This window comes from Paraprevotella clara YIT 11840, assembly GCF_000233955.1.
Classification (GTDB): domain Bacteria; phylum Bacteroidota; class Bacteroidia; order Bacteroidales; family Bacteroidaceae; genus Paraprevotella; species Paraprevotella clara.
The window spans coordinates 1-115,343 of sequence record NZ_JH376579.1 but is presented as its reverse complement, the minus strand read 5'-3'; the positions used below and the strand labels follow the sequence as shown (position 1 = coordinate 115,343).

General features: G+C 49.6%; 89 protein-coding genes, 3 tRNA genes and 1 pseudogene (1 of these 93 running past the window's edge). 62 read left to right on the top strand and 31 right to left on the bottom strand.

Annotation, left to right across the window (positions count from 1 at the left end):
* Window positions 1-427, bottom strand: the start of a protein-coding gene (locus HMPREF9441_RS01265) for a TlpA disulfide reductase family protein (protein WP_008617116.1). 731 nt of this gene lie to the left of the window's left edge; 427 of the gene's 1,158 nt are visible here — the first part of the coding sequence; it begins with the start codon at window positions 425-427; its stop codon lies beyond the left edge, outside the window.
* 185 nt (window positions 428-612) lie between these two features.
* Here HMPREF9441_RS01265 and pnp point away from each other — a divergent pair, with 185 nt between their 5' ends.
* Window positions 613-2,841 carry a polyribonucleotide nucleotidyltransferase gene (gene pnp / locus HMPREF9441_RS01260; protein ID WP_008617115.1) on the top strand — a complete coding sequence of 743 codons (2,229 nt, stop codon included), beginning with the start codon at window positions 613-615 and terminating at the stop codon, window positions 2,839-2,841.
* Window positions 2,842-3,006: 165 nt separating this feature from the next.
* Window positions 3,007-3,618, top strand: coding sequence for a hypothetical protein (locus HMPREF9441_RS01255; RefSeq protein ID WP_008617107.1), 612 nt, complete (start codon window positions 3,007-3,009; stop codon window positions 3,616-3,618).
* Between the two features lie 654 nt (window positions 3,619-4,272).
* On the opposite strand, the gene HMPREF9441_RS01245 is transcribed toward HMPREF9441_RS01255, so the two are convergent.
* Window positions 4,273-4,346: transfer RNA gene (locus tag HMPREF9441_RS01245), tRNA-Asn, on the bottom strand.
* Between the two features lie 22 nt (window positions 4,347-4,368).
* Window positions 4,369-4,442: transfer RNA gene (locus HMPREF9441_RS01240), tRNA-Asn, on the bottom strand.
* Between the two features lie 164 nt (window positions 4,443-4,606).
* Here HMPREF9441_RS01240 and HMPREF9441_RS01235 point away from each other — a divergent pair.
* The 10 genes and pseudogenes from HMPREF9441_RS01235 to HMPREF9441_RS01190 all read left to right on the top strand — a co-directional run bounded on the left by HMPREF9441_RS01235 (window position 4,607) and on the right by HMPREF9441_RS01190 (window position 16,859).
* Complete coding sequence (locus HMPREF9441_RS01235; protein ID WP_008617103.1) at window positions 4,607-6,271, top strand: S41 family peptidase; 1,665 nt, start codon at window positions 4,607-4,609, stop codon at window positions 6,269-6,271.
* Complete coding sequence (locus tag HMPREF9441_RS01230) at window positions 6,268-6,660, top strand: hypothetical protein (RefSeq protein ID WP_008617101.1); 393 nt, start codon at window positions 6,268-6,270, stop codon at window positions 6,658-6,660. The genes HMPREF9441_RS01235 and HMPREF9441_RS01230 overlap by 4 nt, the downstream gene beginning before the upstream one ends.
* 136 nt (window positions 6,661-6,796) lie before the next feature.
* The gene (rimP, locus tag HMPREF9441_RS01225) at window positions 6,797-7,264 is read left to right on the top strand and encodes a ribosome assembly cofactor RimP (protein WP_008617100.1); all 468 of its coding nucleotides are present in this window, start codon (window positions 6,797-6,799) and stop codon (window positions 7,262-7,264) included.
* Window position 7,265: 1 nt separating this feature from the next.
* Window positions 7,266-8,531, top strand: coding sequence for a transcription termination factor NusA (gene nusA, locus HMPREF9441_RS01220; protein ID WP_039864738.1), 1,266 nt, complete (start codon window positions 7,266-7,268; stop codon window positions 8,529-8,531).
* A 586-nt stretch (window positions 8,532-9,117) separates the two neighbouring features.
* Window positions 9,118-11,340 (top strand): annotated as a pseudogene (gene infB / locus HMPREF9441_RS01215) (translation initiation factor IF-2); the annotation flags it as partial.
* Between the two features lie 7 nt (window positions 11,341-11,347).
* Complete coding sequence (locus tag HMPREF9441_RS01210; RefSeq protein ID WP_008617097.1) at window positions 11,348-11,884, top strand: CvpA family protein; 537 nt, start codon at window positions 11,348-11,350, stop codon at window positions 11,882-11,884.
* 93 nt (window positions 11,885-11,977) lie between these two features.
* Complete coding sequence (gene sufB, locus HMPREF9441_RS01205; RefSeq protein WP_008617096.1) at window positions 11,978-13,501, top strand: Fe-S cluster assembly protein SufB; 1,524 nt, start codon at window positions 11,978-11,980, stop codon at window positions 13,499-13,501.
* Between the two features lie 22 nt (window positions 13,502-13,523).
* On the top strand, window positions 13,524-14,279 hold the full coding sequence (sufC, locus tag HMPREF9441_RS01200) for a Fe-S cluster assembly ATPase SufC (protein WP_008617095.1): 756 nt from the start codon (window positions 13,524-13,526) through the stop codon (window positions 14,277-14,279).
* A 14-nt stretch (window positions 14,280-14,293) separates the two neighbouring features.
* Entirely contained in the window at window positions 14,294-15,637 is a 1,344-nt protein-coding gene (gene sufD, locus HMPREF9441_RS01195) for a Fe-S cluster assembly protein SufD (protein ID WP_008617094.1), read from the top strand.
* Between the two features lie 7 nt (window positions 15,638-15,644).
* Window positions 15,645-16,859, top strand: coding sequence for an aminotransferase class V-fold PLP-dependent enzyme (locus tag HMPREF9441_RS01190; RefSeq protein ID WP_008617093.1), 1,215 nt, complete (start codon window positions 15,645-15,647; stop codon window positions 16,857-16,859).
* A gap of 84 nt (window positions 16,860-16,943) precedes the next feature.
* Here the strand turns inward: HMPREF9441_RS01190 and HMPREF9441_RS01185 are convergent, their stop codons facing one another.
* The 4 genes from HMPREF9441_RS01185 to HMPREF9441_RS19270 form a co-directional block, all read right to left on the bottom strand.
* Window positions 16,944-17,117 (bottom strand): hypothetical protein, encoded by a 174-nt coding sequence (locus HMPREF9441_RS01185; RefSeq protein WP_008617092.1) that lies wholly within the window; start codon window positions 17,115-17,117, stop codon window positions 16,944-16,946.
* Between the two features lie 78 nt (window positions 17,118-17,195).
* On the bottom strand, window positions 17,196-18,344 hold the full coding sequence (locus HMPREF9441_RS01180) for a 6-bladed beta-propeller (protein WP_244949549.1): 1,149 nt from the start codon (window positions 18,342-18,344) through the stop codon (window positions 17,196-17,198).
* A 14-nt stretch (window positions 18,345-18,358) separates the two neighbouring features.
* Complete coding sequence (locus tag HMPREF9441_RS19275; protein ID WP_009392051.1) at window positions 18,359-19,021, bottom strand: Fic family protein; 663 nt, start codon at window positions 19,019-19,021, stop codon at window positions 18,359-18,361.
* Between the two features lie 66 nt (window positions 19,022-19,087).
* Window positions 19,088-19,483 carry an antitoxin VbhA family protein gene (locus HMPREF9441_RS19270; protein WP_008617086.1) on the bottom strand — a complete coding sequence of 132 codons (396 nt, stop codon included), beginning with the start codon at window positions 19,481-19,483 and terminating at the stop codon, window positions 19,088-19,090.
* A 211-nt stretch (window positions 19,484-19,694) separates the two neighbouring features.
* On the opposite strand from HMPREF9441_RS19270, the gene HMPREF9441_RS01170 reads away from it, so the two are divergent.
* The 7 genes from HMPREF9441_RS01170 (at window position 19,695) to HMPREF9441_RS01140 (ending at window position 26,553) form a co-directional block, all read left to right on the top strand.
* Window positions 19,695-20,318, top strand: coding sequence for a ribonuclease HII (locus tag HMPREF9441_RS01170; protein WP_008617085.1), 624 nt, complete (start codon window positions 19,695-19,697; stop codon window positions 20,316-20,318).
* 3 nt (window positions 20,319-20,321) lie between these two features.
* Window positions 20,322-21,236 carry a helix-turn-helix transcriptional regulator gene (locus HMPREF9441_RS01165; RefSeq protein WP_008617084.1) on the top strand — a complete coding sequence of 305 codons (915 nt, stop codon included), beginning with the start codon at window positions 20,322-20,324 and terminating at the stop codon, window positions 21,234-21,236.
* A gap of 57 nt (window positions 21,237-21,293) precedes the next feature.
* Entirely contained in the window at window positions 21,294-21,605 is a 312-nt protein-coding gene (locus HMPREF9441_RS01160) for a hypothetical protein (RefSeq protein WP_008617083.1), read from the top strand.
* Window positions 21,606-21,969: 364 nt separating this feature from the next.
* Window positions 21,970-23,490 carry a 2,3-bisphosphoglycerate-independent phosphoglycerate mutase gene (gene gpmI, locus HMPREF9441_RS01155; protein WP_008617081.1) on the top strand — a complete coding sequence of 507 codons (1,521 nt, stop codon included), beginning with the start codon at window positions 21,970-21,972 and terminating at the stop codon, window positions 23,488-23,490.
* A gap of 206 nt (window positions 23,491-23,696) precedes the next feature.
* Window positions 23,697-24,359 carry a uracil-DNA glycosylase gene (gene ung / locus HMPREF9441_RS01150; protein WP_008617080.1) on the top strand — a complete coding sequence of 221 codons (663 nt, stop codon included), beginning with the start codon at window positions 23,697-23,699 and terminating at the stop codon, window positions 24,357-24,359.
* Window positions 24,360-24,386: 27 nt separating this feature from the next.
* The gene (locus HMPREF9441_RS01145) at window positions 24,387-24,971 is read left to right on the top strand and encodes a DUF3109 family protein (protein WP_172634899.1); all 585 of its coding nucleotides are present in this window, start codon (window positions 24,387-24,389) and stop codon (window positions 24,969-24,971) included.
* A gap of 304 nt (window positions 24,972-25,275) precedes the next feature.
* Window positions 25,276-26,553: a hypothetical protein gene (locus HMPREF9441_RS01140; RefSeq protein ID WP_008617077.1), complete on the top strand. Its 1,278-nt coding sequence runs from the start codon at window positions 25,276-25,278 to the stop codon at window positions 26,551-26,553.
* A gap of 123 nt (window positions 26,554-26,676) precedes the next feature.
* On the opposite strand, the gene gyrB is transcribed toward HMPREF9441_RS01140, so the two are convergent.
* Window positions 26,677-28,644, bottom strand: a complete 1,968-nt coding sequence (gyrB, locus tag HMPREF9441_RS01135) for a DNA topoisomerase (ATP-hydrolyzing) subunit B (RefSeq protein ID WP_008617076.1) — start codon at window positions 28,642-28,644, stop codon at window positions 26,677-26,679.
* A 220-nt stretch (window positions 28,645-28,864) separates the two neighbouring features.
* On the opposite strand from gyrB, the gene pnuC reads away from it, so the two are divergent.
* Together pnuC and HMPREF9441_RS01125 are read left to right on the top strand one after the other, a co-directional pair.
* A complete protein-coding gene (pnuC, locus tag HMPREF9441_RS01130) occupies window positions 28,865-29,443 on the top strand; it encodes a nicotinamide riboside transporter PnuC (protein ID WP_008617075.1) in 579 nt (192 codons plus the stop codon).
* Window positions 29,440-30,081, top strand: coding sequence for a thiamine diphosphokinase (locus HMPREF9441_RS01125; RefSeq protein ID WP_008617074.1), 642 nt, complete (start codon window positions 29,440-29,442; stop codon window positions 30,079-30,081). Before pnuC ends, HMPREF9441_RS01125 begins: the two co-directional genes overlap by 4 nt.
* Window positions 30,082-30,161: 80 nt before the next feature.
* On the opposite strand, the gene rpsT is transcribed toward HMPREF9441_RS01125, so the two are convergent.
* Window positions 30,162-30,416 carry a 30S ribosomal protein S20 gene (rpsT, locus tag HMPREF9441_RS01120; protein ID WP_008617073.1) on the bottom strand — a complete coding sequence of 85 codons (255 nt, stop codon included), beginning with the start codon at window positions 30,414-30,416 and terminating at the stop codon, window positions 30,162-30,164.
* A gap of 30 nt (window positions 30,417-30,446) precedes the next feature.
* Window positions 30,447-30,518, bottom strand: a tRNA-Glu gene (locus HMPREF9441_RS18270).
* A gap of 209 nt (window positions 30,519-30,727) precedes the next feature.
* Between HMPREF9441_RS18270 and recO the strand changes: the two genes are divergently transcribed.
* Together recO and HMPREF9441_RS01110 are read left to right on the top strand one after the other, a co-directional pair.
* On the top strand, window positions 30,728-31,453 hold the full coding sequence (gene recO / locus HMPREF9441_RS01115) for a DNA repair protein RecO (RefSeq protein ID WP_008617072.1): 726 nt from the start codon (window positions 30,728-30,730) through the stop codon (window positions 31,451-31,453).
* 29 nt (window positions 31,454-31,482) lie between these two features.
* Entirely contained in the window at window positions 31,483-32,586 is a 1,104-nt protein-coding gene (locus HMPREF9441_RS01110) for a hypothetical protein (RefSeq protein ID WP_008617071.1), read from the top strand.
* Between the two features lie 107 nt (window positions 32,587-32,693).
* Here HMPREF9441_RS01110 and HMPREF9441_RS18540 read toward each other — a convergent pair whose 3' ends face one another.
* From HMPREF9441_RS18540 to HMPREF9441_RS01085, 6 genes are all read right to left on the bottom strand, one after another.
* Window positions 32,694-32,867, bottom strand: coding sequence for a hypothetical protein (locus tag HMPREF9441_RS18540; protein WP_008617070.1), 174 nt, complete (start codon window positions 32,865-32,867; stop codon window positions 32,694-32,696).
* Window positions 32,868-32,884: 17 nt separating this feature from the next.
* Window positions 32,885-34,870, bottom strand: a complete 1,986-nt coding sequence (locus HMPREF9441_RS01105; protein WP_008617069.1) for a calycin-like domain-containing protein — start codon at window positions 34,868-34,870, stop codon at window positions 32,885-32,887.
* A gap of 435 nt (window positions 34,871-35,305) precedes the next feature.
* Complete coding sequence (locus HMPREF9441_RS01100) at window positions 35,306-35,944, bottom strand: calycin-like domain-containing protein (RefSeq protein WP_008617067.1); 639 nt, start codon at window positions 35,942-35,944, stop codon at window positions 35,306-35,308.
* 37 nt (window positions 35,945-35,981) lie between these two features.
* Window positions 35,982-36,797 (bottom strand): porin family protein, encoded by an 816-nt coding sequence (locus HMPREF9441_RS01095; RefSeq protein WP_008617056.1) that lies wholly within the window; start codon window positions 36,795-36,797, stop codon window positions 35,982-35,984.
* A 20-nt stretch (window positions 36,798-36,817) separates the two neighbouring features.
* Entirely contained in the window at window positions 36,818-37,966 is a 1,149-nt protein-coding gene (locus tag HMPREF9441_RS01090) for a PCMD domain-containing protein (protein WP_008617054.1), read from the bottom strand.
* Window positions 37,967-38,118: 152 nt separating this feature from the next.
* Window positions 38,119-38,859 carry a peptidylprolyl isomerase gene (locus HMPREF9441_RS01085; RefSeq protein ID WP_008617052.1) on the bottom strand — a complete coding sequence of 247 codons (741 nt, stop codon included), beginning with the start codon at window positions 38,857-38,859 and terminating at the stop codon, window positions 38,119-38,121.
* Between the two features lie 195 nt (window positions 38,860-39,054).
* Here HMPREF9441_RS01085 and rsmH point away from each other — a divergent pair, with 195 nt between their 5' ends.
* The 16 genes from rsmH to HMPREF9441_RS01005 all read left to right on the top strand — a co-directional run bounded on the left by rsmH (window position 39,055) and on the right by HMPREF9441_RS01005 (window position 57,304).
* Window positions 39,055-39,963, top strand: a complete 909-nt coding sequence (gene rsmH, locus HMPREF9441_RS01080) for a 16S rRNA (cytosine(1402)-N(4))-methyltransferase RsmH (RefSeq protein ID WP_008617051.1) — start codon at window positions 39,055-39,057, stop codon at window positions 39,961-39,963.
* Between the two features lie 3 nt (window positions 39,964-39,966).
* Window positions 39,967-40,515 carry an FtsL-like putative cell division protein gene (locus HMPREF9441_RS01075; RefSeq protein ID WP_008617050.1) on the top strand — a complete coding sequence of 183 codons (549 nt, stop codon included), beginning with the start codon at window positions 39,967-39,969 and terminating at the stop codon, window positions 40,513-40,515.
* A complete protein-coding gene (locus HMPREF9441_RS01070; protein WP_008617049.1) occupies window positions 40,512-42,674 on the top strand; it encodes a penicillin-binding protein in 2,163 nt (720 codons plus the stop codon). The genes HMPREF9441_RS01075 and HMPREF9441_RS01070 overlap by 4 nt, the downstream gene beginning before the upstream one ends.
* Before the next feature lie 15 nt (window positions 42,675-42,689).
* Complete coding sequence (locus HMPREF9441_RS01065) at window positions 42,690-44,141, top strand: UDP-N-acetylmuramoyl-L-alanyl-D-glutamate--2,6-diaminopimelate ligase (protein ID WP_172634898.1); 1,452 nt, start codon at window positions 42,690-42,692, stop codon at window positions 44,139-44,141.
* Between the two features lie 11 nt (window positions 44,142-44,152).
* The gene (locus HMPREF9441_RS01060; protein WP_008617047.1) at window positions 44,153-45,418 is read left to right on the top strand and encodes a phospho-N-acetylmuramoyl-pentapeptide-transferase; all 1,266 of its coding nucleotides are present in this window, start codon (window positions 44,153-44,155) and stop codon (window positions 45,416-45,418) included.
* Between the two features lie 10 nt (window positions 45,419-45,428).
* Window positions 45,429-46,763 carry a UDP-N-acetylmuramoyl-L-alanine--D-glutamate ligase gene (gene murD, locus HMPREF9441_RS01055; protein WP_008617046.1) on the top strand — a complete coding sequence of 445 codons (1,335 nt, stop codon included), beginning with the start codon at window positions 45,429-45,431 and terminating at the stop codon, window positions 46,761-46,763.
* Window positions 46,764-46,780: 17 nt separating this feature from the next.
* Entirely contained in the window at window positions 46,781-47,989 is a 1,209-nt protein-coding gene (locus HMPREF9441_RS01050; RefSeq protein ID WP_008617045.1) for an FtsW/RodA/SpoVE family cell cycle protein, read from the top strand.
* Between the two features lie 388 nt (window positions 47,990-48,377).
* The gene (gene murG / locus HMPREF9441_RS01045) at window positions 48,378-49,505 is read left to right on the top strand and encodes an undecaprenyldiphospho-muramoylpentapeptide beta-N-acetylglucosaminyltransferase (protein ID WP_008617044.1); all 1,128 of its coding nucleotides are present in this window, start codon (window positions 48,378-48,380) and stop codon (window positions 49,503-49,505) included.
* A gap of 69 nt (window positions 49,506-49,574) precedes the next feature.
* Window positions 49,575-50,951, top strand: a complete 1,377-nt coding sequence (gene murC / locus HMPREF9441_RS01040) for a UDP-N-acetylmuramate--L-alanine ligase (protein ID WP_008617041.1) — start codon at window positions 49,575-49,577, stop codon at window positions 50,949-50,951.
* Window positions 50,948-51,685, top strand: coding sequence for a cell division protein FtsQ/DivIB (locus tag HMPREF9441_RS01035; protein ID WP_008617039.1), 738 nt, complete (start codon window positions 50,948-50,950; stop codon window positions 51,683-51,685). Before murC ends, HMPREF9441_RS01035 begins: the two co-directional genes overlap by 4 nt.
* Before the next feature lies 1 nt (window position 51,686).
* On the top strand, window positions 51,687-53,039 hold the full coding sequence (gene ftsA, locus HMPREF9441_RS01030) for a cell division protein FtsA (RefSeq protein ID WP_008617037.1): 1,353 nt from the start codon (window positions 51,687-51,689) through the stop codon (window positions 53,037-53,039).
* Window positions 53,040-53,060: 21 nt separating this feature from the next.
* Entirely contained in the window at window positions 53,061-54,380 is a 1,320-nt protein-coding gene (ftsZ, locus tag HMPREF9441_RS01025; protein ID WP_008617035.1) for a cell division protein FtsZ, read from the top strand.
* A 22-nt stretch (window positions 54,381-54,402) separates the two neighbouring features.
* Complete coding sequence (locus tag HMPREF9441_RS01020; protein ID WP_008617033.1) at window positions 54,403-54,852, top strand: GatB/YqeY domain-containing protein; 450 nt, start codon at window positions 54,403-54,405, stop codon at window positions 54,850-54,852.
* Between the two features lie 237 nt (window positions 54,853-55,089).
* Entirely contained in the window at window positions 55,090-55,455 is a 366-nt protein-coding gene (locus HMPREF9441_RS01015) for a hypothetical protein (RefSeq protein ID WP_008617031.1), read from the top strand.
* A 74-nt stretch (window positions 55,456-55,529) separates the two neighbouring features.
* Window positions 55,530-56,348 (top strand): 1-acyl-sn-glycerol-3-phosphate acyltransferase, encoded by an 819-nt coding sequence (locus HMPREF9441_RS01010; protein ID WP_172634894.1) that lies wholly within the window; start codon window positions 55,530-55,532, stop codon window positions 56,346-56,348.
* Between the two features lie 23 nt (window positions 56,349-56,371).
* On the top strand, window positions 56,372-57,304 hold the full coding sequence (locus tag HMPREF9441_RS01005; RefSeq protein WP_008617016.1) for a GNAT family N-acetyltransferase: 933 nt from the start codon (window positions 56,372-56,374) through the stop codon (window positions 57,302-57,304).
* Window positions 57,305-57,331: 27 nt separating this feature from the next.
* Here HMPREF9441_RS01005 and dgt read toward each other — a convergent pair whose 3' ends face one another.
* Window positions 57,332-58,687, bottom strand: a complete 1,356-nt coding sequence (dgt, locus tag HMPREF9441_RS01000; protein ID WP_172634897.1) for a dGTP triphosphohydrolase — start codon at window positions 58,685-58,687, stop codon at window positions 57,332-57,334.
* A gap of 130 nt (window positions 58,688-58,817) precedes the next feature.
* On the opposite strand from dgt, the gene dut reads away from it, so the two are divergent.
* Genes dut through HMPREF9441_RS00980 form a run of 4 tightly spaced genes read left to right on the top strand, consistent with a single transcriptional unit; the run spans window position 58,818 to window position 63,158 of the window.
* The gene (gene dut, locus HMPREF9441_RS00995; protein ID WP_039864727.1) at window positions 58,818-59,252 is read left to right on the top strand and encodes a dUTP diphosphatase; all 435 of its coding nucleotides are present in this window, start codon (window positions 58,818-58,820) and stop codon (window positions 59,250-59,252) included.
* Between the two features lie 5 nt (window positions 59,253-59,257).
* Window positions 59,258-61,003 carry a tetratricopeptide repeat protein gene (locus tag HMPREF9441_RS00990; protein ID WP_009392068.1) on the top strand — a complete coding sequence of 582 codons (1,746 nt, stop codon included), beginning with the start codon at window positions 59,258-59,260 and terminating at the stop codon, window positions 61,001-61,003.
* On the top strand, window positions 61,000-61,836 hold the full coding sequence (locus HMPREF9441_RS00985; RefSeq protein ID WP_008617008.1) for a DUF4292 domain-containing protein: 837 nt from the start codon (window positions 61,000-61,002) through the stop codon (window positions 61,834-61,836). The genes HMPREF9441_RS00990 and HMPREF9441_RS00985 overlap by 4 nt, the downstream gene beginning before the upstream one ends.
* Window positions 61,833-63,158, top strand: a complete 1,326-nt coding sequence (locus HMPREF9441_RS00980) for a murein hydrolase activator EnvC family protein (RefSeq protein ID WP_008617007.1) — start codon at window positions 61,833-61,835, stop codon at window positions 63,156-63,158. The genes HMPREF9441_RS00985 and HMPREF9441_RS00980 overlap by 4 nt, the downstream gene beginning before the upstream one ends.
* A gap of 31 nt (window positions 63,159-63,189) precedes the next feature.
* Here HMPREF9441_RS00980 and HMPREF9441_RS00975 read toward each other — a convergent pair whose 3' ends face one another.
* Window positions 63,190-64,251 (bottom strand): M20 family metallo-hydrolase, encoded by a 1,062-nt coding sequence (locus HMPREF9441_RS00975; protein WP_172634893.1) that lies wholly within the window; start codon window positions 64,249-64,251, stop codon window positions 63,190-63,192.
* A gap of 119 nt (window positions 64,252-64,370) precedes the next feature.
* On the opposite strand from HMPREF9441_RS00975, the gene HMPREF9441_RS00970 reads away from it, so the two are divergent.
* The 14 genes from HMPREF9441_RS00970 (at window position 64,371) to HMPREF9441_RS00905 (ending at window position 83,179) form a co-directional block, all read left to right on the top strand.
* The gene (locus HMPREF9441_RS00970) at window positions 64,371-66,260 is read left to right on the top strand and encodes an AMP-dependent synthetase/ligase (RefSeq protein WP_008617005.1); all 1,890 of its coding nucleotides are present in this window, start codon (window positions 64,371-64,373) and stop codon (window positions 66,258-66,260) included.
* Between the two features lie 737 nt (window positions 66,261-66,997).
* Window positions 66,998-68,839 carry a hypothetical protein gene (locus HMPREF9441_RS00965; RefSeq protein WP_244949548.1) on the top strand — a complete coding sequence of 614 codons (1,842 nt, stop codon included), beginning with the start codon at window positions 66,998-67,000 and terminating at the stop codon, window positions 68,837-68,839.
* A gap of 45 nt (window positions 68,840-68,884) precedes the next feature.
* Window positions 68,885-70,273, top strand: coding sequence for a radical SAM/SPASM domain-containing protein (locus HMPREF9441_RS00960; RefSeq protein ID WP_253270806.1), 1,389 nt, complete (start codon window positions 68,885-68,887; stop codon window positions 70,271-70,273).
* Between the two features lie 1,041 nt (window positions 70,274-71,314).
* Window positions 71,315-72,085: a zinc metalloprotease gene (locus HMPREF9441_RS00950; RefSeq protein WP_244949546.1), complete on the top strand. Its 771-nt coding sequence runs from the start codon at window positions 71,315-71,317 to the stop codon at window positions 72,083-72,085.
* A gap of 82 nt (window positions 72,086-72,167) precedes the next feature.
* Complete coding sequence (locus tag HMPREF9441_RS00945; protein WP_244949545.1) at window positions 72,168-74,258, top strand: O-antigen ligase family protein; 2,091 nt, start codon at window positions 72,168-72,170, stop codon at window positions 74,256-74,258.
* A complete protein-coding gene (locus tag HMPREF9441_RS00940) occupies window positions 74,245-74,934 on the top strand; it encodes an ABC transporter ATP-binding protein (protein WP_008616997.1) in 690 nt (229 codons plus the stop codon). The genes HMPREF9441_RS00945 and HMPREF9441_RS00940 overlap by 14 nt, the downstream gene beginning before the upstream one ends.
* A 14-nt stretch (window positions 74,935-74,948) precedes the next feature.
* Entirely contained in the window at window positions 74,949-76,163 is a 1,215-nt protein-coding gene (locus tag HMPREF9441_RS00935; RefSeq protein ID WP_008616996.1) for an ABC transporter permease, read from the top strand.
* The gene (locus HMPREF9441_RS00930; protein WP_008616995.1) at window positions 76,160-77,347 is read left to right on the top strand and encodes an ABC transporter permease; all 1,188 of its coding nucleotides are present in this window, start codon (window positions 76,160-76,162) and stop codon (window positions 77,345-77,347) included. Before HMPREF9441_RS00935 ends, HMPREF9441_RS00930 begins: the two co-directional genes overlap by 4 nt.
* 2 nt (window positions 77,348-77,349) lie before the next feature.
* Window positions 77,350-78,822: a TolC family protein gene (locus HMPREF9441_RS00925; protein ID WP_244949544.1), complete on the top strand. Its 1,473-nt coding sequence runs from the start codon at window positions 77,350-77,352 to the stop codon at window positions 78,820-78,822.
* Window positions 78,823-78,826: 4 nt separating this feature from the next.
* On the top strand, window positions 78,827-80,074 hold the full coding sequence (locus HMPREF9441_RS00920; protein ID WP_008616983.1) for an efflux RND transporter periplasmic adaptor subunit: 1,248 nt from the start codon (window positions 78,827-78,829) through the stop codon (window positions 80,072-80,074).
* A 58-nt stretch (window positions 80,075-80,132) separates the two neighbouring features.
* Entirely contained in the window at window positions 80,133-81,245 is a 1,113-nt protein-coding gene (gene prfB, locus HMPREF9441_RS00915) for a peptide chain release factor 2 (protein ID WP_008616969.1), read from the top strand.
* Between the two features lie 25 nt (window positions 81,246-81,270).
* On the top strand, window positions 81,271-81,420 hold the full coding sequence (locus HMPREF9441_RS18535; RefSeq protein ID WP_008616959.1) for a hypothetical protein: 150 nt from the start codon (window positions 81,271-81,273) through the stop codon (window positions 81,418-81,420).
* Window positions 81,410-81,886: a CYTH domain-containing protein gene (locus HMPREF9441_RS00910; protein WP_008616957.1), complete on the top strand. Its 477-nt coding sequence runs from the start codon at window positions 81,410-81,412 to the stop codon at window positions 81,884-81,886. Before HMPREF9441_RS18535 ends, HMPREF9441_RS00910 begins: the two co-directional genes overlap by 11 nt.
* Before the next feature lie 105 nt (window positions 81,887-81,991).
* The gene (locus HMPREF9441_RS00905; protein ID WP_008616934.1) at window positions 81,992-83,179 is read left to right on the top strand and encodes a glycoside hydrolase family protein; all 1,188 of its coding nucleotides are present in this window, start codon (window positions 81,992-81,994) and stop codon (window positions 83,177-83,179) included.
* 43 nt (window positions 83,180-83,222) lie between these two features.
* On the opposite strand, the gene HMPREF9441_RS00900 is transcribed toward HMPREF9441_RS00905, so the two are convergent.
* Window positions 83,223-83,624 carry a VanZ family protein gene (locus HMPREF9441_RS00900; RefSeq protein WP_008616933.1) on the bottom strand — a complete coding sequence of 134 codons (402 nt, stop codon included), beginning with the start codon at window positions 83,622-83,624 and terminating at the stop codon, window positions 83,223-83,225.
* An 82-nt stretch (window positions 83,625-83,706) separates the two neighbouring features.
* Here HMPREF9441_RS00900 and HMPREF9441_RS00895 point away from each other — a divergent pair, with 82 nt between their 5' ends.
* On the top strand, window positions 83,707-85,065 hold the full coding sequence (locus tag HMPREF9441_RS00895; protein ID WP_008616931.1) for a sodium-dependent transporter: 1,359 nt from the start codon (window positions 83,707-83,709) through the stop codon (window positions 85,063-85,065).
* 7 nt (window positions 85,066-85,072) lie between these two features.
* Window positions 85,073-86,005, top strand: coding sequence for a ComEA family DNA-binding protein (locus HMPREF9441_RS00890; protein WP_008616928.1), 933 nt, complete (start codon window positions 85,073-85,075; stop codon window positions 86,003-86,005).
* 8 nt (window positions 86,006-86,013) lie between these two features.
* On the opposite strand, the gene HMPREF9441_RS00885 is transcribed toward HMPREF9441_RS00890, so the two are convergent.
* The 6 genes from HMPREF9441_RS00885 to HMPREF9441_RS00860 form a co-directional block, all read right to left on the bottom strand.
* The gene (locus tag HMPREF9441_RS00885; protein ID WP_008616927.1) at window positions 86,014-86,787 is read right to left on the bottom strand and encodes a glycerophosphodiester phosphodiesterase; all 774 of its coding nucleotides are present in this window, start codon (window positions 86,785-86,787) and stop codon (window positions 86,014-86,016) included.
* Between the two features lie 11 nt (window positions 86,788-86,798).
* Complete coding sequence (locus HMPREF9441_RS00880; RefSeq protein ID WP_008616925.1) at window positions 86,799-88,232, bottom strand: calcineurin-like phosphoesterase C-terminal domain-containing protein; 1,434 nt, start codon at window positions 88,230-88,232, stop codon at window positions 86,799-86,801.
* 6 nt (window positions 88,233-88,238) lie between these two features.
* Entirely contained in the window at window positions 88,239-88,787 is a 549-nt protein-coding gene (locus tag HMPREF9441_RS00875) for a hypothetical protein (RefSeq protein ID WP_008616924.1), read from the bottom strand.
* 18 nt (window positions 88,788-88,805) lie between these two features.
* Window positions 88,806-90,269, bottom strand: coding sequence for a SusD/RagB family nutrient-binding outer membrane lipoprotein (locus tag HMPREF9441_RS00870; RefSeq protein ID WP_009392072.1), 1,464 nt, complete (start codon window positions 90,267-90,269; stop codon window positions 88,806-88,808).
* 12 nt (window positions 90,270-90,281) lie between these two features.
* On the bottom strand, window positions 90,282-93,551 hold the full coding sequence (locus HMPREF9441_RS00865) for a SusC/RagA family TonB-linked outer membrane protein (protein WP_008616921.1): 3,270 nt from the start codon (window positions 93,549-93,551) through the stop codon (window positions 90,282-90,284).
* Between the two features lie 233 nt (window positions 93,552-93,784).
* A complete protein-coding gene (locus HMPREF9441_RS00860; RefSeq protein WP_008616920.1) occupies window positions 93,785-95,161 on the bottom strand; it encodes an alkaline phosphatase in 1,377 nt (458 codons plus the stop codon).
* Window positions 95,162-95,537: 376 nt separating this feature from the next.
* On the opposite strand from HMPREF9441_RS00860, the gene HMPREF9441_RS00855 reads away from it, so the two are divergent.
* Entirely contained in the window at window positions 95,538-95,888 is a 351-nt protein-coding gene (locus HMPREF9441_RS00855) for a CidA/LrgA family protein (RefSeq protein WP_008616919.1), read from the top strand.
* Entirely contained in the window at window positions 95,869-96,564 is a 696-nt protein-coding gene (locus HMPREF9441_RS00850) for an LrgB family protein (RefSeq protein ID WP_008616901.1), read from the top strand. Before HMPREF9441_RS00855 ends, HMPREF9441_RS00850 begins: the two co-directional genes overlap by 20 nt.
* Window positions 96,565-96,665: 101 nt before the next feature.
* On the opposite strand, the gene HMPREF9441_RS00845 is transcribed toward HMPREF9441_RS00850, so the two are convergent.
* The 5 genes from HMPREF9441_RS00845 to HMPREF9441_RS00825 form a co-directional block, all read right to left on the bottom strand.
* A complete protein-coding gene (locus HMPREF9441_RS00845; RefSeq protein WP_008616899.1) occupies window positions 96,666-99,473 on the bottom strand; it encodes a LamG-like jellyroll fold domain-containing protein in 2,808 nt (935 codons plus the stop codon).
* A gap of 184 nt (window positions 99,474-99,657) precedes the next feature.
* Window positions 99,658-103,194, bottom strand: coding sequence for an alpha-L-rhamnosidase (locus HMPREF9441_RS00840; RefSeq protein WP_008616896.1), 3,537 nt, complete (start codon window positions 103,192-103,194; stop codon window positions 99,658-99,660).
* Window positions 103,195-103,267: 73 nt separating this feature from the next.
* Window positions 103,268-105,442 carry a fasciclin domain-containing protein gene (locus HMPREF9441_RS00835; RefSeq protein ID WP_008616889.1) on the bottom strand — a complete coding sequence of 725 codons (2,175 nt, stop codon included), beginning with the start codon at window positions 105,440-105,442 and terminating at the stop codon, window positions 103,268-103,270.
* 54 nt (window positions 105,443-105,496) lie between these two features.
* The gene (locus tag HMPREF9441_RS00830; RefSeq protein WP_008616887.1) at window positions 105,497-108,028 is read right to left on the bottom strand and encodes a sugar-binding domain-containing protein; all 2,532 of its coding nucleotides are present in this window, start codon (window positions 108,026-108,028) and stop codon (window positions 105,497-105,499) included.
* A gap of 187 nt (window positions 108,029-108,215) precedes the next feature.
* Window positions 108,216-112,241, bottom strand: coding sequence for a hybrid sensor histidine kinase/response regulator transcription factor (locus HMPREF9441_RS00825; RefSeq protein WP_008616886.1), 4,026 nt, complete (start codon window positions 112,239-112,241; stop codon window positions 108,216-108,218).
* A gap of 121 nt (window positions 112,242-112,362) precedes the next feature.
* Here HMPREF9441_RS00825 and HMPREF9441_RS00820 point away from each other — a divergent pair, with 121 nt between their 5' ends.
* A complete protein-coding gene (locus HMPREF9441_RS00820; protein WP_244949543.1) occupies window positions 112,363-114,744 on the top strand; it encodes a TonB-dependent receptor in 2,382 nt (793 codons plus the stop codon).
* Between the two features lie 128 nt (window positions 114,745-114,872).
* On the opposite strand, the gene HMPREF9441_RS00815 is transcribed toward HMPREF9441_RS00820, so the two are convergent.
* Window positions 114,873-115,343 (bottom strand): DUF3874 domain-containing protein (locus HMPREF9441_RS00815; protein WP_039864714.1); only part of this gene is annotated, 471 nt, incomplete at its 5' end.

Below are 115,343 nucleotides of genomic sequence, written 5' to 3'. Positions count from 1 at the left end.
TCAGGGCTTTGTCGTTCGCGATGTCCTTAATGGTTTGTTGTAAGGCGATAAGTTTGTTGTTGATTTCTTTAAGGGTCTGGCAATTCCCGGAACCTTCCACTTCATAGTCGGTGCCCATGTCGGGAAGTTCGGCTTCCACGTGTATGGTCTCCGTAGAGTCTACGGACAAGTTGACGATCTGCCGGTCGATACGCAGGCGGTAAAATTCCGGATTGAACGGACGCATGCCCTGAAAGCAGAATTGGCCGTCTTCGTCCAGACGGGTAGAGTCGAGTGCTTCTATCCCGTTCAAGGTGACGGCTTCGAAGTAGAGCGTCTTGCCGTCGGCCTCGGCAATCCGTCCGTTGATTTCAAACTGCTCTCCCTTGTCCTTACAAGCCGTGGCCAGCATCGTGAGGGCGGCCATGGCACATATCATTTTTTTCATCTCGGCATCATGTGTTTACAAACTGTTTACAAAGATAAGGGCTTTCAGCTTTCACCGGAGGAATAAACCATAGTTTTTTCATAAAAAAGACGGATTGTGCGATTTTTTATAGGGTTAAAATCTGATTTATCAATATTTATGCGTACATTTGCCCGATTTATTGATGAAACATTTTAAGAAACCAAATGAACGTAATTAAGAAAACAGTCGAATTGCCTGATGGAAGAACCATCAGCATCGAGACCGGGAAATTGGCCAAACAAGCCGATGGAGCCGTTATGCTCACGATGGGCAACACGATGCTCTTGGCCACTGTCTGTGCCGCCAAAGATGCCGTTCCCGGAACAGATTTTATGCCTTTGCAGGTGGAGTATAGAGAGAAATTCGCCGCTGCCGGCCGTTTCCCCGGAGGTTTTACCAAGCGTGAGGGTAAAGCGTCTGACTATGAGATTCTGACCTGCCGTCTGGTGGACCGCGCGTTGCGCCCCTTGTTCCCCAGCAACTATCACGCAGAAGTTTATGTGAATGTGATTTTGTATTCTGCCGATGGCGTGGACATGCCGGATGCATTGGCCGGTTTTGCCGCATCCGCTGCATTGGCAGTTTCCGATATACCGTTTGAAGGCCCGATTTCCGAGGTGCGCGTAGCCCGTGTGAATGGCGAATATGTGGTCAATCCCACTTTCGCCCAGTTGGAGCAGGCCGACATGGACATCATGGTGGGCGCTACGGAAGAGAACATCATGATGGTGGAAGGCGAGATGAAGGAAGTGACCGAACAGGATTTGCTCAACGCTCTGAAGGTGGCTCATGAGGCCATCAAACCGATGTGCCGTCTCCAGAAAGAGTTGGAGAAAGAAGCCGGTAAGGAAGTGAAGCGGGAGTATTGCCATGAGGTGAACGATGAAGACTTGCGCGAAGAAGTGAAGAAAGCTTGTTACGATGCGGCTTACCGTATCGCTCAGGAAGGCAACCGCGACAAGCATGCGCGTGAGGATGCTTTCATGGAGATCCGCGAAAACTTCAAACTGTCGTATGCTGAAGCACACGCCGATTTGTCGGAAGACGAACTGGCAGAAAAGAATGCGTTGATCGACCGTTACTACCACGATGTGGAGCGCGATGCCATGCGTCGTTGCGTGTTGGACGAAGGCAAGCGTCTCGACGGGCGTGCCACTACGGACATCCGTCCCATCTGGTGCGAAGTAAGCCCGCTGCCCGGTCCTCATGGATCGGCCATCTTTACGCGTGGCGAGACTCAGTCGCTCTCTACCTGTACGCTCGGTACGAAGTTGGACGAGAAGATTATCGACGAAGTGCTCGACCAAAGCAAGATGCGTTTCTTGTTGCATTATAACTTCCCGCCGTTCTCCACGGGAGAGGCTAAGGCACAACGCGGCGTGGGCCGTCGTGAAATAGGTCACGGCCATTTGGCATGGCGCGGTCTGAAAGGCCAGATTCCCACAGACTTCCCCTATACGGTGCGCGTCGTTTCCGATATTCTGGAATCCAACGGTTCTTCTTCCATGGCTACGGTTTGTGCCGGAACGTTGGCACTGATGGATGCCGGTGTGCCGATGAAGAAGCCTGTCAGCGGTATTGCCATGGGGCTGATTAAAAACCCGGGTGAAGAGAAATACGCCGTGTTGTCCGACATCTTAGGTGACGAAGACCATTTGGGCGATATGGATTTCAAGACGACCGGTACAATCGATGGTCTGACTGCCACTCAGATGGATATCAAGTGCGACGGTTTGAGTTATGAGATTCTGGAGAAGGCGTTGATGCAGGCGAAAGCCGGACGTGAACACATCTTGGGCAAGCTGACCGAATGTATGCCGGCTCCTCGTGCCGAGTTGAAGCCGCACGTTCCTCGTATCGTTCAGATTACGATACCGAAAGAGTTCATCGGTGCTGTCATCGGCCCGGGCGGAAAGATTATCCAGGGTATTCAAGAGGAAACCGGTGCTGTCATTACCATCGAGGAGACAGACGGCGTAGGTGTCGTACAAGTGAGCGGCGCAAATAAGGACGTGATAGACGCAGCTTTGGGTAAAATCAAGTCTATCGTGGCTGTGCCCGAAGTCGGTGAGGTGTATGACGGTGTGATTCGCAGCGTGATGCCTTACGGTGCATTCGTGGAATTCATGCCGGGTCGCGACGGTTTGCTTCATATTTCCGAAATCGACTGGAAGCGTTTGGAAACGGTGGAAGAAGCCGGTCTGAAAGAAGGTGACCACATTCAGGTGAAACTGGTGGATATCGACCAGAAGACAGGCAAATTCAAGTTGTCTCGTCGCGTGTTGCTCGAAAAGCCGGAAGGTTACGTAGAGCGTCCTGCCCGTCGCGAGCGTCCCGAAAGAGGTGAGCGTCGCGAACGTCGTCCGCGCAATGACGAACAGAGGGGAGAATAAATTGTTTCATCAACGAAAATGATAACGAAAGGCTGTCTGCTATCCTGCGGACAGCTTTTTTTTGTTTGTAGCCACTTATACATTTCTTTTCAAATTTATGGGAAAATATTTGGTTATTTATAAGAAATGCGTCATATTTGCAAGGTGACATCAAAAAGACATGCCATGAAGGTGAATAGTGTACAAAGTCTTTTAGGAATATGGGTGGCTGTGTTAGGGCTGAGTTCATGTGCCGCAAGTCGGCGAGGAGCGTATGATGTACGTCCGGAGAACCGTGCTGCGTTGTCCCAGGAACGCAAGGCTTCTCCCCATTACAGGATGGACAACGAACATACGTTTCCTGTCTACAAAGACCCTTATACAGTGAAATCACCGGAAGGGTTGATGCTTTTCGATCGGTGGTATTATGAACTTTACCGTGCGAAGGAAGCGACTTATGTCACGGCTACGTACCGTTGCCCTGAGAGTTGGTGGTTTTTCCATGTCAATTCAAGGTGTGCCATTATAGACAACAAGACAGGTGACCGTTACATGTTGCGCGAAGTGGAGTATTATCCTACGGACACATGTTTTTGGATAAAGGACTGTCAGGACAGGTTCGTCCGTTTCGTTATGGTTTTCCCGCCGCTTCCTAAGAAAGTGAAGACTGTGGACTTTTTCATACCCTCCAGTGCGTTGCGCTTTAATTTCGATGGATCGGAAAAGCGTGAGTCCGGCTTGCGGGTGGAAGATTTACGACCTAAACACCGGATACCTCAAGGCGAGGTTATCCGCTGATCCCGGTTCGGCGTGGGATGTGGGGGTGGTTTCCGGTTTCGGGGGCTGCCCCCTAATTTTTGCCGTTATTGGGATTTCCAGTTTACAAACTGTCAAACCGAATGTCTGAAGCGGAAAGCAAATAGCGTGGCGGAAGTCGTTTTTGTTTTATTCTTTTTAACCCTTTGTGGAGCAGTCGGTCGTTTTTTTACTTTCCTTAAGCCAAATGGCGTTTCAATCTCAGCCGAATGATTTTTCGTTTGGAGCAGAAAACATTTTTTTTGTCCGCACGTCGTCCGGACACTCTCCTCTCGTGGGTTGAAAATGTTCCTGAAAACGGTGTGGCGATGCGCTTCCGAGGCTCGTTTTTACTCTATTTGGGTCGTTTCATTGGCCTAAAAAGGATTGGCAGATTGTCCTGTGAATCTTGTTTTATGCTTACATTCCCTCTTTTGTATCTGCGGATGCCGTGCCCTTTCGTTGTGTTTTGTGAAAGGCAGAAGTCTTGGACGGTTGACAGATTGTTCATTCTCCAATTAGCGAGAATCGCATATTTCCTTGTGCTTCCGGTTTGAGGAATAAATAAGGGATTCTTGTAGGGGATGATTTGACGTTTTGTCATACTGTTGTGGTGGATAAAAACAAAAAAGGAGACTATAAAGTCTCCTCTTTTTGCGCTTCAGGATGGGCTTGAACCAACGACCCCCTGATTAACAGTCAGGTGCTCTAACCAACTGAGCTACTGAAGCAGGTGCAATTGTGGGGATTGGGCGCTTCAGGATGGGCTTGAACCAACGACCCCCTGATTAACAGTCAGGTGCTCTAACCAACTGAGCTACTGAAGCAGTTTGGGGCGTTCCCCTCAATTGCGATGCAAAAGTAGCGGATATTTTTGAAATATGCAATTTATTGGTGAAAAAAATGACTTTAAAATGAAAAAATCATAAGCCGAAGGAATACTTGTCTCCATATTTTGCCACCGTATGGTTGAAATGATTAAATTTGCGGTATGAAAAAGATATTCTTAGCTGCGGGGCTGTGCTGCATGTCGGCCATTCCCGTGTCCGCCCAGAAGGACAGTAACCATAACTTCGAGATTTCAAAAAATCTGGAAATCTTTAATGACATTTATAAGCAACTGGATATGTTCTACGTCGATTCCTTGTCGGCCGATACGGTGATAGAGTGGGGAATAGATGCCATGTTGCGGCAGGTGGATCCTTTTACCGTGTATTATCCGGAAGAAGGAATGGATGAGCTGAAAGAGATGACTACCGGGAAATATGCCGGAATCGGGGCGGTGATCCGGTTCTATAAGAAAGAAGACCGGGTGATGGTTATTGAACCCCAGGAAGACAGCCCGGCCATAGAAGCCGGAGTGAAAGGAGGCGACTTGATTCTGTCCATCGACGGAAAGGACATGAAAGGAAAGAGCACGCAGGAAGTAAGCGAAAACTTGCGGGGCGATGCGGGTACGACTTTTGAACTGACCGTGAAGCGTGCCGGAGTGGAACATCCTTTGTCGTTCAAGATTACACGCCGGAATATCGCGATGCCTCCCGTGCCTTATTACGGAATGGTGGCAGACGGTATCGGTTATATTTATTTCGAACGTTTTGTCGACGGTTGTTCGCGCGATGTCCGCCGGGCCGTGGTCGATTTGAAGGAGCAGGGTGCCAAGGCGTTGGTGATAGACATGCGTGGCAATCCGGGCGGCCCGTTGAGCGAGGCCGTAGAGGTGACGAACCTTTTTGTGCCCCGCGGGCAGAAGGTCGTGTACACGAAAGGCAAGCTGGCTTCGGTCAATTCGGAACATTACACGAAGAAAGAACCCTTGGACGTGGATATTCCGGTGGCTGTGTTGGTGGACGGTTCTACGGCATCCTCGGCCGAAATCGTTTCCGGAGCGTGGCAGGATTGGGACCGTGCGGTGATAGTCGGTGAGCGTACTTACGGTAAGGGGTTGGTACAGATGATTCGTGAAGTGCCTTATCACGGAAGTCTGAAGGTGACGACGAGCCGCTATTATATTCCCAGCGGACGCTGTATCCAGGCGTATGACTACCGTCATTTGAATCCGGACGGCTCTGCGAAGACTTTGCCGGACAGCCTGACGAAAGCGTTCAAGACGGCCGGTGGCCGTGAGGTTCGCGACGGTGGCGGCATTAAGCCGGACGTGGTGATTACGCCGGACAGTCTTCCGTCCATCGTTTATGACATAGCCACTTCCGACGTGTTGCTGGACTACGTCAACCATTATGTGCAGACGCACGCCACCATTGCACCGGCCGGGGATTTTTCCTTGACGGATGCGGACTATGCTGATTTTGTGAAGATGGTGGAGGAGAGTGATTTTACTTATAAGCGTCGTACGGAGGAAATGATGAAATTGCTGGAGCGGACAGCTCGCTTCGAGGGATGCTATGAGGGAGCCAAGCCGGAGTTTGAGGCATTGGCTGCAAAGATGAAGGGCGGCGTGGCTGCCGATTTGGAGCTTCCGAAAAACAAGGAGGAAATCAAGTCGGTATTGGAAAGTGATATCGTAGCCCGTTATTATTTCAGGCGCGGGGTGGTCCAACAGCAATTGAAAGCGGATAAGGATTTGAAAACCGCTTTAGAGATTTTGACGGATACGGAACGCTATGAAAGTTTGCTTAAACCGGTGAAAAAATGAAAAAGAAAAGGGCGAATCCCAACAAGGGCATCATGTTCGGTATCATGGCTATGGCCATAGTCGTGTTGGCGGTTGTCGTGTTCTTCTGGATGTGGTGTTTCCCTGACGGGACGCATGGAACGGAAGAGGCGCAGACGGAGTATCGGATATCGTTGGATGAAGGTTTCCGGGGCGATAGTGTGCAGCTTCAAATCAATGACAGCGTGGTGTTTAGCCGAAGGGTGGCCGCAGATTCATTGGAAGTCGTTGTGGCGGTACCCGATGAAGAGAATTTATTGATGGTGGTACGCCCGGAGGCAGATGCAGTCAGTTCGTTCGAATTGCCTTCGGAAGGCGGGCGTGTCGTGTTGCGAAACCATGACGAAACGGTGTCTATGGAAGCCTTTTGAACCGGATTTTCTCAAATGATATAAAATAACTGTTTGAAAGCTTGGCGGATTGATGCTTTTTGCCTACTTTTGCAGTTGTATGATGAAGTGAGGGGCTTGACAAGGCTCCTCACTTTGCATTTAATAGTGTAATCGCATGATAGAAAAGAGCATTGTAAAAGGGTTAGTGGAAGAATGGCTGGAGGGCCGGGATTACTTTCTGGTGGACGTGAGCGTGAGCGCGGACGACCGTATCGTGGTGGAGATAGACCACGCCGAAGGGGTATGGATAGAAGACTGCGTGGAGCTGAGCCGTTTCATCGAGAGCCGCCTGAGCCGTGAGGAAGAGGACTATGAACTTGAAGTGGGCAGTGCCGGTATCGGACAGCCGTTCAAGGTCCTGCAGCAATACGTGAACCATGTGGGGAGCGAGGTGGACGTGCTCACAGCCGACGGGCGCAAGCTCCACGGGGTGTTGACGGCCGCCGGCCCGGAGGATTTCGAGGTGACGATGAAGGTCAAGAAGAAGCTGGAGGGGGAGAAGCGTCCCCGCCTGGTGGACGAAGCGGTTACACTACGGTATACGGAAGTAAAGTACACGAAGTATTCAATAAGTTTTAAATAGAATCATGGCAAAGAAAGCAGAAACCATCAGTTTGATTGATACATTTGCAGAGTTTAAAGAGACGAAGAACATCGACCGCGCCACGTTGGTGAGCGTGTTGGAGGAGAGTTTCCGTAGCGTCATCGCCAAGCTCTTCGGCTCGGACGACAACTACGACGTGATCGTGAATCCGGACAAGGGCGATTTTGAAATTTACCGCAATCGTACGGTCGTGGCCGACGGGGAGGTGAAGGATGATAACCGGGAGATTTCCCTTACGGAAGCACGCCGGATTGACGAGGATTATGAAGTGGGCGAAGAGGTGAGCGAGAATGTGGACTTTGCCAAGTTCGGCCGCCGCGCCATCCTGACCCTGCGCCAGACGCTGGCCAGCAAGATTCTGGAGCTGGAGCACGACAGCTTATATAATAAGTATAAGGACCGTGTGGGCGAGATCGTGAGCGCGGAGGTATATCAGATATGGAAAAAAGAGATGCTTTGCGTGGACGACGAGGGCAACGAACTGATATTGCCCAAGACGGAACAGATACCTTCCGACTTTTACCGCAAGGGCGAGGCCGTGCGTGCCGTGGTGGCCCGCGTGGACAATACGAACAACAATCCCAAGATTATCCTGAGCCGTACCTCTCCCGTCTTCCTGCAACGTTTGCTGGAAGCCGAGGTGCCGGAAATACATGACGGCCTGATCACGGTACGCAAGATTGCACGCATGCCGGGAGAACGTGCCAAGATAGCCGTGGAGAGCTATGACGACCGCATCGACCCGGTGGGAGCCTGCGTGGGCGTGAAGGGAAGCCGTGTGCACGGCATCGTGCGTGAGTTGCGCGGTGAGAACATCGACGTGATCAACTACACGCAGAACATCTCGCTGTTCATTACCCGTGCGTTGAGCCCGGCCGCGGTGAACAGCGTGCGTATCCACGAAGAGGAGCACAAGGCGGAAGTCTACCTGAATCCCGACCAGGTTTCGCTGGCCATCGGAAAGAGCGGATTGAACATCAAACTGGCCAGTATGCTGACGGAATATACCATAGACGTGTTCCGTGAAATAGAGGGAGCCGAAGGAGAAGGTGACGACATCTATCTGGACGAGTTCGTGGGCGACATCGACCAGTGGATTATAGACGCGCTGAAAAGTATCGGTATGGAAACGGCAAAAGACGTATTGAATGCGCCGCGTGAAATGTTGGTATCCCGTGCCGATCTGGAGGAAGAGACCGTGGACGAGGTATTGAGAATCTTAGGAGAAGAATTTGAGGAAGAATAAGTAACGTATGAGTATAAGACTAAATAAAGTAACCAAAGAATGTAATGTAGGGCTGCAGACAGCCGTCGAGTTCCTGCAGAAAAAGGGTTTCAGCGACGTGGAAGCCAATCCCAACACCAAAATCTCTGACGAACAGTATCAGATGTTGGTGGCCGAGTTCAAGAAGGACAAGGGATTGAGGGACGATGCTGCTGTCATCAGCCGTAAGCGGCAACACAAAGAAAAGAAAGCGACCATCGCGCTTCCCGAAGAGAAGCCGGTGGAGATCAAGACCGCGACCGAGGCCAAACTCGGAAAGGGGCCGAAAGTCGTAGGACGCATCGACTTGGATAATCTGAGGGCGCGGGGTCCGGTTGCGGCTCCGGAGAAAAAGGAGACTCCGGCTCCCGCCCGTCCGGCTGAGGTGAAGGCGGAGGCTCCCGTAGCGGAACCGGCTCCGAAACAGGAGGAGAAGCCTCAGGCAGAGACGGAGACCCCCGTGAGCCAGAAGGAGGTACGCCTGCAGGAGAAGAGCAAAGCCATCGGTACGGAAACGGACGGTGTGTTCCGTCTGAACCATACGGCGCAGGCTGCTCCCCAGCTCAAGGTGAAGGGACATATAGATTTGGCGGCTTTGAACCAGTCTACCCGTCCTAAGAAAAAGACGAAGGAAGAGAAACGCAAGGAGCGCGAAGAAAAGAACCGCCAGGCAGGCGGAGACCGTTCGCGCCAGGGCGGAACGGGGCAGAATGCGTCCGAAGGCAAGAAGAAACGTGTCCGTATCGGCAAGGAACGTGTGGATGTGAATGCCGTAGCGGGCCAGCAGAATGGGAAGAAACGGGATAATGCTCCCGGGGCCAACCAGCAGGGTGGCGGTAAACATAATAAGAACAAGAACCGCCAGCAGCCAGTCATCAAGGCAGAGGTTTCTGACGAGGACGTAGCTAAGCAGGTAAAAGAGACGTTGGCCCGTCTGACGAACAAGAGCAAAGCCGGAAAGGGCGCCAAATATCGTAAGGAAAAACGGGAGAATGCCCGTGCCTCCATGGAAGAGCAGCTCGAAGAACAGGCAGCAGAAAGCAAGGTGTTGAAACTTACCGAATTCGTTACCGCGAACGAATTGGCCGTGATGATGGATGTGCCGGTCACTCAGGTTATCAGTACGTGTATGAGTATCGGCATCATGGTCTCTATCAACCAACGCCTGGATGCCGAGACCATCAATCTGGTGGCCGAAGAGTTCGGTTTCAAGACGGAGTATGTCAGTGCGGAAGTTTCCGAAGCGGTGAATGAGGAGGAAGACGATGAGGAAGATTTGGTACCGCGCGCGCCGATTGTGACCGTCATGGGGCATGTCGACCATGGTAAGACCTCTTTGCTCGATTATATACGCAAGACGAACGTGATTGCCGGAGAAGCCGGAGGTATCACGCAACATATCGGTGCCTATAACGTGACGCTGGAAAGCGGGCGCCATATCACCTTCTTGGATACTCCGGGGCACGAGGCGTTTACGGCCATGCGTGCCCGTGGCGCACAAGTGACGGATATTGCCATTATCATTATTGCGGCGGACGACGACATCATGCCGCAGACGAAGGAGGCTATCAATCATGCCATGGCGGCGGGCGTGCCTATCGTGTTTGCCATCAACAAGGTGGATAAGCCGGCAGCCAATCCCGATAAGATCAAAGAAGGATTGGCGGCCATGAATTTCCTGGTGGAAGACTGGGGCGGCAAATACCAAAGCCAGGACATATCTGCCAAGAAAGGCATCGGTGTGGAAGAGTTGCTGGAGAAGGTATTGCTTGAGGCCGAGATGCTCGACTTGAAAGCCAATCCGAACCGTAAGGCAACCGGTTCCATCATCGAGTCTTCTTTGGATAAGGGACGCGGTTACGTGGCTACGGTATTGGTGTCGAACGGAACGTTGCATGTAGGCGACATCGTGTTGGCCGGTACGAACTACGGTCGTGTGAAGGCCATGTTCAATGAGCGTAACCAGCGTGTGAAAGAAATCGGCCCGGCTCAGGCAGCTACGATTCTGGGCCTGAACGGTGCACCGACAGCCGGTGATACGTTCCATGTGATGGATACGGAACAAGAGGCCCGCGAAATCACGAACAAGCGCGAGCAGTTGCAGCGTGAGCAAGGTCTGCGTACGCAGAAGATTCTGACCCTCGACGAGGTGGGCCGCCGTATCGCTTTGGGTGGTTTCCAAGAGTTGAACGTCATCGTGAAGGGAGACGTGGACGGTTCCATCGAAGCCTTGAGCGATTCTTTGATCAAGTTGTCTACGGAAAAGATAGCCGTGAATGTGATTCACAAAGGCGTGGGACAAATTTCCGAGAGCGACGTGGCTCTGGCTGCGGCTTCAGAGGCCATTATTATCGGTTTCCAGGTACGTCCTTCGGCTTCGGCTCGCAAAATGGCCGAACAGCAAGGTGTCGACATTCGCCTTTATTCTATCATTTATGACGCGATAGAGGAGGTGAAGTCTGCCATGGAAGGCATGTTGGCTCCCGAAGTGAAGGAAGAAGTGACGGCTACTATCGAAGTGCGCATGGTTTACCATATCAGCAAGGTGGGTACGGTAGCCGGTGCATACGTGGTCGACGGCAAAGTGCAGCGTAGCAACAAGGCTCGTGTGATTCGCGATGGTATCGTGGTACACACCGGACAAATCAATGCCCTGAAACGTTTCAAGGATGATGTGAAAGAGGTGGGTACGAACTTCGAGTGCGGTATCAGTCTGGTGAACTACAACGATTTGCGCGAAGGCGACATGATTGAAACCTATCAAGAGGTGGAGGTCAAGGCCAAGCTGTAAAAAGGTGATGAATGCGCTGGATATTCTGATTCTGGCCGTGGTCTTAGTGGGCTTTGTCAAGGGACTGATGTGCGGTTTTTTTCGTCAGGTCGTCTCCATTGTGGGGTTTTTAGCGGGGCTGTGGGTGGCCTTCATGCTTTATTCCGCGTTGGGCGATTGGATAGCTCCCTATATAGGAAGCGACGTATCCGTAGGACGGGCGTTGGCATTCATTCTTTTGTGGATCGGTGTTCCGGTCGGGCTGTCGCTGTTGGCGTATATGCTGACTAAAGCTGTGGAAACCGTGAAATTAGGAGGGTTGAACCGTTTGGGGGGAGCTTTGTTGGGCGGATTGAAATACATGGTGTTTCTGAGTTGTGCGTTGAATGTCGCGTTCAGGATACATCTGATTTCCGGCTCGACGGGCGAGCATTCCCGTCTGTATCATCCGGTCCGTGCCATGTCCGATAAGCTGTTCGACGTGTGCAAGACGCATGTGGTCAGGGTTGTGGAAGATGCGGCTTCACCGGCCTGCGGGCAAGACCCGAAAAAGCAGTTAAGGTAGCTATTACCTTATTACATAATACGATGAAGGACAGGAATGCGGTCATAAGGTGTACTTATGGAGCATTCCTCTCTTTGGCTATAAGTGAGAGATATGAAAGAAATGTATAAAAAAGAAGAAGATAAGAGAAGTGGGGACGTTCCTAAGGACGGACAAGGGCCGAACGAAGGGAAAAATCAGTTTGTCCGTGAGGTGGCGCATAAGAAATATGAGTACGGTTTCAGTACCGATGTGCAGACCGAAATCATAGAGCGTGGCCTGAACGAGGATGTGGTGCGTCTCATTTCGTCCAAAAAGGAAGAACCGGAATGGTTGCTTGAGTTCCGTTTGCAGGCTTTCCGTTATTGGCAGACGCAGAAACAGCCGTCGTGGGCGCACTTGAAGATGCCGGAGATAGATTACCAGGCCATTTCCTACTATGCCGACCCGACGAAAGGCATGAAGAAGGACGGGCCGAAGTCTCTGGACGAGATAGACCCCGAGTTGATGAAAACCTTCGACAAGCTCGGAATCCCGTTGGAGGAACGTCTGGCACTGAGCGGTACGGCGGTGGATGCCGTGATGGACTCTGTGTCCGTGAAGACCACCTTTAAGGAAAAACTTTCGGAGCGTGGCATCATATTCTGTTCCATCAGCGAAGCCGTGCGTGAGTACCCGGATTTGGTAAAGCAATATTTAGGTTCGGTAGTCCCTTATCGTGACAACTATTTCGCGGCGTTGAATTCCGCAGTGTTTAGTGACGGCTCCTTTGTCTATATTCCCAAAGGCGTGCGTTGCCCGATGGAACTTTCCACCTATTTCCGAATCAACGCGCGGAATACGGGACAATTCGAACGTACGCTCATCGTGTGCGACGACGGGGGCTATGTGTCCTATCTGGAAGGTTGTACGGCACCGATGCGCGACGAGAACCAGTTGCATGCAGCCATTGTGGAAATCGTGGTGAACGAAAACGCAGAGGTGAAGTACAGTACGGTACAAAACTGGTATCCGGGCGATGCCGAAGGGCGCGGCGGCGTGCTGAACTTAGTGACGAAGCGAGGGCACCTGCGCGGGGCGAACAGCAAGCTTTCGTGGACGCAGGTGGAGACCGGTTCTGCCATTACCTGGAAATATCCCAGTTGCATCTTGAGCGGAGACCATTCCCAAGCTGAGTTCTACAGTGTGGCTGTGACCAACAATTACCAACAGGCCGATACGGGCACAAAGATGATTCACTTGGGGCGCGACACGAAGAGTACGATTATCAGTAAAGGAATATCGGCCGGCAAAAGCCAGAATTCCTATCGTGGGTTGGTGCGTGTGGCGCCGAAAGCCAATGGGGCACGCAATTATAGCTCGTGCGACTCTCTGTTGTTAGGCAGCGAATGTGGGGCGCATACTTTCCCCTATATGGACGTACGTAATGAGACGGCCATCGTGGAGCACGAAGCCACCACGTCGAAGATTTCGGAAGAACAGTTGTTCTATTGCAACCAGCGCGGCATTCCCACCGAGGAGGCCGTGGGACTGATTGTGAACGGTTATGCCAAGGATGTAATCAACAAACTGCCGATGGAGTTTGCCGTAGAGGCGCAGAAACTCCTGAATGTGTCATTGGAAGGCACGGTAGGATAGACAAACTTAAAAGACAGACATTATGTTAGAGATAAAAGATTTGCATGCCAGTATCAATGGCAAAGAGATATTGAAGGGTATCAACCTGACGGTAAATCCGGGGGAAATACATGCCCTGATGGGGCAGAACGGAGCCGGAAAGAGTACGTTGAGCAATGTATTGGTGGGAAATCCCGCATACGAGGTGACGAGTGGCAGCGTGACGTTCAATGGCAAGGACTTGTTGGCCATGAAACCGGAAGAACGGGCGCACGAAGGACTCTTCCTGTCCTTCCAACAGCCGGTGGAGATTCCCGGTGTGTCGATGGTCAACTTCATGCGTGCGGCCATCAATGGCAAGCGCAAGTATCACGGGATGGAACCGATGAGCGCGGGAGATTTCCTGAAGATGATGCGCGAGAAGCGAAAGGTCGTGGAACTGGACAGCAAGCTGGCCAACCGTTCCGTCAACGAAGGGTTCAGCGGCGGGGAGAAGAAGCGTAATGAGATATTCCAGATGGCCATGCTCGAACCCAAGTTGAGCATCCTCGACGAGACGGATTCCGGACTGGATGTGGATGCCTTGCGCATCGTGGCCGAAGGTTTCAACAAATTGCGCACGCCGGAAACTTCGGCTTTGGTCATCACCCATTACCAACGTTTGCTGGACTACCTCAAGCCGGATGTGGTGCACGTGCTGCTCGGCGGGCGTATCGTGAAAAGCGGAGGCCCGGAACTGGCCGTGGAGATAGAAAACAAGGGTTTCGATTGGATCAAGGCCGAAACTTCGGCCGTTTAAAAACTTGAGAGGCAATGAATAGCGAACAACAATACATAGATATTTTCACAGGATGCCGGGAAATGCTCGACAGCCATAGTGCAGGGGCGATGAACGCCTTGCGCGACAAGGCTTTTGAGGATTTCACCCGCCAGGGTTTCCCTACGCAGAAAGTGGAACGCTATAAATATACGGACGTGCCGGCGGCCTTTGCGCCGGACTACGGGCTGAACCTGAACCGGGTAGAGTTTTCCGTCAATCCTTACGAGGCCTTCCGGTGCGACGTGCCGAACCTGAGCACTTCGCTTTATTTTGTGGTGAACGACGCTTTTTACCGGAAGTCGCTGCCGGCCGCCGCGTTGCCCGAAGGCGTGGTGGTATGCTCCCTGAAGCAGGCGGCCGAGGATTATCCCGACCGGGTGTCGGCCTGCTACGGCAAACTGGCCCGTACGGAGAAAGACGCGATTAATGCGCTGAACACGATGTTGGTGCAAGACGGACTCTTCATTTACGTGCCGCGTGGCGTGGTGGTGGAACGTACGTTGCAGGTGGTGAACATCCTGCGTTCTGACGTGGACCTGATGGCCAACCGCCGCGTATTGGTCGTATTGGAAGAAAACGCGCAGGCGCGGTTGCTTTTCTGCGACCATGCGATGGACGACCGCAATTTCCTGACCACCCAGGTGGTGGAAGTCTTTGCGGCAGAAAACGCCCGTCTGGAGTTGTATGAATTGGAGGAGACACACGTGAAGAACCGGCGTTTCAGCAACATGTATGTGCGGCAGCAGCGCGGCAGCGTGGTGAACCTCTACAACATTACGTTGCACAACGGTCAGACGCGCAACCGTACCGATTTGGTGTTGGACGGCGAAGGAGCCGAGTCGAACCTCTACGGTTGCGTGATAGCCGACAAGGAGCAGCGCGTGGACAACAACACCCTGATAGACCACCGTGCCGAGCATTGTGTCAGCAACCAGTTGTATAAATATGTGATGGACGAGCGTTCCGTAGGCGCCTTTGCCGGACGGATTCTGGTACGGCAGGGCGCGCAGCATACGATTTCGAACGAACGCAACGCCAACCTCTGTGCCACCAAGGAAGCCCGCATGTACAGCCAACCCATGTTGGAGATTTATGCCGACGACGTGAAGTGCAGCCACGGTTCCACGGTGGGACAGCTTAATGAACAGGCCCTGTTCTACATGCAGCAGCGCGGCATCAGCCGCGAAGAGGCACAGATGTTGCTCAAGTTCGCTTTTGCGGGCGAAGTCATCGACGCCATCTCCTTGGAGGCCTTGCGCGACCGCCTGCACCATTTGGTGGAGAAGCGTTTCCGTGGCGAGTTGAGCCGTTGTTCGGGATGCAAACTATGTAAATAAGAGAAAGATGTACGACATACAAGAGATACGGAAAGACTTCCCCATCCTGGGACGCGAGGTCTACGGTCGTCCGTTGGTCTATCTGGACAACGGGGCCACGACGCAGAAGCCCCGCTGCGTGGTGGAAGCCATGACGGACGAATACTACAACGTGAACGCCAACGTGCACCGGGGCGTGCACTTCCTTTCGCAGCAGGCCACGGAGCTGCACGAGGCGGCCCGCGAGACGGTGCGCCGCTTCCTGAATGCCCGCTCGCCGGCCGAGATAGTGTTCACGCGCGGCACGACGGAGAGCATCAACCTTGTGGCTTCCTGCTTCGGCGAGGCCTTCATGCGCGAGGGCGACGAAGTCATCCTCAGCGAGATGGAGCACCACTCCAACATCGTGAGCTGGCAACTCCTACAGGCGCGCAAGGGCATCAAGTTGCGGGTGGTTCCGATAAACGACCGTGGCGAACTGATGCTGGACGAATACGAACGGCTCTTCAACGACCGCACGCGCATCGTCAGCGTGACGCACGTGAGCAACGTGCTGGGCACGGTCAACCCCGTGCGCCGGATGATTGACATCGCCCATGCCCACGGCGTGCCCGTATTGGTGGACGGTGCGCAGAGCACTCCACATTTTGCAGTAGACATGCAGTCGCTCGATGCGGATTTCTTTGCCTTCAGCGGACATAAGATTTACGGCCCCACGGGCGTGGGCGTGCTTTATGGCAAAGAGACGTGGCTCGACCGGCTGCCGCCTTATATGGGAGGCGGCGAGATGATCCGGCACGTCACTTTCGGGCATACCACCTTCAACGGACTGCCGTTCAAGTTCGAGGCCGGCACGCCCGACTACGTGGCCACCACGGGGCTGGCGCGCGCCCTCGATTACGTTTCCGCCTTGGGCATGGACAACATCTATTCGCACGAGCAGGAACTGACCCGTTATGCACTGGAGCGCATGCGCCGGATTCCCGGCATGCGCATATTGGGCCAGGCCGGGGAGCGGGATGCCGTCATCTCCTTCCTGGTGGGCGGCATCCACCACCTGGACATGGGCACGCTGCTCGACCGCCTGGGCATCGCCGTGCGCACGGGCCACCACTGCGCCGAGCCGCTGATGCGCCGCCTGGGCGTGGAGGGCACGGTGCGCGCCTCCTTCGCCCTCTACAACACCCGCTCCGAGGTGGACGCGCTGGTGGAAGGGATAGAGCGGGTGGCTAAAATGTTCTGAGCTTCCCTCTTTAATTATACATCCGTGCCCCGAGGACAGGTTGCAATGCCAAGTCTTCGGGGCACGGATGGTTTGATACGCTTTTTAGTTCCACTCCTCCCACGTGTACATATCCCTTTCTTCGTGCGTCAGGGTGTAGAGTGCTTCGTAAGCTTCTTCTTCGGTTGAACCGTAAGCATAACAAGATGGATTTTGCAGTTGATAAGCTAAAAATCCGTCAGTTGTTTCTTCAATGCCGAATGAAATCTGTGTATCCATAATCTTTATGATTTTTAGTCAGGGCAAAGGTAACCGTTTATTGTTTCAAACTCGTGAAAAAGACGATAAAATCCCTTTTCATTCCGCGTGTTTGAATTTATAACGGACGAGTACGGGATTGGATACGTCCGTCAGCCGTGCGGCCGTTTCTTCCAGTTCTTTTCGGTAGCGCGGTTCGGGGGATATGCGCGGCATGAAATGTTCCACGTGCATGAGGAAGTCGAAAGCCGGGCAGATTTCGTATACATAGCCGTCTTCCATGGCAAACTCACACAGTTCGATGCGATACGTATGGTTGACATCCAACGTCCGCCCATGCTTCACCACTTCCTGCCGTTCACGGTCGTAGACTATCCAGTTCCAGTCGTCACCGTAGTGGTATTGCAGGAAAACAAGCTTTCCGTTCCCGAAAATCCTGTTGATGCCCGTCACGTATTGCCGGTAGAGTCCTTTGCGCATGATTTCCAATAGGTTCAGGTGATGGTATTCCTCCGGGAGGGCGTGTCGCCCGAAGTCGATGTGCACGAGTGGCATGCATCCTTCCGGCGTGATGAGGAACACGGTGTCGTCCGGGGCTTGGCAGAAGAGGAGGCCGCCTTGTCCGTCCGTGTCATATTCCTTGCTTGAGCCGAACCCCCTGTCCGGATTGAAGGGGATGAACTTGTTCCGAAACGTGCCTTCACGGTCAAACTGGAAAACGTGGAAAGCCCCGGCTTCGGGCGTGCTGCCTTCGTTGACGAGGAACAAGGCTTCGTCTGTGGCAAAAATGCTGTTGGCATAATAGCCGTCTATGTCCCTCTTCCGGATGAACCGCCCCTGTGTGTCACATTCCAGAATCTTTTGCCCGATATGGTCCAACAGGTAAAGGCGTTCGTCCGTGGCATGGAAGTCCGAGAGCCACAAGTATTCGTTGCCCGCCTTTCCGCGCCGGTCTATGGAGAAGTCGAGTGTCCCGTCCGCGTGGAACACATGCAGGCAATGCGTCTCTTCGTCCAGAATGTATATCTTGTCTCTGTGTGTCTTGAGACGGGTGGCGTTTGTTATCGGTTTTTCCGTGTCGGCCAAGGGGATGAGGGCGCAATCGGCCGTGTCCAGCCACTCGTCGGCGGCAATGGAGTTTTCTGCTTCGTCCGGGTCGATGCGGACGGAAACCGTATGTCCTTTTTGGGACGCGTGGTGGCAAGACAGGAGGAGCAAGACCGCGAAGAAGTAAAATGCCTTTTTCATAGGATTATGTCTTTTCATTGCGGAAGCTTTTTTAAGTCGTTATATAAAGCCAGACCTTTAACTGTGAGCAAGTATTTTTGTCTTGGATGATTGGGCTTGTCGGGGTAAAGTACTTTGAGGATACCGGCTTCCAAAGATGGAGCTATATAATTTCCCAAGAATGTCGGACGGTGCTTCAAACCGACTTTTTCCATCAAGGTTTTTAATGGCAACTGTCCGTCAGACAGGGCGAGCAATAGGGTACGAACTTGTTCGGTTACTTGTACGGTAGGTTGTTCGGTACTTGTTCGGGTTTCGTGTTGTGTCTGTTCCGTAACCCATTCTTCCGGTGCATGGACTATCATATACCGATTTCGCAATTCATGGTTTTCTCCCAGCAGCAAATTGCGGAAAAAGCGTTTCAAATACTCTGAATCACGCATAACGCCTTTCTGGATATTCTGGTAGTTGGCTCGTACCAGTGCATTACGGAAATACCACGAGTGGTGGGCGAATAGGTCGTTCGTTATATTGAAACCCATGGAACGGAGATAGAGAATTGTAAATACGGCAGTCGTTCGGGTGTTTCCTTCACCGAATGGATGGATTTGCCATAAACCCGATACGAATTGGGAGATATGGTTCACCAGTCCGTTTGGGTCTACTTTGGAATAATCGAATTGGCGTTCTTGTTCCAAATCGTATTCGATAGCCTTACGAATATCGGGGGCAGAAACATATAGTACCGTATCGCCACGAAGAACCTATTCCTTTTTAGTAATGTTGTAGTCGCGTATCTGTCCTGCAAACTTGAATATACCTTCAAAGATCCGGCGATGAATGGATGTCAGTCCGACCAATGTAAAGGCGAAAGTCTTTTCGGTAAGAAGTTGGCGGATGTGGGTCGATGCGGTATCGGCTTCGTACGTTTCCGAATCTTCGGGAGTACGCGATGCTTTCGATTGGTAATAGCTTCTTATCAGTTGTTTGGCTTCATTAAATGTAATTTCGCCTTCAATATCTTTGCGTGCTGTCTCGATGAGGTAATCGGATGGCTTCAGCCCGTCTACAGCTTGTAGGCCGATGGCTGTTTGCCATGCGTAACTTTTCTCTCGCTTTTGCGGTTCGCCTTGGCGTATATATTCGTCGAAGTCAATCATATAAATCTATTGTTTCAGGTGAATTTGATATCGAAAAATGATTCTTAGTGGTCAAAATTACAGAGATTTATTGTATGTCAGATGCTTTTTGCAAAGAATTTGTTTTCGGGTAGGAAAATAAATACGAAGATAGGAGGCGGCTCGGCAGTTTTTCGCTCAAAAGCAAGCTTTTGGCTTGCAACTGCTCTCACCTTTCACTATCTTTGCCACCATGTTATTACCGTATTTAAATCCAGATGTGACAGAGGCCGGTCTCGACGAGGCCGGGCGCGGCTGTCTGGCCGGGGCGGTGTACGCCGCGGCGGTCATCCTGCAGAAAGATTACCGCAATGAGATGCTCAACGACTCCAAACAGTTGAGCGAAAAGAAGCGGTATTTGTTGCGCGAACAGATAGAGCGGGACGCATTGGCATGGGCCGTAGGTGTCGTCACGCCGCAGGAAATCGACGAAATCAATATCCTCAACGCTTCGTTCCTTGCCATGCACCGGGCACTCGACCAGTTGGCTGTTCGTCCGGAGGCTCTTTTGGTGGACGGAAACCGTTTCAAGCCTTACCGGGACTTGCCGCATACCACCGTAGTGAAAGGCGACGGGAAATATATGAGCATTGCCGCCGCTTCCATTTTGGCCAAGACTTACCGCGACGATTATATGCTTCGCTTGCATGAGGAATATCCCGTGTACCATTGGGATTCCAACAAAGGTTATCCGGCCAAGGCGCACCGTGAAGCCATCCGCCGCCATGGCGTGACGCCCTATCACCGGATGAGTTATAACCTGTTGGGAGACGGACAGATGGAACTCTTTGCTCCCGCCGAGACGAAAGGGCGATGACCGATGGAACTGGGTATTTTTGAACGGCAGTTGAGGCTGATGGTGCTGCTCACGCAAAACCGTGAATATTCCCTGGAGGAATTGTGCCGCAAGCTGGACATGAGCCGCCGTACGTTGTATCGTTATCTGGAACTGTTCCGCGACATCGGTTTCGAGGTGGTCAAGCAGGGTAACGTTTACCGTCTTGATAAGTCATCGCCTTTCTTTAAGGAAATCACCCAGTTAGTCCATTTCACCGAAGACGAGGCACTCACATTGCGGCACGTGCTCGACATGGCCTCCGGCACGGATGTACAGGTGCGTCATTTGCGCCATAAACTGGAGCGTATTTATGATTTCGGGATATTGAATGCGGTGGAAGCCGACCCGGGGCAGGCAGAAAAGCTTCAGCAGTTGTACGAAGCCGTGAAACTCCACCGTCAGGTGGTGTTGCACGATTACAGTTCCGCCCACAGCAACCAGACGAGCGACCGTGTGGTGGAACCCTATTTGTTTCTGGACCATCACGACGGAATTCGCTGTTACGAACTGCAAAGTGGCAAGAACAAGACGTTCAAGGTGAGCCGTATCGGCAGGGTGGAAGTTTTGGATTTGTTGTGGAGCCACGAAGAACAGCATGCGAGGGTGTACACCGACCTGTTCCGTTTCAGCGGCGAGGAACGCCACCGGGTCGTGTTGCGGCTCGGCCGTTTGGCGTGCAACCTGTTGAAGGAAGAATGTCCGCAGGCCGTCCGCTCGTTGCAGCCCGACGGGGCGGATCATTGGTTGTTGTCGACGGATGTGTGTAGTTTTCAGGGCGTGGGACGGTTCGTGTTAGGGCTGTTTGAGGATGTGGAAGTGCTGGAGTCTCCCGAATTCAAGCTGTTTTTGCAGGAGAAAATCAAAGATTTAACAAAAAAAGTAGGTGTTGTGTCGTAGATTGACACGGCGGTATCGTTTCTTTGCGTCATGAAGTTCAACCTTTAAAACTTTACGATGATGAAGAAAGAAATGATTCTGCCGTCCTCTTCCGTCCGTTCCGGACAGTATGCGGCTTCCCGTCCTCCCGTATTTGCGGCTCTCAAAGGTTATTGTTTGCGCAGCAAGGCGGTGCACTCCCTTTCCGCGTTCTACAGCCGTTTGTTGGAAACTCGCGTCACCCCTTTGCAGACGCTGCATCTTCTTCATGCACAACTGGCTTTTGTCCTGATGGTTTTTCCGATCCCGTTTTCTCCTTTTGTCCGTTTTTTGTTCTTGGGATGGTTTGCCTTGACGGTGGCGCAGTGCCGTCGTGCGGGATTGAAATAAACGGTACGGTCGGAGGGCTTTGAGGACTGTCTGACCTGAAATGCCGGCAGATTGCAATAGCTTGTTTATAAGTGTATTATGTTCCTCCTTAATTTCGGATTTTTTTCTGCGCCAAACGGAAAATCAATCTCAGGCGATTGATTTTTCGTTCGGCTGAGATTGATTTTCCATTCTCAGCACATCGTGGAAACGAATGGCAGGGGCTTGAAAAAGTTTTGTCTTTTTGCCCATCGTACCAGGAGGTATGGGGAGGGCATAGAGATAAAAGGTGTGAAATTCCTTCGCAGGCGGGAGTATTCTCGAAAACTATTCGTAAATTTGCACGGATAACGAGAAGGATAATCATTCTAAAAAATATAAAATTATGGCAAAGAAAGCACTTTTAATGATTCTCGACGGTTGGGGAATGGGTAATCACGGCAAGGGTGATGTAATCTTCAACACTCCGACACCGTATATGGACTATTTGGCCCAGAATTATCCGATGTCGCAGTTGCAGGCTTCGGGTGAGAACGTGGGACTGCCCGACGGACAGATGGGGAATTCCGAGGTGGGTCACCTCAATATCGGCGCAGGCCGTATCGTGTATCAGGATTTGGTGAAAATCAACCGTGCCTGTGCCGACGGCAGCATCTTGAAGAATCCCGAAATAGTTTCTGCCTACGAATATGCCAAGCAGAACGGCAAGAGCGTGCATTTGATGGGATTGACCTCTACCGGTGGTGTGCATTCCTCGTTGGATCATCTGTTCACGTTGTGCGGCATTTCCAAGACTTACGGCATCGAACATACTTACGTGCATTGTTTCATGGACGGCCGCGACACCGACCCGAAAAGCGGTAAGGGTTTCATCGAACAGTTGCAGGCTGAATGCGAAAAGACGGGTTGCGTCATCGCTTCCATCATCGGCCGTTTCTACGCCATGGACCGCGACAAGCGTTGGGAGCGTGTGAAAGAGGCCTACGACCTTTTGGTGAAAGGCGAGGGCAAGCAGGCAACGGATATGGTGGCTGCCATGCAGGAGTCGTACGACGAAGGCGTGACTGACGAATTTGTGAAGGCTATCAACAATTCTACGGTCGACGGAACTATCAAGGAAGGCGACGTGGTGATTTTCTTCAACTACCGCAACGACCGTGCCAAGGAGCTGACCGTAGTGCTCACCCAGCAGGACATGCCGGAGCAGGGTATGGCGACGATACCGGGCTTGCAGTACTATTGCATGACGCCGTACGATGCCAGTTTCAAGGGCGTGCACATCCTCTTCCCGAAAGAGAACGTGCAGGACACGTTGGGCGAATACCTCAGCAAGAAGGGCTTGAAGCAGTTGCACACGGCTGAGACGGAAAAGTATGCCCATGTGACGTTCTTCTTCAACGGAGGGCGTGAGACTCCGTTCGAGGGTGAAGACCGTATCTTGGTTCCGTCTCCGAAAGTGGCTACGTACGACCTGAAGCCGGAGATGAGTGCGTACGAGGTGAAAGACAAGCTTGTAGCTGCCATCAAGGAAGATAAGTATGACTTCATTGTGGTGAACTTTGCCAATGGCGACATGGTCGGCCATACGGGTATTTATACAGCCATAGAGAAAGCGGTGAAGGCCGTGGACGAATGCGTGAAAGAAGTAGTGGAGACGGCCAAGGCCATGAACGATTATGAAGTGATTATCATTGCCGACCATGGCAATGCCGACAATGCCGTGAATCCGGATGGTACGCCCAATACGGCGCATTCATTGAATCCTGTTCCGTTTATTTATGTGACGGCCAACAAGGAGGCTAAGGTTGAAAATGGTATTCTGGCCGACGTAGCACCTTCCATCCTGCATATCATGGGGTTGGAACAACCTGCCGACATGACGGGCAAGAACTTGATAAAAGATTAATCTCTTCGAATAGAAGTTTTCGGGCAAGGTTTCCGCTGTCAGGGGCGTGGGGGCCTTGCCCTTTTTTTGTCCTCTCTTGTGTGTCGGCATTTCTTCTCTATCATGGCGTGGAGAAGCCTTTGATGTGCCGATGGTCTCAAAAATGGGAATAAATCTCCGGATTACCGAAAAAAAGCTTTATTTTTGTCTTTCTAAAGAAATAGTTTATGGATGTACAAATAGAACCGAGCTGGAAACAGCATTTGGCTCCGGAATTTGAGAAGCCTTATTTCGTGAAGTTGACGAATTTCGTTCGTCAGGAGTATCGTACGACGACTTGTTATCCTCCGGGAAAGTTGATTTTTAATGCTTTCAACCTCTGTCCGTATGACAAAGCGAAGGTGGTTATTATCGGACAAGACCCTTATCACGGGCCAGGGCAGGCGCATGGTTTGTGTTTTTCCGTCAATGACGGAGTCCCCTTTCCGCCGTCCTTACAGAATATATTCAAGGAAATACAGACGGATTTGGGGACACCTGTGCCGCAAAGCGGGAACCTGACCCGTTGGGCGGAGCAGGGTGTGTTGTTGCTCAATGCCACACTGACGGTACGTGCCCATCAGGCCGGTTCGCATCAGCGTCAGGGATGGGAAGAATTCACCGATGCAGCCATCAAGGCACTGGCCGAGGGGCGTGAACATCTGGTTTTTATACTTTGGGGTTCTTATGCCCAGAAGAAAGGAGCGTTTATCGATCGTAGCCGACATCTGGTACTGGCTTCGGCTCATCCGTCTCCGTTGTCTGCCTTCCATGGTTTCTTCGGGAACAGGCATTTCAGCTTGGCCAATGCTTATTTGGAGCAACATGGGGAAACACCGATAAACTGGTAGGATGTCATGAAGAACGACCGTATACCTATGATTCAGATAGACGATACCATTATCTCTATCGATTGCCTGAGCGAGAAGTTTTGTTGCGACCTCGATGCATGCAAGGGGGAGTGTTGCATAGAGGGAGATGCGGGTGCACCTGTGGAATTGGACGAAGTGGCCGAGCTGGAGGAGGCTTTGCCGGTGGTATGGCCTTGGTTGTCGGCTTCGGCTCAGGCTGTGATCGACCGGCAAGGGGTTGTCTATACGGATGAGGATGGCGATTTGGTCACCAGCATTGTCAACGGAAAAGATTGTGTGTTCACGTGTTATGACGAGCGCGGTTATTGTTATTGTGCTTTGGAGAAAGCTTACCGCGAAGGGAAGAGTTCGTTCTACAAACCGTTGTCCTGCCATCTTTATCCCATCCGTTTGAAGAAGATTGGTGATTGTGTGGCGTTGAACTACCATCGTTGGGATGTATGCAAAATGGCCGTGATGAAGGGCGGGCATTTGAATCTTCCGGTTTACCGTTTCCTGAAAGAACCGCTCATACGCCGTTTCGGCGAAGAATGGTATACGGAACTGGAAAGTGCAGTGAAGGAATTGAAAGAACAGGGCTACTTGGAATGAAATCCGATATGCAGGGATGATGTGAATCGTAAACCGTCCGACAGTATAGGCTTGTTCTGCGAAAGTAAAAAAATATCAGTCGCTCTCTTCCCAAGAGAGCGACTGATAATGCAAAAATACCATAATTATTTGAGAAAGAAGAAAGAACAATGCAAAATCTTTTAGCATTGTCCAACAAAATGAGCAAGCTGCTTTAAATCATGTGGTTTGGCACCATCGTCTGGCATTCATTCATAATGTTTTAAATACGTCAGTCGCTCTCTTGGGAAGAGAGCGATTACTTATTAATTAAAAACATTAAGTTATGAAAAAGTTAAGTTATTTATGGACATTGCTCTTGGCTTTGATGGTGGGAGTAAGTTTTGTGTCGTGCGACGATGATGATGAGGGAGACGTTGGTGCACCTAAAGAGTTATTAGGGACATGGTTGTGGTACGGAGAAGAAATCACATTCAATGCCAATGGCAGTGGCGTGCTTGTAGAGGATGGCGAGAGTTATCCGTTCTCGTTTACTTATGATGCAGCTTCTAAAACGTTGACCGTCTCGGCCGATGGTGAAGTTATGCGTTGGACTATCGTTTCGATTTCAAACTCTAAAATGGTTGCTGTGGATGAGGATGGATATGAGGATGTTTTCTTACGTCCGGGAGCATCCGGAGGTGATGGCGAAGAAGGGGGCGATGTTTCTCAGTCGGCGCCTGAGTATGATACATCAGCTCCGGTTGATTTGCCTGATGCCGGACGTTATGCGGACGTAAGCGGAAAATATGAAGTCAATACGACTGAAATACCTTACAGTTCTATTGAACTGACGGCTGGCGGGCAGTATGTGGCGATGAAGGCTTCGTCTTATCCTTATAGCGTGAAGGCCGTGGCGCGTAAGACTACAAAGGTGGCCGGTTTGTTCAACCGCCGTCCGGTGTTCAAGCGCAATTTCAATAATTCGATATTGGTAGCTGGAAGTTTTGAACAAATCAGTGACAATGAATACAGCCTGGAGGGATTCGGCACGTTGGTGATAGACGGGCGTGACGGAAACGGCAATATATCGGCCTTCAAGCTGATAGGCAGTGATGGTACGGTGACGGATGTACCCGTCCGGAAGGCTGCGAATGTAGACGATGACCTGACGGGAAATTCCGGCAATCTCTGTCGCATGTGGACTACTGTGGAAGAACGCGCACAGTATTATATGGAACGCATAGCCATATATGATGCCATTTACCGTGTGGATGCCGATGATGTGACTACGTATGTGAACCGTTACGGTATAGATTGGGCGGAAGACGGTATTTTTGATACAGGAGGTGATGCAATGGTACGTGTGCTTTTCTCACAGGCAGGTACTTACTTGCAGTTTTACCGTGACGGTTCGATGGAGCTTTCCTATTGGAAATGGGCAGATAAGGCCAATGGTACATTGTATGCCTATGATGAGGGTGAGATGGCCGACGGAGCCACAGCCACAGCCGTTTTCTATGGAAACCGTGTCAATGTGATAGAGAACTTTACGGACTATTCTGAAGAAGATGACCTCGTTCTGAGAAGTATCTATACCACCGTATTGGAAGCTGCCTATTGATGGCGGGAAAAAAGGCCTGTTTTCTTATGAGAGGTATGAAGGCTTACCTCTGACTATTAAGCCGCTTTAGCTCATTGTTCGAAGCTAAAGCGGCTTAATAGTTAAATGAAGATTGTAGGTTGCTTATGCGTCGATATTCGCATAAGTAGCGTTCTGTTCGATGAACTCACGGCGTGGTCCGACATCTTCTCCCATCAGCATGGAGAATACGTAATCGGCTCCGGCTGCGTCTTCGATGGTGACTTGCTTCAACAGGCGGGTTTCCGGGTTCATGGTAGTTTCCCATAACTGTTCCGGATTCATCTCTCCCAAACCTTTGTAACGTTGGGTCGTCATACCTTGTTCGGAACCGTTGTTATATTGTTGCATGAAGCGCAGGCGGTCGGCTTCCGTGTAGCAATACTCTTCGATTTTACCCTTCTTGCAACGATAAAGCGGAGGAGTAGCGATATACAAGTGACCCTTCTGGATGAGTTCGGGCATGTAGCGGTAGAAAAGTGTCATCAGCAGTGTGTCGATGTGGGAACCATCGACATCGGCATCGGTCATGATGATTACTTTATAATAGCGTAGCTTTTCATAATTGGCTTCCTTGCTGTCTTCGCCTAAACCGAAACGTACGCCCAAAGCTTGTATGATGTTGTTCACTTCCTCATGTTCAAAGGCTTTGTGCCACATGACGCGCTCCACGTTGAATATCTTACCGCGGATGGGGAGGATAGCCTGATATTGACGGCTGCGCCCTTGTTTGGCAGAGCCGCCGGCCGAATCACCCTCGACGATGAACAATTCGCAGTTGGCTGCATCCTTGTCCGAACAGTCGGCCAATTTGCCCGGCATGCCACCGCCCGACATCGGACTCTTGCGCTGTACGCTTTCACGGGCCTTGCGGGCAGCCACACGTGCTGTCGCAGCCAGAATGACTTTGTCCACAATCAGTTTGGCTTCTTTCGGATGCTCCTCCAAATAATAGCTTAAGGCTTCGCCTACGGCTTGCTGTACGGCGCCGGCTACTTCGCTGTTACCCAATTTGGTTTTGGTCTGCCCTTCAAACTGCGGTTCGGCTACTTTGATGGAAATGACGGCGGTGAGCCCCTCGCGGAAGTCCTCGCCGGAGATTTCCACTTTGTTCTTCTCCAGCTTTTCCAATTCCTTGGCGTATTCGTCTTCAGCGTATTTCTTCAGCGTACGGGTCAGTGCCGTGCGGAAACCGGCCAAGTGCGTACCGCCTTCTATGGTATTGATGTTGTTGACGTAAGAATGGATGTTTTCCGTATAACCGTTGTTGTACATGATGGCTACTTCGATAGGAACCCCTTGCTTTTCCGTGTTCAGGTATATCACGTCGTTGAACAGGTGGATACGGCTGGAATCAATGTAGCGCACGAATTCTTTCAGACCGTCCTTGCTATGGAATGTCTCGCTGCGCGGCACACCGTTCTCATCCTTCTCGCGCATGTCGGTCAGGGTAATTGTGATACCGGCATTCAGGAATGCCAGTTCGCGCATACGGTTAGCCAGAATCTCATATTTGTAAGTCGTAGTAATGAAGATGCTGCCGTCCGGCCAGAACTGTTGGCGTGTGCCCCGAAGTTCGGTTTCGCCTACGACCTTGACCGGATAGAGCGGCTTACCGCATTCGTATTCTTGCTGGTAGATCTTGCCTTCCCGGAAGACTTGCGAAAGCATGTGGGTAGAAAGGGCGTTTACGCAAGACACACCGACACCATGAAGACCTCCGGACACCTTATAGGAGCCCTTGTCGAACTTACCGCCCGCATGAAGTACGGTCATGACGACTTCCAATGCGGACTTGTGCTCTTTTTCATGCATGTCTACCGGAATACCGCGGCCGTTGTCTTGTACGGTGATGGAGTTGTCTTCGTTGATAGTGACTTCTATGTGCGTACAATAACCGGCAAGTGCTTCGTCGATGGAGTTATCCACGGTTTCATAAACCAAGTGGTGCAAACCTTTCTCGCTGATGTCTCCGATATACATCGCCGGACGTTTGCGTACGGCTTCCAGTCCTTCCAGCACCTGAATGCTGCTGGCCGAATAATTTGTGCCTTTTATTTCTTCTTCTGACATAGTTTTAATTCGTTCATATTTAACGCACAAATATACGCAAAAACTTTGAAAGGGGAAAGGAAAAAGGAGGGTTTTGCCCTTTATGTAACCGTGAAAATCCTATAGGTTTGTCGGGTTTAGACGAGGATGTTTGCTTGCGTCGGTCGAAAAGTGTAATTTTGCCGTTTAAAGAAGTTGCCGGGGCATGATGTCGGTTTTTTAATAATGAGAAAAAGAGGTGATGGATAATTATCTGGAGATAGCCGGTACATGTGTCGGTCTGATTTACCTTTGGCTGGAGTACAAAGCCAGTATTTATTTGTGGATAGTAGGCATAGTCATGCCGGCCATCTATATTTTCGTGTATTATGAAGCGGGATTGTATGCGGATTTTGCTATCAATATTTACTATCTGTTGGCGGCAGCATACGGATGGTTGAGCTGGAAATACGGACGGGGCGGAAAGGAGGACGCTGCTTCTGCTCTGTCGATAACCCATACCCCTCCCCGGATTTATGTGCCTTTGTGCTCGGTCTTTGTGGTCACTTTGGTATTGATTGCCTGGGTCTTGACAGAGTTTACCAATAGTGACGTGCCTTGGTCGGACAGTTTTACGACGGCTTTGAGTATTGTGGGAATATGGATGCTGGCCCGTAAATACGTAGAGCAGTGGTTGGTGTGGATTGTAGTCGATGTGGTTTGCTGCGGATTGTATGTCTATAAGGAGCTTTATTTTACGGCAGGGCTGTATGGCCTTTATGCCCTAATTGCTATCGGAGGATATAAGAAATGGATACAAATGATGGAAGAAGAGAAATGAGGCGGGTCGATTGGGATTTCGTGCCGGAAGCGGTAGTTGTGGGGAACGGGGAGTTTCCTGTGTCGGCTTTGCCTTTGAGGATGCTGGATACAGCTTCTTTTACGGTATGTTGTGACGGAGCGGCCGACCGTTATTTGGCATCGGGACGTGTGCCGGACCGGATTGTGGGGGACGGAGACTCGCTGAGCGTGGAGAATCAAAAAAGATATGCGTCCATTATCCGGTATAATCCGGACCAAGAGACAAACGACCAGACTAAGGCTGTGAACTATCTGATGGAAAAGGGATTTCGCCGGATTGCCATCGTCGGTGCCACGGGGCGCAGGGAAGACCATACTCTGGGGAACATCAGTCTGTTGATGGAATATATGCGGATGGGGGCAGAAGTACGTATGTATACGGATTACGGCTTTTTCGTACCGATGAAAGGGGATTGCCGTTTTTTCTGTCGTAAGGGAGTACAGGTTTCGATTTTTGCTTTCGGTACGCAAGGCTTACGTGGGGAAGGTTTGGCCTATCCTTTGCGTGATTTTACCAACTGGTGGCAAGGGACATTGAACGAGGCGACCGGTGAAGAGTTCGTGATACGCGGGGAAGGGGAATATTTAGTGTTCATCAATATGCCGTCGGTTTCTTAGGGGCGGCTTGCCTGATGCGTACGGATACAAAAAAAGAGTTGAAGAAACTCCAACTCTTTTCTATATATGATTATTATCTATTATCCCAACTTGTTGATATAAACGGCCAATTTAGATTTCAGATTGGCAGCTTTGTTCTTATGGATAATGTTTACCTTAGCCAATTTGTCTAACATCTTTTGTACACTGGGATACATCGCTGTAGCCTCAGCCTTATCTGTCGTAGCGCGAAGCTTACGTACAGCATTACGCATGGTCTTCGCGTAATATCTGTTGTGGAGTCTTCTTTTTTCCTCCTGACGTATTCTTTTTACTGATGATTTATGGTTTGCCATCTTTACGTTTAAATAATTCGTTCAACTTAGTAGTCCCTAGGAGAGTCGAACTCCTCTTTAGAGAATGAAAATCTCTCGTCCTAACCGATAGACGAAGGGACCAATGCGATTTGAGCTTTCGCTCTTTTGCTTTCTGAAACCGTTTTCAGGTCATTTGCAGACCACCGTTCTCATTTGCGATGCAAAGGTATGGCTTTTCTTTGAACCGACAAAATAAAACGAGGAAAATCTTTCAAAAAAATGTGTTTTTGGTGATTTTTTCCCGTATTTCGGCTGTTTTTCCTAATTTTAGTCCCTAAAAATAGAGATTTATGCAGGAAAAAACGCAAGGCGTGGTGTTACGTACGCTAAAATACAACGATAATTCTTTGATTGTGGATATCTATACGGCCACGCGCGGGACGGTGTCTTTTATGGTAAAGTTGCCGAAATCGCGTAAGGCAACCCTTAAAGGTGTGTTCTTTCGGCCGCTTTCCATCTTGGAAATAGATTTCGACTACCGGCAGAAGTCGGCTTTGCAACGCATACGGGATGTGCGGTTCGATTATACTTACCAGTCGCTGCCGTACGACCCGTATAAGTCTTCCATTGCTTTGTTCTTGGCCGAATTCCTGTGCCGGGTGTTGAAACACGAGGCGGGAGGCGGCCCGCTCTTTTCCTATATACTTTATTCTTTGCAATGGCTGGATGCCAGCGAGCGGGCTTTTTCCAACTTCCATTTGGTTTTCATCACGCGGTTGACGCGTTTTCTCGGCTTTTATCCCAATGTGGAAGCCTGGCATGAAGGGGATTATTTCGACATGATGAATGCCTGTTTTGTCCCTTCCCGTCCTTTCCATCATGCCTATCTGGAACCCAAAGAAGCGGCGGCCATTCCGATTTTTATGCGGATGAATTACGACTCCATGCGTTTTTTTGCGATGAACCGCAGGGAACGGGAGCGCTATATCGAGGTGTTGAATGATTATTACCGGTTGCATGTCCCGGAATTTCCCGAACTGAAATCTTTGGACGTATTGAAAGAAGTCTTTGCCTGAATCCTTGTTTTTTATTAACTTTGCCTGGTATGCAGACATTTATTCTTATCACCATTGTTGTTATCGCCACCATTCATTTGATGATGGCCTCCGTCTTGTCGTTGTATTCCCGATATAAAGTACAATATCTCTCCTTGGCGTGGATTATGGGTATATTCGGTGCTCTATGCTGTGTAGCCATACCGTTCAGTTATCTGCTCAGGTTTGAAAGTATCGGTTTGCTTCATCCTTTCATGCTTCTGGCTTTGGTGGGCACTTGTTTCCTGCAAGGTATTTATCCTCTGAGTATTCCTATGCCGGGATATTTGCAGTGGGGACGAATGTGGCGTTATGCTTCGCCGGCCATATTCCTTATTATATTGTATGTCGTCAGTCTGCTTTTGGGGAACCGTCCGGTAATTGTTCATACCTATTCCGAACTGGCAGACTGCTGGTGGGGGCCGGACATGTTGTTCCGTCTGGCCGGTTTGGGATTGTCTGTCTATTATGTGGCCAATATACTTCGTCTGCCCCGCTTGTTGGTCAAGAATGCCGAGATACCCCGTTATTTGAAGGGTTACGTAACCGCCATGGGGCTGAATATGGTGTTCTATATAGTAGTGACGGCAGTGTTCAATGCCATGTTGTTATTGGTCTATTTCTATTTGTTCTGTCTCCTGAATATGTATTTGTTCTATCGGACATTGGAGACCATGGCCATCCATTTGCCTAAGCCGGAGATAGTAGAAGTGGATGAAGTACCCACGGAGGAGGTTATCGTGCAGGCCGAAAAGGAGGACTTTAACGAAGCCAACCGGCGTCGTTTCGAGCGGGTGGAATTCTTTATGCAACACGATCGTGAGTGGCAAGACAACACATTCGGGCGCGACCGTCTGTGCGAGGCCACGGGAATCAACCGCCATTTGTTATTGCAGTGCCTCCGAAGTCAAGGTTACAATAATTGCCACGACTACATCAATTCTTACCGTATCAGTGCGTTGAAGCGCGGTGTGGCCGAAGGTACGATTCGTTCGGTGAACGACTGTGTAGTCGTAGGCTTCGGGTCCTCCAAAACAGCCCGAAGCTGTTTTGAACGTATGGAAGGCGTAAGTCTGGATGACTATTTGAAGAGGAAGTCCGTATATCGAGGCTGACAGGTCGTCCGAGGGAATAACAGTCTCTTAAGGAAGAGGTAAAAAGCCGCATCTTTTTCCACGGAATGGAAAGGATGCGGCTTGGCTATATAAGCGTTCGTTGAGGTTTAGAAGTCCCAGATATTCTGGTTGCTACGGAATTCTCCGTTGAAGATGTCATCTTGCATTCCCACGTTGTTGCGGTCACCCGTGCCCAAGCGGTCGGAACCTGATAAGATGTTCCCAGTGGTTTCCACTTCCATGACGTTTGTGACGGGTGTGGTATAAAAAGCTTTTTTCATGTTCTTTGTCCTTTTTCTTATTTTACAATATGTTTTTTCCCGTTGATGAGGTAGATGCCTTTGGGCAGGCCGTCGGTTGTGGCGGCTTGGCTGCGCACCTTAATGCCGCTGAGGGTGTAGATGTCGAAAGCCTGGCCGTCCTGTCCGGTTTGCACGCCGGAGATGCTTGTTTCGATTCCGTCCAACCGGAGTTGCAGGGAATTCACTTCAGAGCCGCTTACGGTGAAATAGGCTCCTGTGCTGCCCAGTGTACTGCCCGCTCCGCCACGCATGATGTATTGCGCACCGTCCTTCTCGGCCACGCCGTAAAGGCCTTCCATGTTCCTGCCTGCTTCATAGTTGCCGGTGAAGGTTACGTTGCCGTGGGTTACGGAAACGGGTTTGCCTGTACTGATACCGTCTACACAGAACCAAGGTGTATCACTTTCTGTTGTGGCATTCTCGAAATATATTAAATAAGGTGTATGTGCGGCTAATTCACCGTTTTCTATCTTTTGGAAAGTTAATGTGTTTTGTTCGCAACCAGTAAATTCCTGAATCTGTACAGCCCCGAGAGCCTCTACGGTTGTGGCATAGGGCAGGCAGATGGAACTCCATCCGATGGGGAATGTGCGATTGAATGTTACGTTATATAGGCCGTCCGTTTCCACAATCGCGTTTTGTGTGTTGTCTATTACCAAACAAGGGGCAAAGGAAACATTAACTTCCATTCCTTCACTCAATGGGATGTTTATGGTTGCGGTCATATTACCTTTGCTTACTAATGCTTTCAGGGTTATAGGGACACTCACGCTCAACCCCTCGATGTAAACCTCTTCATTTACTTTGGAGTATGTCGTAATGTCATTTTCCGTATAGACATCCAGGTTGTTGATGACAATATCGCCCATGGTCATTCCTCCGAATTCAAACCCTTTTAATTCAAAAGAATAAGAACCGTCCTTATACCAGATGAGGTTGATGGTGTTTAGGGTCGGTTCGGTGGGTGTACCAAATGCGTTGACGAGAAGGGTGTTGCTGTATTGCTGTGTTTCGGCAACCTCTTTTGCAAACTGGATAGTGTAGGCATGTTGGTTGTCTGGGTTCACACTGATGTCGTTGCCTTTCACAGTCAGGGTCAAAACACTCGTGCTTTCATCGTAGGATGTTTCCACGGTTGCCCCTTTACTGTTTAGGGTGTATGAAATCTTGGAGGCATCGTAGCCCACGCTGCCCAGGTTGTAATCAGTTTGCCCTTTCACGAATATGTCTGTATCATCATAGCTGAGGGAGGTGAGTTCGGAATTATATATCAACTTTACATCGTCTATGATGAGTATGTCGTTGGCTGACCCTCCAGGAATAGGATTGGTGGTGAACGATGCCAACATGTACTGTGTGTTTGCTGTAGCTGTATTGTTTGTGTATTCGAATGGGGCAGAGAAATACTTCCAATCTTCTGTTTCCGTAATATAGATGGTTGCTATAGCCGTTTTATAGCTTTCATAGCCGCTTTCGTTTGAGCTTTCCGGGTCTTTGTAGCTGTAACTGTCATGCAGGATGAACTGTCCTCTTCCGTTGGTGCTGCCGCCGCTTGTGAATTTGGCCATGCAAGACACAGAGTCCGGTGTCCCGGCAAATAAAAGGCTGTGGTCGCTGCTCGTCAAATCCGTATAATTATAATTTTTTTCATTCTTAGGAGATGTGGAACCCATGTTGATTTTCCCTGTGGTAAGGTTGCCGTTGGCTTTTGCAAGGCTTAAGTCTTTAGAGAAAAGTTTTACAGCGGTTGCGCTGTTATATCCTTCTACCTTTTCTGGGTTTGGCGATTGGCCTTTAGCAATATTTGCTATAATGGCACTTAAATCGTCTGTCCTTGCGCTGGCAAAAGAGTTCCAACCGTTTCCGGGTTCTTTGTCGCTTATCCAAATCTCGAAGTCCGAATTTGGGATTTGGTATACCCCTTGCGCTTGTACGCCCGTAAGGTACGTGGCGAGGTATAAAAAAGTAAATAATCTCTTCATTCTTTTCTTTCTTTTTTGTAGTTCGTAAATAACCGGTTTTAGTTTGTTTGGCCAATACAAAAGTAGGCAGAGGAGTGAAAAAATCGTTTCCTATTTCGGTAGAATTTTCGGAATTTACGGTAGTATTTTCAGTAAAAGTATGGGGTTACCGTTTTTGCAGAACGAGGGATGGGGAGGAGGATGAAAAGAAGGAGAGGGACGGGGTTTTGTCAATATAACGAAAAGCCGAATGCCATTGGCTGAAGGGGGCGAATCAATCTCAGGAGATTGAAAAATCATTCTAAGCAGATTGATTTTTCGTTCTCCGCAGATCTGTACGGAAGATTGTGGAGGTGGGGAAATGGCTTGTATTCAGTTATTTATACGACAAATGCCGATGGAGCGCACTCCATCGGCATTTATCTTCTTTTTTTGGGGGAATCGCAGCCCGTTGCTTTATTCTTTGATAACTTTCTTGCCGTCTACAATATAAATGCCTTTCTGCAATCCGTCTAAGGCATGGGTCTTGGCTACGTTGCTCTTTACCCGCATGCCTTGCAGGGTATAGACGTTTGTGGTCTCTGTTTGCTTTCCGGCCCATGTGGAATGGATGGAAGACTCGAAATCGTCCTTACCGAAAGTTACGTGGATGATTTGAGTACCGAAAGTGAGGTCGAGCGTGCAGTAGAGCTTGGTGTCGGATATTTTTCCGGAGATGTCAATGGGAAGCCCATTCGGAAACAAGAGTGACCACATCCAAAGGGTGCCGGGGTCGCCGTCGCTGAAAGTGGCTGTTTTCTGTTTCAGGTCGAAAACGTTGTAGTCGCCTTGTGGCGTGACCGGGACTTCGCTGACATGTATGTTGCCTACGGGGATGGGGTCTGCGCCTTCCATCTCCAATGTGAAGTTTTTCAGCTCGATGTTGATAAGCCCTTCTTCCGGAAACTCTATGGAGACAGTGGTCGGCATGGGAGGAGTGGAGAAGTTGTCCACGGAAACTACCAAGTCGTCCGTATAATCATGTGTCGTGTTTTGGGCTTGTGCACCAAGCCATACGCCGCAGGCGGTGAGTGTTGCGAGTAGTAATTTCTTCATAACTTTGAAATTTTATGATTGATAATATTTTTATGTATTAATAGTAGTAAGCCATTCCGAAAGTGGCATAGAGTGGGAAGAGTGAGAACGTGACGGTTTCAAAGTCGCTTTTGAACACATCGTTCATACCCCAGTCCAACAGGCCGAAGACGTTAAGATGCTTCTTTATGCGGAAGTCTGCGCAGAATTCCATCCCCCAGGAGAAATGGCGCATGTCGTCACTGAAATCGTAGGAAGCTGGATTGTCGGCGCCGATGGTTATCTTTTGCCCCACGGGCGAACCTTCGCGCAGGTAACCGTCGAAGACTTCGCCGTCGAAGTCACGATAGATCCAATAGCTGACGTATGGGCCGAGATTGAATGTCCATCTGGCTCCTACACGGTAGGTGGCCGTTACGGGAATCGTAAAGCCCGTCATGCGGGTCTCGGTAATGTCCGTACCCGTGAAACGTCCTTCTACCACGTCTTCGCCCATCACGATGGCCATGTTGTAGTTTTTCACCTCTGCCCCCGTGCGCATGCCTTGCATGAAAAAACGAAGTCCGGCGGAAAGTCCCCATTTCGTATTGAAATACTTATATCCGTCTATTCCTAAACTGAAACCGCCTTTCGGAGCGAATTCGTTGATTTTACGGATTTCCTTGGGAAGAGGAAGAGGAGTTGTTCCGCCCAACACGAATCCGGCTCTGACGACATAGCCCATACCGTTGTGGTCGGATGTCGGTCCCCATTTCGCATAGTTGGCTTCCCGGTTCTCGCGGTTCTCCTTCATCAGTTCTTTGAGGTCTTGTGCCTGTAACGTGCCCATGGCCGATGACAGGGCAAAGATTAGGATATATTTCAGATGTTTCATGTTCTCTTCTTTATTATGGGTTATTCTTCACAAACCACTTTCACTTCATCTACCAGCAGCGTGCTTCCAACGGCGCCGCAGAAACTGGCTCCTTCGATGCTGGACGTGAAGACGACTGCCAGATTGTAACCGTAAGCTTTCAATAGTTTTTCGTCTACGTTGCCGCTATATTCAAAGGGGATGTCGAAGCGGGTCCAGGTATTGAAATCGTGCACCGGATTTTGGATGCGTGCCAAAGCCACGATGTTGGGGTGGGTCAACACGTCGTCGCCTTTCAAGGTAACGGGCTGCCCGTGTTCATCCGTATTTTTATATAATACGGCATATAAGTCCGGTTCGTCGATACGATCTTCGATGATGGTTCCTTTTCTATTTTGGAATTTTTCGCCCGGCTTGAATTTATAATATCCTTCAAAACGCAACGGTTTCTTGTTGAACGGCAGTCCGAAGCGTGTAGCGGCCATGGCGTCTTTCAGAGCGTTAGCCACGTCGAACGTCCCGATAAACAAGTTGCCCGCCGCGATGCGCATATTAACCATGGCACCGAAAAGACCGGTGTCGCACGTTTCGAGCTTGACGGACTGTCCGCTTACGGCATCCTGCGTCCACGGTATCGTAGGGAACTCGTCGGGTTGGGCGGACGAACGGCTGATGGCGTAACCCGGGTTGCCGGTTGCCCATTGGGAGATGTCATTGCCGTGTGCCGATTTTTCGAACCACTCATAATAACGTCCGTTGGCTTCCATCCTGATGTTCTCGAAAGAAAGGTCGGTCTCTATGGGCTGTATGAGTGCGAACTTTACGTGATAATCCCGGTGCCATTGACGGTCTTCGGACGTGGCCCTGTAATGTACACTGCCATGCGTGAAGTCTTGCACACTACCGTTTTCAGGTGTGATGGAGGCACCCGGAGTGAGTTTGAAGTTTATTTTCAGCGCTTGCAACTGTGTGGAGTCTGTGAAGTCCTCGCGCAGATAAAACACGATGGACGTGTCGGACGACGCCACGTCCTTCACGGCATCATTCGGGGTGAAGAACAAAGCCTTTTCGTCTGAAGCGAGAACATAAGCCTCTTCTATGTCACACTCAGAGTTAGCTGGTTCGTTTTGTATGCAAGAGCTTAACGAAAAAGCGGCAAAAAGAGAAAGTCCGAATAAGATTTTCTTCATGAATATACAAGTCTTAAATTAAAACCAAGGCAAAGGTAATGAAAAAGGTTGGTTAAATCGCAAAAAACGGTATAAAGAGTAGTTTTACCATTATTTCCCGTCATGCGCAGGCGGGCGGAGAGAAAAGAAAACACCGATGAAATCGGATGTTTTTAATATAATCCGGGCGAATACCGCCTTTTGCCCGTTGCTCCGGCCTTCTTCGATTTTTGTTCTACCACGGCATGCAGGATTACGATGTCGGTTTGCGGTCGGTCGTGGGAATCTGTCGCGGTGGATTGGATGTTTTCCACCACATCGAGCCCTTCGATGACCTCTCCGAATACGGTGTATCCTCCGTCTAACCCGGGTGTGCCCCCGGTGGTGAGGTATTCTTGCTCCATTTCCCTGTTGGTTTCAAAATCACCATATAGGCCACCTCGTAATCCCGCCCAGGCAAAGGCCAGTTCCCGGGGGCGGTACTTCTTTCCCCACACGATGTAGAATTGCGACCCGTTGCTCAGACGGTCCGGGTTGTTTGCGTCATCTTCGCGCGCCATGGCCACCGCTCCTCTCTTATGGTATTGGAAAGGGAGGTCTATTTCGGGGGCCAACATATATCCCGGCCCTCCTTCCCCCAATATCTTTCCGCTCGGAGCCTGTTTGGAATCCGGGTCGCCTGCCTGAATGACGAAGTCTTTCACGACGCGGTGGAAGAGCGTTCCGTCGTAGAATCCTTCTGAAACTAATTTGAGGAAATTATCTCGGTGGACCGGTGTTTCGTCGTTCAGCGCGATGCGGATGTTACCCATTGTGGTTTCCAATCGCACAATCGAACGTTTTTCGCGGATTTTCCCTTGGGCATGAAATGCGGTCATTCCTATCAGAATCACCAATAACAGGAGTTTTTTCATAAGGTTTCAGTCTAACTGCGGGCAAAGATAGTAAAAACTATTTCTGCCGGGAAATAAATCGCTCTTTTTCTTGCAGATGCCTCGCGTTCTCCCTTCGTAGACTTATTAACATCATGTCGATAAATATTTTATTATAATAAGGTGTATGTATCTCTGAAAATTCGTACCTTTGACCTCGCGTAATGTAAAATATTGATGGAAGAAGCAGTTTATCACGTCCCTGTCTTGTTGAAAGAATGTGTAGACGGTCTGGTGGTCAATCCTGCCGGGATATATGCCGATGTCACCTTTGGGGGCGGAGGACATAGCCGGGCGATTGTGTCCCGACTGGATGCGGCCGGGCATTTGTATGGTTTTGACCAGGATGCGGATGCCGAGGCGAATATCGTTGCTGACGGACGTTTCACATTTGTCCGGAGCAATTTCCGGTATCTGAAGAACTGGATGCGTTATTACGGCGTAGAACAGTTGGACGGTTTGCTGGCTGATTTGGGCGTGTCGAGCCACCATTTCGATGATGCGGAACGGGGGTTCTCGTTTCGTTTCGACGGGAAACTGGACATGCGGATGAACCAGCGGGCGCGGCTGACTGCGGCGGATGTGTTGAATGATTACGCGGAAGAGCGGCTGGCCGACATTTTCTATCTGTACGGTGAATTGAAGAATGCCCGTAAGTTGGCCTCATGGGTGGTGAAAGCCCGTATGCACCGGAGGATCGAGACGACGGAAGAGTTCATGGAGGTGGTAAAGCCTTTGTTTGAGCGTGACCGGGAGAAGAAAGAATTGGCTAAGGTGTTCCAGGCTTTGCGTATAGAAGTGAACCAGGAGATGGACGCCTTGAAGGAGATGCTGACGGCCGCGGTCGAATTGCTCCGGCCGGGAGGTCGCTTAGTGGTGTTGACCTATCATTCTTTGGAGGATCGGATGGTGAAGAATTTAGTCAAAACCGGAAATGTGGAGGGCAAGCGGATACAGGATTTCTATGGCAATGTGGATTGTCCGCTCAGGGCTGTCCACAATAAAGTGATAGTGCCGGGAGAAGAGGAGCAGCGTGCGAATCCCCGTAGCCGCAGTGCCAAGTTGAGAATCGCGGAAAAGAAATAAAGGATGAAGGAAGAACTGGATTTGGAAGAAAAAACGGACGTGGAGCCCGTGGGTGTGCCTACGGAAGAGGCAGCCGGAAGTCCCGGGGCGGAGGAGGCCGTGTCGGGCGGGGACATGTCCGACGAGGATGGTGTGATGCCGGGCGATGAGGAAAAGGCCGAGTCGGGCGAACTGTCTCCTATCAAAGCTTTCACGGAGAGTGAGGGGGTGGACCAGCGTCCTAATGTGTCTTTACGCGAGATATTGGGTGGGGACATCCTTACGGCCGGGTGGTTGCGTCGTCAGATGGGATTGATTTTACTCTGTACGTTTTTTGCCATCATTTATATCACGAACCGTTATTCTGCGGAGCAGGAGATGATTGAGATTGAAAAGTTGAAGACGGAACTGACGGAGGTGAGATATCGGGCGCTGACCCGTTCCAGCGAGTTGACCGTAAAGACACGGCAAAGCCAGATAGAAAAAAGTTTGAGACAGACTCCGGACAGTGTGCTGCAAAGTCCGAAAGAACCTCCTTTTTTGATTAAATCCCAAAACGAGGAAGAAGAATGAACTTCGACAATAAAAAGATAATGCCCCGTTTCTTCGTGGTCATCGTACTGATGAGCTTGGGCGGTTTATATATATTGGGCAATGCGGCCTACCTGATGTTCGTGGAGAGCGAGTATTGGACACAGGTGAGCCGTAAGCTGGTGAAAGAGAATGTGCCCATTCCCGCCAAGCGTGGAAACATCCTTTCGGCAGACGGGCAGATTATGGCCAGTTCCTTGCCGGAATATAAGATTTATATGGATTATGTCGCGTCGGATAAGAATCCGGAAACGGCCAAGGAACTGCAGGCTTGGAGAGACAGTGTGTTGATAGCCGACCTGGATTCCATTTCCCAGGGGTTGAGTAAGACCTTTCCCGATAAAACCGCCGGATATTTCAAGAAACGGCTGAAAAAGGGGAAAAAGTTGAGGCGGAGGAACTGGCAGATATACGGTCGGCGAATTTCTTACATCCAGTATAAGGAATGCAAGAAATTACCGTTGTTCCGAGAGTCTCCTTTCAAGGGCGGATTCTATGCTGAGGAATTCAATCAACGAAAGAAACCATACGGTTCGTTGGCCACGCGTACGTTGGGGGCTCTGTATGCCAGTAAGGATTCGGCGCGTTACGGACTGGAGCTTTCCTACGACTCCATTTTGAGGGGTAAGGAAGGCGTATCCCATCGTGCCAAAGTGCGTAATAAGTGGTTGAGTTTGGTGGACGCCCCTCCGGTGGACGGCAATGATATTGAGACGACCATCGACGTGTCCATGCAGGATGCGGCGGAAAAGGCCCTGTTGAAACAGTTGAAAAACATCAATGGCGACGTGGGCGTGGTGGTGCTGATGGAGGTGGCCACGGGAGATGTGAAGGCCATTGTGAACATGACGAAATGTGCAGACGGCGAGTATCGCGAGGTGAAGAACAATGCCGTGTCCGATTTAATGGAACCCGGTTCTACTTTTAAGACCGCTTCCATCATGGTGGCGTTGGAGGACGGAAAGATTTCGAAGAATGATTTCGTAGACACCGGCAACGGGCAGTGGGAGATGCACGGACGAGTGATGAAGGATCACAACTGGCGGCGTGGCGGTTACGGAAGAATCAGCGTGCCCGAAGTGCTGATGTATTCTTCCAACATCGGAGTCAGCCGCTTGGTAGACGACAACTATAAAGACCATCCGGAAAAATTCGTGGATGGGCTGTATCGTGAAGGAGTGGGCATTCCCCTGAATATACCTTTGATGGGAAGCGGAGAGCCGCGGGTACGCCGCCCGAAGAAAGACGGTAGCAATTGGTCGAAGACTGCCTTGCCGTGGATGAGCATCGGGTATGAGACCCAGATGCCGCCGATAGCCACACTGACTTTCTATAATGCCATCGCCAACGGCGGAAAGATGGTACGTCCGCGTTTTGTAAAAGCTGTCCGGAAGAATGGTGAAATCGTGCGCGAGTTCCCGGTGGAGGTCATCAAAGAGCGGATATGCTCTCCGAAGACACTGAACGACATTCAGGAAATACTCGAAATGGTAGTAAGTAAAGGATTGGGCAAGAAAGCCGGATGCAAGGATTTCAAGGTGTCCGGCAAGACGGGTACTGCCCAGGTGGCCCAAGGGCGCGGCGGTTATCATGGAGGCCGGATGAAATATCTTATCAGTTTTTGCGGTTATTATCCCTCAGACCGGCCGAAGTACAGTTGTATCGTCGCGATACAAAAGTCCGGTCTGCCGGCTTCGGGAGGCGGACATTGCGGTCCGGTGTTCAGCGAGATCGCCCAAAGCGTTATGGCGAAAGGGGTATATCGCGATGTCTCGGAAGCGTCAGACTCGGCTTCCGTCTTCGTTCCGGATGTGTTGGACGGTGATATGAATGCCACGCGGGCAGTACTGAAAGAACTGGATATTCCTTTCCGGCAAGACTGGAGTACGGACAAAGGTGGAAAGAGCGTTTGGGGGAAAGCGGTGAACAGCGGGAATGTCGTGACGTTGCGCGGTGACAATACGCCGATGGAAATCGTACCGGACGTGAAAGGCATGGGGGCGAAAGACGCTGTGTATATGCTGGAGAGCCGGGGATTGAAAGTGAGATTGGAAGGCGTGGGGCGTGTGGTTTCGCAAAGCATCCCGCCGTACGTCAAATATAAGAAAGGGCAAACCATACAGATTAAATTAAAAAGATAAGAGGGAAGCATGATGATGGAGTTGGATATTTTGCTGAAAAGCGTGAGTGTCGTACGGGTCACAGGCGATACCGTACGGAATATTACGGGAATCAATATGGATTCCCGGCTTGTGCAGCCGGGCGATTTGTTTGTCGCGGTCAAAGGGACGCAGGCCGACGGTCACGCTTATATCGGCAAGGCAGTAGAGAAAGGAGCCGTAGCCGTAGTGTGCGAGGCATGGCCGGAGGTGCAGGCCGAGGGGGTGACGTACGTACAAGTGAAAGATTCCGAAAGTGCGGTGGGACGGTTGGCTACGGTGTTTTACGGCGACCCGACTTCCAAGTTGCAACTTATCGGAGTGACCGGTACGAACGGCAAAACTACGATTGCCACCTTATTATATAATATGTTCCGGGTGTTCGGTTATAAGTGCGGACTTTGTTCTACGGTTTGCAATTATATAGATGATGAGGCTGTCCCGACAGAGCATACCACGCCCGACCCGATTACGTTGAACCGTTTGTTGGGACGTATGGCGGACGAAGGATGCAAATACGCTTTCATGGAAGTCAGTTCGCATGCAGTAGCCCAGCATCGTATTGCAGGTCTGAAGTTTGCAGGAGGTATTTTTACGAACCTTACGCGCGACCATCTGGATTACCATAAGACATTCGAGAACTACCGCGACGCCAAGAAGGCATTTTTCGACGGTTTGCCTAAGGGGGCTTTTGCCGTGACGAATGTGGACGACCGCAACGGAATGATCATGGTGCAGAACACAAAGGCCGTCGTGAAGACTTATTCTTTGCGCGCGGCTGCCGATTTCAAGGCAAAGGTGTTGGAAGAGTCGTTTGAAGGCATGTGCCTGGATGTCAATGGCAAAGAGGTGAGCGTTCCTTTCATAGGCCGTTTCAATGTATCCAACTTGTTGGCTGTGTACGCTGCTGCCGTTTGTATGGGGCGCGGGGCTGAAGACGTTCTGGTAGCCCTTAGTACATTGCGCCCGGTGAACGGACGTTTCGAGACGATTCGTTCGAAGGAAGGAGTGACTGCCATTGTCGATTACGCCCATACGCCGGATGCGTTGGTCAATGTGTTGTCGACCGTGAACGAAATACTGAAACGGCGCGGCGAAGTCATTACGGTCTGCGGAGCCGGAGGCAATCGTGACAAGGGCAAGCGTCCGATTATGGCGCAGGAAGCAGTGAAAAACAGCGATAGGGTAATCATAACCAGTGACAATCCGCGTTTCGAGGAGCCGCAGGAAATTATCAACGATATGTTGGCCGGACTGGACAAGGAGGAAATGCGCAAGGTGATTTCCATTGTCGACCGCAAGGAGGCTATCCGTACAGCCTGCATGATGGCACGGCCCGGAGATGTGGTGCTGGTGGCCGGGAAGGGGCATGAAGATTACCAGGAGGTGAAAGGCGTGAAGCATCATTTCGACGACCATGAGGTGATAAAAGAAGTATTTGGCATTTAACCGTTGCGCACATGTTGTATTATTTGTTTCGATTTTTAGGAGAGTACGGGATTCCCGGTTCGCATATATGGACCTACATCTCTTTCCGGGCTTTGCTGACCCTGATTCTGTCGTTGGTCATTTCCGTATGGTTCGGGGAATACTTCATCAAGTGGATGAAACGCCATAACGTGAGCGAGGCGCAGCGCGACAAGTCGATAGACCCTTACGGGGTAGAGAAAAAGGGAGTGCCTACCATGGGCGGTATCATCATCATCGTGTCCATCATCGTTCCTTGTCTGCTCTTCGGGCGTTTGCGTAACATCTATATGATACTGATGCTGATTACGACCGTGTGGTTGGGTGTTTTGGGGTTTGCGGACGATTACATCAAGATGAAAGTAAGCAAAGACGGTTTGAGGCCTGTGTATAAGCTGGCAGGACAGACCCTTTTGGGACTTTTCGTCGGCCTGACATTGTGGCTCAGTCCCGACGCGGTGATTCGGGAGAATGTATCGACACAGCGTTTGGGCAACACCGAAGTCGTCGTACACAAAAGCGAGAAAGTGAAATCGACCATTACCACGATACCGTTTGTGAAGGACAACAACTTGGATTATGCCGAGATTATGAGTTTTTGCGGAAAATACAAGACGGCTGCCGGGTGGTTCTTGTTTGTGGTCATGACTACGTTGGTCGTGGTAGCCGTGTCCAACGGGTCGAATCTGAACGACGGCATGGACGGCATGGCAGCGGGCAATTCGGCGATTATCGGTGTGGCATTGGGCGTATTGGCCTACGTGTCCAGTCATATAGCCTTTGCCAGTTACCTGAACATCATGTACATACCCGGTTCGGAGGAATTGGTTATCTTCATCTGTGCTTTTGTAGGCGCGTTGGTCGGTTTCTTGTGGTATAACGCCTATCCTGCCCAGATTTTCATGGGGGATACGGGCAGTTTGTCCATCGGAGGCATCATTGCCGTGACGGCCATCATCATACATAAGGAATTGCTTATCCCCTTGATGTGTTTCGTGTTCCTGATGGAGAGCCTGAGCGTGATTCTGCAAGTGAACTATGCGAAATGGGGGAACCGGAAAGGACTGAAGTTAAGAGTGTTCAAGCGAGCCCCGATTCATGATACTTTCCGGGTGCGTCCCGGACAGTTGGCTCCGGACGTGAAGGTGCTGTGCAACTGGCCTAAAGGATGTTGGTTAGAGTCGAAAGTCACGGTCCGTTTTTGGATTATCACGGTCATCTTGGCGGCCATGACGATTATAACGTTAAAAATCAGATAAAGAAGAAGCTATGGGGAAAAGAATGGTAATATTGGGAGCGGCCGAAAGCGGCGTGGGCGCTGCGGTGCTGGCTCAGAAAAAAGGCTTTGATGTCTTTGTTTCCGATATGGGAAAAATCAAGCCTCATTACGTGGACATGCTGGATCGTTACGGAATTGCGTGGGAAGACGGCGGCCATACGGAAGAACTGGTCCTGAATGCGGACGAGGTGATAAAAAGCCCGGGCATACCGGAAGATGCCCCGATGGTGTTGAAGGTGAAAGCTGCCGGTATTCCCATTATCTCGGAAATAGAATTTGCCGGACGCTATACGCACGCCAAGATGATTTGTATTACAGGCAGCAACGGCAAGACCACTACTACGTCCTTGATTTATCATATCTTCAAGAAAGCGGGTTACAACGTCGGGTTGGCCGGAAATATCGGCCAAAGCCTGGCCTTGCAGGTGGCCGAGAAAGATTATGACTACTATGTGATAGAACTGAGCAGTTTCCAGTTGGACAACATGTACCGTTTCCGGGCTAACATTGCCGTGTTGCTCAACATCACGCCCGACCATCTGGACCGTTACGACCATTGCATGCAGAATTATGTGGATGCCAAAATGCGCATTTTGCAGAACCAGGAAGAGACGGATGCCTTCGTCTATTGGAATGACGACCCGATTATCCGGAAAGAATTGGAGAAATACCAGATCAAGGCCAAGAAATGTCCGTTCTCCATCTTGAAGAAAGAAGGGATGATAGGTTATCTGGCCGACGGGCAATATGTGATAGAATACCCCACGCCGTTCAACATGGAGCAGGAATCATTGGCTCTGACCGGGAAGCACAATATGTACAATTCTTTGGCGGCAGGCATCACGGCCGACATCGCCGGGGTGAAGAATGAAGTGATACGGCAGAGCCTGGGTGATTTCGAGGGCGTGGAACACCGCTTGGAGAAAGTGGTGCGTGTGCGTGGCGTGGATTATATCAACGATTCCAAGGCCACCAACGTGGATGCCTGCTGGTATGCATTGGAGAGCATGAAAACGCCCACGGTATTGATTTTGGGAGGGAAAGACAAAGGGAATGATTACGAGGCCATAGCCGAACTGGTCCGGAAGAAATGTGTGGGGCTGGTGTTCCTCGGGGCGGACAACCGGAAACTTCATGATTTTTTCGATTCGTTCGGTATTCCTATTGCCGACACCCACAGCATGAAAGACTGCGTGGAGGCGTGCTACAGGATGGCCCGTCCCGGCGATACCGTATTGTTGAGTCCCTGTTGTGCCAGTTTCGACTTGTTCAAGAACATGGAAGACCGTGGCGAACAGTTCAAGTCATTGGTAAGGGCGTTGTAAAGTAAGGGAGCGAAAGGATGGTCACACCAACAAAAGTTTTAAAGAAGTGGAGCCTGTTCGAAGGCGACAAGGTCATCTGGATGATTTTGTTCTTCCTCGGCATGATATCCATCATAGAAGTGTATAGCGCTTCCAGCAATATGAGTTACAAGACGGGATATTATTGGAAGCCGATTCTGCAACATGCCTCATATTTCGTCGTGGGCGTGTTGGCCACGATCTTGGTGCACAAGATACCGTGCCGTTATTTTAAGTTGATACCTTTGGCCGGCATACCGTTGTCCGTATTCTTGCTTGGAATAGCCATGTTTACCACGAAAGTGAACAATGCAAGCCGTTGGCTTGAGGTGGGCGGTATCGGTTTCCAGCCTTCCGAGATAGCCAAAGGCGTGTTGATTGCCACGACGGCCATGATTCTTTCGAGCATGCGCGACGAGGCCGGGGCGCAACGTCGTGCGTTCAAGTGGATTATGGGCGTGTCGGTCGTAATCTGTTTGTTGATTGTGCCCGAAAACTTCTCTACAGCCGCCATGACTTTTCTGGTCATTCTGGTGATGATGTTCATAGGCGGGATACCTTGGAAACAGTTAGGCACCTTATTGGGGATTATCGTTATTGCCGGAGCCAGTTTGTTTTCATTTTTGCGTTTTGCACCGGATTCTACGATAGAATCCATGAGCGACTGGCCCGGCCTGCACCGTTTGCCGACGTGGGCCAGTCGTGTGCGTGGGCATGGGAATATACCGGAGAATGCGGCGGACTACGATTTGACTAAGAATCCGCAGGTGACGCATGCCAAGATAGCCATTGCCACGTGTAATGTGATAGGCCGGGGGCCGGGAAATTCCGTGGAACGCGATTTCCTGCCACAGTCGTTTTCCGACTTCATTTATGCCATCGTCATAGAGGAACTCGGATTGGGCGGTGGTGCCTTCGTCATGTTCCTGTATATCGTGTTGCTTTTCCGGTCGGCCAGGATAGCCAGCCGGTGCGAGCGAAACTTCCCGGCTTTCCTTGTGATGGGGCTATCGCTGATGCTCGTCACGCAAGCCATGATTAATATGGCCGTGGCAGTCGGAGTCTTTCCGGTGACGGGACAACCCTTGCCGTTAATCAGTAAAGGAGGTACGTCCACTTTGATTAATTGTGTGTATATGGGAGTCATCCTGAGCGTAAGCCGTTCGGCCAAGAAAAAGCCTCAGGTAACGGAAGAAACTGAAGATTGAAGAAAGATTCGCATGAGGGGCGGTGATGTTCTCGGGAAGGGAACGGACTTACCCTTGTGTCATGATTTATGATTCGCCATCCGCAGCTTGCCCTTTGGGTGAGGCCTGTGGATGGTTTTGTTTGTAGAAGTCTTGTTTTCAATAATTTATGTCTTGTGAATCACTTGCCGCAGATTGGAAAATTTTTCTCAGGCGAACGAAAAATCATTCGGCTGAGATTGGAAAATCGTTCGGCTGAGAATGATTTGTCATCTTCCGTAAGGGCGTAGAATGACAGGCTGTGAAGGTCTGAAATGTAAGAAATAATTCATTTTCAGAATAAAATAAGGAAGAAAAAAGGGTAGAAATACCGGATTTATTATTATTTTTGCTGATAAAATTCAGTTTCATGAGAGAAGAGTTAAGGATTATCGTGAGCGGAGGAGGAACGGGCGGACATATATTCCCGGCCGTGTCCATTGCGAATGCCATCAAATCGCAGCATCCGGAAGCCGAGATATTGTTCGTCGGAGCCGAAGGGCGGATGGAGATGCAGCGTGTTCCGGCTGCCGGTTATCCTATCAAGGCATTACCGATTTGCGGTTTCGACCGCAAGCATTTGCTGAAGAATATTGCCGTGCTTTTCAAGATTTGGAAAAGCCGCAGGATGGCGAGGAAGATTATCCGTGATTTCAGGCCGATGGCAGCCGTGGGAGTAGGAGGCTATGCCAGCGGTCCCACGTTGAATATGGCCGAGGCGATGGGAATCCCCACATTGATACAGGAGCAGAACTCGTATGCCGGAGTGACCAATAAGTTGCTGGCCAAGCGGGCCGATAAGATTTGTGTGGCTTACGACGGAATGGAGCGTTTTTTCCCGAAAGAGAAAATCATCCTGACGGGAAACCCTGTCCGTCAAGGTTTGCTGGAGAACACCAAAAGCCGCGAAGAGGCTTTGGCCGACTTCGGCCTGTTGCCGGGGCTGAAAACGGTGCTCCTGATAGGCGGTAGCCTGGGAGCGCGTACTTTGAACGAGAGTGTGCTCGCTAATCTTACGGCCATCTCGGCTTCCGGTGTGCAGTTTATCTGGCAGACGGGAGGTTATTATTTTGCCCAGATACAGGAACAGTTGAAACTGAAGGGACAGCCCGACAATCTGTTTGTGACGGATTTCATCGCCAAGATGGAAGACGCATACGCGGCTGCCGATTTGGTTATTTCAAGGGCTGGGGCCAGCAGCATCTCGGAATTGTGCCTGTTGGGTAAGCCGGCCATATTGGTGCCTTCGCCGAACGTGGCCGAGGACCACCAGACTAAAAATGCGTTGGCCCTGGTCGACAAACAGGCCGCGCTTTACGTCAAAGATGCCGAGGCCGTGAACAAATTAATCGGTCTGGCTCTGAATGTCATCCGGGATGCGGACAAGTTGTCCGCATTGAGCCGGAATATCAAAGCCATGGCCTTCACGGACTCTGCCGACCGCATTGCGGAAGAGGTTTGCAAACTCGCTGTGGCATATAGGGAAAACCGCGATTAAGCGAGCGCGGAGGCAAGCTCGCTTGCCTCTGCCGAGCGGGAGCGGTTTATTTAAAGGAAGAAGTAGAAGATGGAAATGAACGCGATAAAAGCAGTGTATTTCGTAGGGATAGGCGGAATCGGCATGAGTGCCATCGCCCGTTATTTCCTGCAGAAAGGGCTTTGTGTGGGAGGCTACGACCGCACGCCTTCCGAACTCACGCGGAAGTTGCAGGAAGAGGGTGCCCGGATTCACTATGAAGAGGATGTGGAACAAATCCCTTCCGCCTGCCGGGACAAAGACACTTGCCTGGTGGTTTATACACCGGCCATCCCCGGCGAGCATGCCGAGCTGGCCTATTTCAAGGCGAACGGATTCGAGATAGAGAAACGTGCGCAGGTGTTGGGTACGTTGACGCGTGCCCATAAAGGGCTTTGTGTGGCCGGGACGCATGGGAAAACCACCACATCGTCCATGGCGGCTCATATCCTGCATCAGAGTCACGTGGACTGCAATGCCTTTTTGGGCGGCATCACCAAGAATTACGGTACGAATTACATTCTTTCTCCGAAGAGCGATTACGTGGTCATCGAAGCCGACGAGTTCGACCGTTCTTTTCATTGGCTGACGCCATATGCGTCTGTGATTACAGCCACCGACCCCGACCACTTGGATATCTACGGGACGAAAGAGGCCTATCTGGAAAGTTTCAGAAAATATACTTCCTTGATTCGTCCGGGAGGTTTCCTGGTCTTGCACGAGGGACTGGAGATGCAGCCGGATGTACAAGAGGGGGTGACGACCTATTCCTATAGCCGGGGACACGGGGATTTCCATGCGGAGAACATCCGTATCGGTGACGGTGAAATATATTTTGATTTTATCTCTCCGTTAGGGCATATCAAGGATGTGCAGTTGGGAGTTCCCGTAAGCATTAATATCGAGAACGGGATAGCGGCTATGGCCTTGGCGCAAATCAGCGGCGTGACACCGGAAGAGATAAAGCGGGGTATGGCTTCGTTCAGAGGAGTGGACCGCCGTTTCGACTTCCGGTTGAAAGACGATAAGGCCGTTTTCCTGACGGACTATGCCCATCATCCGGCCGAGATACGCCAAAGCGTGATATCCATCCGCGAACTGTACCGGGGAAAGAAGATTGCAGCGATATTCCAACCCCATCTTTATACGCGTACGCGTGATTTTTATAAAGAGTTTGCCGAGAGCCTCTCGCTGTTGGACGAGGTGATTCTTACGGATATTTATCCTGCCCGTGAAACGCCTATCCCGGGCGTGACGAGCCGGCTGATATATGACCGTCTGGCTCCTACGGTGAAGAAATGCCTGTGCCGGAAGGAAGACGTGCCGGAGATAGTGCGGCAGTCGGATGCGGATGTATTTATATTGTTAGGAGCCGGGGATTTGGAATCCTATGCTCCGCAGATTACGGAGATATTGAAAGAGAGATGATTAAGAAGCTGGCCATTATATTGTTGTTGGTGGGACTGTTTTGCTATTTTATCGCAGCAGTCACGGTGTTGAACAAACCCAAGGAAGGGCTTGTGTGCAATGGCGTGGAGGTTGTGGTCGAAGACAGTCTGCAGACCGGTTTTATCCAGTCGGGAGAAGTGTTGAGGCTGTTGGAAAGCCGTAAATGCAACCCGACGGGACAAAAAATGGACCAGGTGATGTTGAGCCGGATAGAAGAGGCTTTGCGGAAGAATCCTTATATCGAGGATGTAACAAGCTATAAGACGCCCGGCGGGAAGGTGTGTGTGCGCGTCAAGCAGCGTCTGCCTATATTGCATGTCATGTCTTCCGACGGACAGAACTACTATCTGGACCGTGCGGGCCGGCAGATGCCGAAATCGTCCTATTACGCCGACTTGGTCGTGGCGACCGGAGATATCACACCGCAGTATGCCCGGCAGAATCTGACTCGTCTGGGGAGGCTGATACAAGATAACCCGTTCTGGAACCACCAAATCCAGCAGATTCATGTGCTGGAGAATGGCGAGGTGGAATTAGTGCCCCGAGTAGGGGAACATACGATCCTTTTGGGGCGTCCCACAAATGTGGAAGACAAACTGGGCAGGATGAAAGAGTTTTATACGGAAGGACTGAACAAGGTGGGGTGGAATAAGTACTCCCAGATCAGCCTGAAGTATAACAATCAAATTATTTGCAAGAAAAATAAGAAATGATATGGCTGTAGAGAAAGAAATCATTGTAGCGGTAGAATTCGGCTCCTCGAAGATACGAGGTGTGGCCGGGTGCAAGAATATAGACGGCAGTGTGCAGGTGCTGGATATCGAACAGGTAGATGCACGGCACTGTATCCGAAAGGGTGTGGTTTATAATATAGACAAGACCGTGATGTGTTTGAAACACATTGTCGACAAGATGGAGAATGCACTGGATATGCGTGTGCGTAAGGTCTTTGTCGGAATAGGAGGCCAGTCGTTACGGGCAAAGAAGAACACGGTGTCACGTCAGTTTGCCACAAAAACCGTGGTTTCGCAAGAGTTGGTGGATTCTTTGCTCAAAACCAACAGGAATACGGTATATGCCGGCTATGAAATACTGGAAGTGGTTCCGCAGGAATATCATGTGGGTTTGGATACTACGGTAGACCCGGTCGGGGTCTTGAGCAGCCAGATAGACGGAACCTATCTGAATATCATCGCTAAAACGGAAATCAAAGAATATATTCTGAAATGTGTGGAGGCGGTCGGGCTTGACGTGGCCGGCATGTTTGTGGCACCGATGGCTTTAGCCGGCTGCGTGCTGACGGATACGGAGAAGCGTTCGGGCTGTGCTCTTGTGGATTTCGGTTACGGAACGACTACTGTCGCAGTATATAAAGGCAACTTGTTGCGTCATCTGGCAGTGATACCGTTAGGAGGAAATAATATCACTCAGGATCTTTGCAGCCTGCAAATTGATGAGGATGAAGCGGAAGGGCTGAAAATGAAATACGGTTCGGCTTATTCCGATCTGAGCAGTGAAGAACTGGCCAAGAATCTTTTGGTGAACAACGGTCGTACGATTGAGGAGCGTTTGTTGGTGGACATTGTAGAGGCTCGTGAGGAAGAAATCTTGAGCAATGTGGCAGCGCAGATCCGTAATAGCGGCTATCAGGATAAGTTGTTGGCCGGAATTGTCATTTCGGGTGCGGCATCCAATGTGAAGAATCTCGATAAAGCGGCTTCAGTCCGTCTTCATCCGGATAAAACGCGTTTTGCACGTATCGTACCTTTTGCGTTACAAGCTGTTCATGCCGAGCAGGTGGTGAAGGACGGTTCTTTAAATACTTTGTTGGCGTTGATGAACGAAGGAAACCAGAATTGTGTGGAACCCAAGGTCGTAGTGAAGGAGGAAGTGCCCGAGGAGGTTGTAGAAGAAAAGGAAATACCGCAGACTGCTCCCAATTTTGTTCCGGTAGAGGAAACGCATAAGGAAGTCTACGAAAGAGAGGAACCGAAGAATAAAGGGGGAATTTGGAAGAAGTTTAAGGAGAAGCTTGTGGATTTGACTAAAACGGTAACTGAAGAATAACATAGAAAAACAAAATAGATTATGCAAGAAGAAACAGATATTCGGTTTAACTTCAAAACGAACAGCCCGAGCATCATTAAGGTGATCGGAGTGGGAGGTGGCGGAGGTAACGCCGTCAATCACATGTATAAGGAAGGTATTCATGATGTGAGTTTTGTGCTGTGTAATACCGACAATCAGGCTTTGAGCGACTCTCCTATCCCGACACGTCTGCAATTGGGGACAGAAGGCTTGGGAGCCGGAAACCGCCCCGAGCGTGCGCGGCAGGCGGCCATGGAGAGTCTGGACGGTATAAAAGAAATGCTGAACGACGGAACCCGTATGGTTTTCATTACGGCCGGAATGGGAGGCGGTACCGGAACCGGTGCAGCTCCCGTGATAGCGCAATGTGCCAAGGAAATGGGTATCCTGACGGTCGGTATCGTGACTATACCGTTCCGTTTTGAGGGGTTGAAGAAAATAGACCAGGCATTGGACGGGGTGGAGGAAATATCCAAGCATGTCGATGCGCTGTTGGTTATCAATAATGAACGCTTGCGCGAGATTTATCCGGAGCTTACGGTGCTGAATGCCTTTGCCAAGGCAGACGATACGTTGTCCGTGGCCGCCAAGAGCATAGCCGAAATTATTACGGTACATGGTATTGTAAACCTCGACTTCCAGGATGTGACCACGGTGTTGAAAGACGGTGGTGTGGCCATCATGAGTACTGGATTCGGAGAGGGTGAAGGACGTGTGCGCCAAGCTATCGAAAGTGCGCTTCATTCTCCGTTGCTCAATAACAACGACATATTCAACTCCAAGAAGGTGTTGCTGAGCATTTCGTTCTGTGATCAGGAAGAGAGCGACCAGTTGACCATGGAAGAGATGAACGAAGTGCATGAATTTATGAGTAAGTTCGGTGATGATGTGGAGACGAAGTTCGGATTGGCCACGGATGCCACGTTGGAGAAGAAGGTGAAGATCACAGTGCTGGCTACCGGATTCGGTCTGAAGAACGTGCCGGGTATGGATAATGTGATGGCCAAGCATGGCATTGAAGACGAAGAGGCGCGGGCTCAGAAAGAGGAAATAGCCGTAAAGAAGGCCGAACGTCGGCGTGAGTTTTACACGCATGACATGAATCAAAGAGAAATCAAGCGTCCGCATCATCTTTATATTTTCGGAGAAGACGATTTGGATAATGACGATGTGATTTCCATGGTGGAAGATACGCCTACCTACAAGCGTAGCAAGGAAGTGCTGGCCAGCATCAAGAGCAAGACGGCCGGGATGGATAACGCGGCCGATAGCATGGCGGCAGGAACTAATGGAGAGGAAAAGTCGATGATAGTTTTTTAGTATATGATAAAAGGAATAAGATATGGCACTTTTTGAACAAATCAGCAAGGATATCGTAGTGGCCATGAAGGCCAAGGATAAAGTCGCGTTGGAAGCGTTGCGGAACATCAAGAAGTTCTTCCTGGAAGCCAAAACCGCTCCGGGGGCAAACGATGAGTTGACGGATGATGCGGCTATGAAGATTTTAGCTAAACTGGCCAAGCAGGGTAAGGACACTGCGGCTTTATACGTGGAGCAGGGACGCCAGGACTTGGCCGATGAAGAGCTGGCCCAGGTGGAAGTCATCAGCCGTTACCTGCCCAAACAGCTCTCGGCAGAAGAACTGGAACAGGAAATCAAAGCCATCATAGCTGCCGTGGGCGCTACGAGTGCCAAGGATATGGGCAAAGTGATGGGTACGGCCACGAAACAGTTGGCGGGCAAAGCTGACGGTAAGGCTATCAGTGCCTTAGTAAAGCAATTATTGGCCTGACGGTTGGGAATAAAATTAACGGAGGCCGGATGTAACGATACGGAATGAAAGTAGGGTAACATCCGGCTTTTGTTGGTTCTTATCCGGTTTTGAAGGGCGGGATATTGAAACGGAAATGAGAGCGGAGCGGGGATTTCAAACCTTATATGTCTAATATTTCTTAAAATATTCGGCCTTCACCTTGGATACTGATAGTTTCATTCTATTTTTGCAAAATAGAAGTTAATTTTAAACGTAATGTGTAGGTATAGTTGGAAAAAGGTTAGTTTGTGGGCACTATTGACGTTCTTTAGTACCGTAAGCGCTTCGGCTGTAGACCGCGTGTCCATCCGGGCCAAAGCCGATTCGGTAGGACGTGATGTGTCTTTTTCCGAATATACTCATATTTACAGAACGAAAAGGGTCTCTTCGACTTATCCGATTAAGATTAAGATGAAGGGAGGTTCGTTGTTGGTTACGAGCCAACATTCCCAGATGCTTCCGGTGTATAAGGGCAATGGTGTATTTTACGGGTTGTTCCGACTGAACAAAGGGACAAACTGGATTAGTGGATTGCCGAAGGGTACTTATATCATTAACAACTCTAAAGTGACGGTATCGTGAGACATCTTTACGAATAGGGGAGATTAAGTTAAAGATGGAGGGTTGCTGTTGCAATGGAGACAAAGGAAAGAATCATGCCGGATAAAGCTGTGACATTAATCGATCTTGATGACATCATACGGACGCGTGCCGGAAAGAAAGCCAAATATATTCCCGGTTTTCTGATTAACGGGCTCAAACGTCTCATTCATCAGGATTTCATTAATGAGTATCTGCGTCAAGGTTATGTCGGTGTTGACTTTTGTGAACACACACTGGCTTATTTGGATGTGAAGGTAAAAGTGGACGGTTTGGAAAACATTTCCGATTTATCCCGAAAATATACTTTTGTGTCCAACCATCCGTTGGGAGCCATAGACGGGGTGACTTTGGGAATGGTGCTCGGCCGTCATTACGACGGGAAGATTAAGTATTTGGTGAATGATCTTCTGATGAACCTGAAAGGATTGGCTCCCCTATGTATACCTATCAATAAGTTGGGGAAACAGGCGCGTAACTTCCCTCAAATGGTAGAAAATACTTTTCGTTCCGACGACCAGGTCATCATGTTTCCGGCCGGCATTTGTTCGCGGCGTATGAAAGACGGCAGCATAAGGGACTTGGCATGGAACAAGACGTTTATCGTGAAAAGTGTGGCTACCCGGCGGGATGTGGTGCCTATACATTTTATAGGGCAGAATTCCGACCGCTTTTATTCCATCGCGGAATGGTGCAAACGGTTGCATCTCAAGTTTAACCTGGCCATGCTGTTTTTACCCGATGAGATGTACCGCAGCAGGCATGGCGAGTATCGGGTCGTAATCGGGAAACCGATACCATGGAGCACGTTCGACAAATCCAAAAGCCCCCAACAGTGGGCGCAGGAAGTGAAGGAACAAGTGTATAAGTTATAAAGAGAAGAAAACAGATTGATGATATGGAAGAAATCATAGCTCCGGTGAGTAAAGAACTGCTGAAGGCAGAACTGACCGCGGATAAGAGGTTGCGTTATACGAACAAAAGCCACAATGAGATATACGTGGTGACGTGGCAGGATTCACCGAATGTGCTTCGTGAAATCGGCCGTTTGCGTGAAATCGCTTTCCGGGCTGCCGGTGGAGGTACGGGGATGTCGCTCGATTTGGACGACTTCGACATGATGGAAGAACCCTATAAGCAGTTGATCGTGTGGGACCCCGATGTAGAAGCCATTTTAGGCGGTTATCGTTACCTGTTGGGGGCAAAGGTGAAGCTGAGGGAGGACGGGCAACCCATTTTGGCCACTTCCCACATGTTCCACTTCTCGGAAAACTTTATGAGAAACTATATGCCTTATACGATAGAACTCGGACGTTCGTTCGTGACGTTGGAATACCAGAGTACGCGCCAAGGTTCAAAAGGCCTGTTCACTTTGGACAACTTGTGGGACGGTCTGGGGGCATTGACGGTTTTAGTGCCTGACGTACGCTATTATTTCGGCAAGATGACCATGTATCCGTCTTATAACCGTTATGGGCGTGATATGATTCTGTATTTTCTGAAAAAGCATTTCGAGGATAAGGACAGGCTGATAGTGCCGATTCATCCCTTGCAACTGGAAGCCGATACGGAAGAATTGCGTAAATTGTTCGTTTACGAGGATTTCAAGGAAGACTATAAGATATTGAATTCGGAAGTTCGCAAGCTGGGTTATAATATCCCGCCTTTGGTGAACGCTTACATGGGGTTGTCGCCCACGATGAAGATGTTCGGCACGGCTATCAACGACGAATTCGGCGACGTGGAGGAGACCGGCATCCTGATTGCTGTGGACGAGATTCGGGAGGAAAAGCGCAGGCGGCACATTGAAACCTTCTCCGGACGCGGATAACGGAAGAGGGCGGCCTGATCCTCTCGGTTATACGAAAGGCAGGCTCATGCCATTGATTTTACGATATAAATCCAACGCATATACGTCCGTCATGCCGGAGATGTAATCCAATACGGCCATGATGCGGTCGTAGAGCCGTTCGGCACCGATGTCGTACTGTTGCGACACGCGGTTGATGAGTAACTGCGAATACGCTTTTTCTGGGTGGCATACCGCTTCTGTCATGAGTTCCAACAGTGTGGTGATAACCTGAAAACCGGCCAGTTCGATATCCACGACATCCTTGCTCCGGTAAATCTTGGCGTATGCCATGCTTTCGCAAGCTTTGTAAGCCCTTCGCGGCGTTTCGGAAATGTGGTCGATGAGGCACCCCTCAAAGGTACCGGCCAGGATTTCTTCTTCATTGTCCAAAAAGACCTTTACGCATTCACTTTCCAGGCAACCGATGACACAGGAACGCAGGTAGACGATTTGTTCGTTGATGTCGCTGACGTATTGCAGGTTTTTTCGGATACTTTTTTGGCGTTCTTCCTCGAAGAAGCCCAGCAATAAGCTTTGAGTCTCGTCCGTACTGAGGATTTTCAGTTTATGCGCATCCTCGATGTCCATAATCTCATAACAAATGTCATCGGCCGCTTCTACCAAATATACGAAGGGATGGCGCACATATCGCAGGCTGCCTTCTACGCTGGCCTGGCGAGGAATGCCCAGTTCTTCAGCTATCCGTTGGTAGACGGGGATTTCGCTTTGAAAGAAACCGAATTTGGCATGTCCGCCAGCCAGATTGGACGAAAAAGGGTATTTGACGATGGAAGCCAAGGTGGTGTAAGTCATGACAAACCCTCCGTTGCGCCGGCCTTTGAAGTGGTGGGTCAGCAACCTGAATGCGTTGGCGTTTCCTTCGAAATGAATCAGGTCGTTCCATTCCCGTTCGCTGAGCCGGTCCCCGTTCGTGGGGTCGCAGTAGGTCCTCAGCCAGTTGCCTTTGCCTTCGCTGAAGAACGTCCCGATGGCTCTCTCGCCCGAATGTCCGAAGGGCGGATTTCCTAAATCATGTGCCAGGCAGGCGGCCGACACGATGGCACCGGCTTCGCTCAGGTGGCTTCCGGACAGCTCCGGATGCTTTTGCAGGAGTGCCCGAGAGATATCGTTGCCCAAGGAACGTCCTACGCTGGACACCTCCAGACTGTGGGTCAGCCGGTTGTGGACGAATACGCTTCCCGGGAGCGGGAACACCTGCGTTTTGTTCTGCAAACGTCTGAACGGTGCAGAGAATATAAGACGGTCATAATCGCGTTGGAATTCCGTGCGGTCGTCTTTCCGGACCTGGTGATATTTTTCCAATCCCAGTCGTTTGTTGGATATCAGTTGCTGCCAATTCATATTCATTCCTGTAGATTCTTCACAAAAGTAATTAAAAAGGTTGACATTCGCTCTTTTTAGCTAAAAATCAATGGCTGTGTTCAGAGAATTGGTTATTTTTGTACCTCAAAAACAATCATTTCTACATATAATGGAAGTACGTGTTATTAATAAATCCCATCATCCGTTACCTCAATATGCCACTTCGGACTCGGCAGGAATGGATCTTCGTGCCAATCTGGACAGCCCCATCGTGTTGAAACCTCTGGAGCGTTGCCTGGTGCCGACGGGACTCTATATCGCTTTGCCGCACGGGACGGAGGCACAAATCCGGCCGAGGAGCGGACTGGCCTTGAAAAAAGGGATTACCGTGTTGAACTCACCGGGGACGATTGATGCGGACTACCGGGGGGAGATTTGTATCATTCTGGTCAATTTGTCGTCCGAGCCGTTCGAGATACGGGACGGAGAGCGGATTGCGCAGATGGTCGTGGCAAGTTATGAGCAGGCCGGATGGAAGCCTGTGGAGAGTTTGGATGAGACGGAAAGAGGTGCGGGTGGTTTCGGCCATTCGGGAGAAAAATAAAGTCAGTGAAGAAGATTACAGTTTTGATATGCGGAGTCTGGGCCATGTGGTCTGCCTGTTTCACGTCTTGTGCGACGGGAGAGAAGACGCAAGGTATATCGGCCGAGGCACAACGCCGCTTCGATTATTATTATGCCGAGGCCGTGAAGAGCAAGTTGGCCGGGCGTTACGATGATTCTTTCGAGTTGTATAAACATTGTTTGGACATCAAGCCCGATGCGGCCGAGGCGTTATACAATCTCGGATTGTATTATCTGGGGATGGACGACTCTGCCCGATGCGCGTCGCATCTGTCCCGTGCGGTGGATTTGGAGCCGGACAATATATATTATAAGGAAGCCCTTGCGTCTTTTTATTTGCGCAACCGGGATGATGTGAAGGCCGTGCCTGTACTCGAAGATATGGTGCGGTGCAATCCGACCCGTTCGGATGTATTGGCGCAGTTGGTAAACATGTACATGGATCGTGAGCAATACCGCGAGGCAATCAGCGCACTCGACCGCATAGAGACGCTTGAAGGCAAGAATCTGTCCATCAGTATGGAAAAGTTTCGTCTTTATCGTGAATTGAAGGAAGACGATCAAGCCTTTGCCGAATTGGAAAGTCTGGCGCGGGAGAATCCTAATGATTTGGCTTATCGCGTATTAATCGGCGATCAATATCTGTTGCTGCAACAGCCGGATAAAGCTTTTGCCGTTTATGAGGAAGTCCGGAAAAAAGAGCCGGGAAACCAAGCTTTACGCATGTCCATGCTCGATTATTATAAGCAGACGGGCCAAGATTCGCTTTATCAAACCCAGTTGGATGCAATCTTATATGGAAAAGAGACTGACGAACGGGCCAGGGTTATGCTCATGCGTAACTATATCGTAGACCAAGAGAATGCGCATGCCGACAGCACTTTGGTATTAGCCGTTTTCGACCGCATCTTCGATTCTGTCCCTGAGACGGTGGATATGCTGACGCTTTATGCCTCTTATCTGCAAATGAAACATATAAATGACCAGCTCGAACCGGCTTTGGAACGTATTCTGAAGCTTGAGCCGGACAATCAGGTAGCTTTGTACCAGTTGGTGCAACTGGCTGTCCATGCCAATGACTATCCGAAGGTGGCGGACATTTGTACGCGTGCCATCATGCACTATCCGGAACAATTACCCTATTATTTCTATTTAGGTTTCTCTTATTATCAGCTTGAACGTCAGGACAAGGCTTTGGATGTGTTCCGCAAAGGCGTGCGGCAGATTAAACCGGATACGGACCACGGCATTGTGGCCGATATGTATTCCATCATGGGCGACTTGTACTACAGCAACGGACTGAAAGATTCGGCTTTCATTGCATACGACTCCTGTCTGGTGTACAACCCGGAGAATGTCGGTTGCCTGAATAATTACGCTTATTATCTCTCATTGGAAAAAAAGGATTTGGACAAGGCTGAAGAAATGAGCCACCGCACGATTGTGGCGGAACCGGGAAACAAAACCTATATCGACACTTATGCCTGGATTCTTTTTATCAAGGGAAAGTATGCCGAAGCCAAGCTTTATATGGACCGTGTCCTTGTAGGGGATATCGAGAAAGACGAAGAAGTGTCCGGCGGGGTCCTGGAGCATGCCGGGGATATTTATGCACAATGCGGTGACATGGAGGGCGCCTTGAAGTATTGGAAGATGGCGCAGGAAAAGGGGGGAGATGTTTCCCAGCTTTTGAAAAAGAAGATTCAATTGAAAAAGTATATTGAAGAATGAAGAGAATGAATTTCGTATGGGGCGTCCTGATTGCCGCTTTTGTATTGTTGCTCTCAGCTTGCCGTTCCACTAAAAACATAACGCAGACGGAGCCGCAAGGTGAAGGAAGTGCCGTAGAATGGGTAGATAAGATGGCGTTGTCCGGTTTGAAGGAGGGGACTGTCACTTCAAAGATGAACCTTGATTTGAATTTGGGCGGGAAATCTTTGTCGGTGGGTGGAAGCTGTAACTTGAAACGGAATGAGGTGATCCAGCTTTCGCTTGTGGCCATGGGTTTTATGGAAGTAGGACGTCTGGAATTTACGCCCCAATATATGATGATGGTCAACCGGATGGGAAGGGAATACGTAAAGGTGGACTACGCAGACGTGCCTTATTTGCAGCAGGCCGGTGTGGATTTTTATACGTTGCAGGCTCTTTTCTGGAGCGATGTGTTTGTGCCGGGACAGGAAGGCCGGTGGCAAGAGCAGGACTTTACCATCTCGAAGAATCAGGAAAGTACGATTCTGACTTCTAAGGCCGGTTCGTTGTTGCAATGTCAGTTCGTGGTCGACTTGCTGACCGGGTTGATTCGCAATACGTCTATTGTCGCTACAGGTCAAGGTTCCGTGCCCCGTCTGAACTGGACTTATCAGCATTTTGCAAATGTGGAGCAAAAAAGTTTTCCCGATAAGATGCAGTTGTCTGTCACGGGAGCGGGGAAAGACCTGACGGCTGTCTTTTCGCTGAGTAATTTGAAATGGAATGCGAAAAGCATCGAGTTGACTCCGGAACCGGGTGGAAAATACAAGAGGGTCAGTCCCGACCTGATTTTAAAACAACTGATAAAATGAAATGTAGGTTAGTCATGTTTTTTACGGTGTGGATGCTCGTGTCCGGCGGAGGAACGCTGGAGGCGCAGACCAATCGTAAGATCAAGGCACTGCAGACTCAGAAGAAAGAAATACAGAAGGGCTTGACCCGTTCCCGGAAAGAACTGAAAACGACAGAGAAGACCGTAGCCACCAAGCTACGTGACATCAGCATGATAGCCAACCGGCTGGAGGCACGCCAACGTTATATCGACACGATGGAGGTGCAGTTGAAAAAGGTCAGCGACCAGGTAAATACACTGGAACGGAAAGTGGAGCGTACGGCAGCCGAATTGGAAACAAAGAAGGCCGATTATGCCAGAGCCTTGCGTTATGCACGGGCTTGCAAGTCGGTGGGAAGTCCTTTGCTTTTCGTGCTTTCCACCCGTTCTGTGACTCAGATGTACCGTCGTTCGCGTTATGCCCGGGAATATGCCAATTATCAGCGTACGTTGGCAGAGCAAATTGTACGTAAGCAGGATGATTTGCTGGCACAGAAGAATGAATTATTGGGGGTGAAAGCGGAGAAAAACCGTTTGATTGCCGAATGTGAGCAGCAAAAGGCTTTGTTGCAAAAGCAGCATGACGAAGAGCAAAAGAACGTAGCCGGCTTGCGGCAGAAGCAGAAACACCTGAAAAAAGAGGTGGAACAACAGCAACAGCAGCTTTCCGCTTTGGACAAGAAAATAGACCAGATGATAGCCTACGAGGTGGAGCAGGCACGCAAGAGAGCCGAGGCTGCCCGTAAGAAAGCCGAAGCCGAGGCACGCCGGAAAGCGGAGAAGCAGCGGAAGCAGGGCCGTAATCAAGCCGCTTCGGGAAAGAAAGAAGAGAAAAAATCTTCTTCCATCCCTCCGGAGTATAAATGGATTACGCCCCAGGACCAGGCTTTGAATGGCAATTTCGTCCGGAACAAGGGGAGGCTGCCGGTACCTATTACGGGGAGTTACATGGTAGGCAGCCATTTCGGAACCTATAATGTGCCGGGCTTGAAGAATGTACGTTTGGATAATAAGGGAACCAATTACGTAGGGCGTCCCGGAGCTATGGCACGTTCCATTTTCGATGGCGAAGTCTCAGCCGTCTTCCAGTTTGGAGATACCAAGAATGTATTGGTACGCCATGGCAGTTATATTTCTGTTTACTGTAACTTGTCTTCCGTACGGGTAAGCAAGGGACAGAAAGTCAAGGCGCGTGATATTCTGGGTACGGTGGAAAACGACGGTACGGGTAATTGCGTGCTGCACTTCCAACTGCGAAAGGAGACTCAGAAACTGAACCCCGAAGTCTGGATAGGGCGTTGAGAGGCTTTCAGCCGGAGCCGCAAATCTTTCTTTATATCTGTAGGCCGTCTAACAGCTCGATGTATAAGGCTATGGCCTCCCGGATTTCCGTTACGGTGATGTATTCGTCCGCCGTGTGGGAACGTGAGGATTCGCCCGGCCCCATTTTCAAAGACGGGAAGTGCATCAGCGCCTGGTCGGAGAGCGTAGGCGAGCCGAAAGGTGTGCGTCCCAAGGCTTTGGCTTTGGCCACAATGGGATGGTTCTCGTCTATGCGCGAAGAATTCAGGCGGAAAGAGCGGGCTTTCACTTCACCGTCCGTATGGGCGCAGGCCGTCCGGTAGATTTCTTCGTTGGAGTAGTTTTCATTGCTGCGTACGTCTACGGTGAAAACGCATTGGTCCGGCACGACGTTGTGTTGCGTGCCGGCATGGATGACCGTTACACTCATTTTCACGTCTCCCAAGAGCGGGGAGGTCTTCGGAAACCGGTACGTTCTGAACCACTCCATGTCCTTCATGGCTTTGTAAATGGCGTTTTCCCCTTCGTTGCGTGCCGCATGCCCCGACTTGCCGTAGGCAGTGACGTCCAGTACCATCAGCCCTTTTTCGGCAATGGCCGGTTCCATGCCGGTAGGTTCGCCTACTAAGGCCAAGTCGATGTGCGGCAACAAGGGGAGTGCCGATTCTATACCGTTCTTTCCCGAAACTTCTTCTTCGCACGAGGCCAGGAAGATGAGGTTATAGGGTTGTTCCTTGCCGGATAACGTGCAGAAAGCCTGCCACAAGGCGACCACGCTGGCTCCGTCGTCGTTTGTGCCTAATCCGTAAATACGTTCGCCTTCCCTTGTGGGGCGGAACGGGTCTCGCGTCCAACTTGCAGCCGGTTTCACGGTGTCGATATGAGCGTTCAACAGCAGGGTGGGGCGCCCGGTCCGGTAAAACGGCGAGATGCACCAAAGGTTATGTCCTGTACGGTGAGGCGTTTTGCCCCGTTCTTTCATGAAATTTTCCAATAAGTCGGCCACTTCCTTTTCTTCTCTGCTTACGGAGGGAAGGCTTACCATTCGTTCGAGCAGGCCGACGGCTTCCTGTGTCAATGCTTCAATGTCCATAATTGCGTTTCTTTGAGGCAAAGTTAAGGTATTTTGGAGAAAAATTAAATATTTTGAGGTTTTCTTGTGCATCGTTTCATTTAAAACCATATCTTTGTATAGATTAAAAAGTCAAAACTATGCTAAATACAAGTCTTTTCTCAGTGCTCGTCCATGAACAGGCCAAACGTTATGGCGACAAAACGGCCATGAGCTATCGCGATTATGAAAAGAATGTGTGGGTTCCGGTTTCCTGGAATCGGTTTTCGGAAGTCGTACGGAAAGTATCTGCATCCCTGTTGGCTTTGGGGGTGGATGTGCAGGAGAATCTGGCTGTTTTTTCGCAGAACATGCCCGAATGCTTGTACGTGGATTTCGGGGCTTACGGTGTGCGGGCCGTCACGATACCGTTTTATGCTACCAGTTCGGAGAGCCAGGTGGTTTACATGGTGAACGATGCCGAAATTCGTTATGTGTTTGTCGGCGAACAATACCAATACGATATCGCTTTCCGCAGCATGCCTCATTGTCCGACGCTTCAGAAACTGATTATTTTCGATTCTTCCGTGGTAAAGAACCCGCAGGACACGGTGTCGGTTTATTTTGAGGAGTTTTTGCAAGCCGGTGCCGGACATGAAGAGAACGAGGAGTTGAAGCGGCGTGCGGCCGAACTTCGGATGGACGACTTGGCCAATATACTTTATACCTCGGGAACCACGGGGGCCAGCAAGGGGGTGATGTTGAGCCATAGGATGTATCACGATGCGATTATCGCCAATGACGCGGTCCTGACGCTTGGGGAAAAGGATGTCGTGTTGAACTTCCTTCCTTTCACCCATGTGTTTGAGCGGGCGTGGTCTTACCTCTGCTTGTCCGAAGGTGCGCAGTTGGCCGTCAATTTGCGGCCTGCCGACGTGTTGCAGTCGTTGCAGGAAGTGCATCCGACGTGTATGTGTGCCGTACCCCGTTTTTGGGAGAAAGTATATGCCGGCGTGCAGGAGAAGATAAGGCAAAGCAATCCCGTGCAGCGTAAATTGCTGCATGAAGCACTTCAGGTAGGCAAGGCGTATAATGTGCATTACAAGATGCGCGGTCTGATTCCTCCCGTTTCACTGAGGTTGCGGTATGCGTTTTTCGAGAAAACCGTAATCGCTCTTTTAAAACGGACTTTGGGGTTTGAGAACGCTAACTTTTTCCCTACTGCCGGAGCTGCCATTCCACCGGTAGTGGAAGAGTTCGTCCATTCGGCCGGCATCAATATGGTGGCCGGTTATGGATTGACGGAGTCCACAGCCACGGTTTCTTGCGACCGGAACGGGCAACCCAAGACGATAGGGTCCGTAGGGCGGCTCATCGGCGGATTGCAGTTGAAGTTCGGCGAAGACAATGAGATACTGCTGCGCGGAACGTCCATAACCAAAGGATATTACCGGAAGGATGAGGCGACCCGTGCGGCCATCGACGAGGACGGATGGTTCCATACCGGCGATGCCGGTTATCTCAAGAACGGTGAGTTGTTCCTCACCGATCGGATTAAAGATTTGTTCAAGACCTCTAACGGGAAGTACATTGCTCCGCAGATGATAGAGTCGAAACTGGTGGTAGACCGTTACATCGACCAGATTGTAGTGATTGCCGACCAGCGTAAATTCGTATCGGCGCTTATCGTTCCCGAATACAATCTGTTGAAAGATTTTGCCGAACGCCATCATATCCGTTTTACCGATACGGCGGATTTGTGCCGGAATGCCGACATCAACAAGATGTTGCTTTTCCGTATCAATACCTTGCAGCAAGAGTTTGCCCATTATGAACAGGTGAAGCGCATCACGTTGCTGCCCGAGCCGTTCAGCATGGAAAAAGGAGAGCTGACCAATACGTTGAAGGTGAAGCGTCCGGTGGTGAATCGTAACTATGCGGCCGAGATAGAAGCCATGTACGTGGAGGATACGCCGCCGGAAGTGGATAAGTTGTGTACCCTTCCACCGTCGTTGGAGCAGAAAGGGGACGGGATGATTGTGGGGCAATAGGAATCAGGTGGGGATTCTGATGTTCTTGTCGGAATACCATGGATTCCCCACACTCTCTCCATGGATTTTACAAAAAGCCCCTTCATCCTTCAGACTATGCGATAAACTACTGTCATATAATGTGATACGGGATGAAAGATGAAAATGTCATCTTTCATCTTTCTTTCATTGCAGGAGACGGTAAAAAGTTCTGCGCCAAATGATTTATCAATCTCAGCCAAGCGATTTTTCATTCTCAGCCGAATGATTTTTGGTTCTGCACCAAACGAAATGAAGCTTGGCTGAAAGATGTCTGAAACATCTTTCAGCCTGTAACGTTAACATTATGAGTGACTTAATATGTATCCTGAAGGATGAAGGATCTTTTTGTAAAACTCTGGTGTAGGGGGATGTGTCCTAATGGAAGGGTTGCAATATTCTTCATTGGTTATCTGCTATTCTTGATTGTATATTATAGGTTCGTCCGAATTTGGTATTTTCTTATCTGCGAGAATGAATCATTCAAAAATGCTATTTTTTTATTCAAGATTTATATTTCCCTGTAGGCTTTCTCCTCTAATTTTGTGTTCAGCAATCTGAATTAATTAAATGTTATTGATGTTTTTACCATGAAAAAAATATTTGCCTTATTTCAAGCCGCAATATTTATCAATATATTATTGATGTTCGGGAGCTGTACAAGTGATTATTTTTATCTTGAGTCGGCTCTTATGTCAGCCGGTTCTAATCGGGGTGAATTGGAACGCGTACTTGGGCATTATTCCGAAAATCCTGCCGACAGCCTGAAATATCGGGCAGCCTGTTTCCTGATAGAGAACATGCCGTATCATTACTCGTATGCAGATACAATCCTTTTAAATCAATATTATGATGAGGTTGATTCGGTGATGGCATTGGCTAAAGGAAAATCAAATGAAATCATCGACAGCTTGTATGACAGTGTAACGCAAAAGTACGCCAAATACAATCTGGCTACAGTTCTGGACATCATGATTCTGGATGCGGACTATTTGATTAAAAACATAGATGAAGCTTTTGCCGTATGGGGTAAAAATACGTGGTCCGAACACGTGGATTTTGATGATTTCTGTGAGTTGATATTGCCGTATAAAGTAGGTGACGGACAAACTCTTGACGATTGGAGGAAGTTTTGTTATGAACGATATGAAGAGTCATTGGCCGACCGTGACAGGTGTGCGGTTTTTATGAACAATCCTTATATAGCCTGTAATCTTGTAAATGAGAATCTGCGTAAAGCGATGAATCCTGCCATCAATGGGAAAAAAGTATTGCCCGTTCGGCGCATACGTACTTTGGCTCATATCGGTTGGGGAACTTGTATAGACTATTCGTTTATGGCTCAGGCTGTCATGATGGCGAAAGGTATTCCTTGTGCCATAGATTTCACTCCCCAATGGCCTTTCCGGAGCCAAGGGCACACGTGGAATGTGTTAAAGGAAAGGATGGGGCACATGGCCGTATTTGAAGGAGTAGGTCAACCGGTGGGCATGCCACATAAGAAAGACCATAAGATGGCAAAAGTCTACAGAAGGACTTACTCTATCAATAAGGTGATTGAAGATTTGTTGAAAAAGGAAAAATCTGTTCCGGAAATATTCACCACTCCCTTTATTAAGGATGTAACGGATGAATATATGGAAACCGTAGGCTTGAATCTGAAACCGGATGTACGGACAGAACATAAATACGCGTATCTTGCCCTTTTCGATAATTTTAAATGGCAACCGGTTGCGCTTGGGGTATTGTCCCGTAATGAAATGGTTTTTGACAAGGTGGGTAAGGATGCAGTGTACCTTCCCGTAGTTTGGGAAGATACCTGTGCTAAAGCGGTTCATGACCCATTCATTCTTGACGTAAACGGGAATGTCAGGGTGTTGGCACCGAATGAGAAGAACCGTTGTAAGCTCCGGCTTTACAAGAAGCATCCGTATCTTCCGCATACATACGGGGAAGCATATCGTATGAGAAAAGCGAAAATCCAGGCATCTAACGATCCGGAGTTCAAAGATGCTGTGACCGTCCATACTTATCATACAATAGAAAACGATATATCCATACCGGACTCCTGCGGATACGAATATCGGTATTGGAGATATTTTTCCGGAGATTATGGTTTTGTGAATGTGGCGGAACTTGCGTTTTTCGAACGGGATTCCCTGCATTCTACTAAAGGTGAAATTATCGGTACTTCGGGAGCATACAGGCCGGAACCGGAATACCGGAAAGAAGCTGCGTTCGATGGAGACATCCTGACATATTTCGATGCTCCTACACCTTCTGATTCGTGGGTGGGAATGGATTTCGGGCATCCTGTGGATATCGCACGTGTGACTTGCATCATGCGAGGCGATGGAAATGAAATCGAAATAGGGAACGAATACGAATTGTGCTATTGGAAAGATGGGGATTGGGTGTCTCTCGGGAAGAAAATTGCCGATGATATTTTCCTCGAATACGACGATTGCCCGTCCAATGCTCTTTTTGTATTGCATAACCGTACCAAAGGTATTGAAGAGCGTATTTTCACATACGAAAATGACAGGCAAGTATGGTGGTAATTTATTATTCATTCAAAAATAAAATTTAATAAAATTATGAGAGTTATGAAATACAGAGTTTCTTCCTATTTGATAGATACCCCTTTGAAAGCATCTGAAGGAAAGTTGCATTTCTTCATACATGGTTATACCGGAGCGATAGACATTGTGGATGCAAAAGTTGCAGACGCATTACATAATCTTAGGGTCTTTGAGAAAACAGATGTAGGCTTTTCCGAAAAAACATTTGACCTTATGGTAAAACGGGGCTATATTACGGACAAAACGGCAGTTCAGGAGAGGGAACTGACGGGAAGACTTGCCGGGTTATTGCATAAAGATGCCAAAAGGCATGCAAAAAGTTTTGTTTTTATGGTTACGTATGACTGCAATTTCAGATGCCCGTATTGTTATGAAGCCGGTATTTCCGGAAATGGAAGGCATTGGACGAAAAGAACATTTACCAAAGAGTTGGTAGACAGGGCTTATCAGGCTATGTCGGAAATCGCACCGGACAATGAAAAGAAAAATAGCATCATAACTTTGTATGGAGGAGAGCCATTTTTGAAGGAAAATGTGGATATAGTAACCTACATCGTAAAGAAAGGGCAAGAGTTGGGATATGTCTTCGATGCCATTACCAATGGGCACGACCTCGATTGTTATACAGAGGTTCTATCTTCCGGTGCAATGCGTCATGTCCAGATTACGCTCGATGGGATGAAAGATATGCACGACTCCCGGCGTTTCCATTATCAGACGCACAAATCGTTTGATAAGATTCTAAGCAATATCAAGTTGGCTTTGGACAATGGAATTATGGTCGGGGTCAGGTTTAATGCCGATGCAAACAATTTCGGTGAAATCAAGAAGCTGCAAGATATATTTGCAGAAACCGGATTTTCTGATTCGAAGCTGTTTTCGTTTAATACTGCGATGTTGAGTAAAGAAAACTCCGATACAAAAGATACGGATATCGATTACTTTTCTCGGGAAAAATTCAATCAGATGTATGCAGAGAGTGGGTTGACCGTACCTCATCAAGACTATGGGGTCTATGATAAGGTTATTACAGCTTTGAAGAACAAAACCTGTATAAGATTCCGTTCTATTTTCTGCGGTGTACAATCTGGGTCTTATATTTTGGATCCGTATGGTGACATATATACATGTTGGGATACAGTAGGTAAACCGGAATATGTATTGGGCAGATATGCCCCAGCAGTAGAGTTTAATGACCGCGTGGCGAATTGGCAGGGGAGAAATATAGCCAATACTCCAAAATGCAGTTGCTGTAAATATGCCTTGTTGTGTGGCGGTGGTTGCATGGCCAAAGCTTTGAAGTATGGCGGAAATTTTAATGCGAGTTATTGCGATGGATATGACGATATTGTCAATTTTGCTGTAAACAAGGCATACAATAATGCAGTGAAAGATAAAATCTTTATGATATAAGAATATATATGAGCCAAGATGATGGCTTAATATGTATAACAACTGATGTTTAATCAAAAAAACTAAAAATGAAACGGAAAATTAATTCAGTGGTATCTGCGGATACCCCAAGTGAAGAAATGACGTCCTTGAACAGCCATCTCCTTAGTGAGTTCAGTATTGAAGAGTTGGAGGCGAGACTGGAGACGGATCCATTAATGCTTTCGCAGATTTTTGGGATTACGGTGAATGGCGATAATGACTCAATAGAGCCATTATGTGGATGTCGTAAACTGGAAAAATGTCCGGTGCTTGAATGTATATGTCGGGGGGGAAAGTCTTCGCCATGCAGTCCTATTTGTGAATTTTCACTGAAATAATAATTGTCTCATGAAAACGAATTCTATTATGATTGGCAGTGAAATGACGTCACTTAATAAGCCCTTGTTTGAGGACTTTAGTATTGAAGAATTGGAAGCACGTCTTGAGACTGATCCTTTGATGTTCACTCAAGTTTTCGGCAATGCTGTGATAGGTCATTCAGATGATTCTATGCCTCTCTCTTGTGATTGCAGAAAACTTTCTGACTGTCCAAATCTTACGTGCTTGGTTGATTCGTGTCCTGAGTTTAAATGATTGATAGGAAATCAAGTTTTTAGTTCTGATATGTTAAATTCCATAAATATAGTACCGTTAGATTCGGCGTACGTGGACACTAAGTACCTTGTATCGTCGGGTGAGAGACATTTTGTGGTATCCGAGACACTCGCAAAGTTCTTAGAAACCCTCAAACAATCCCAAACTTTTGAGGAGGCCGCTTCTGCATGGTCTGTATGGAAGGGAGAGGCATATACTGCGGATGATGTCAGGACGATATATGAGACTTATGTTTTAAATGTGCTTAATACAGAACCGCCCAAGAAAAAAACTTTTCTTTGGTCAAAAGATATCCTGTCACGGGGGCAGGTTGATGTATTGCAGGACATTTTCAAAGTTTTGTTTCGTCCTGCCATCATTATTGCCATTTTATTGCTGTCGGTTGCCTTGGAAACTGTGTTTTTTATGCAGGGGAATAAGGTGTCGATAGGTGAAATAGATTTGCTTGCAATCATGATTTTGGTGATAACCATGTTGCTGTCCTCCCTGTTTCATGAGATTGGCCATGCCTCGGCTTGCTGTTATTTTGGAGAAAAGGCTAAAAGCATAGGCTTAGGTCTCTATCTGAACTTTCCGGTGTTCTACACCGATGTTTCTGATATATGGAAACTGTCGAGAGGGAAACGCATGGTGGTAAACTTTGCGGGAACATACTTCCAACTTATATTTCTCATTCCGTGCATTGCCATTTATTTGCTGACCGGTAATCAAATCGTGAAATATCTGATTTATACCATAAATTTAAATTTTATCTTCATTCTGAATCCGTTTTTCAGATTCGACGGTTATTGGATTATGTCGGATTTGATAGGAATCCCCAATCTTAGGGGGAAGTCTAATTGGATTGTACTGGCTTTAAAAAACAAAATCCTGCGTAAGTCGGACAGTAGTGGCTTCTGGAGGCAAATTAGAATAAAAGAACAGGTGCTGTTGGTTATCTACACGGTAAGCACCAATCTGTTCTTTGCCTATTATCTGTTCTTTGTGATACCAAGCTTGTTGAAATCCTGTTATTTGGAATTGCCCGGACAGGTCAAGAGATTGGTTGTAGATATTGCCGTGGGAAACAGCATAACGTTCAGTCTGATTTCGTCTGTTACAGCTAAGTTGTTCATACTCTTGCTGACGTTTTATTTCTTTTATAAACTCATACGACGTCTTTTTGTCCATGACTAAACCGATCGCTTCATATAATTTTATGCCAACCCTTGGCGTTATTCTGTTTGCCTTGTGTTTTGCGCAATCAAGGGCGTTCGCCATGGCAGGGATATATACTTGCGTCCTGTTTGGGGTCGTATACAAGAAAGGGACGATAAGGTTTAATCTTTTGGATGGGCTTGTACTGGCTCTGTGGGTATGGGAATTTATTATCGGAATGTTTACCGAAGGACAGAATAATTGTATATCCTATCTTACGGGGCAATACTTGTTCATTACCTATTATTTTATTCTCCGGTTAGGGCTAAGGGATGTTTCCACGGTCAAGCCATTCATGCGGATTTTGTTGGTGTTTATATTCATGATATCCGTCATATCATTGGTTTCATTCGGCCTTTTTGCAGGTCTGGTATATGATGCCGGATTCGAAAGCCTTTATGATTTCAAGTATCTGTATAGACCTTTCGGAAGCCTCAACAATGTTTGGGGCACCTTGATGCTGATGCTTTTGGGGATTGCAGCAATCCCGTTGCTTACGTATGCCCAAAAAGGAAAGGAGGTGATATTCGGAATCATTCCTTTCTGTCTCCTGTTGGTGTGTCTGGTCTGTTCTTTTTCAAGAGGTATCTATATATGTCTGGCATTGAGTATGTTGTTAATATCCTATTATATCCTAACCTCCAATGACAAGACTCATATAAAGCTTATTAAGTTGATTTCGCTGGCGGTAGTGCTTATCGGCATGGTGTTCGTGTTCAAGAATGATGCTTTGCGGACAATGAGGTTGGTGGAAACAGAGTCCCAGCAACGGAGTTTGCAGGCCCGGGTAAACGCCTTAGACTATACATGGCAGGCATTAAAGAATAATCCGTGGATGGGTTGCGGAACAGGAAATTATTCTTTGGCGGTGAATGAATACACTTTCGAACACAACGGGGATTCGTTTACGAATATGGCACCGAATGTCTTTTCGCAGTTGCTGTTGGAAAAGGGTGTTGTAGGAACAGTGCTTTGGGGACTTGTGTTCCTCATTGAATGTATCATGTTGTCTAAGTGTAGTTTTGTGAACAGGAGGGGGCAGGTATTTCTCTTTTTGTTCCTTTTGGTCATATTCGCACGGGAGATGAGTTTTGCAGCGATACTTACGGACAAGCGGCTTTTGGCGGCGTTGGCGATATGGCTTGCCTTGTCGCAGTGCAATATTTCAAAAGAGGAAAATGGGGGAGTTGCATTTCCTAAAACCGTTTGTATGATTATGATAATCATTGGTTTTAGTGGGCTGAGTGTATATCATTTCATCTTTTGGCACGACCAAAAGTGCTATCAAGACTATTCGATATTTGCCTCTGAAAAAGATTATGTCTCAGCTTATGAGAAAGTCAATCAAGCTCGGGACAATGTGGCATCCAATGTGTTGGCATCGTCCGCATGCATGGCTATCTATAATGAACATCAAGACGGGCGATATTTGAGTCTGGCGCAAAAGCATATAGACCGTGCGGTAACTTTCAGTCCGAACGATGCTTATTTGTTAGGATGCAGAGCCGTAGTGCAGTATAGGAATAAGAAAGAGAAGGCTCTTGGTGAAGCTAAAAGTTTAGTTGCAAAGTTTCCTGAGAACACTTTTTATAGGTTGCTGTTGGCAGATATGTTGTATGGTGTTGGAAAGAGAAAAGAATCCATACCACATTTTACCAAAGCCGTTATTGCTTCTCCATCTATTTTGGAAAGTAAATCATGGAAAGAATTTGTCGGAAATGATAGAATTGTAGCGGATGATATAATGGATGCCATCAAACTTGAAACGGCCAATAAGCCTGATGATCCGCTGCGGCTTTCAAGGTATGGTAAATTGCTGTATTTGTTGGGAGATTCCACTGTGGCGAAAGAATATCTGTCTGAGGCCGCAGCCATGCTTCCGAACCTGAAAACACCTTGGGTGTATTTGGCCAAGATTGCAGGTGCTAACGCCTCGCCCGAGCTTTTACGGCACCTTGCCATTTGGAATGATACGTCATCTTCGGAAGATAATAATGATTATTCGAATTATAATGTAAAATCAATGCATTGGTATCTTTATCCGTTGCATCGGAGTATAGGCTTTCGGATATGCTGTCCGCAGTCATCCGGAAAAGTTGTATTTGAGGGTAAAGATACTGATATAAAATCCATTTATTATGATAGAACTTGAAAACATCTACAAGGTCTTTTCGACTGATGAAATCGAGACCTTTGCCCTCAATGGGGTCAGTCTGAATGTGAAGAAAGGGGATTTTATGTCCATCATGGGAGCGTCCGGTTGCGGCAAATCCACGCTGCTGAATATTATCGGACATTTGGACAACCCAACGAAGGGAACCATACGCATAGAGGGGACAGATACGGGCAATATGACTGACAAGGAACTTTCCCGGTTAAGAAATGAGAAATTCGGTTTCATCTTCCAAAGCTTCCATCTGATTCCGAGCCTGAATATCTTGCAGAATGTAGAGTTGCCGATGCTTTACAGCCGCGAAAACTTGTCATCGAAAGAGGTGAGGGAGCGTGCCGTCTCTATCATAGAGAAAGTGGGATTGGTATCCCGTATGAAACATTTTCCGTCCCAACTTTCGGGTGGTCAGTGCCAACGGGCGGCGATAGCCCGGGCCATGATGGCACACCCCCATGTGCTTCTGGCTGATGAGCCGACAGGAAACCTGGACAGCCGCATGGGGCACGAAATCATGGATCTGCTGTTGGAGCTCAATGCAGAGGGAATGACGGTAGTCATGGTGACGCATGATGCCAAACTGGCTGCTGAAGCTTCCGTTAGGGTGATGATGAACGATGGAGAAATAACGGATGTAATTAATGGGACAAAACAATAAAATGGCAACAAGAGATGAAGATGATTTTGATTTATATAAGAAATGCAGCACGCAGTGCATGGGATGATAAGCTGTATTCGACATTTTACATTCTCGGTATGGCGGTGGCGTTTATGCTGATTATTCTCTTATTTACGGCTGTTAGATTGGTAAGAAGCGATGCCCAACCGTTTGTCAACGCTGAAAATATGATTCGATTAGAGACTTGGTTTACGGATAAGAACGGGAACGAGATAGGAGGTATAGAGACACAAGACATAGAACGGTTTGTGTCTGCTTTGCCGGGGACAACCGGTTACAGCATCAGCAATACTGAAGAAATATTGGTGTTTGCCAATGGAAAGGTGAGAGTGGCAAACGTAGGCTTCGTGAGAGATTCCCATTTTGAAATCAACGAATTTGATTTTATTTCGGGCAGACCGTTTACGGAGAATGCCGTGCCTCAGGCTGTCATTGCGAAAAGTTTTGCCGACAGGAGTTTTCCCGGTAATCCCCTTGGAGAGAAAATAACTATTCAAAAGCAGGAATATACCATTGTCGGGGTTGTTCGAGATTTTTCTTCTCTTCAGAATCCTTTTGAGAAAGCAGTTATATGGGTGTCGGATAAATATAATCAGTTCCTGCCTTCATACGAAGAATGCTATTCGATAAATATCCTTTTTGATCAGAATATGCTGCCCCATGATATGCAGGAAAATCTAATACACGCCTTGACACAATATTATCGGATCAAAGGCATAGATGCCAACATCAAGAAAGATAATGTGTTGACGTTACAGGAAGCCAAGTACAAATATGTAGGGGGAAGTACCTTCAATTACGGTGCTGTCGCCATTCTGTTGTTGCTCATCCTGATTCCGGCATTGAACATCATGACCCTTAGTTCGGCCAAAGTATATGCCATGGCTACGGAAATAGCGATAAAAAGGGCACTTGGTGCTACCAAACAGCAGGCTTTTGGGCAAATTATTTCGGAAAATATCTTGCTTTCGCTTGTAGGCTTCATCTTTGCTGTCATTCTTGTAAAACCTGTGATGGCACTGATTGACGGGATGTTGTCCACAAGCGGTAATACCATTTCGGTGTTGTCCGGTTTCAGTCTGGACATTACCGTGTTGGCACTTACTCTGGTAATGGCCTTGTTGTTTGCCCTGATTTCCGGTGGAATTCCGGCGTATCATACTGTGGTTAGAAACATTGCTGTAGAATTAAAAGGTAGGGACTTATGATAAAGCATATATTAATCATGCTGTATAACCAGAAGAAAAAGTTTACAGCAGTAATATTCGAACAAGCTTTGGTGTTTATAGCGTTATCCGTTTCTTTGACGGTGGCATTGGATACGTTCAGAAGCTATCAGTCACCGGGAAAGTTAGATGTGGATAACGTAGTATATTTCGGTTACCTTATCGGTAGAAATCAGGATTCACAGCTTTCCGGAATGGCAGTAGAGGCAATGGACGTAGTAAAGGAGAGGCTTGAGAAAAAAACTTATGTAGAAAGTATAAGTGAGTGTCTGCAGTTTATACCTTATCTGAGACCGGCACAATACTATTGGGGCGACTCAGTATCTTTTGTTTCAGGAAAAAAGGTTTTTGCTCATTTTAAGGGAACTGATGAAGCTGCTGAAGTTGTATTTAAACCTGATATTATACGAGGACGGTGGTTTCGTAATGGTGAACGGGTGAATGGACTATATCCGGCAGTGATAACAGAACAATTGGCTGTGGCATCTGAAATTGAGAACCCGATAGGAAAAATTGTGTTTTTGAATGGGCGAACCTATTCGATAGTAGGCATTGTATCAGGGATAAAAGAAGCGGTCTTGGAGGAGTCTTTTCCTAGTATAGTTGTTCCTGTCTCGGTATTGTTGCCCACAGGATCAACTGGGAATTACGAAGAATTGGCTGCACGAATTAAACCGGGGTATGAAGATGATTTTGCCAATGATTTCTACCTTGAATGGAACCGTGCATGGAAATCTAATGGACAGGTAGAGCCTTGTTTAGGTTTGTTGTCTCAAGGAAAGAGAGCCGGTATGGAGAAATCCGTTATTAAAACAGTTTCAGTCGTTATTCCTGCATTGTTCCTCCTCTTATTCACACTTATCGGTACAGTCGGCATCAACTTAATCGATGTGGAAAAACGAAAGCGCGAACTGGCTTTGCGTGTCGCTTGCGGTGCGTCAAAGAAAAGCATCATGAATATGATTATTGCGCAGAACGCCGTCATTACTGGAATATCCTCCATTCCCGGTATCATAGTCATTTTGCTCAGCTTCCCGTGGGAGACTTCATTGCCTGTTGTCGGGTTTACTGTCGTGCTGACTCTGATGCTGTCCGTTCTGTGTGCATTGTATCCGGCCTTTAAAATATTCAGCATGAAACCGGTGGAATTGCTAAAGGAGGAATGAATATGAAAGGGTTGTGGAGCATATTGTGTTTGAGTACCTTGGCCCTCCCGTTGTCGGCGCAGGAAAATAAGCAGCGTCTGACCCTTGAGGAGGCCATGGTGCTCGGGCAGGCCAAGTCGGTGGCATCAATGGAAAACCGGAACAATGCGCTGAAATCGTATTGGAGATTCCGGAATTATAAGACAGACAGGTTGCCGGGTATCTCGTTGTCCGGAACGCTTCCCTCGCTGAACAAGCAACTGAATTCATACCAACAGGAAGACGGGTCGTACAAGTTCGTACCCAATAATTATTTAAGCGAATATTTAGGTTTTACCGTCAAACAAATTATACCGTTTACCGGGGGTGAGATCTATCTCGAATCCAATCTTGAACGGATGGACCAACTCGGTGCTGATGGGGATGGAAGTTTCCTGACAGTCCCGTTTACGGTCACCCTGTCGCAACCGTTGTTTGCTTATAATCCATACAAATGGCAGAAAAAAGTAGAGCCTTTGAGATTCAAGGCGAGCCAATCGGAGTATGTGGCCAATCTCGAAAATGTGAATATCTCGACGGTTTCTTCTTATTTCGACCTGTTGACTTCCATGTCCAATCTCGAAAGTGCCCGCCAGAACCAACGGAATGCTTCAGAGTTGTATAAGTCTGCTTGTGCAAGGGAGAAAATCGGAACCATCTCCGGCAGCGACCTGATGCAACTGAGAGTAGGGTTACTGAATGCCAATGCCAATGTCCTTACGGCTGAGAATGACTATCTTGAGAAAATGAATGCGCTTAAAAATTATCTCGGGTTGGATGAGCACATCGAAATAACGCCGGTGATTCCGGATGCAAAAATGATTCCTTCAATCAGCATAGAGGATATCAGGCAGAAAGCGTATGAAAACAATCCGATATATGATAATTTCAAAATCAGGTTGATTGAAGCCGAAGCCAACGTGGTCAAGGAGAAGCGGAAACGGTTGCCGGATGTGAACCTGAACCTGTCTGTGGGAACGACTGGCAGTCATCCGACATTTGCCGGAGCGTATACCCATTTAGGCAACCGGCAAATTGCCCAAATCGGTGTCAGTGTTCCCATCCTCGACTGGGGAAAAAGAAAGGGAAACTATATCCAGGCCAAAGCTGATTATGATTTGACCGTGAACAAGACGGAAAGAGAGGAACGCGAGTTCAACGAGAAAGTCCGGATATTGGCGGAAAACTTTCTGGATCAACAGGAACTTGCAAAAATTTATAGGGAAGCCGAATCGGTGGCACAAGAACGTTACAATATCGCCCTGAACAGATTTGCCGTAGGGGATATCAGCGTCACTGACCTCAACTATGCCGAGCAGGAAAAAGACAATGCCCGGCGGAACTATATATACCAGTTGTATTTGTCTTGGTACTATTATTACAACCTGAGATATATTACCCTTTTCGATTTCGAGAAGGGGACAAACATTGTTTACGATTACGAATATAAAAGATAATGCCATGATGGACAGAAAATTGTCTGATAAGGACATACGTAGGAAAAAAATAGCGAGATATGTGCGGATTGGGGCTGTGGTATGTGCCCTCGTCGTTATTTCGATTGTGATAGCGAATTTTGTGCAACCGGGTCTGGATTTGGAATCCGCAGATGTGGCGCAAGCTTCAAAAGGGACATTGGAAGTTTCGGTTGGGGCCACAGGCACCGTTACACCTTTTTATGAAGAGAGCATCACGTCGCCTATTTCCACGAAGATATTGGAGGTTTATAAAAAATCAGGCGAGCAGGTACACAAAGGCGATACGATTCTCAGATTAGATTTGTCTTCGGCCAACATCAGCCTACAGGAGGAAACCGATGCCGTCGAAATCCAAAAGTATAAGTTGGAGCAGTTCCGTACCCAAGCCGTGAGCGAAATCAGTGATTTGGAAAAGCAGGTGGCCATAGATGGCATGCGCCTGAAAAGGATGAAAGTACTGATGGCTAACGAACATTATCTCGACAGCATAGGTGCCAGTACCGAGGATATGGTACGGCAGCGGGAACTGGATTATGAAGTGGCGGAACTCCAATTCGAGCAGTTGAAGTTGAACTATGAGAACAAGAAGAAGATTGTGGAGTCCACCCTGAAAGTCAATGAACTTGAATTCGGCATTGCCGAGCGGAAGCTGTCTCTCAAACGAAAAGAATTCGGCGATGCACGCGTGCTTGCGCCTTTTGATGCCACATTGTCGTGGGTAAACGAGGCCGTCGGTTCCGGAGTGGCCCAAGGGGAGCAGTTGGCCGTATTGTCGGATTTGGGCAGGTTCAAGGTCAAGGCGGAAATTTCAGACAGTTACGCGGGGCAGTTCAATGTCGGGAGTCGTGTGGAGGTGAAAATAGGTAGCGTATCTCTTTCCGGTGGCATAGCAAACATTGTTCCTTCGGTTTCCAACGGGAAAATAAGTTTTACCGTGGTTTTGGATGATGCGTCGAACAAATCCCTGCGTCCGGGGCTTAGGGCTGATGTATATGTGGTGACTTCCATAAAAGAAAATGTCATAATGATACCGAACAGGGCTTATTACTCCGGCCCCGGAGAATATCAGCTTTGGATAGTGGACGGCGGCCAGGCTGAAAAACGTACTGTCCTTTTGGGTGAGAGCAGTTCATTATATGTGGAAGTGGTTGATGGAATCCGTCCCGGGGAAACCGTTGTTATCTCGAATATGAATGAATTTAAGACAAAGGACAAGTTGAAAATCAGATAAGAAACATTGTCGCTTACCGTTTTTTTATCTAATTTTGCAACTTGAAATATTCATTCGTATGATAACCATTGAGCAACTGAAAGATGTAAAAACGCGTACTGAGGCGCTTTACCGCTATCTGGATATTGAAAACAAGAAAATCCAAGTGGAGGAAGAGCAACTCCGCACACAGGCACCAGGATTTTGGGACGATGCCAAGGCTGCGGAAGAGCAGATGAAAAAAGTAAAGGGATTGCAGAAGTGGATTGACGGGTATAAGGAGGTCAAGACGCTTTGCGATGAATTGGAACTTGCTTTTGATTTCTACAAGGAAGAGATGGTTACCGAAGAAGAGGTGGACGGATTGTACGGCCGTACGGTGGATGCCCTTGAAGACCTTGAACTGCGCAATATGTTGCGGCAGGAGGAAGACCCGATGGATGCGGTGCTGAAAATCAATTCCGGTGCGGGAGGTACGGAAAGTCAGGATTGGGCGTCGATGCTGATGCGCATGTACATGCGTTGGGCGGAATCCCATGGTTATAAATGCACCGTCAGCAATTATCAGGACGGCGATGAGGCCGGTATCAAGACGGTGACCATGCAAATCGAGGGCGAGTTTGCCTACGGCTATCTGAAATCGGAGAATGGCGTGCATCGTTTGGTGCGTGTGTCGCCTTACAATGCGCAGGGCAAGCGTATGACTTCGTTTGCATCGGTGTTCGTGACGCCTTTGGTGGACGATTCCATCGAAGTGTATGTGGATCCGTCCCGTGTGTCATGGGACTTGTTCCGTTCCGGAGGTGCCGGCGGACAGAACGTCAACAAGGTGGAGACCGGCGTGCGCTTGCGCTACCAATATAAAGATCCCGATACGGGCGAGGAAGAAGAAATCCTCATCGAAAACACGGAAAGCCGCAAGCAGTTGGAGAACCGCGAGAATGCCATGCGCCTTTTGAAGTCGCAACTCTACGACCGTGCCTTGCAGAAACGTAAGGCCAAACAGGCTGAAATCGAGGCCGGAAAGAAGAAAATCGAGTGGGGAAGCCAGATTCGCAGTTATGTGTTCGACGACCGCCGTGTGAAGGACCACCGTACGAATTACCAGACATCGGACGTGAACGGAGTGATGGATGGGAAATTGGATGGCTTCATCAAGTCTTATCTGATGGAGTTTGCCGGAGGGGAATGAGTTTTACCTTTAAAACGATACGACTATGAGTGTGAAAAAACAAATGAGACGTGCCGCTCGTGCCGCCCGTGAAGAGAAGAAGCAGAAACGCGCAATGGGAGCTTTGATCGGTGCCTTGGCGGTACTGATTGTATTGGGTATCATTGCTTTTGCCATCATGGGGAATGAGTTTTGAAATAGAACGTAAGTTTCTGGTTACGGGCGACTTCAAGTCGCAGGCATACAGTAGCAGTCGTATCCGGCAGGGCTATATTTCTACGGTGGGGAAGGCTACGGTGCGTGTCCGTATTCGCGACGACAAGGGGTATCTCACGATAAAAGGCCGTTCGAATGAAGCGGGTATCTCGCGTTATGAATTCGAGACGGAAGTACCCTTGCAGGACGCGGAAGACCTGATGAGGTTGTGCGAACCGGGGGTAATAGACAAGACGCGTTATCTTGTGCGGTCGGGGCGGCACGTGTTCGAGGTCGACGAGTTCTATGGCGACAACGAAGGGCTGATTATGGCCGAGGTGGAACTTTCCGAAGAACAAGAAGCTTTTGAAAAGCCCGATTTCATCGGACGGGAAGTAACAGGTGACCGTCGTTACTACAATTCCCACCTTCGTACCTATCCGTATAAACTTTGGCGGGAAGAATAGGGGCACAGAAGAAAGGATGTCGATATAATCCAAATCTTAGGCGGATTAATACCATTTCGCCGGATTTGGATTTAGTAATTTTGCGTTTGTATAAAACAAACGAATATGTGGAAGCTTTTTAAACGTGAGGTGCATCATGCCTGCAAGGCAGTCGTTGGTTGTGGTTTGTTGTGCGGCATGGTGGGGGTAAGTCCTGCTTTAGCCCAGGAAGTATGGCAGGATTCTTTGCGGTCGTCCCGGGGAGTGAGTTTGACCATGCCCTATTCGGATATGGCTTTGTCGGCTCGGTTTATCGGTCCGGCCGTGTCGGATAAAGATTGGTATATCTGGTGCTTCTCGCCGATTTGGGGAAAGGACGGAAAAGTGCATGCCTTCTGTAGCCGGTGGCCTGCCGCAGAGGGAATGGAAGGATGGACGGGCGCAAATGCGGAAATCGCACATTACGTGGCCGACAGGCCGGAAGGGCCGTTCCGTTATGTGGCTACGGTCATGAAGACCTCCATGTTTCCCGATCCGGCTACCATGTCTGCGCCGCACAATCCCCGGTTGGAATATGTGGACGGGAAATACGTTTTACTTTACATCTGCCAGAATCCTTCGAAAGAAGGGACGAAGCAACGTGTGGGGATGATGGTGGCCGATAACTTGGAGGGGCTGTGGCGTTTCGCCGGCGACCGCGGCGGTATCATGGTGGAAGCCTCGGACGCCCCCGGGCATTGGACGTATCAGGCAGCCATCGGGGCTGACAACCCTGCTTTTCTGAAGATAGAAGGTAAGTACTACATTTATTATAAATGCGGTACGCCGGAACACATGAAAGCCAAGTACGGGTATGCCGTGTCGGACAAGTTGGAGGGGCCGTACGAGATGTGCGACGCGCCCATTACGGACAATGTGTCTTATTTGGAGGATGCCCAGGCGTTCAGTGTGGACGGAAAGTATTATCTGCTGACGACCGATAATCTGGGAGGAAACTCCGGAGGCTGGGGCTATCTCATCCTTTGGGAATCCGAAGACGGGAAAAGCTTCCGGCGGGCTGATGCCCAAATAGCTATGGGGACGGTTTTCGACTATTGGAAAACCCCGGCCGACCGTGAAGAACTGATGAAGACACCCGGCCTTTTCGTCCGTTGTGCGTCGGGAAAGCTGGAGCGTCCTGCCGTATTGCTGAAGAAAGGCAAACCCGCATATTTATACGGGGTGGCAGACGTGAATGTAAATGGAGGAAAAGTGTCCGAACCTTACGTATTCAGCGTGAAATGGAAAGTGTCCAAGCGCAAATCCGGGCGTTGAACCTTTGGGTACGGGTTATATGGTTACGGCCATCGGTTTCTTTTTACCGATGGCCTTTTTTCCGGAGTGTGCGGGTGACGAAACATCCGAGGACAATACCGGACAATGCACCTATGGCATTGGCGGCCAAGTCGAGCCAATCGCCGCTCCGGTTGGTGGTGCAATAGGCTTGTGCCAATTCGATGAGGCCACTCATGGCTACCGGGCCTATGTAAAGGGCAAGGGCACGTGGCATGGAGGTGAAAGTCTTCCGAGTACGCCAGTCCTCCGTCCACAAGATGAACGCTAAGGAACCGTACATCAGTAGGTGTGCCCACTTGTCGATAAAGCGTACGTTGGCTAATTCTATCTTGGGTGGAGTGAATAGCGAGAGATACCAAATTACGAGAATAAGGATAACGGTTATCGGATGGCTTTTTATCCATTTTGTCAGTTCGTGCGTCATATAAATAACATTTTATCTGCAAAAATAATTCTTTTTTCGTATTTTTGTCGGCATTACGGGTCTAATATTTAAGAAAGGGCTTATGTCGGCGAATGAAAGAGTGAATTTTGGAAGTAAGATCGGGATTATATTGGCTTCGGCCGGGTCGGCTGTCGGACTGGGAAACATTTGGCGTTTTCCTTGCGAAGTGGGCGAGAACGGTGGGGCTGCTTTTATTTTGGTTTATATCCTGTGTGTGATGTTTCTGGGCATACCGGTAATGGTTTCTGAGTTTCTTATCGGTCGCCGTTCGCGGGCCAATACGGGAGGAGCATACGAAGTGTTGGCACCGGGCACACAGTGGAAATGGGTCGGTATGATGGGAGTGACGGCTGCTTTTCTTATCTTGGGATATTATGGCGTAGTGGCCGGGTGGACGTTGGAGTATATGGTCGCTTCGGCTACGGGGAGCCTTTCGGAGAGTAAGGACTATACGCTTTTCTTCAATGATTTTGTCGGTAGTCCTTGGAAACCTGTACTCTATATGGCGGCTTTCATCCTGCTTACGCATGTCGTTATCGTTCGGGGTGTGAAAGACGGTATAGAGAAGTTCTCCAAAGTTATGATGCCATTGCTGCTGCTGATTATTTGTGTCTTGGTGGTTTGTTCCTTCTCCATGCCCGGTTCGTCCGAGGGGTTGGCTTTCCTGTTGCGTCCCGATTTCAGTAAGGTAGACGGTAAGGTGGTGCTCGATGCCATGGGGCAGGCTTTCTTTTCCATGAGTGTCGGCATGGGATGTCTTTGTACGTATGCTTCCTATTTTACGCGCGATGCCAATCTGGTAAAGACAGCCGGAAGTGTGGCGTTGATAGACACGTTCGTGGCCGTGCTGGCCGGTTTCATCATTTTTCCGGCAGTCTATTCCGTTCCGGGGCTGTCGCCCGATGCCGGTCCGGGATTGGTGTTTGTCACTTTGCCCAATGTGTTCCAGTTGGCTTTCAAGAGTGTACCGTGGGTGGGCTATATCTTCTCGCTCATGTTTTACGTATTGCTGGTGTTGGCAGCGCTGACTTCCACCATTTCTTTGCATGAAGTGGCTACGGCCTATCTGCACGAGCGTTTTAAACTTTCCCGTAAGAAAGCTGCCACCGTGGTGACCTTGGTTTGTATGACTTTGGGGGTATTTTGCGCTTTGTCTTTCGGGCTGTTGAACGGAATCCGTCTTGGAGGAATGACTATTTTTGATCTTTTCGATTTTGTCACAGCCAAGTTGATGCTGCCTTTGGGCGGGATGTTTATTTCTATTTTTACAGGTTGGTATCTTGACCGCAGGATCGTGCGAGAGGAAGTGACGGATTGGGGGAAACTCCGGATACCGTTTTTCGGTTTCTATATCTTTCTGTTGAAATTTGTGGCTCCGGTGGCCATTGCTTCCATTTTTGTAAACGAACTATTCAAATGACCGGAAAATGAGGCGGACGTGGCGTAATCTCTTCTATTTTTCGAAAGCGGACAGAAGGGCGATCTTACTGTTGGCGGGCGTATTGATGGGGATTGTGTTATCCACTTCTTTTTTCTTGTGGTTCGACCGTCGGACACCGGCGAAAGAAGACAGCGGAGACTCGTTGGTTTATGAACGCTTTTTTGCCGGATTGAAACCGGATACCGTGGTAGTCGTACGTAGCGGGCCAACCTACGGACAACCCGTTAAGGCGAAACCGGCTACGTTCTTTTTCGACCCCAATACGGCTGATTCCACCGCTTTGCTCCGTTTGGGCTTGTCGCCATGGCAAGTGCGCAATATTTATAAATACCGGGCACGTGGCGGACGTTACCACCGTCCGGAAGATTTTTCCAAACTTTACGGACTGACAAAAGGAGACTACGAAAGGCTGTTGCCTTATATCCGTATTGCTGATAAGTATAAGTTGATGTCGGACTTGTATCCTCACGGTCTGCCGGGAATAGACACCGTGGAACTCCCTCCCCGGCAAGAGAAATTCCCGGAAGGCATACGGGTGGAACTGAACACGGCCGATACGGCTACATTGAAGAAGATTCCCGGTATCGGTTCTTATTATGCGAGGAGGATTGTGGACTACCGCAACCGTTTGGGCGGCTTTGTGTCTGTGGCTCAATTGAAGGAGATGGGGGAGTTGCCTGAAAGCATCGGAAGATGGTTTACGGTATCCCCGGCCGTACATCGTCCGTTGCTGGTCAACCGGATGTCGGTAGAGGGCTTGCGCCGTCATCCCTATTTGAATTTCTATCAGAGCCGGGTGATAGTGGAGCATCGCCGTAAATATGGGCCGATAAAAAAGCTGCAAGCGTTGTCGTTGTACGAGGAGTTTACCCCTTCCGACTTGGAACGCCTGCAGCCTTATGTGAGTTTTGAGGAATGACTCGTCCGCTATGATTTTTCTTTCATGAGTCGTATGGCCTCTACGGGGTGGTCGGTCGTGACAAAATCTACTCCCAGGTCGCGCATTCTTTTCAGGTCTTCTTCTTTGTTCGTCGTCCAGGCATTTACTTTCAGACCGCAGCGATGCGCTTCTTCTACCCATTCGGGATGTTGGTCGAACACCTTGAAATTATAGTCTATGCCGGTGAAACCTTTGGCTTTGGCTTCCTGGGGCGAGAGGTCTCCGTTGATGTAGAATATCTCGGAGGCTCCGCTGGTGGCTTTGACTAACTGTTCGCATACGTTCAGACTGAAAGAGATGTATTCCGTTTGTTTTTCCATTCCCATGTCTTTTACCATTTTTACGATGGTTTTCACGGCTTGGTCTTCATGTTCTTTGTTTTTGTTCTTCTTGATTTCAAGAATAAGTTGCAGGTCTTTCAGTTTGCGTCCTTCCTCTAAATAAGCTTGCAAAGTAGGCAACGTCTCTCCGTTTTTGAGTTTGCTGTCTTTGATTTGCTCGTAAGTAGCCCGGGATATGGCTGTCGAACCGATGGTATTGTCATGATTGACAACTACAATGCCGTCGGCAGTCATTTGTACGTCGAATTCTGCCCCGTAGACTTTCGCTTCGGCCGCTTTTCTTAAAGAGGCCAATGAGTTTTGTGCCGAACCTTCGGCTTTCCAATAACCTCGATGGGCGATGACTTGTGTCTGTGCCTGGATGCTTAGTGCGGCGAGGCAAAGACAGGCTGTAGCAATGGTTTTTTGATAGATGTTCATTTTTATCAGGCTTATAGTTCGATTTGTTGTGTGTAGCTTTCATGAAAACGGTTAGTCGCTTTGACCGTGACGGTTCGGGCCGACGTAGAAGGTTGGGCACGGAAAAGATGGCGGGTGTGGTAGCCTTCGGCTTTTCCGTTTTTCATTGTGATGAAGTCCTGATCTTCATCTTCGAATGGCTGCATCGGGCCTTTCGGTTTTCCGTCTTCGAACCATTTTACTTTCCAATCCGGATCCCAGTCCCAGATGTTGGCCACGACTTGTTTCGGTTGGCTTTTGAATTCTCCAGGTTTGTAGATGCGGAATTGGTAGTCAGAGGGTTTCCCGGTAGCTTTGTAGTGCCATTTCACGTTTTTGTCGTCTACCTCTACTATAAGGTATCCGTTGGGAGCCCCGCAACGGTTCACGTGTCCGGCCCACCACGCTCCGCAGGCGGCTCCTATGTTGTGCTCGTAGATGTTAGCCGCAGGTTGCGCGTTTTCGTAGAAATGGGTATGGCCGGCAAATATATGTACCTGGTAATCTTTGAGAATGTCCAACAGCTCCGATGTATTACTTGTGTTTCCACTGCCCTCTGCCGTTGTATTGGAAGTAGGTGCATGCAGGTTGAGGAACACGAGACTGCCTTTGGGCACATAGCTCAAATCCTTTTTCAACCATGCCAGTTGGGCCGGAGTAAAAGCTTCTTTGTATTTCTTTCCGCCTTGGTAGTCTATGTCTTTCATGGTTACGACATGTACTTGGCCGATGTTGAAAGAGTAATCGGTCGGACCGAATGCTTTGTGGTAATCGGCTTCTCCATAACCCGATTCCGGAACTTCCGTGCGTTCCATATCGGCATACTTAAGGTTGAAATCGTGATTTCCGATGACTTGGAACATTGTCAGCCCCAAGTGGGAAACACTTTCTTTGTATGGTTCCATCAGGTTCATGGCATCCCAGACCAAATCTCCCACGGCCATGCCTACCACTTCTTTTCCTTTGAAAGAATCCACTGTGCGTTTCAGGTCGGGAACGGTTTCTTGCCGGAAACGGTCGAGATGAGCGTCGGTTTTCACTTGAGGGTCGGAAATGGCAATGTATACAAACCCGCGGGTAGGGGTTTCCCGTGGTTCAAGCATGAAATTACAGATGTTTTCTTGTGAATCGGCTTTTTGGAATTGGTAGAACTTGTCAGCAATTCCGTCGGTTTCCGGTAACTTGTAGGCAGATGGGGTTGAGATGTAAACTAACGGCTGGCGTTCTGCATCGCTTTCCATACGGTAATGTCCCATGGCATCGGTCGTAGTGAAATTACGTCCGTCCGTCACGACTACTTGAGCTACAGGTTTTCCTTGGGTGTCGGTGATACGGCCTTTGACGATTCCCGGGGCTGCCGAGGTCTGGGCAGCCATCAGTCCACATAAAACAAACGGAAATAGGATATGTTTATAGTTACGTTTCATAGCTTTTTAATGTTTTCTGAGTTTTACTTTATCGAATAGGGCGATGATGGCTTCCGGTCGGTCGGCCGAGCGCAAAGCTTGCTCTAAGGTTTGGGTGTCTTGTTCGAAGCAGATTACGTTGGCGCAGTCCAGGATATGAGCCATGCTGGTGATGGCGGTATCACGGCTGACCTGATGTTTGTTGACGGCTTTCTTATAATATTTATTCACCTTGTTGACGGCTTTATATACCGCCGGTTTGACTATTTCTACCGATGTGTCGGAGAAACCGACGGACATGTCGTATTCGTGAGTATAGTTATGGACGAAAGTGTCCCACTTTTTAGCGATGCCCTCTCCGAGGAAGTGGTCGGATTCGAAAACTACTTTTGCTACGGGAATGTCGCCATATACATCGAATACAAACTCCGTGCCTAACGCTTCTTTACTCTCGGTGTTTCTTTTTTCCGGATGGGACGTGGAGACGGTTGTTTCCGTATGGTTCTCCGGACAGGCTTCTACGGGGACTGTTCCTGCGCAGCAGCAAACAGCCATTGCTACAATAATTTTTTTCATATTCTTCTATGTTTTGTTTTACTTCTGCCAAATCAACTTGATGGAAAACTCATCGCCACCCATGTTTTTCTTGGCTTCCTGATAGTTTGCCATATTGGTACGTTGCACGGCGGCCGGATATTTAAACCTTCGAGGCATTTGGTTGTGGCTGATTTGTATGCCTTCTCCTACGGGAAGAACCGGATACCCCGTACGGTTGTATTCGAACCATTGTTGATAGTCGCAGAAATACAAGGCCACGAACTTTTGATTCATGATACGCTCCAAGGAACCGTCGTATCGGGCTTGAGGATTATCGAAATAATCGGCGGGGAGTGTGGCGTTCCACTGTTCCACAGAAGCCTGTACGCCTTTCTTGTAGGCGGTTTCAGCTTCTGTGGCGCCGCCGGGGAGGATTCCTTTTTGGAACAATTCTGCCTTGATGAATTCCACTTCTGCGTACGACATCAAGGTAAGGTCCATCGGAGCCTTTGCCATACTTTGGTTGGGGAGGGAAGCTGTTATGGCCGGTAGAGTCAGATAACCACTGGGAAGTCCCACGTAGGCTTTGGTACCGTCTTCCTGTTCCACTTGGGTGGCAAATACCGGCAGGCGCGGGTCATTCCAGGAGTTGAGTAGGTCGATGAAGAATTCAGATAAGTTGACGTATGAAGTGAAATCTTGAGGGCGTGCCATGGGTGCCTCTTCAGGGAATACCCCCGATATGCCCAACATGGCAGCATCGTCATTAGATTCGAATACGGGATACGTAGCCGGGTTGTCGTACATTTCCTGTAGTTCGGCTTGTGCGTTAAAACCTTCTGCATCCAAGAGCCGGGTCAAGGTACGCATGCGGAGCGAATTACAGAATTTCTGCCATTTCTTGATGCCCTCTCCGTCGGTAGTGCTGTAAAGCATGTCTCCGGAAGTGTTGTACACGAGTCCGCTTTCTGTATCAAACAAACTGTTGGCCGTTTTCAGATTGTCGAGGATTTGCCGGTAGACTTGTTCTTGCCGGTCGAACCGGGGAGCAAGAATACCTTGGTCGGCCGAACAGGCTTCCGACATGGGAATGTCACCGAAAGCGTCGGCCAATATGCCGTACATCCAGCTTTGCAAGGTGAGGGATACGGCTTCGTAGTTCGGTTCGGGGGAAGCCAGTCGGGCATTGAGCCGTTGGATTTCTTTGGCATTGTTGATCCATTTGTAGTAGGTGTTCCACGTCCCGTCGCCTCGGGAGTCTGTCATGTTCCACCATCCTACTCCGCTTGTGCCGTTATTGCTTACGAGGCATTGCATCAAAGGAAATGTGTAGTCGTAATAGCGGTTCCAGTTATAAGTGCCCATGTCGTAAAGAATCGGGTCGAGCAGAGTGCCGGGATTCACCTTTTCCATACGTGTGGGGTCTGTATTCAGCTCATCGAAATCGGTACATGACGAGCAGGCAAAGCCGCTTAATACCATTCCGAGTGTGATATTTCTTAAAAGATTCGTTCTTTTCATTGTTTTTGTTCTTTAGAAAGTAAGATTGAGGTTGAAGCCGAAAGTTCTTGTAGTAGGCAGTGAGCCTGTTTCTATACCGGATACCATGGAACTGCCGTCCAGGGCTACGGATTCCGGGTCGAAGAGAGGATAGTCGGTGAAACACCACAGATTGCGTCCGTATACGGCTATCGAGGCTTTTGAGAATGGAGATTTTTCCAAGACTTTCTTAGGGAGTTCGTATTCCAATCGGATTTCTCTGATTTTCAAGAAAGAGGCATCGAACGAGTTGGTTTCTACATTGGCTCTCCGATAATACTCCTTATAAAAACTTTCGATAGTTACCACTTTCGTGTTGGGTGAGAACGTTCCGTCGTCATTCCGTACCACGCCCGGTGCTATCATGTACATTCCGCTTTGAGGCGTGTAGCCGGCGGCGGCAATGCGCGGGTCGCTGGCATCCATATAATACTCCGTACCCAGAAGGCGCCCGTTCAGAGATTGTGTAAGTTTGCCTTGTTCCATCATTTTGTGGAATGACATGCTGTAGATTGTACCGCCTACTTGTCCGTCAAGCAGAATACCTAATTTAAAGCCTTTATAAGAGAACTCATTATACCATCCGGCTTTCCAGTCGGCATAGGCCGTACCTACATATTCGATTTCGTCGGCTTGTTCGGGTAGACCGTTGTCTCCGATAACCACGTTGCCCTCGGGGTCGCGTACCAGTTTGTAGCCCCATAAATCTCCTGTGGTACCTCCTACACGTCCGATGATAGATGCGGTTCCCACAGTGCTGATGACCTGGTTTTCGTCTGCTCCTTCAGCCAGTGAGAGTATTTTATTGTCATTCTTCGACCATGTGAGCGTCGTGTTCCATCGGAAGTCGCGTGTCAGGACCGGCGTGGCCGTGATTTCCAATTCATATCCCCTGTTACGGACACAGCCGGAATTGATTGTGCCGCGGCTGTATCCTGTGGTCGGGTCGAGAGGAGCATCCAGAATTTGGTTTTTAGTACGATTATAGTAAAACGAGAAGTCTACACCTATTCGATTGTCGAACATACGGAAGTCGAAGCCGGCCTCGTAGTTCGTCGAGATTTCAGGTTTAAAGTCTTGATTGTATAAAGTGGAAGCCACTTCGGCCGACCCCGGAAAATTGCTGTTGTCGTAGTAAGCGGAGGTCTTATAAGGGTCGGTGTCGTTACCGACTTGGGCGAAAGAAGCCCTGAGCTTAAAGAAACTGATGGGGTCGGGCAGAGCAAATAATTCATTCATGACGGCACTGGCGCTGACCGAAGGATAGAAGAAAGAACGGTGGTTACGGGGAAGGGTAGACGACCAGTCGTTGCGTCCTGTCACATCGAGGAACAGTTTGGACTGCCAGGACAGGTTGGCGGTGAAATAAAGGCTGTTCAAAGCTTTCCGTCGGATGGTATTCACGACATTCGGATTAGAGATTCCGTTAGACAGCTTGTACACACCGGGGGTAATAAGTCCGTTGACGGAAGCCGACAGTAGGTCATAACGTTGTTGCATCATGTTGCCTCCTACGGAAGCATTGAGGTGGAATCCTCCGTCGTATGAATCATGATAGGTCAACAAGGCGTCGCTATTCAATTCGTAGTCGAAAACGTTTTCTTTCTTAAAGAACCCGTTGCGGAATACCACGTCGCTGATGGGGCGATGCTGTTCGCGCTGGTCGGCCGAGAGTTGTATGCCGGAACGTATCATGAAGTCGAACTTACTGCTTAGCTTCAGGTTGGCCGATACGGTAGAGACGACGTTATGTTTTTCCGAAGGATTCTCTGCTTCGTACAGCGTGACAAAGGGATTACCGATGTAGCTACTGTAAGGTTGCAACTGTTCAAGTCCTTCCTGGCCCTTTTTCCACATGGGGCGCAGCCAGTCCAGGTTCACGTTCGGATTCTGGAAGATGAGGAAGTAAGCAATGGAATTGCTGTTGTATCCCAATGCGGGAGTGTTGTTGATTTTACGATAAGTATAGCTCGTTTTGAAGTTGACACGTAAAGCACGCGAGATTTGTTGGGCTGCCGATATCATGGCCGATACGCGTTGAAAGCCGGTATTGGGCAATATCCATTCGTTTTTGGTATGTGTGATAGAGGCTCTCAGGTTGCCCCGGTCTGATTTTCCGGTCAACGCTACGGAGTTGGTTAGGGTATAACCTGTTTGAAACAGGTCTTTCCGGTTGTCTTTGTAAGCCACCCAAGGAGTCGCAGCGTCGGCACGGCCTTGGTTCTCCGGAGAGTATTGATAGAACATCTGTCCTTCGAAACGCGGACCGAACGCGCTGCTGGTTCCACTGGTGCTGGGAGTTCCGTCCGGACCGGCACCGTATGAATAGTAATGTTGTCCGGTGTATGCCGTACCTTCCGCACCGATGTTTTTGGCTTGTCCTTGTCCGAATTCATATTGATAGTCGGGCCAGCGCATGACGTTATCCATACTGACGTGGGCGCTATAAGAAACGCCAAGCCCCTTTTTGGCATTGGCTCCCGATTTGGTGGTTACCATGATGACGCCGTTTGCTGCACGCGAACCGTACAAGGCTGTGGCACTGGCTCCTTTCAATACCTGGATACTTTCGATGTCTTCCGGATTCAAGTCTGAGAAACCATTGCCGTAGTCTACCGAGAGTTCGGCTGCATCGCCGGCTCCGTAGGCCATTCCCGGGTTGGTCATCGGGCTGCTCAGGGGAACACCGTCTACGACTACCAAGGCATTATTGCCATTCGCATTCAGTGAAACATCTCCTCGCACGGATATCCGACTGGTACTTAGCGGTCCTCCGGAAGAGATGATGCTCAACCCGGCCACTTTTCCTGTCAGAGCCGACGACCAGTTAGCCGGCATTGTACCGGTGATTTGGCTGCCTTCCACTTTCGTCGTGGCGTATCCCAAGCCTTTCTCGTCGCGTTTGATGCCCAATGCGGTTACCACTACCTCATTGATTTCTTCCGCGTCTTCCTCCAAATGAACTTGGAGGGCTTTATTGGAATATTCGATTTCTTGTGTCTTGAAACCTACATATTTCACCTCCAGGCGGTCCTTGGCTGTCAGCGTCCGTTTGCTTTCGAACGAAAACTTTCCGTCCAAGTCCGTGATGGCTCCTTCTTGACTGTTCTTTACCTTGATAGTGGCGCCCATTAACGGTTCACCCTTTGTGTCCGTCACTTGACCTCTCACCAAGCTTTGAGCCTGTATGGCATGGGTCGTCAGGCTGCTGATAGCCAGGATAGCCATACTCTTGCTCAATTTCGTTAAAACTTTAGTTTCCATTTTTTTCTATTTGCTATATGTATTTGAGTCGCTTTCTAAATACACTGCAAAGGAACTAAAGTCTTTTTAAGACACTGTAACGTTCGTTTTAAATGTTGGTTGCAATGCTATGTCATTCCTGTTAATACAAATAAAATCAGGTATATATGACATTTGAAAAAGAAAAAAGAGAAGTACGAGGAACTCCTTCCTGTACTTCTCTTTCTATTTATAGGTTGTGTGTTTTGTCTTCCTTATTCCTTGTAGCCCGCTATTTCAGCTATCTTTTTAGGGATTTCCGTGTTGTCGATACGTCCGGTGAATTCTTCAGCGCCGGCTCCTATAGCAAACACCGGAACATAGCCGTTGGAATGTCCTCCGCTTTGCCATCCTACCATAGCTTTTCGAGCCATGAGTTGCCGTGCTGTAGAGGCAATGATGTTTTCGCTTTCATACAAAGTCTTCGTGTCTTTGGCCACTCCTTCACAGAAATTCTCGTATGCTTTTTTGAGTTGCTCCGCTTCCCGGTCATCCAATGGTATTTGAGACCAAAATCCGAAGTTATCCTGTAACTGCTTGCGTACGAAGTCCCACGTGAACTTTTTGCCCTCTTTCTGGTGTTGTGCGGCTATCATTTTACTGAAGGCTCCCGCACTTTGTTTTTGGTATTTCAGCAGGTCGGTATGCAGTTCGTACTTACCTGTTCCCAAAACAATCCCTCCGGTCTCGTGGTCGGCTGTGATGATAATCAGCGTTTCGTCGGGATGCTGTTCATAGAACTCGTATGCCACTTTGATGGCATTGTCCATGTCTATAACCTCTTTAAAAGCTGTTGCCGCATCGTTGCTGTGGCAAGCCCAGTCGATTTTTCCGCCTTCCACCATCAAGAAGAAACCGTCCGTATCCTTTTGGCTGAGGAAATGGATGGCTGCCCGGGTAATATCCTGTAAGGTAAGGTCATTCTTTTGGCGGTCTATGGCGTAGGCGATACTGGTACGGTCTGCCTTGCTGGCCGTTTCGGTTTGCAACAGGAGCATTTTACCGGCTTTTTTTGCCTTTTTACGGTAGTCGGCATATCCGCGTGCGATGGTATAACCGGCCTCTCGGCATTGTGTGTACAAGTCCTTATTTCCGCTCAGTTCATTGTTTTCCGGTTGCAGGAAATCGGAACCGGCATAGAAATCGAAACCGGCTGCTATGAGGTCTTTGCCGATTTGATGATACATGTTCCGGTCTTTTACGTGGGCATAGAAAGATGCGGGAGTGGCATGATCCACGGATACGCTTGTAGTGACGCCTACGGCCTTCCCCTCTGATTTGGCCAAAGCGGCTATACTATTGATACGGGTGGTCAAGTCGGCTTTGACGCCCAATGCTCCGTTTTTCGTTTTGTTTCCGGTAGCAAGGGCCGTGCCTCCGGCGGCAGAATCGGTTACCCCGTTCGTACCGGAATACGTCGTGACAAGCCCCACGTATGGAAATTGTGCAAAGCAGAGCGGTGATGTTCCGATACGTCCTTCCACGGCGGCCATATAGGTCTCCGTTCCGTTTACTTGGTTGACTCCCATTCCGTCACCGATAAAATAAAATACATACTTGGCTTTGCCCTCAGCCATTACGACCAGTGCCATACAAAAAACGGCACAAAGTGATAGTAGTCTTCTTCTCATGATGATGTCAATGCTAATAGTTGATGAGCCAAAGTTACGGAAAAATCGGTCTGATACCCATATAAATTGGGATTATTTTCCGATGTGCGGCAGGGGAAGCCGCAGGGGTATGTCAAACCTGCGACAAAAAGGTTTTTCATGCCCAAGAGGCGTGTTGTTCCTTTTACGGCAGGCATTAAACATTTTTATTACAGGTTTATTGCCCGTGTCTGCATTATACCATAATTTTGCATAGATTATGTTATATTTGAGAGTTGGGGCAGAAAGTTTGCCGGAAGCATTTTTGTGGCGGACGGGGATATTTATATAAGGTAATAAGGTTATAAAGATTGTAGGCATGGTAAAACAATGTACGATTTTGTTCGGTTGTCTGGCTTTGGGCGACTTCGTGGTGTGGGCCACGGGAGTAAAGTTGCCGGGCAGCATTATCGGTATGCTTCTCCTGACCGCCTTCTTGCAGATGGGATGGGTAAAGTTGCGTTGGGTCAAGGGTATCTCGGATTTTTTAGTAAGCAACATGGGCTTCTTTTTCGTTCCGCCGGGAGTGGCCCTGATGCTTTATTTCGATGTGATTGCCGCTGAGTTCTGGCCGATTTTCACAGCTACGGTGGTCAGTACGGTATTGGTTTTAGTCGTCACGGGACACGTGCATCAATGGGTAAGAAGACATGGAGTATTTAGAAAGTGATTTTTTCCTTATCGCGCTGACGTTCGGCGTGTATTTTCTGGCCAAACGTTTGCAGGCGCGCACAGGCTGGGTGGTGTTGAATCCCATTTTGTTGGCCATATTGGTCTTGATAGGCTTCCTGAAAGTTACGGGCATCTCGTACGAGACGTATGCCGGGAGCGCTTCCATCATCGACTTCTGGCTCAAACCGGCCATTGTGGCTTTGGGTGTGCCTTTGTATCTGCAACTCAAGAGCATCCGGCGGCAACTGATGCCGGTGTTGGTTTCCCAGTTGGTCGGTTGTTTTGTCGGCATTGTTTCGGTGGTATTGACCGCCAAATGGATGGGAGCCTCCGATGATGTGATTATCTCCCTTGCGCCCAAGTCGGTCACGACTCCTATTGCGATGGCCGTGACGGAATCGTTAAACGGCATTCCTTCCCTGACGGCTGCCATTGTCGTGTTGGTAGGACTGTTCGGAGCGGTATGCGGATTTAAGATTCTTCAGGTAGGGAGGGTGAAAAGCCCTATCGCCCAAAGTCTGAGCATGGGCACGGCTTCGCATGCCGTCGGGACGTCGCGTGCCATGGAATACGGGCGTATTTATGGAGCGTATGCCAGCTTAGGATTGATTCTGAACGGGTTGCTGACGGCTCTTTTTACGCCTTTGTTGTTGCATCTGTTAGGTATCGCTTGAGTCTTGTTGCAGAAAAGATGAAGGGAAGACATTTCGTTTGAGAATGCCTTCCCTTTTTGTTATTCCGGATGGTTTCGGAACCATCGTAGGAGCTTTCGGGTTTATGGATGCCGTACCGTAAATTTCCGGCTGTCGTTTGCTTGTCCGCACCGGGCTTTCAGAATGTACACGCCGTCGGGGAGTCCGCTAACGTCGAATGAAGTCGTGGCTCCGTTCATGCCTCTTTGGGTAAGTTGCATGTTGCCTTGCAGGTCGTAAATGTGGAAGTCCACTCTTTTCGGACCGTTGTCCAACAAGTAACGCACGTCGAGGCGGCGGTCGGCAGGCAACGGGCCTACGTCGAATGTGCCAGGCTCATCTTTCGGCGTGTTGCAGATACGGGTGGTGCCGTCTGCGAGCTTCTTGATGTCTTCGGCATCCAAAGCATAATCGTATATCCGGAAGTCGTCGATGTAGCCATTGAACAGCGGGTCGGCAGCAAACTGGCTGCGTCCGATGTAGTTCAGCAACGGGTGGAAGTCTGAGGGGCGCAAGGTAATGTCTTTTGAAGAAGCCATGAGTTCCCCGTTCAAATAGAGGCATACTTCTTCTTCTCCCATCGTGACGGCCAGATGTATCCACTCCTTGCGGTAAGCCGTGATCCGTTCGCCGTCTATTTGCTGTTCGTCTCCTCCGTTTCTGATGGCGAACCGTATCCGGCCGTCGTCCGAACGCACGGTGAGGAACATATATTCGTCTTCCCCGTTGCCGAAGTCGAAGACGCGTTGCCAATTGTTACCGCCTTCCCAATAAATCCACGTTGAAATGGTGGTTTCCGCATGGTCGGCCACGTTGGTCGGCAGTTGTACGTACTGGGCGGAACCGTCCAGAGACAAGGCATACCGGCCGGATTTGCCTTCGGTGTATACGCCGTCTTCCGGCATGGCTCCATGGCGGATGTTAAGCGTCGTGTCGTGGACGTTTTCTTCAAATTCATAGCGTGCGACGAGGGCATCCGTTGGGGCTACGGTCGCACTTGCGGTCGAGGATGCCGGGGAAGTATTCACCGAAGCGTCTACCGTCTTGACGGTGTAATAATATGTCTTTCCTTCTTCAGCCTTGTTGTCCACGAAAGCCGTATCGGCCACGTAGCGTGCGATTATCTCGTAACCGTCCTCTGGGTTTTCCGAACGCAGCACGGTGTAAGTCGGGTCTGTGGCGTCAGCTTTGTCCCAGGTCAGAAGGACGGAAGAGGCATGGCTTTCGGCTTTCACGCCGGTCGGAGCGTCTATGTCTTGTACGCGAGGTCTGACACCGGTCTGGATGAAGCGCCAGAGTTGCGAGTCGGCAGTTTCGTCAAGCTTGTCCTGTATTACTTTGTTACCTGATGCTTTGAGACACAGTGAACTGTGGCGGCTACGGATACGGAACCATCCGTCTCCTGCATATTCCAGATACCATTGTTCGTTGGTACCTTTATTGTTCTGATAAAGGATGATTTCAGCCCCTTCGTCCATGGACCAATTAAGCACGTCAAGTGTTTGGTTGGAGGTTACGGAGAGGATTTGGTGGTAACTGAATGCTCCTCCTATGCGTGCATCAACTGGATTCACGTACCATTGTAGTGATTTCTTGCCGGTGGAGTAGGTGGATGTGGTGAGCGAGCCATTATGATTGTCCAGCAATTTCCGGTTGCCCTTGTTGAATAATGTGTAAGTACCTTCCACTACGGGTTGCACGTCGTCTCCCCATGTGATGTTCACCACGGTTTCCGCGTTGGTCTGTCCGTTCTGGTAGCTTCCCGGTGCTCCGCCCGGCAGTTCCATAACGTATTCCCGCTGCGGGCCGTGCCCGTCGAAGAACACGTCGCGTTCTTTCGAGAGGAAACGGTAGGTGGTAGTGACGGCCTGCCGTTCGGATGTTCCGCCGAAGGCTTGTACTTTGCCATCCGGTGCGCGGTAGACCGAAGCGGCCGTCCAGTTGGGGCGGTGTTCCGCATAAGCAAGGCGTTCACCATGGCTGGCCTTGCAGAACTCGCCACGTGTATATTCGGCAGATCCCCACCATATACCGGTTTGCAGGCCGTATTCCAGCCCTACCATGGCTTCTGCCACATTATGCATCTCGTCGGCAGTGGCATGCTTGCTATCTTCTTTCACGGTCGTGAAAAATTGGGCGAAACTGTCGAAGCTTCCGGCCAATTGGTGAGTGTTGCCTTCGTCTAATTGTTCTTTGAGCGAATTGTACCAAGGCAGGGCTTCATCGCAGTTCAGGGTGTTGCCGCCACAGATGCGGATACCGTCGAAACGGGGATTTTTATGCAGTTCTTCTGCTATTTTTCGGAAACCGTTTTTCCGTTGGACGGTGTTTAACGTACCGTCCTGGCTTCCCGGAATCCATTGGTTCCATCCGAAGTCCGGTTCGTTGAACGGTGCCACCGAGACGACTTCATAACCCGCATCTTGATAGTACTTCGTAGACACGTCTATGAGTTCGGCCCAAGCTTCGGCATTAGTTTCATACCAAGGGTCAACATGAGGATGGTCGCAGTTCAGCATGAGCTTGACGTCCGGTTTGACCCATTTCAACATGGCGATACGTGCTTCTATGGTGTCTTTCTGATATGGATGGAGGTCTCCATCCGTCAAGGCATAGGTGGGTTGGAACGAAGTCCTGACCACTTCAAGGTTTTCTTTGTCCATGAAGGCCGCACTACGGCGCAGATTGTTTTCGTCGAACCAGGCGATGTCTGCTCCCCATTCCACTTTTCCATGGACAAGTCCTTTTTCCGACAGGTGGAACGGGACGACGCGGTCTGCCGTGGGTTGAGGCTCCAGATTGCTGCTTGAACTGAAATTCTGTGCAAAGGTCGGGAATGTATTCCAGCCGACCATCATGATTGAAATCAGGCGTAATGTTTTGCTTTTCATATATTGAAATTGTTTTTATTGGTCTTGCAAAGAAAGGGATTTTAGATGATTTGAACAAGGAAACAGGACAGATAATTATCCTTAAAAGGAGAAGCATGTCAAGGAAAATCCGACCCTCAATTCTCCAATGATTGATTATCAGAGAATTAGGATTTAGTGAAAACGACTACTTTTGTCCGCTTTTTTAGAACTGTCTATCCGTCTTCGTCATACCGTCGGAAGCGGTTTTGCCAGCCTCCGTATCGAACTTGTAAGTGCCCGATTGCAACTCTATAACGGCTTTCCCGTCCTTCATGCCCCTGAATGTCACTCCCTTTGCCTTTTTCAGCCGTTTCCCGCTTTCGGTAATCCGGTCTGTGGGATGGCATACGGGGAGATACAGCGTGGCGGTCGAGTTGGCCGGGACTGTGGCTGTATAGCTGATTCGTCCGTCGGTCTTGTATTGCCATTCGCTGCGGATGAGGCCGTAGCCGCTCCGGTGCGAGGCTTGTACGTGGGTGATGCGTTCCTGTCCGTCGGGGAACTCCGTACGGAAATCGGGGGTGGGTTGTAAAATGACGTGTTTGAATCCCGGTTGTCGCTCGTCCGGTTCGATACCGCCCATTCGCCCGAACATCCATGCCGATACGGCACCGTAGGAATAGTGGTTGAATGAGTTCATGATCCACGGATGCTTGTTGAAACCTCCTTCTTTGGTATAGGAGTCCCAGCGTTCCCATACAGTAGTCGCCCCTTGGTCTATGCTGTAAAGCCACGACGGGTTTTCGCGTTGCAGCAGTAAATCGAAGGCGAGGTCATCCAATCCTGCCTGGCTGAGCGTCTGGTTCAGGATGCCGGTACCTACGAAGCCTGTGTTGAGACGGTAGCCGTTACGGACAATCTTTTCACGAAGGATACCGATGGCTTTTTCTACGGATTTTTCCGGCAACAGATTGAGTTGGAGCGCCAACAGATAAGAGGTTTGTGTGGAGACGGCGGGTTGTCCCTCGTCGTTGATATAACGTTTTTGGAATTCGGCCTTGATATCGTCATAAAGGGTGTTGTACTTTTGGGCATCGAGGGCGTAGCGGTCGGTGGGGGCTTCACTCAGTGCCGATGCGATTTTGCCCATCAGTCGGGCCACGTAGGCATAATAGCATACGCTTACATAGCGTGCGTCCGTCTTTTCATACGCCAACCAGTCTCCCATCCCCGTACCGGCTCCGTTGTAGCGGTATTCTTTGTCGCCCTGTGCAGCCAGCCAATCCATGTAATGTGTCATGGAAGCATAATTGTCCGCGAGGATACGCCGGTCGCCGAACATGACATAGACCGTCCAAGGCACGATGACCCCCGCATCCCCCCAGGCTGCGTTGCCGTACCCCCAGAAATTACAGAATGGTGCCATGTCGGGGTAAGCTCCGTCTTCGCGCTGACTCAGGCGCAGGTCACGCATCCATTTGTGGTAAAAGGCACGGGTGTCGGCATTGTAACTGGCCGCACGGGCGAATATTTGTGTGTCGGCACTCCACCCGAGGCGTTCGTCACGTTGCGGACAGTCGGTCGGGATGCTGAGGAAGTTTCCACGTTGTCCCCATAAGATATTGCTGTACAACTGGTTTACGTCACGGTGGCTAGTCAGGAAAGTGGCGCTCTCTTCGATGTCCGACCCGACCACTTCACCGGTCAGTGCGGTGATTTCCACGTCGCTCGAAGTGGTGACTTCGCAATAGCGGAATCCGAAGAAAGTCGTGGAGGGTTGGAATATTTCTCCTTTTTCCGCCCCTTTCATCGTGTAATTTAATGTGGCTCCGGCCGTTCGTAAATTGTAGGTGTACAAACTTCCGCCCGGTCCGTCGTTGGCCCGTTCGGCGGCTCCGTTGTCGTTGAGCATCTCTCCGAATTTGACGCGCAGTTTGGTACCGGAAGCCCCTCGGGCGGTAAAACGTATCCACCCCACCATGTTCTGTCCCATGTCAAAAAGGGCGGTTTCACCGGCCTTTAACGAAAGCGGTGCGGTGCCTTCCAGGCTGCGGACAACGTGGATTGTACCGTAAGTGGTGCCGCCGGGTTGGGTACCTTCATACACCGTAATCGTTTGCGGCGTGCGTCGAAGGAACTCGCGGATACGTACGGGCTGCCCTGTAAAAGCCGTGATTTTACCGTTGAAATCGGTGTTTTCCATACAAGGAATCCATGCCGACGCATCGTATTCCGGTGCGGACCAGTTGCTTTCGCGGCGTGCGTCATAAGTCTCGCCATTGTAGATGTCTCCGTAAATGACGGGGCCGGAAGTGGAGCAGGTCCAATCCGTACCGGTCACCACGTTTTCCACCCTCCCGTCTTCATATTCTATGCGCAGTTTGGCGATGAAGCCGAGCGAAGGAGTGCCATATACTCCGTGGGCGATGGCGCCGCCCCACCATCCGTTGCTCACTTGCGCACCGATTACGTTGGAGCCTTCGCGTACGAGTGAAGTCACATCGTATGTCATATAGTTGATTTCTTTCCGGTAGTCCGTCCATCCCGGTTTCAGTTCATCATAGCGTACCGTTCCGTCCGCTTCGGTCTGTCCCACCCGGCTTCCGTTCATAAACAAGTCGAACACGCCCAAAGCCGAAGCATAGATTTTAGCCGATTTCATCGCTCCTTTTACGCTGAAAGCCTTACGGAACAAAGGGATGCCTTGCTGCTGCGGATTTTGCATGGTACAGTTCTCTTCGTATGTGGAGGAGACACACAGCATCCGGTTGCCGGCCTTGCGGATGACTACTCCGTCGGTGAAATCGTGGCCGCTTCCCTCGAAATCTTCAGTAAAGGTCACCGTGCCCTGTTCGCCAGTCTGTCCGTCGTCGAAAGTGGTTACTTTGATATTGTCAAAACAAGCCTTTTCGTCCATAGTCGTGTTGTGGAACGTGCGGAAACCGATGAGGCCGTTGTGCAATCTGCCGGAATGGTCTTCATAAGTGTCTACGAGCTTTCCGTCGATATAAGTACGTACGACGGAATCGTTCACGTCAAGTTTCAAGTGGTGGAGCTTGCCGGTCAGCTCCTCGTGGGTAAAGGTTGTTCCGAGTTCCGTATCTGTGTAACTGAATTTGCCGTCCGTTTTGATATGACGGCGAAGGAATGGGGTCTTCTTGTCCCTGACATCGATGCTCCATAAAAACAGATTGTTTTTATCGGAGGCCGAGAAGATGATGCCGGCAGCCTGCCTTTCGATTTCAAAGTCCATTTCCACCGTGTAGTGGGATGCAGTCGGTTTAGGGGGCTCGGTTGTCGGCGTTTTGATCCATCGGGCACCGTTCCACCCCGTATCGAGCAGTCCGGTCTCGAAATAGGCGTTTTCCTTCGAGGTCGCCTTACGTCCTTTGTTATCCCACACGGTCACGGTCCAATAGTAGCGCGTGGAGGGAGCCAAGGCGTCGCCTTTGTATGGAATGTCTATTTGCTGGTCGGATGTCATCCGTCCGGAGGACCATATTTTCCGGGTATGTGCCGCATCGGTGAAAACGTTGATTTCGTATGCCTTTTGCGAAATACCACGTTCGTCTCCGGCCTCCAGCGTCCAACTGAACGCAGGGTGTTTCACGTCGATGCCTACGGGATTTTTTATGGCTTCCGTTCTAAGCCGTTCTACTTCTGCGGCTACAAGCGGTTGCAGTCCCCATAGGCCGAGACCGCATGTCAGGAGCGTACGGCAAAACAGGACGGTAGTTTGTTGGATAAGGTTTTGTTTCATGGTTTTGTAGTTTATACAAAGTTACGAAAAAAGGAAGAGTCCGGAGGCCTTTCCTCCAGACTTTCCATCTATTTTAATAGATATCTTCTCCGATACCGCCGGGGCCGCAGATGCTTATGGGAACGAGTTCCATATAATCTAAAGAGAAGCCTCCGCTGGTGGCACTGGACAGTACGGAACGTAAGCGTATCGTATGGTGTTTGTTGGGCTGTACTTGCACTTGGCAGATTTTCCGACGCAACAAATCGTTTTGATTGTAAAAGATGATACATTTCGATGGGTCGTAGGCGGGAGTACTGGCGTTGCCGCTACCTAAGTAGAAGAATACTCCTTTGGGGCCACTGTAATAGCCGTTGTTTTTCATTACACGGGCGTTTTCTTCCAGTTCTTCCCGTGTGTAGATACCTCCGGAACCGTCGTCTTCACACCTTAGGCCGTTCCAACCGTTGTAAAGACCTCCGATGTTAGGCGCGTCGGCTTTGTCACGCATATCAATCGGAAGACCTTGGGGTACTCCGTCCACGTAGACCTGTCCGATACCACGACTATCCAACGCGCAATAACCGAGACGGAGCTCGTACTCTCCGGGAGGAACATTCGGCAGGCGGAATGTCACGTCATAACTCGTGCCTAACACGGCGATGTCATCTCCTTGATAGTTGGACCAATAGATTATCGGGCGTTTCACAACGAACATGGTATTCTCGCTGAAGGTTATGTTTTTCAGATAGCCGGGAGGGAGGTAATAGTTGAATCCTCCGCCTTCCGTTCCGTCCTCGCTGTTGTCACCGCTATTGTATTCTTTGAGGGGATTGCCGCACAACCGCATATTGTTGTTCGTCAGTTCCGGCCACAGAAGTTGGAAATCTATTCGCATCCGAGTGTTCATGATGGTGTTACGCATCGTAGGATCGTATGCCACCACGTCGTCGATGTAATAGTAAGCTACGTTCAAAGAGAAGTTCTCTTGTTCCGGAACGGTCAGATGGGCGCCCCGGATTCGTTCGTAATTGTTGTATTGGGAAGCATGGCAATGGTTGACATAAAACTCGGAGGGATATTCGACTGCCGGATCTACCGGACGGTACACCTTTTCCAATTTGATGGTAGAGAAGTCGAGCAGCGTGCTGACCCAGTCCGTCGGGTCGGCGTATGCGGTATGGATGCCGATGGTGTTTACCAGTTTGGCGGTGCTGCTGAACAAACGGTCGATGATATGGTAAGAAAGGAACATGTTCAACGGGTTATACGGGTGGGTCAGTGAACCTTTGTTCCAATAGAGTTGTTTGTATGTTTTATCAGAACCCGGAGCTGTCTGGTTCAGGCCGAAAATGGCTTCCGCGTCCGCTCCACTGTATTTCTCCACGGCCAACTCGTAAAGGGCATCAATCTTTTCGTCCATGGTCATGCTTTCGTTGAAGCGGTCGGGGTATTTCTCGTACAGGTTTTTGTCCGGTACGATGAGAAGAGTAAACCCACTGTAGCGGTGGTCCGGGAGTTTGGCTACGTAATCTTCATTTCCGATGCGCATGCTTTGGGTGAAAGGGGCATACTTCCCTTTTTCCTGTTCGTATTCTTCGTCGCGGTAACGGTACAAAGAGTCTATCAGTCCTGTCCGCCGGAGGGCTTCATAATAAATCTGGAAATCCTCGTGGTATTCGTCCAACAGCGTAGACCCCAGGCTGGTATTGGGCACCAGGACACGGTCGACCGGATGTACCACACCGTTTTCCACGGAGTCGTTTTTCAGCTCGTTGATGATGGCGGCTCGGCGGTTGACGATGGTCAAGGCCATTTGATTGGCATCCAGCGTATCCCCCTTGCTTTCGAGGATGAGTGGTAAGTCCAGTTCGTTGTTTTCCTGTTGCGTTTCGGGCAAGTCGTAAGTGTACATGATTCTTTCTATGATGCAGGCTCTCAACAGCGTATCGCAGAATGAGGCGGGAATGTCTTCCACAGATGCATATCCTTTCTCTTTCAGAAAGGCTTCCACGCCCGTATTGGTTGCTGGAAAGAAGGTGCGTGAGCCACGGCTTCCCAGAAAGTCCATTTTTCCGGCTCGTTCCGCAATGCGTTTGAACAGGCTGAAGTTCTCATGTTCGGTTAGAAAATCACTCATCATTTCACCTGTGAAGGTGTAATAGCTTTCCGCCGGCATGTCATCGTTGCAACCGGTGAATAAGTTTGCCTGTCCTGCCAGAAGCAGGACAGTGCAAACGAATTTTGAGAGTTTTGACAGATGTTTCATGGTCTCAAAAAGATAGGCAATCAGGTTAATTATATGGTTTTGTCCTTTTCAGATTTACTTCACGTCAAGGCTGACGGAAGCCTTTTTCACTCCCTTGCCTTTAACGGTCAATGTGAGCCGGCCTTTTTCTTTCCCGCTTTTCACGACCGCCATGGCACGGCCTTTCCAAGCCTTGCGTTCCGGAGCGGTGTAAGCCGTGCAGTCTTTCAAATCGGCGCTGCATGTAGCCAGCAGTGTGCCGGAACCTTGGAGTTCGAATGTCAGCAGGTTGTCGGCATTAGGCACTACCCGTCCTTGCTTGTCCGTGATTTCAGCTATGACATAAACCAGGGACTCGCCGTCGGCCGAGATTTCCGTGCGGTCGGCTGTCAACCGGATGCGTGCCGGTTTTCCGGCTGTTTCCAAAGTACGTGATTCCGTTTCCTGGCCGTTTTCCACACCGACGATGCGCAAGGTACCCGGTGCGTAGGGCAAGGTGAAGATGGCTTTGAATTCCTGCGTTCTCGTGGTCGGCTTCTCACCGATAAGTCGGTCGTTCAGGTAGAGGCGCACGGAAGGATAGTGTGAGTAGACCTCCACGTCGATGTCCTTTCCTTCATGTCCCGGCCAGTTCCAACTTTCCCACGTCGGCCATACCGACCACAAGGTTTCTTTGATTTCACCGTAATAACCCGTAGGTTCCTTTACGGCCATGTAGAGTTTCTTCTCTGGGTTGAATAGCATTTCCCGGTAGTAGGAAATCGGTTTGCGCAATCCGGTCAGGTCGATGTCGCCGCAATAGGCACCATGCCACGGAAACTGGTTGCGGTGGTAATGTTCACCCTCCGACTCTCCTTTATAATAGAAGCGTCCGATACCCGATTCGCCGAGGTAGTCGATAGCCGTCCACACGAAGTCTCCGATGATATAGGAATGGTCGTTGACCCGTGCCCAGTTGGCGAATGCGTCGCGTGGGTAAGATTCCGTCTGCATCATGATGCGCGAAGGGACGCGTTCGTGGTCCGACGGACCTTTGTGCATCATGTAGTTGTAACCCACGATGTCATGCGCGGCAGCCAACGGGTCGTAGATTTCCCAATCTTTGTCCCATGCCGCAAGGGCGGATGTCACCGGGCGGCTGGGGTCGAGGCGGCGTACATGGCCTGCTAACGCGTATGCCGTAAGGACTGCTTCGGGCGTTTTACGCTCGATAATTTCGTTCCCGATGCTCCAACAGAAGATAGACGGATGGTTGCGGTCGCGCAGTACCATGGATTCGATGTCTTTCGTCCACCAGCGGTCGAACAGAATGGAGTAGTCTTTCGGCAGTTTGGCCGACCGCCATCCGTCGAACGATTCGTCGATGACCAGAAGCCCCAAGTGGTCGCACGCATCGAGGAATGCCTCGGCGGGAGGATTATGAGAGGTGCGTACGGCGTTGAATCCGGCCTCTTTCATCAGTTGTGCCTTACGCCATTCCGCGTCGCGGTAGGAGGCGGCACCGAGCGGACCGTTGTCGTGATGCACGCATCCGCCGTTCAGTTCTATGGCTTTACCGTTCAGGACGAGGCCTTTTTCGGCACTGTATTCCACGTGGCGCACCCCGAACGTAGTGGTGACCGTGTCGGCCGGTTCTCCATTGTCCGGTACGAGGCAACATACCATCCGGTAGAGGTTCGGTGTTTCAGGACTCCAGAGCTTGGCGTTTTCAAAAGGGAATTGCAGTTTGACTTTGCTTGTCCGGTTAGCTTCAAGGGTGACGGTTTCTTTTTGTGTGAGAATGGTGTGACCGTCCAAGTCGGTAACCGTGCAAAGCAGTGTGGCCGGGAGGTCTTTATCGCGGTTGGCGAGCGTGGCTTCCACTTCCACCTGCGTTTTCCGGTTCACTTGTTCGGTGGTGATGCCGATGCCCCACGGTTCAAAATGTGCCTTGGGGGTACGGATAAGTTTCACGTTGCGGTAAATGCCGGAACCGGTGTACCAACGGCAGTTCTTCTGTCCCGAGTTGTCCACACGCACGGCAATGACATTCTTGCCCGCTTTGAGGTAAGGCGTGATGTCGTGGTAGAAAGACGAATAACCGTAGGGACGTATGCCGAGATTATGTCCGTTGACGAATACTTCCGCATTCATGTAAACCCCTTCGAAATAGAGGGTGGTTTCGGGATGTCGGGAGTCCGGTACGAAATCGAATGTCTTGCGGTACCAGCCGATGCCGGTGGGATAATACCCTCCGTCGTTCCCCGCCGGATTGGCCTTTTCAGGACGGCCTTCAATGCTCCAGTCATGGGGCAGGTCCAGCGTGCGCCAGTGGTTGTCGTCGAAGTCCGGACGTGAGGCTGCGGCGGTATCGCCTAAAAAGAATTTCCAGTTTTCGTTGAAGTTCACTTCCCGGTTTGAACGTGCACCGTTCGTAATGGCAAGCTCGTCTGCACGGGAGTAGCGGGCGGCAGCCGGGAGGGCGTTCCCGATTCCGAATGCGAAAAAGAGGGCGGCCATCCACTTCAACCGGATATTCCGATGTGTACGTAAGTTCGTTTTCATTTGAATCTGTATTTTTATGTGTTTTGATTGATTTTGCAGTGGTCGTTTCAGGCCGGTTGGCATACTGTCGGCAGCCGGTAGGTGTGTCGTCGCGCATTCGCCTGTCAGATGAAGGAGATGCGAACGAACGCTTGCAAAGCTATATGAAAAGAAGAATACGGAGGGATAAAAAACTGCCAGAAAGGGGGTAAAATCCTATTCTGACAGTTTTTTATCCCTCTTTTGTGATTGATCTCTGCCTGCTACGGTTTTATTTTTCTTTCTCTTGGTATTCGCGGGGTGTCAGTCCGAACTCTTCTTTAAAGCACTTGGTGAAATATTTAGGTGAAGAGAAGCCCGTGGCGTAGGCTATTTCAGCGATGTTACGGTCGCGGCGTGAAAGCATCTCGCAGGCGTACTTCAGCTTGATGTTCCGGATAAATTCCAAAGGCGTAAGTCCGGTCATGGCCTTCACTTTGCGGTGGAGGGTGGATTTGGATACATTCAAATGGCCGGACAGTTGTTCCAAATCGAATCCTTCTTCGGCCAAATGGGTGTGGATACAGTCTGCCATGTCCTGAAGGAAGCGGGTGTCGCCGGAAGAATATTCCAGTTCGGCCAGACGGACGTGGTCTTCCATCCTGAAAGCCTGTTGGCGGTTCCGGTAGGTGCGGAGCAGGTTGTCTATCCGGGCGGCCAGTACTTTCAACTCGAACGGTTTGGCCAGATAACCGTCCGCTCCGGCTTCATAGCAATCTACTCGGTCGTCCGCGCTCTGTTTGGCTGTCAGCATGATGACGGGGATATGGCTGGTTTCGAGTTGTGATTTGAGCTTCCTGCACAGGGCGAATCCGTCCATGCCCGGCATCATGACGTCCGATACGATGAGGTCTACGGCGTGTGCCTTGAGTTGTTTCAGAGCCTCCAACCCGTTTTCTGCCGTGAGCACCCGGTACTTCGTGGCCAATATCTTCTCCATCATTTCCAACAGTTGCATGTTGTCGTCCACGAGAAGGATGGAAGGGCGGTCGTTTTCGGTCTCTCCGGCTTCGGAAGACAGTTCCTGCACTACAGGAGAGGAGGCTTCCGGGGCAGTGACGTCCGGTACTGATATTTCGGCATCCACCGGCTGTGCCTCGGGGCGGTTCTGCACGGGGGCGGCTGACGGAGCTACCCACGGAAGGGTTACAGTGAAATGGCTGCCTTTGCCCGGTTCGCTTTCCAACGTGAGGCTACCATGGTGCAAGGCGGTCAACTCCCGGGCCAATGCCAGTCCTATGCCGTTCGATTGTCCGCTACGTCCGTTGCTTCCGGTGTAGAAGCGGTCGAATATCCTTTTTTGTTCTTTGGCTGGTATGCCGACACCCTCGTCTTGCACGGTGAATACCATGTCTTTTTCTGTTCCGTTTTGCCGGATTTCCACGATGAAATCGACATTTTTTCCACTTGGCGTGTATTTGACGGCATTGGAAAGCAAGTTGTAGAGTATCTTGTCTACTTTGTCAAAATCCAGCGTGCCTCGGCATTCGCCTTCCGGAATGCGGAGGTTCAGCCGTACGCCTTTCTGTTCAGCCAAAGGCAAGAAATGGTGGGTACACAGTTGACGGGCGAAAGCGAAGATGTCGCCTTCTTCGGGGCAAAGTACCATGTTGCCGTTCTCGGTCTTGCGGAAATCCAGAACTTGTTGCAACAGGTGTTTCAGTCGGTAAATGTTGTGGCGCAACACTGTGGTTTGGCGTTCCTCAGTCGGATATTGCCGTTCCCAGTAGTCACTTACGCAGGATATCACGCTGAGCGGTGTAAGCAAGTCGTGGGAGATGTTGGTGAAATAATCCAGTTTGGCTTGTGTCAGGGCTTCTTGGAGTTGTAACTGGTTGCGGCTGCGCAATCGTTGCAAGTAAAGTCTAAGGAGTACGTAAATGAGAAGCAAGGCTGCGGTTACGTAGGCCGCGTAAGCCCAAATGGTTTCGTACCAAGCCGGCAGTTGCGTGAGGCTGAGCAGCGTGACGGGAGCCTGCCATTGTCCGTTACGGTCTGTGGCTTTTACGACCAACCGGTAATTTCCCTTGGGCAGTTTTTGGTAGTAAGCCGTGTTTTCCCCTTCTTGCAGGTAGTTCCAATCGGTGTCGAGGCCTTCCAACCGGTAAGCATAGCGTACTTTTCCGCTTCGAGCATAATCTAAAGTAGAAAAGCTGACGGAAAGGTTGGCCGCTTCAGGTTGCAAGGTAAGCGTGTTCCGGTCGGGCTGTCCGGACACGTACCGTCCGGAAGGATTGAACAGCATACTGCGCATACCGCTTTTGAAGTCGGTCAGCATCACCGCACGTGAAAGAGCCTTAGGGGCGGATGAAGGAGGGGGAGTGACTGATACGAAACCGCCGCGTCCTCCGGCGTAGAGTGTACCGTCGGCCGAAAGGAATGCAGCTTGGTCGCGGAAGATAGGAGTGGACATATTGCCGTCCGAGGAAGTGTATTGTTGCAGGCTGTGGCGCTGTGTGTCGTAGTGGATGAAACGGTTGTGGGAGACGAGCCAAAGGTGGTGGTTCCGCCATAACAGATTCAATATCGTCATGCCTTGCGTGTCGAAACGGTCGCTGAAATCCTGGAAAACCGAATCCTCCGGTTGACCGTACAGGATGCGCCCCATACTGGTCGCTACCCAAAAGCCGCCCGAGTCATCGGGACAGAGAAAGCGCACCTCCTCGTCCTCGTGGTTCTGAAAGGCAAGGGGGGGCGGAATACATGACATGCGTTTCCCTTCCACCTTTATTATATATAGACGTCGGGAAGTGGAGGCCCAGACGGACACAGCGTCTCTATGGGCAAAGGCGGTAAAGTGCAGGCTGTCGGGCGTGGAGAGCAGGGACGTGCCGTCGGCAGGTTGACAAAGCATACGCCCTCCGCTACGCAACCAAAGTTTGCCGTCCGATGTTTCTTCCATCTGGTTGGCGGGAACATAATCACCGGAAGCGTCGGACAACCGGATACGGCGGTTTACCTTAAATGTTCCTTGGTCGTACGTCAACAGGTACACTTGGTTGCGGTGGGGAGCTGCTACCCATAAGCCACCGCTGACAGGACTGGATGCCGTGACGCGGGCATCTACCGTCAGGTTCTGGATTTCGGGGGTAGCGAAAACGGTTTTTCCGTGTTGCGGCTCATGGAGGCAGAGGCCGAAGCGGTCTTGGACGAACCAGAAGCGCCCCTGAGTGTCGCGGTTCAAAGTGAGCAGATTGGGCATCCAGTCCAAGGTCTTGCGTAGGTCGTCCAACGGATAGTTCCGTATGGTTTCCGTATGAAATGTGAGCAACGTGCCACGGTCGTAAGAACTGAGCCACAGGTTGCCATCGTGGTCTTTTAGGATTTTGGTGTACATTTTGCCGGTGTCTATGTGTCCGGGCAAAGCCACGGGCATCAACTTCCCGGCACGGTCGTCATACCGGAATGCGTACAGGTTATTGTAGGACAAAGCCCAAATGTAACCGAACGTATCGTCTTGGGCTGTACTGAAAAATTTACGGTCTGCCACTTTTCCTCGTGGTGACTGTATGTCCTGACGGATATATTCCACATGTTTCAAGGTTTCATCGGTCAGGAGTTGCCACAGTCCTTCTCCCCATGTGGTGAGCCAGTACCGCCCGTCCCTGTCTTGGAAAAGCGTGAAAGGAGAGTTGGTCTGTCCCACCGGCGGCAGGTGGCGCAGGTCTTGTGTACTGTCCGTATAGACGAAAATCCCATTCGACGTGCATATCCACAGGCGTTCTTTTCCTTTCTCATAAAAGAAAGAGTTGATGTAAGACGGTTTGCCGTTTGGGGAAGGCAGGTTGATGGAGGTATATTCATGGTATGGAAAACGGGATTCCAATAGCCGGTCGTTCAAGGCTATCCATATACGGCTTTTCCCGTCGGAACAAAGAGAGCGGATATGGGCTGTCTGCAACGGAGCTTCGCCCGGTGTGGTAATCCGGTAAGTCCGTTTGTCGATGAGGTTCAGTCCTTTTCTCGTCCCGATCCAAAGGTATGCACTGTCTTCCGCAATGCAGGTAATATGGTTGTGGGTCAGCCGGTTGGGGTGAAGGTAATCTGTTTGGAACGTTTGCAGGCGATAACCGTCGTAACGCGACAGCCCGTTCGTTGTGCCTATCCAAACAAAGCCGTCTTCGTCCTGATAGAGTTCCGTCATTTCGTTGGACGGGAGTTCTCCGGCGAACGGGAAGTCCGCCGACCAAATGGCTTGTGCCGGAACTTTCAGGGAAAGTCCCAACCAGAACAACAACAGGTAGAAAGTATTTTTCATTCGCATCCCATCCGAACTATGATGGACAAAGGTAGTGAAAATTTTGTTTCTGCTTTCGCCTTTGGTTATTTTTGCTTACGAGAAAATAAGATGTTATTTTTGCAGTATGGAAATGATGAGGATGAAGAAATTTTTCTGCGGCTGGCTTTTATGCAGTCTCTTGGTGGTGCAGGCTGTTGCACAATCTTCTTTTCGTGTGACGGGCAAAGTAATAGACCGGACGAGCCGCCAACCGGTGGTAGGGGCTTTCGTGTCTCCTGCTTCGATAGACACTGTGCGTGCGGTGACCGATACGGCCGGTGTGTTCGTATTGCCCCACGTGCCGCCCGGTATCTTTTCATTCCGGGTGACGGCGGCCGGGTATGTGCCGCAGGAGACGCCGGATTATATCGTTTCGGCTGTCACGCCCGAAGTGAACGTCGAGTTGGAGGAGGACATCAAGTCGTTGCATACTTTGACCGTACGTCCTAAGTCGTATGGTAAGACGGCTGAGGCTCCGGTGAGCGTGCAGGTCATCGGACTTCGTGAGATAGAGAAAAGCCCCGGAGCCAACCGGGACATTTCGCGTATCGTGCGCGGTTATCCGGGTGTGGCTTTTTCGCCGGTGGGATACCGTAATGATTTGATAGTGCGGGGCGGCGGTCCGTCGGAGAACCGTTTTTATATGGACGGTATAGAGATTCCGAACATCAACCATTTTGCCACGCAGGGGGCTACGGGAGGCCCGGTGAGCATCGTCAATGCCGATTTGGTACGTGAGATTAAGTTTTATACGGGGTCATTTCCGGCCGACCGTACAGGAGCCATGAGTTCCGTGCTCGATTTCCGTTTGCGCGAAGGCTCTTCGGAGCGTCAGACATTCAAGGCTACTTTGGGAGCCTCCGAGGCCGCCTTGAGCGGGAGCGGCCATATCGGAGAAAAGACGACTTACCTGTTCTCCTTGCGCCAGTCTTATTTGCAATTGCTTTTTAAAATGATAGGTTTGCCTTTCCTTCCGAATTATATCGACGGGCAGTTTAAGGTAAAGACCCGCTTGACGCCGTACGACGAACTGACGGTGATGGCATTGGCCGGAGTAGACCGGATGGAGCTGAATACGGATTTGGCAGGAGAAGACGAAGGTTCGGATTATATTTTGAGTTATCTGCCTAAGATAGAACAAGAGACTTTTACGGTAGGGGCTTCTTACCGGCATTATGCCGGAAAACATGTGCAGACGTACGTGTTGAGCCACAATTACCTGAACGACAAAAATCTGAAATACCGGAATAATGACGAGAGTACTGAGGAGAATCTCACGCTTCGATTGCGTTCCACAGAGCAGAAGACCACGTTTCGTGCAGAGAATATGACGACATTGTCGGGTGGTTGGACGTTGAAAGAGGGTGCGGAATTGAACTACATGGATTATACCGACCATGAACGCCGTCTTTTGTCGGTCGGGGACTGGTCTGTCTACCGTACCCATTTGGGGCTTGTCGCCTATGGAGCTTCGTTCTCTGCAGCTTATACGGCTCCGGAAGAACGATGGAGTGCGTCGGTCGGGGTGCGGGCAGACGGCAATACTTATTCATCGCACATGTCCCGTCCGTGGGAACAGCTATCTCCGCGCGCTTCTTTCCGTTATGTTTTCTCACCCCATTGGTCGACGGCAGCTTCGGCAGGCTGGTATCACCAATTACCGCCTTACACGGCGTTGGGCTATAAAGACGCGACAGACCGGTTGGTCAACCGGGATTTACGTTATATGAATGTAGCGCAGGCAGCTTGGGGCGGTGAATGGAAAGCCAATGATCGTTGGGCTGTGTCGGTAGAAGGGTTCTATAAGTCTTATCACCGTGTGCCGCTTTCGTTGGCCGATGGGGTTCCGTTTACTTGTAAGGGTACGGATTATGGTGTGGTAGGTAACGAGGCATTGGTGTCTACGGCACAAGGCCGTGCCTACGGAGTGGAAGCCTTGATGCGTTGGACTTTGCCCGACCGTCTGAACCTGACCAGTTCTTTCACCTGGTACCGCAGCGAATACCGTGCCGACCGTCATGCCGCTTATGTTCCTTCGGCGTGGGACAATCGAGTGATTCTGAACATGAGCGGTACGTATGATTTCCCACACCGTTGGAGCGTAGGATTACGGTTGAGTTGCATCGGCGGCTCTCCTTATACGCCATACGATGAGGTAGCCTCGTCCTATGTGACGTATTGGGATGCGAATGGGAAGTCTGCCTACGATTACAGCCGTTATAATGCAGAGCGGCTACCGGGTTATGCCCAACTGGATGTGCGGGTGGACAAAGAATTCTTTTTCAAACGTTGGCGCCTGGGATTGTATCTTGACTTACAGAATGTGACCGTCAGCAAACTACGTCAGCCGGACGTGTTCATGAGTACCGGCGTTGTGTCGAATCCCGAAACTCCTTTGGAGGATCAGCGTTATGTGATGCGGCGTATAGAACAAATAAGCGGGACACTGTTGCCTACGTTGGGGGTGACGGTGGAGTTTTAGGTTGTCAATCATAAACAGCGTTATTGCAGTTGCTACGGCAAAGGTACGAATTTACCATTTGAATCCTTATTTTTTATTGGAAAAAATCGAAAGGCTTTTTCTCCGTTCATTCATAAAGGATTGCGGACTTATGGTCTACGCTCCAACGGCACGATCCGGTAACGGTTACCCTTTTCCGTGTGCTTCCGTTCCACGCCTGCGGCCACGAGGGCGCGGCTGAACTCCTGCATGCCGATGCCCGTGAGCGTGCCCGGCTGACGCTTGCGCAACAGGGCGATGAGTTCGGGAAGGGAGACGGACAGGGCCTCTTCGTCCGGACGGGCGGCACGGAAGTGGCGGGCAAAAGCCTCTTCCGCTGGGCAAGTACGGTAGAAGGCCACGTTGGCACGCTGGATTTCCGCCTCTTCTTCTGCCGTGAACCCATGACGTTCGCCACCGAGTAGCATGGCTTTCAGCTGGGCGTAGATTTGAGCATGTTCGATATTTGTGCTGTCGATGGGACGCTCCACCTCCACGCAGAGGAAACGGCGGCTGCCCGAAGGGTCGGAGAGCAGTTCGTGGCTGTTGGACGTGGCGATGAAGGAGGCGATGCGCGGCAG

What these genes read in the sequence shown, in the direction of transcription:
- HMPREF9441_RS01010 (WP_172634894.1), top strand. Translation starts at nt 55,530, where the DNA reads ATGCCGGATAAAGCTGTGACATTAATCGATCTTGATGACATCATACGG.
- HMPREF9441_RS00910 (WP_008616957.1), top strand. Translation starts at nt 81,410, where the DNA reads ATGAGTTTTGAAATAGAACGTAAGTTTCTGGTTACGGGCGACTTCAAG.
- sufB (WP_008617096.1), top strand. Translation starts at nt 11,978, where the DNA reads ATGAAAGAAATGTATAAAAAAGAAGAAGATAAGAGAAGTGGGGACGTT.
- HMPREF9441_RS00935 (WP_008616996.1), top strand. Translation starts at nt 74,949, where the DNA reads ATGAAGATGATTTTGATTTATATAAGAAATGCAGCACGCAGTGCATGG.
- HMPREF9441_RS00970 (WP_008617005.1), top strand. Translation starts at nt 64,371, where the DNA reads ATGCTAAATACAAGTCTTTTCTCAGTGCTCGTCCATGAACAGGCCAAA.
- HMPREF9441_RS00840 (WP_008616896.1), bottom strand. Translation starts at nt 103,194, where the DNA reads ATGAAACAAAACCTTATCCAACAAACTACCGTCCTGTTTTGCCGTACG.
- HMPREF9441_RS01075 (WP_008617050.1), top strand. Translation starts at nt 39,967, where the DNA reads ATGAAGGAAGAACTGGATTTGGAAGAAAAAACGGACGTGGAGCCCGTG.
- HMPREF9441_RS00885 (WP_008616927.1), bottom strand. Translation starts at nt 86,787, where the DNA reads ATGAACATCTATCAAAAAACCATTGCTACAGCCTGTCTTTGCCTCGCC.
- HMPREF9441_RS00835 (WP_008616889.1), bottom strand. Translation starts at nt 105,442, where the DNA reads ATGAAACATCTGTCAAAACTCTCAAAATTCGTTTGCACTGTCCTGCTT.
- HMPREF9441_RS01050 (WP_008617045.1), top strand. Translation starts at nt 46,781, where the DNA reads ATGGTCACACCAACAAAAGTTTTAAAGAAGTGGAGCCTGTTCGAAGGC.
- HMPREF9441_RS01235 (WP_008617103.1), top strand. Translation starts at nt 4,607, where the DNA reads ATGAAAAAGATATTCTTAGCTGCGGGGCTGTGCTGCATGTCGGCCATT.
- HMPREF9441_RS01230 (WP_008617101.1), top strand. Translation starts at nt 6,268, where the DNA reads ATGAAAAAGAAAAGGGCGAATCCCAACAAGGGCATCATGTTCGGTATC.
- HMPREF9441_RS00855 (WP_008616919.1), top strand. Translation starts at nt 95,538, where the DNA reads ATGGTAAAACAATGTACGATTTTGTTCGGTTGTCTGGCTTTGGGCGAC.
- prfB (WP_008616969.1), top strand. Translation starts at nt 80,133, where the DNA reads ATGATAACCATTGAGCAACTGAAAGATGTAAAAACGCGTACTGAGGCG.
- HMPREF9441_RS00950 (WP_244949546.1), top strand. Translation starts at nt 71,315, where the DNA reads ATGCAGGGGAATAAGGTGTCGATAGGTGAAATAGATTTGCTTGCAATC.
- HMPREF9441_RS01160 (WP_008617083.1), top strand. Translation starts at nt 21,294, where the DNA reads ATGATGAAGAAAGAAATGATTCTGCCGTCCTCTTCCGTCCGTTCCGGA.
- HMPREF9441_RS00820 (WP_244949543.1), top strand. Translation starts at nt 112,363, where the DNA reads ATGAAGAAATTTTTCTGCGGCTGGCTTTTATGCAGTCTCTTGGTGGTG.
- dut (WP_039864727.1), top strand. Translation starts at nt 58,818, where the DNA reads ATGGAAGTACGTGTTATTAATAAATCCCATCATCCGTTACCTCAATAT.
- HMPREF9441_RS00825 (WP_008616886.1), bottom strand. Translation starts at nt 112,241, where the DNA reads ATGAAAAATACTTTCTACCTGTTGTTGTTCTGGTTGGGACTTTCCCTG.
- HMPREF9441_RS00945 (WP_244949545.1), top strand. Translation starts at nt 72,168, where the DNA reads ATGGCAGGGATATATACTTGCGTCCTGTTTGGGGTCGTATACAAGAAA.
- HMPREF9441_RS01100 (WP_008617067.1), bottom strand. Translation starts at nt 35,944, where the DNA reads ATGAAGAAATTACTACTCGCAACACTCACCGCCTGCGGCGTATGGCTT.
- HMPREF9441_RS00985 (WP_008617008.1), top strand. Translation starts at nt 61,000, where the DNA reads ATGAAGAGAATGAATTTCGTATGGGGCGTCCTGATTGCCGCTTTTGTA.
- HMPREF9441_RS01065 (WP_172634898.1), top strand. Translation starts at nt 42,690, where the DNA reads ATGGAGTTGGATATTTTGCTGAAAAGCGTGAGTGTCGTACGGGTCACA.
- HMPREF9441_RS01035 (WP_008617039.1), top strand. Translation starts at nt 50,948, where the DNA reads ATGATTAAGAAGCTGGCCATTATATTGTTGTTGGTGGGACTGTTTTGC.
- HMPREF9441_RS01125 (WP_008617074.1), top strand. Translation starts at nt 29,440, where the DNA reads ATGAGGCGGGTCGATTGGGATTTCGTGCCGGAAGCGGTAGTTGTGGGG.
- HMPREF9441_RS01140 (WP_008617077.1), top strand. Translation starts at nt 25,276, where the DNA reads ATGAAAAAGTTAAGTTATTTATGGACATTGCTCTTGGCTTTGATGGTG.
- HMPREF9441_RS01085 (WP_008617052.1), bottom strand. Translation starts at nt 38,859, where the DNA reads ATGAAAAAACTCCTGTTATTGGTGATTCTGATAGGAATGACCGCATTT.
- ung (WP_008617080.1), top strand. Translation starts at nt 23,697, where the DNA reads ATGGATGTACAAATAGAACCGAGCTGGAAACAGCATTTGGCTCCGGAA.
- HMPREF9441_RS01095 (WP_008617056.1), bottom strand. Translation starts at nt 36,797, where the DNA reads ATGAAACATCTGAAATATATCCTAATCTTTGCCCTGTCATCGGCCATG.
- HMPREF9441_RS00895 (WP_008616931.1), top strand. Translation starts at nt 83,707, where the DNA reads ATGTCGGCGAATGAAAGAGTGAATTTTGGAAGTAAGATCGGGATTATA.
- HMPREF9441_RS01020 (WP_008617033.1), top strand. Translation starts at nt 54,403, where the DNA reads ATGGCACTTTTTGAACAAATCAGCAAGGATATCGTAGTGGCCATGAAG.
- HMPREF9441_RS00905 (WP_008616934.1), top strand. Translation starts at nt 81,992, where the DNA reads ATGTGGAAGCTTTTTAAACGTGAGGTGCATCATGCCTGCAAGGCAGTC.
- HMPREF9441_RS18535 (WP_008616959.1), top strand. Translation starts at nt 81,271, where the DNA reads ATGAGTGTGAAAAAACAAATGAGACGTGCCGCTCGTGCCGCCCGTGAA.
- HMPREF9441_RS00880 (WP_008616925.1), bottom strand. Translation starts at nt 88,232, where the DNA reads ATGAAACGTAACTATAAACATATCCTATTTCCGTTTGTTTTATGTGGA.
- pnuC (WP_008617075.1), top strand. Translation starts at nt 28,865, where the DNA reads ATGGATAATTATCTGGAGATAGCCGGTACATGTGTCGGTCTGATTTAC.
- rpsT (WP_008617073.1), bottom strand. Translation starts at nt 30,416, where the DNA reads ATGGCAAACCATAAATCATCAGTAAAAAGAATACGTCAGGAGGAAAAA.
- HMPREF9441_RS00860 (WP_008616920.1), bottom strand. Translation starts at nt 95,161, where the DNA reads ATGGCACTGGTCGTAATGGCTGAGGGCAAAGCCAAGTATGTATTTTAT.
- HMPREF9441_RS00870 (WP_009392072.1), bottom strand. Translation starts at nt 90,269, where the DNA reads ATGAAAAGAACGAATCTTTTAAGAAATATCACACTCGGAATGGTATTA.
- HMPREF9441_RS01180 (WP_244949549.1), bottom strand. Translation starts at nt 18,344, where the DNA reads ATGAAAAAGGCATTTTACTTCTTCGCGGTCTTGCTCCTCCTGTCTTGC.
- murD (WP_008617046.1), top strand. Translation starts at nt 45,429, where the DNA reads ATGGGGAAAAGAATGGTAATATTGGGAGCGGCCGAAAGCGGCGTGGGC.
- HMPREF9441_RS01185 (WP_008617092.1), bottom strand. Translation starts at nt 17,117, where the DNA reads ATGGATACACAGATTTCATTCGGCATTGAAGAAACAACTGACGGATTT.
- HMPREF9441_RS01070 (WP_008617049.1), top strand. Translation starts at nt 40,512, where the DNA reads ATGAACTTCGACAATAAAAAGATAATGCCCCGTTTCTTCGTGGTCATC.
- HMPREF9441_RS01255 (WP_008617107.1), top strand. Translation starts at nt 3,007, where the DNA reads ATGAAGGTGAATAGTGTACAAAGTCTTTTAGGAATATGGGTGGCTGTG.
- pnp (WP_008617115.1), top strand. Translation starts at nt 613, where the DNA reads ATGAACGTAATTAAGAAAACAGTCGAATTGCCTGATGGAAGAACCATC.
- HMPREF9441_RS01210 (WP_008617097.1), top strand. Translation starts at nt 11,348, where the DNA reads ATGAATGCGCTGGATATTCTGATTCTGGCCGTGGTCTTAGTGGGCTTT.
- rimP (WP_008617100.1), top strand. Translation starts at nt 6,797, where the DNA reads ATGATAGAAAAGAGCATTGTAAAAGGGTTAGTGGAAGAATGGCTGGAG.
- dgt (WP_172634897.1), bottom strand. Translation starts at nt 58,687, where the DNA reads ATGAATTGGCAGCAACTGATATCCAACAAACGACTGGGATTGGAAAAA.
- gpmI (WP_008617081.1), top strand. Translation starts at nt 21,970, where the DNA reads ATGGCAAAGAAAGCACTTTTAATGATTCTCGACGGTTGGGGAATGGGT.
- HMPREF9441_RS01170 (WP_008617085.1), top strand. Translation starts at nt 19,695, where the DNA reads ATGTTATTACCGTATTTAAATCCAGATGTGACAGAGGCCGGTCTCGAC.
- HMPREF9441_RS18540 (WP_008617070.1), bottom strand. Translation starts at nt 32,867, where the DNA reads ATGAAAAAAGCTTTTTATACCACACCCGTCACAAACGTCATGGAAGTG.
- murG (WP_008617044.1), top strand. Translation starts at nt 48,378, where the DNA reads ATGAGAGAAGAGTTAAGGATTATCGTGAGCGGAGGAGGAACGGGCGGA.
- HMPREF9441_RS00980 (WP_008617007.1), top strand. Translation starts at nt 61,833, where the DNA reads ATGAAATGTAGGTTAGTCATGTTTTTTACGGTGTGGATGCTCGTGTCC.
- HMPREF9441_RS00900 (WP_008616933.1), bottom strand. Translation starts at nt 83,624, where the DNA reads ATGACGCACGAACTGACAAAATGGATAAAAAGCCATCCGATAACCGTT.
- ftsA (WP_008617037.1), top strand. Translation starts at nt 51,687, where the DNA reads ATGGCTGTAGAGAAAGAAATCATTGTAGCGGTAGAATTCGGCTCCTCG.
- HMPREF9441_RS00890 (WP_008616928.1), top strand. Translation starts at nt 85,073, where the DNA reads ATGAGGCGGACGTGGCGTAATCTCTTCTATTTTTCGAAAGCGGACAGA.
- HMPREF9441_RS01005 (WP_008617016.1), top strand. Translation starts at nt 56,372, where the DNA reads ATGGAAGAAATCATAGCTCCGGTGAGTAAAGAACTGCTGAAGGCAGAA.
- recO (WP_008617072.1), top strand. Translation starts at nt 30,728, where the DNA reads ATGCAGGAAAAAACGCAAGGCGTGGTGTTACGTACGCTAAAATACAAC.
- HMPREF9441_RS01015 (WP_008617031.1), top strand. Translation starts at nt 55,090, where the DNA reads ATGTGTAGGTATAGTTGGAAAAAGGTTAGTTTGTGGGCACTATTGACG.
- HMPREF9441_RS01165 (WP_008617084.1), top strand. Translation starts at nt 20,322, where the DNA reads ATGGAACTGGGTATTTTTGAACGGCAGTTGAGGCTGATGGTGCTGCTC.
- gyrB (WP_008617076.1), bottom strand. Translation starts at nt 28,644, where the DNA reads ATGTCAGAAGAAGAAATAAAAGGCACAAATTATTCGGCCAGCAGCATT.
- HMPREF9441_RS00960 (WP_253270806.1), top strand. Translation starts at nt 68,885, where the DNA reads ATGAAATACAGAGTTTCTTCCTATTTGATAGATACCCCTTTGAAAGCA.
- HMPREF9441_RS00845 (WP_008616899.1), bottom strand. Translation starts at nt 99,473, where the DNA reads ATGAAAAGCAAAACATTACGCCTGATTTCAATCATGATGGTCGGCTGG.
- HMPREF9441_RS01190 (WP_008617093.1), top strand. Translation starts at nt 15,645, where the DNA reads ATGTACGACATACAAGAGATACGGAAAGACTTCCCCATCCTGGGACGC.
- ftsZ (WP_008617035.1), top strand. Translation starts at nt 53,061, where the DNA reads ATGCAAGAAGAAACAGATATTCGGTTTAACTTCAAAACGAACAGCCCG.
- HMPREF9441_RS01105 (WP_008617069.1), bottom strand. Translation starts at nt 34,870, where the DNA reads ATGAAGAGATTATTTACTTTTTTATACCTCGCCACGTACCTTACGGGC.
- HMPREF9441_RS00865 (WP_008616921.1), bottom strand. Translation starts at nt 93,551, where the DNA reads ATGGAAACTAAAGTTTTAACGAAATTGAGCAAGAGTATGGCTATCCTG.
- sufD (WP_008617094.1), top strand. Translation starts at nt 14,294, where the DNA reads ATGAATAGCGAACAACAATACATAGATATTTTCACAGGATGCCGGGAA.
- HMPREF9441_RS00850 (WP_008616901.1), top strand. Translation starts at nt 95,869, where the DNA reads ATGGAGTATTTAGAAAGTGATTTTTTCCTTATCGCGCTGACGTTCGGC.
- HMPREF9441_RS01145 (WP_172634899.1), top strand. Translation starts at nt 24,387, where the DNA reads ATGATTCAGATAGACGATACCATTATCTCTATCGATTGCCTGAGCGAG.
- HMPREF9441_RS00830 (WP_008616887.1), bottom strand. Translation starts at nt 108,028, where the DNA reads ATGCCAACCGGCCTGAAACGACCACTGCAAAATCAATCAAAACACATA.
- murC (WP_008617041.1), top strand. Translation starts at nt 49,575, where the DNA reads ATGGAAATGAACGCGATAAAAGCAGTGTATTTCGTAGGGATAGGCGGA.
- sufC (WP_008617095.1), top strand. Translation starts at nt 13,524, where the DNA reads ATGTTAGAGATAAAAGATTTGCATGCCAGTATCAATGGCAAAGAGATA.
- HMPREF9441_RS01090 (WP_008617054.1), bottom strand. Translation starts at nt 37,966, where the DNA reads ATGAAGAAAATCTTATTCGGACTTTCTCTTTTTGCCGCTTTTTCGTTA.
- HMPREF9441_RS01110 (WP_008617071.1), top strand. Translation starts at nt 31,483, where the DNA reads ATGCAGACATTTATTCTTATCACCATTGTTGTTATCGCCACCATTCAT.
- HMPREF9441_RS00975 (WP_172634893.1), bottom strand. Translation starts at nt 64,251, where the DNA reads ATGGACATTGAAGCATTGACACAGGAAGCCGTCGGCCTGCTCGAACGA.
- HMPREF9441_RS00920 (WP_008616983.1), top strand. Translation starts at nt 78,827, where the DNA reads ATGATGGACAGAAAATTGTCTGATAAGGACATACGTAGGAAAAAAATA.
- HMPREF9441_RS00930 (WP_008616995.1), top strand. Translation starts at nt 76,160, where the DNA reads ATGATAAAGCATATATTAATCATGCTGTATAACCAGAAGAAAAAGTTT.
- HMPREF9441_RS00925 (WP_244949544.1), top strand. Translation starts at nt 77,350, where the DNA reads ATGAAAGGGTTGTGGAGCATATTGTGTTTGAGTACCTTGGCCCTCCCG.
- HMPREF9441_RS19270 (WP_008617086.1), bottom strand. Translation starts at nt 19,483, where the DNA reads ATGATTGACTTCGACGAATATATACGCCAAGGCGAACCGCAAAAGCGA.
- HMPREF9441_RS01060 (WP_008617047.1), top strand. Translation starts at nt 44,153, where the DNA reads ATGTTGTATTATTTGTTTCGATTTTTAGGAGAGTACGGGATTCCCGGT.
- rsmH (WP_008617051.1), top strand. Translation starts at nt 39,055, where the DNA reads ATGGAAGAAGCAGTTTATCACGTCCCTGTCTTGTTGAAAGAATGTGTA.
- HMPREF9441_RS00940 (WP_008616997.1), top strand. Translation starts at nt 74,245, where the DNA reads ATGATAGAACTTGAAAACATCTACAAGGTCTTTTCGACTGATGAAATC.
- HMPREF9441_RS00875 (WP_008616924.1), bottom strand. Translation starts at nt 88,787, where the DNA reads ATGAAAAAAATTATTGTAGCAATGGCTGTTTGCTGCTGCGCAGGAACA.